The following is an 89,413-nucleotide window of genomic DNA, read 5'->3' as shown; positions in this document are numbered from 1 at the left end:
GCGCTCCAGCCCGTGACAGGCCTCAAAGGAGCCCGCCATGACCTCTCCAATCCGCAAGATCTATTTCGGTGTCACCGACCGCCGCCAGATGTTTCGTCTGTTCGACCGTCACGCGCAGCGGCCCGATCGCCGGCAGAAGGATGACAGCGCGCTTTATGCCGGCGAATGGTTCGAAATCGCGCAAGACCAGCACGACTACATGCTCGACATCCTGCCGCCGCTCTGGATGCGCGGGGGCATGTTCGCCATGCGCGAATTCCTGACCGGCAGCATCACCAGCGTCTTCTATAACTTGCGCCTCGACGGCGTGACGCGGTTCTTCCACGCCTATTGCGATCTGTCCGATCCGCGCTCCCCATACGCCATGCGCGGGGCCATCATCGAGCGCGAGCACTGGCCGGTCAAGGCGATGACCCGTGAGGAGCGGATCGAGCATATCTGGAGCGCCACGCATGACGATTATCGCGGATATGCCGGTGAGGATTTCAGCCCTAAGCATCGCGGCAAGCGCACGGTTTTCGTGCACGGCCAGCCGGGGACGCGGTTTCAGCTGCTCGAAACCTTGAGCGATGCGCAGATCTCGGAAAAGCTGCCCGTTCAACTGCGCCACCTGCCTGCGCTTGAAGCTGCGTGAGGCGACCCATGTTCACATTTGAAATTTCTGCAGTCCGCAATGTCATTGCGCGCGGAGAAGCGGATGCCGCGGCCAGTGGCGGCTTCCGCAACCCTTATTTTGGCGAGAGGCAAGACGAGTGCGAGAAGCCCGGTTTCTGGCTGGTTGGCGACGAAGGCGTCTACGTGATGTCCAACGGCAAGCTCACTGATAGACAAAGACCACTCGTGGTCTATGCCGGCGAATGCGATCCGAAGGCCAATCCCGACTGGTGGGACTACAAGCGCCAGCACTTCGGAGGCGACGATGGTGTCGAGTTCATCGATGCCGATCTGCTCAATCCAAGTTTTGACCGGAATCCCGGAGCCACTCATCTCGGCATCCAGCTTACCGAGAACGACATCTCGTTCTCGCTGATCACCCGCTAACCCCTTTTTTAATCCCGCACGGTTCCCACGCCGCCGGTTCGCATGGCGGTGCGGTCTCGTGCGCCCGCAATCCAGGAGAAACCCACTATGGCTGACCACGATCCCTTCAATCTCGACATGTTCGGCAGTTCGCAGAGCGCGCTCTCTTCCGGTCTGGGCCTCGGCGTTACTGCCTTTACCGAAAGCCCGGTGATCGAACCTGACGAGACTGCCCGGCCGCCAGCGACCGCGCCGGTCAAGCGGTCCAAAAGCCGGCAGCCTTCGGAGCGACAGTCCGCGGAAGCGCCGGAGCGCGGCAGCAATTTTCGTCTTCCCGGAAGCCGTGCGCTGGCGAAGGGCTGGAAAGCCCGCGCCCGCGACAATCTCGAGGCGATCCAGCTTGCCACGGCGATTGCGGCCGAGGACCGGCCCGCGAGTAGGGAAGAGCAGGCGCGTCTCATCCGCTTTACCGGCTTCGGCGCCTCCGACCTCGCCAATGCAATCTTCACCCGGCCGGGTGAGGACGGGTTCCGTGATGGTTGGGAAGACCTTGGCGAGGGCTTGCTGGAGGCGGTGAGCGAGGCCGATTACGCGTCGCTTGCCCGCTGCACGCAATATGCGCATTTCACGCCCGAGTTCATCGTTCGGGCGATGTGGAAGGGCTTGCTGCGCCTCGGTTGGCGCGGCGGCCGCGTGCTTGAGCCAGGGATCGGTACGGGACTTTTCCCGGCAATGATGCCCGAAGCTTTCCGTAAGACCTCGTTCGTTACCGGCGTTGAGCTTGATCCGGTCACCGCGCGGATAACCCGGCTGCTGCAGCCGGTTGCCCGGATCGTCGAGGGCGATTTCGCGCGCACAGACCTGCCAGCGCATTTCGATCTCGTCATCGGCAATCCACCCTTTTCCGACCGGACCGTGCGCTCTGACCGCGCATACCGTTCGATAGGACTGCGGCTGCATGATTATTTCATCACCCGGTCGATCGATCTTTTGAAACCCGGCGCGCTCGCCGCCTTCGTCGCTTCATCGGGCACGATGGACAAGGCGGACGCCACAGCACGCGAACACATCGCCAGATCCGCCGATCTGACCGCGGCGATCCGCCTGCCCGAAGGCAGTTTTCGCGCTGATGCCGGCACCGACGTCGTCGTCGACATCCTGTTTTTCCGCAAGCGCAAGCCGGGCGAAACCCAGAGCGATACGGCCTGGCTGGATCTGGCCGAGGTCGTTTCTGCCGGGGAGGGCGTTGAGTCCCTCCGCGTCAATCGGTGGTTCGCCGAGCATCCGGATCACGTGCTTGGCCACCACGCGACTACATCCGGTCCATTCGGAGAGACCTATACCTGCCTGCCCTCCGAGGGCGATCTCGAGGCTGATCTCGATACCGCCATCCTCTCTCTTCCGGACGCCGTCTATGATGGCGAGCCAGACACGATCGATTTCGATCTCGAGCTTTGCCCGGCAAGCAGTGATGTCGCCAGGCCCGAAGAACGCCATGTCCGCGAGGGCAGCTTCTTCTATCATCCGTCGAAAGGCCTCATGCAGGTGATCGACGGCAAGTCCAGTCCGGTTCCCGTCCGTAAGGGCCGATCCGGCGAGGGGTTTTCCGAAAAACAGATCAACATTGTCAAAAAACTGATCCCGATCCGCGACGCCGTGCGTGCTGTTCTGAAAGCCCAGGAGACCGATCGGCCGTGGCGGGACCTTCAGGTCAAACTGCGCATCGCCTGGTCGAGCTTTGTGCGCGACTTCGGGCCGATCAACCATACCAGGGTCTCGATCACCGAGAACCATCAGACCGGCGAAACCCGCGAGACGCATCGCCGACCGAACCTGCAGCCCTTTCTCGACGACCCGGACTGCTGGCTCGTCGCCTCCATCGAGACCTACGATCTCGACACGGATACGGCCAAGCCCGGCCCGATTTTCTCCGAACGGGTGATTGCACCGCGGGTCGTCCCGGTCATTACCAATGCAGCAGATGCGCTCGCCGTCGTCCTCAACGAGCGCGGCCGTGTCGATCTCGACCATATTGCCGAGTTGCTGCATGAGGACCGCACCACTGTGATCGAGGCGCTCGGCAGCGCGATCTACCGGGACCCGGCGAACGGCGAGTGGCAGACCTCCGACGCCTATCTCTCAGGCCCGGTGCGCGACAAGCTGGCGATGGCGCAAGCCGCCGCCGAACTCGATCCGGCTTACAAGCGCAATGTCGAAGCGCTCGAAGCGGTGCAGCCGGCCGATCTCAGCCCGTCGGACATCACCGCGCGGCTTGGCGCTCCCTGGATCCCCGCAACTGATGTGGTCGATTTCGTGAAGGAGACGATGGGAGCGGACATCCGGATTCACCACTTGGCCGAACTCGCCTCCTGGACAGTCGATGCCCGAATGCTCGCCTACCGGGCTGAGGGCACCTCCGAATGGGGCACAAAGCGCAGGCATGCCGGTGAGCTGCTGGACGACGCACTCAACAGCCGGGTGCCGCAGATCTTCGACACGGTCAGGGATGGCGACAGTGAGCGCCGGGTTTTGAATGTCGTCGACACCGAGGCGGCCAAGGAGAAGCTCGCCAGGATCAAGACCGCCTTCCAGACATGGGTCTGGTCCGATCCTGATCGCACCGACCGGCTGGCACGAGTCTACAACGACACTTTCAACAACATTGCACCCCGATCCTTCAACGGGGACCATCTACAGCTCCCGGGCGCCTCCAGCGCCTTTGGTCTTTATGGCCATCAGAAACGCGGTATCTGGCGGATCATCTCAGCTGGCTCGACCTATCTCGCCCACGCCGTCGGCGCCGGCAAGACCATGACGATGGCGGCCGCCATCATGGAACAGCGGCGTCTTGGCCTGATCTCGAAAGCCATGCTGGTCGTGCCCGGTCATTGCCTCGCGCAGGCCGCCCGCGAGTTCCTCGCGCTCTATCCGACAGCCCGCATCCTCGTCGCCGACGAGACGAATTTTTCCAAAGACAAGCGGCACCGCTTCCTGTCGCGCGCCGCAATGGCCTCCTGGGACGCGATCATCATCACTCATTCTGCCTTCAAATTCATCGCCGTTCCGGCCGCTTTCGAAAAGCAGATGATCGAGGATGAACTTGGCGTCTACGAAGATCTGCTCACCCGGGTCGAAAGCGACGACCGGGTGTCGCGCAAGCGCCTGGAACGGCTGAAAGAGGGATTGCGGGATCGGCTGGAATCCCTCGGCTCGGTCAAGGACGACCTCCTCACCATCTCCGAGATCGGGATTGATCAGATCATCGTCGACGAGGCCCAGGAGTTCCGGAAACTCTCCTTTGCGACCAACATGTCCACCCTGAAGGGCGTCGATCCGAACGGCTCGCAGCGCGCCTGGGATCTCTATGTGAAATCCCGACTCATCGAAACCAAGAACCCCGGCCGGGCACTGGTGCTGGCGTCCGGCACGCCGATCACCAATACGCTCGGAGAAATGTTCTCCGTGCAGCGGTTCCTTGGGTTTGATGCCTTGAAGGAGCGTGGCCTGCACGAATTTGACGCCTGGGCCTCGACCTTCGGCGATGTGGCGACCGAGCTTGAACTGCAACCGTCCGGCAAATACAAGCCCGTCTCGCGCTTTGCCACCTTCGTCAACGTACCGGAACTGATCGCGATGTTCCGCTCCTTTGCAGACGTCGTGCTCCCCGCCGACCTGAAGCAATATGTGAAAGTCCCCGCGCTCTCGACGGGCAAGCGCCAGATCATCACCGCCAAGCCGACCAAGGACTTCAAGCTCTACCAGCAGGTCCTTGAGGCGCGGATCCAGGCGATCGAAAAGCGCGAAGGACCTGCAAAGCCCGGCGACGATATTTTGCTCTCCGTCATCACTGATGGACGGCATGCTGCGATCGATCTCAGGCTGGTCGACTTCGGCGAGGAGAATGAACCGGATAACAAGCTCAACAAGCTTATCGAGAACAGCATCCGCATTTGGAAGGAAACTGGCGAAAACGAGTATCTGACCCGCGAGGGCGTGCCCTTCGACCTACCCGGCGCGGCGCAGATGATCTTCTCCGATCTCGGCACGATCAACGTCGAGAAGTCCCGCGGCTTTTCCGCCTATCGCTGGATCCGCGACGAACTCGTCCGACGCGGGGTCCCTGCCTCCGAAATCGCCTTCATGCAGGATTACAAGAAGACAGAGGCCAAGCAGCGGCTCTTTGCCGACGTCAATGCCGGCAAGGTCCGCTTCCTGATCGGCTCGTCCGAGACGATGGGGACCGGGGTGAATGCCCAGCTTCGCCTGAAGGCGCTCCACCATCTCGATGTGCCGTGGCTGCCCTCCCAGATCGAGCAGCGCGAAGGCCGTATCGAGCGGCAGGGAAATCAGCATGACGAGATCGATATCTTTGCCTATGCCACCGAAGGCTCGATGGACGCGCAGATGTGGCAGAACAACGAGCGCAAAGCCCGCTTCATTGCCGCGGCGCTCTCCGGCGATACATCCGTTCGCCGGCTCGAAGATTTGGGCGAAGGGCAGGCCAACCAGTTCGCCATGGCGAAGGCAATTGCTTCCGGCGATCAGCGCCTGATGCAAAAGGCGGGGCTGGAAGCCGACATCGCCCGGCTCGAGCGATTGCGCGCTGCGCACCGCGACGATCAATTCGCCGTTCGCCGCCAGATCCGCAATGCCGAACGCGACATCGAACTCTACACCCGGCGGATCGCCGAGATCGGCAAGGACATCGAACGCAGGATCCCGACCAGTGGCGATGCCTTCGCAATGACCGTCGGCGGACAGTCCTTCACCGAGCGCAAGCCCGCCGGCCGTGCTCTCATGAAGGAAATCATGACCCTCGTGCATCTGCGGGAGGAGGACGAGACAACCCTCGCGGCCATCGGCGGTTTCGACCTGATCTTCTCCGGCCAGCGTTTCGGCCAGGACGATTTCCGCTATGACGTCACGCTTGCGAGATGCGGCGCGGAGACCGGGATCGATCTTGCCCTGACCGTCACGCCGCTCGGCGCGGTGTCGCGCATCGAGCACGTGCTTTCCGATTTCGAGGAGGAGCGGGCGCAATACCGCTTCCGGCTCGACGATGCAAAGCGCCGGCTTGCCTCCTACCAGTCTCGCCAGGGCGGGGAATTCGGCTTCGAAGTGGAGCTTGCCGAGAAACGCCGGCAGCTCGCTGAAATCGAGGCTGACCTGGCGGATGAAGTTCTGAAAGAAGGGAAAAAGGCCGCAGAAGCGGCCTGAGAAGACGAGAAGAAGGGAAGGGGACCGGTCGCAGAGCGCTCCGGCCGGTGCCGCTTGCGCTCAACCGCGCCGCTCGTCATCCCGGCCCGTCGTTCTTCGCAGGGCTGTCAGCCCCGCTCGTCCTGCCCGGCAGGGACGCTCGATCGCAGTTGCATCGGCCCGCCCGCTCCGCGGTCCGGAGGATGTCTTCAGGAAGAAGACGAGAAAGGGAGCCGGCGCGGTGCCGGGTCCACTTTGACCTCGAAAAGGAGTTCCCCATGCATCTCATGAAGATCGATCCGCGCGCGCTGAAGGACAATCCCGACGATGCCCGCCGCTCGAAGTCGAGCCCGCAGGCCGATGCCCTGATGCTGGCCACCATCAAGGCCGTCGGCATCATCCAGCCGCCGGTGGTCTCCCCCGAGACCGACGGCGGCAACAGCTTCATCATTCAGGCCGGTCATCGCCGCACAAGAGGCGCGATCGCCGCTGAACTCGACGAAATCGAGGTGATTGTCGACGATGCGGCCGAGGACGGCGGCGCCATGCGCTCCATGGTCGAGAATATCGCCCGTGAACCGCTCAACCCGGTCGATCAATGGCGCGCCATCGAGCGCCTGGTCGCGCTCGCCTGGAGCGAGGAAGGCATCGCGGCAGCCCTTTCGCTTCCCGTTCGCCAGATCAAGAAACTCCGGCTTCTTGCCAATGTGCTGCCCGCCATGCTCGACCAGATGGCCAAGGGCGACATGCCCGACGAGCGGCAGCTCAGGACCATCGCGTCGGCTTCGCTCGATGAGCAAAAGCAAGTCTGGAAGGCACACAAGCCAAAGCGAAACGAGACAACCTCCTGGTGGTCAGTCGCCAACGGTCTCTCCAAGACCCGCATGTATGCCCGTGACGCCAGTTTCGACGATGAGCTTGCGCAGGCCTACGGCATCGCCTGGGTGGAGGACCTGTTTGCGCCCGCCGACGAGGACAGCCGCTACACGACGGACGTCGAGGCCTTTCTCGGCGCGCAGCAGGAATGGATGACCAAAAATCTGCCAAAGGGCGGCATCATCACCGAAGCCAACGGCTGGAACGGTCCGGACCTGCCGAAGAAGGCCGAGCGTGTTTATGGGAAGCCAAAAAAATCCGACCAGACGGCCATGTATCTCGACCGCGACGGCAAGGTGCAATCGGTGGTCTACCGGATGCCCGAGCCGAAAGCGGCCACTGGAAAACAGTCGGGTGACAAGACGGAGGAGGGTAGTGCCGCCCTGCCGAAGCAGCGGCCGGACGTCACCCAGAAGGGCCAGGACATGATCGGCGATTTCCGCACCGACGCGCTTCACGAGGCGCTCGGCCGTGCACCGATCGAGGACGATACGCTGATGGCGCTGCTCGTCATTGCCTTTGCCGGCAACAATGTCCGCGTCGATACGGGAGCGGGCAATACCGTCTCCTTCCGCAGCAAAATTGCACCCCTTGCAGCCTCTCTCGTCGATGAAACCGGCAAGTTCTCTTTCGACATGGATGAGCTCAGGGTCGCGGTGCGATCGATCCTGATCGAGGTGCTGTCGTGCCGCCGCAACATGTCGAACAGCGGCATAGTCTCGCGCATTGCCGGAGACGTCGTCGGTGCCGACAGCTTCCTGCCCAATATGGGGACGGAGGATTTTCTCCGCTGCCTGTCCCGGCAGGCGCTCGAGGCGGCTTGCAAGGACTCTTCCGTTCTCCCGCGCAACAAGGTGCGCGAGACTCGTGCCGCCCTTGTTGAGTATTTTACGGAGGAGCGCTTCGTCCATGCGTCCGCACTGTTTGCGCCCGACGCGAACGAACTTGCCGACTGGAAGGCTCGCAACGAGATCGTCGAGGATCAGGACGAGGATGCCGGCGACATGGAAGCTCCTGCCAATGCGACGGAGGCGGGAGATACCGGCCCTGAGGCTTTCCTCGAAGCCGCCGAATAGCGGTCTGTTTTCCTAACCGACGCACATCGCGCCGCCGGCATCGTCCGGCGGCGTTTTCATTTTCAACCAATTCAAGAGGAGGACGACATGTCCGCTCAGTCCATTTTCGACCATGCTCCACTTGGTGCGATCATCCGCTTCTCCGACGGCACACCCCGTCCACCCGAACGGCACCGCCGTAAGCTTCAGGCCTGGGAGCGCAGCAACAACACCGGCCGACTGGTTAAGAAACAGGCCGGTGCCACCGTTTGCGAAACTTCCATCCCGGCCAGCTTCACGCTTCATGAAGGAGATTTCGGCAGCAAGGCTGTTGTGGTGCTCCGGGTCTTTCGAACGTTTTCGGTCGACAGCGCTCTCGACTTCTCGGTCATCGAACGGCCCGAAGCCGGTTCGATCCTCGTGCTTGACCGCCCCGGTGACGCCGGCGAACTGGTTCATGTCGCTGAAGACCGGCATGCGGCCGACGAACGGCTGTCGCGTCATGGCTATCCCAACGCCGTGCTGCACGAGGTGGGTACTGACAACATCGCCGCCGCTCGCGGCGAGGGGAGGGCGGTATGAGCTTCCCTCAGTCGGAACTCGATAGGGCGGCCGCGCCGGAGGTTCGTTTCGCCATCAGCGCCGAAGGGTTTCCCGTTGCACAGGTCGGCGATACCGCTTTCGCCATGTTGCCCGGCCGCGGTGATATTTACTTTCTGGCCACGGCCTGGTGCGTGCGCCGGCCGCCTGACGAACTCGTTCGCAACGACTTCTACGGGCATGGCGGTGTGCTTGGGGGCGAGGAGGCATTCCGCGCCAAGGTGCTCGAACAGGACGAGCACGCCCGCGAAAAGCGGGCCCTTGGGCGACGGGAAATCCACTGCAACGCGGACACTCCATGGGGACCGTCGCAGGGTGCGACGGTCTATGCCGAGGGAGTGGTCTGCCATTCGACTGCCGGTCATGGCGGTTTCCATCTTTCCTCCGACCGCAACGCTAAGGTCGAACGGCGGCTTCGTCGGCCTGGCGGCTGGTACGAGGAAGACGCGGAATGGGCGATCGTCGCGCTTACCTTACCGCATCTCTTCACCAGCTTTGAGCGGCGGAGTGCCGAGCGGACCGTGAAAGACGCATGGCCGGATGCCTGGGAAGCGATTTTCTGCACCGTGCTCGAACCCGGCCAGTCCCATGAGAAGGATCGGCGCACGTTTCACGCCCGGCACGCAGACGACTGGATCGTCATCTCCGCCATCAGGTCGGAGCAGCAAGACGGTTTTGTGGAGGTCATCGCAACCCTCGGCGGCATGCGAGGTCAAGATGCCGAACAACGCCGGTTCCTTGTGCCAGCTGCGGAATACAAGATCGGCCGTTTCGGTTTCGTCGTCGATCCCGCCCGGCATGATGCATACGACGGTCCTTCAAGCTTCATTGGGTGGAGGCCGAGTTCGCAATGAACCGTTTGCTTCTTCTCCACCGAATGGAAACCGCCCGCCGCCAGACAAAGGCGCATCTGGATCTGATCGAACGCCAGATCGCGGCCCGGGCCGAACGCATGACGATCAGCACCAGAGCCAAGGCAAGATCGCGTCCGGGCGGTAGTTCGCGCTGGACACGGTCTGACGAAACCCTGTTCCGGGATTATTTGGACCAGCTCAGCTTCGAACGCCGCGGTGAAATCGATGCGCTTATCCGAAAACTCTCGCGGCAGGAGAGGGCGATCGCAGCCGTCAGGGTGAAGATCACCATTGAGGGATCGGGTGCAAAAGCTGATATGCAACCCACATTGTGAAGGAAGGGGCGTGTGCGGGGGGCGCGGTCATTTCCTTTCTGATGGACGCCAGTGGGATGCCAGCCCTGCCCGCCTCCCTTCGGTTCTGGTCGCGGTCGTAAACCGGCGGCCGGAGCCTTCAAGGCCGCTGACGCGCCGCGGTGCGGCCGCACGCCCCATCCTCGTCAAACCTGTCCCGCGGGCTGCGCGAGGGCTCGAGAAGCCCTGCTGACCCGCAGGACAGGATCGCTCGTCCAGGGTACGCGCGGACCTTGATGCCTCCGTTTTTCCGCCGGTCTCTTTTGCCCGCGCCCGAAGGGAGGGCCGGCAGGGGCCGGCTCGAGCCTTCGGTCCAACGTCGAAGGAAACAAACTCACATGACCAGCAACGCCATTCCCTCCCGTCAATCCGGCAAGGTCGTCCAGCTTCGCAAGGCTGCGACCCTCGAAATGGTCCGGCACACCTGTCCCGACAGTGCCCAAGCTTCCCTCATCTCCGAAAGCTTCGGTCTTCCTGTCATCGACAGCGACGGCATCCGCGAGCTTCACCATCAGATGATCATCGATACAGCCGACTCCCTCAATGAAGGCCTCGGCAACCGGGCCATGCAAATCCACCTCCAGCGAATTGTCGGATCCTATGTCGGCTCCGCCCACGGTGCCGGCCAGTTCTATTCCAAGGCTGTGACCGAGGCACGCGATGCCACGGCGAGGGGCGCCAATGACACGCGTGATGAAGACCTTGACGGTCCCGTCGGTTTCGACGGCGCCGCTCAACGCAAACGTGAGTTCGCCGCCGATATGGGCCAGCAGGCCCATGCGCTCCGCTGCGCGGCCGAGGGCGTCGTGGCGGCCTATGAAAAGGTCGTTGGCGAAGCCTGGAAACCTTTCCAGCGCCAGGTCGAGAATCCCGGCCAGTCAGTCGATCGGAAGGCGGCTGAATTGCAGATGGCGGCTTTTGGCTGAGGCGCCAGGGCGGAGCTTCTGCTCCGCCTACTTTCCTGTCTGAATCACGGGTTCAAATTGACAAAAAAACGTAAAATACGTATTTTACGTAAAGCGATGGAGCTTTGCGATGAAACAGTACACTTTCTCTGACATGAACCGATCCTCGGGCGAAATCCTCGAAGCGGCGATGATCGAGCCGGTCGTGCTCACCAAGCACGGCAAGGAGAAGCTTTTTGTTCTTTCCGCCCGTGACTATCACCGCATGCGCGGTGAGCCGAGCCCGACGAAGTCCTATTCCCTGCTTGATATGCCGGACGATGTCCATGAGGAACTGATGTCGGGACTAGGCGCCATTCTTGAACCTGTCAAAGACGATGCCAGGGACGATGTTTAAGCAGGGTGACGTTGCCGAATTCCACTATCTGTGGCATCGCGAAGCGGAAAGGGGCGAGGAATCCGGCCGGAAACCTCGCCCTGTATGTGTCGTCATCAAGACGCCCGGCAATCCGGACGTCGTGTTTCTCTTTCCTTTTACCTCAAAGCAGCCTTTGGACGGCCAACTCGCGCTAAACGTTCCTGAAATCGAGTGCCGGCGCATAGGCCTTGCATCTCCGTGCTGGGTCATTCTCGACGAGTTCAATCGAGTCGAGATGGATAAGGACTATGACTTTGTTTCCACCGAGCCGATAGGCTCGGTCAGCGCGGCGTTCCTCCGAGAGATTGCCACGACCATCAAGCAAGCAGCCCAAGCTTCTGCCATCAAGGCCGTGAAGCGAACCTGACTTCGCTTCGAGCGCTCCCGGGCGGCAAGACCACCGTTCTTCAAGGCCTCTCACTTTTCGCTGCGGTTGGAGAGGATGGCTGATTGTCCACTTCAGTCTTTGCCAGGATGCGTGCAGCAACGGGCTCATTTCACAGAGGCAATCCAATCCCGCTCTTTCTATGAATGGCATTCCTGGTACGGCGCGGACTTCCACGATCAACCCGTAAAGGGTCCGCTAGCGAGCTGCGGCCGCTTGGCTTTGGCCTGCGCGGTGATCGCGTCCGCTAAGCCGCACACTGACGGAGCCATCAAGAGCGGGAATTGGCCCGCTCCAACGATGGAGCCCTCAAATGCAGCACGATCTTTCCCTCGCCCAGAAGCACGCCTGGAACCTCGCCCGCACCCTCATGACTCCGATCGTCCTCTTTAAATCCGGCGGTGAATACGGCGTCCTACCGGCAGACGAGATCGAAGACGCCGATGTCGAAGTGGTCTTCGAGTACGACCCCTACAGCGGTGGCTACTCCGTCCACTGACGACCCAACTTATTCTTGATGGCGGCGCCTGGCGCCGCTTTTTCCGCTGCGCGGCAGCACCGACCGCGGCCCGTCCCGGGAAAGTCCGGGCGGAGCCGGCAGCAGCTGCAACGGCGTTGCCGTCCTCCTCTGCGTTCCGGCCCTTCACCACCCCGCCGCGCTATGCGCAATGGGACCCCTGCTCGGGTGCAGCTCCTGCCTTCAGCTCCGCCATTTCGGACCCCGTGACGGACCGCGATCGGCGTGGTCCTGAATTCAGGAGGTTTGGAAATGAAAAGGAAAGAGAAAAGTCCGCGCGTCGACATCTACGGGCGGATCACGGACAAAATCGTTGCAGATCTTGAGAAGGGAGCCCGCCCCTGGATAAAACCCTGGAGCGCGGGAAGGCTCAATGGCCGGATCACACGGCCGCTCAGACACACAGGCGAGCCATACACGGGCATCAACGTTCTGCTGCTCTGGTCGGAGAGCCTGGCCCGCGGCTTTGAAGCACCGCTCTGGATGACTTACCGGCAGGCCAGCCAGATCGGCGCGCAGGTCCGTAAGGGCGAGACCGGCGCAACCGTCGTCTATGCCAGCCGCTTCACCAAGACCGAAACGGATTCCCGCGGCGATGAGGTCGAACGCGATATCCCGTTTCTGAAGACGTACACGGTCTTCAACTGCGACCAGATCGACGGGCTTCCGGACCACTATTACCACCGGCCCGACAAGGTCATCGATCCGGTCGAACGGATCGAGTACGCGGACCGGTTCTTCGCCAACACCGGTGCGATCATCCGCCACGGCGGATCGAAAGCCTTCTACGCGCCGGCAAGCGATCACATCCAGATGCCGCCCTTCGAGACGTTTCGGGACGCTGCATCCTACGTCGCTGTCCTCAGCCACGAGCATGTCCACTGGACTGCACCAGAAAGCAGGGTCGGACGCGACCTGTCACGTTACCACAAGGACCGCACCGAACGTGCACGCGAAGAGCTCGTGGCCGAACTCGGAAGCTGTTTTCTCTGCGCCGATCTCGGCATCGCGCCGGAGCTCGAGCCCCGGCCGGATCACGCCAGCTACCTTCAGTCCTGGCTCAATGTCCTCAAGGGTGACAAGCGGGCGATTTTTCAGGCGGCGGCCCATGCACAGCGCGCGGTGACCTATCTGCACGCTCTTCAGCCCACACAGGTCAGCGAAGACCGGCAGGCGGCCTGATACTTTCCCTAACTGATGCCACCGCGGAGGGCAATCAGCCCTCCGTCATGCACCTGCGCGTACTTTCGCCAGGTGCCGGCGTACAATCGACGACGCTTTCCATGATGATGGCGGCACAGCGCAGTCGGGCCAGTGTCCTCGACTTGGTCCAGGGCAGCAGGAGATCACTGCACCACCATTCGACTGAAACGGCACAGGAAAAGCGAGAGCCCGTGTCAGAAGCATTGATGCAATATGCACCGGTTCCCCTTTCCGTCGCCAGCTTTTGCCACCCCGACCTGCCGCTGGACGTACGCGGACAAAGCAGGGATTGCCGGTCTGTTCGGAGCTTAAAGATCGACAATTCCCCGGACTGGCATCAACGCCAATAACGCACGCTCATTCTCGTCTCGTGCGCCGCCGTGGATCGGTGGATCGGATACGACGTTTGCAGGTCTTCATTTCCTTAAAATGTCACATACGCGCCGCCCAAAGCGGTCTCGATTGAGGCATGTCTGACCGGGACCCGGCTTCGCCTCGCTCGGCTTGACGCAACGGCGGCTAGATACTTTCTTCCCCTTCGAACTGGCGTTCGAATTCCTCGCGGGTAGCCAAGAAAGTGTCTTTCCGCCGTCCTCCATTTCATTTCGGTTCCGCTGGAATGCGCGCCGATCGTTCCCGGTCTCTTCGACAGCCATCGAGGCCGCGATGGTCGTGGCCCGAAACATCGAAGGAATGAAGACAATGGCAAACATCGGCACATTCACCACCACGAAGAACGGCTTCACCGGTCAGATCAAGACGCTGGCCCTCAACGTCAAGGCCCGCCTCGAGCGCGTCGAAAACCCTTCCGAAAACGGCCCGCAGTTCCGCATCTACTCCGGTTCGGTCGAACTCGGAGCCGGATGGCAGAAGCAGGCGAAAGACACCGAGCGCGACTACATCTCGGTCAAGCTGGACGACCCGAGCTTCCCCGCTCCGATCTACGCCACCCTCATCGAGGTGGAAGGTCAGGAAGGCCTGCAGCTCATCTGGTCCCGCCCGAACGGCAACCGCGACTAAGCGACCAGCACGAGGGCCTCGCCACAAGCGGGCCCTCGATCGCCATTACCCGAGCACAGCGCATCTGTCACCTGATCGGTGCAGACGTTATTCGGCGCCGGCGATTGTCTCCCGATATCCCCGCCGCTTCTTGGTCCGCTCTATCCGCACCAGGGCATTGGTGGCATCGGCCGGGCAGTCAAATGTCTCCATCATCGTCTGTCCCCGGGTTCCGATACGCCCCCAATCGCGAATGAGCGAAGCGCCGCCAAACAGCGTGGGCTGCACGGTGAGACAATAGAACCGCCGCATGTTCCGGGCCGGGTCGATGCGGCGAAGATGGATGGGCGCGAGCTTTTGTGAGGGCATGGGAAGAGTCTCTCTGACGATGCTGGCTCCGTCCAATGAGTTATATGAATCGATGACCCTCAATCGATTCATACCATTCATGCGTGTTTCCCTTTTCGAATGCTGACAAGGCTGTCGCGCTTCGAACGCGGCAGCCTTCTTTTCTAGCCGAAACCGGGTGAGGCCTGGTCTGCTCAGATCGCCCGAGTGTAGTGCGGCGGCAAGTCTGCCCCAAGGACGCACGGTCCCCCCAATTTTCCGGCTACGCCAGAAAATCGGCACCCCCGCGCGCCGCCGCCGGCGGTCGCTTGCGCGATCCCTGACCCAGCCTCACCGCCACACCTTCGGGCGTCATCTTTCAAAGACAATCAAGAGGAGATGACGATGCACCTTGAAATCCAGATTGAAGAACTTCGCGCAGAGCTTCGCAACGCTGTCGATGCCGGCGAGCGCTGCCAGATAACGGCAGAGCTGGAGATGCTGAGAGCAGAGCTTGCGGTCATTGCGTCGGATCAGGACAAAACAATCGAAAGCGTGCCGCCCTTATAAGGCGGCCGTTTCTCGTCTTCGCGATGGAAAGCCTTGGCCCGGATCGACCGGACCAAGGCTTGTTTGACGACCGGCAGATTGCCTCCTCGGTTTTAGAATTGTCATTCCCGGTGAAAACGGTTCTCACGGACGTCCGCATTCGAGCGACTAATTGCCGGTGTCAACTCCAAGCTCGTTCTTGTCTGTTTGCCTTTCGTGTAATACATATTGGTACTAAAGAATGCCTCAGAAATAGGAGAGCACCAATGGCCCGGAACACGTCCGTAACGCTTGGGGATCATTTCACCGGGTTTATCAGCGATCAGGTGCAGACAGGCCGCTACGGCTCCGCCAGCGACGTCGTGCGGGCGGGGTTGCGGCTACTGGAGGAACATGAGGCGAAGGTAAAGGCGCTGCAGGATGCGTTGATTGCCGGGGAACGCTCGGGCGAACCCCAGCCTTTTGATTTCGATGAATTCAAGGCACGCAAACGTGCAGAGTATGAGAGCCGATGAAGGTTCTTGTCTTCTCTCCCGCAGCAAAAATGGACCTTGAGCACATTTGGGATCACAGCGTTGAGATTTGGGGTCTGGATCAAGCAGATCGCTACCTTGACGAGATAAGGGACGCCTGCTTTGGTCTGGCTTCCGGTGACCGGCGAGGCAGGCCGGTAGATGTGCGTGCCGGGTATCTGAAGTATGCTACGGGAGTGCACATGGTCTATTTCCGTGATCACGTTGACCGGTTGGAGGTCATCCGCATATTGCACCAGAGGCAGGACGTGAGCCGGAATCTACCGACATAGCAATTGGCGTGGACCAGGAGGGTTCCCGCATCCTTACCGTCGCTCTGTTCCGAACCGCGACGCCGTCACTTTTTCAGTCATCTCCTTCCTTCGAAAGAACATCGCCCGGCCACACCGCAGCGGCTCATTCCCGCTGGTGAAAACAATCTGCTCATCGGACCGCATCTGCAGAACTTCATGCGGCTGAATGAGAGGACGCTGAGAGAGCTGCCGGGAGCGGTTTCGCGAAACTTGCCCGCCGCGTGAGGAGCGGCTGACCTGTTCGACCTCGATTGTCGTCATGCCACAGCGCTCAGAAATATACCGCGCGGTGTCCGGATCGTTGACCGCGGCGAAGGAGACCCAGGAAGCGGATTCAAACCACTTGGATGTGGCGTCGCGGCCGCCGAAGGCCTCCCGCATCTGGCCGAGCGACTGGAACAGCATCAGAAGCGAGATCCCATATTTGCGGCCGGCATCACGAGCTGTTTCGATGATGCGCATGTAGCCGAGCCGCGCGGCCTCATCGAGAAGAAACAAGACCCGGCCGTTGATGTCTCCGTCGCGGTTGTAAACGGCTTTGAGAAACGCACCGATGATCACCCGGGCCATGCCGGGATGATTTTCCAGGGTGGAAAGATCGATGTTGAGGAAGATTGTTGTCCGGCCGTTGGCGATGATGTCGGTTTTGAAGGTATTGCCGGAGACGAGCGCGGCATAGGTCTCATAGGAGAGCCAGTGGGTTTCCTTGGCGGCGGTCGCATAGACGCCGGAGAAGGTTTGCGGCGTCATGTTGATGAAGGGGCCGACGAGTTCTTTCACGAACTCGTTCGGCGCCGTATCGTGAATGTCCGCCAGGAACTCCTTCAGGTTCTCTTCCGGTTTGGTGAGAATGCTGCGCACCGTGCGCAGCGACCGTTTGCCGGAGGTATTCTCCAGGTCGGAAAAGACGACATGGGCGATCACGCTGGTGATCAGCTGTTCCGCATTGGTGCGGAAGAAGTCGTCCGCTCCGGAGGCGATGCTCGGCTTCTCCGACATGAGCCAGGCCGCAACCGTTGCCATGTCCTCTTCCATCGAGGAGCCGAATTGACCGATCCAGTCGAGGACATTGAACCCGACTTGTCGGTTTTTCGGATCGAGACATATGACCTTCTGGCCCATCGCGTTGCGGCTGCCTGCCACCATCGGTGCAATTTCGGTCGACGGATCAAGAACAATCATTGAACCCGGATATTGGAGGCAGGTGGGAATGACCACGGATGTCGTTTTGTATCCTCCAGAGCCGGCGAAGACGATGCCATGTGTGGATCCAAAGCCCTGGTCGAAAGCGACGAGGGGCGCCTTGCCGCCCTTGCCCCAGGTGTTGTTGTGGCGCGGATCGAAATTGATTTCCGATACGCTGTCCTGATCGACGCGATAGCGTTCTCCGATGACGATACCTCCGTTCTCTGCAAACATCTTCGCGGCGGTCTTACCGTCCATCCAATCGCTTTCGCCGTGGATGCTTCTGCGGCCGGAAACCCGTTTCGGCCGGTTGTCGCCGAAGGCACTGTTGCCCTTCAAGCCTACTTTCAAACCGAACAGACCGACAAAGAGCGCTCCGACCGCACCACCGATCGAATAGAGATCGGCGTACTGCAGAACCGACCCAGGCTGTACTTGCGCCGCGAAAGCATTGAGCCGTAGCGCCTCCCGTAGCGCAGCAATAGCAAAAACCATCAGGCCGCCGGTCAGCACACCGAAGCCAGCCCATTTGATGTCGAGACTGCCGCGCGCTGAGAAGAGAACGATGAGGCCCAGCCCGGCAGAGACAAGAAAGGGAAGGGTAAGCCCGGTCCGGCCGAGCAACAGATAGGCTTTCTGCGTCGTGGCGAAAGAAGCCAGCCTGGTTTCAATTCCGGTGAGGCCCCATTGCGCTATCAGCATCAAGGCTATCGGGATCAGGAACAGCAGCGCCCTTTTGAGTGTCATTCTTGAATGCAGCCTTTCCGATCGCGCGCCATCTGTCGCGCTCATTCATGTCGCCAAGGCGCTTCGATGCATCCATGAGAATGCCGAGAAGGATGGCCTTGTCTGTCTCGCGAAGCCCGGCTTTGACGATGAGACCGCCGAGCTGGATTTTTTCGCGTGCGTCTTTCTTGCGGTCCAGCAATCGTGTTCGCCTTATCCGGTTTTCTAGACTTCTGAATTGCCCTTCAATTCTGCGGAGCTGCAGCGTGAGCTTGTGAAGCGGCCGGCTTTTGAAATCGGGCGGCGAGGTCGTTCAAGGCTTTGGCGAGTTCAGACTCATCAATGTCGAGTTCGGCGAGGCCGCTCTCCATGACGAGCTTGGCGACGCGCTCGGACTGCTTTTTGAGCACCTGCCTTTTCTTCTGCTGGAGCTTGGCAATCTGAGCTTCGATGTCGTCGATCTGCTCGGATGCGGTTTTGGAAGTGCGCGGAGCCATCAGATTTTCCTTGATTTTAAATGGGTTGTTTAAAGGGAGAGGGCTCGCTCATAGCGTGTCATATTCCTCAAGTCGAGCTTGGTTGCAAAACTTGTCGTGGATACAACCAAGAAGGAGTCCGCTTCGAAAAAAGCGGAGCGGCCTCGCGGCAAGCTGAAGCGCTCCCTGAAGATCCGGTTTTCCAGCCCGTGAGGGCCGCAGTCCGGTTTTGAAGAAAACCGGACGGAGCAGGCGAAGGCTTGAACGCGCTCCCCATAAAGCGCTGAAGAGAAAGCCGAAGCCTGTGGTAAATCGGATCTGGGCGGTGGCGGACTTGCCACATCACCCGCACGGCAGACCGGCAGAGAACGGAGTTTTTCTGAAGCCAGGGCGGCGCTTCCAGCGTCCTATCGCCGCAAACGGCGATAGCTCTCAAGCGGAAACGATTTTCAATCGTTGAGTGCAAGAGCGCACTTATAGGATTGCATCTGCAATCCCGTGATGGTATGAGAGTTGAATTGCAACCAATGGGCTGCAATCCCCGCCTTCGCCGTTCTGGCGCTTTGTCTCTCCGCTGTCCTCTTCGATCGTCCCCGCCAGCCTCTTCACATCCGGAATCCCTGCCCTCGATGGCCATCTACCATTTCCATGTCCAGGTGATTTCCAGGAGCGCGGGCCGGTCGAGTGTTGCGGCGGCCGCTTACCGGCATCGCGCCCAAATGACGGTGTCGAACGACTCCGATCACATGACATTCGACTATGCGCACAAGGACGGCGATCTGGTGCATGAAGAACTGGCGCTGCCTGATCAGACGCCGGAATGGTTCCGGACGCTGATCGACGGTCGGAGTGTAGCGGGTGCCAGTGAAGCGCTCTGGAATGCGGTTGAGGCGCATGAGACGCGCGTCAACGCACAGCTTGCCCGTGAGATTGTCTTGGCGCTGCCGTCTGAACTCAGCCGCCCGGAGAACGTTGCCCTGGTGCAGGGCTATGTTGGGCAAGCCTTCACATCGCGGGGCATGATCGCGGACTGGGTCTATCACGACAAGGAAAACAATCCTCATGTCCATGTCATGTTGACGATGGCGCCGCTCACCGAGAAGGGCTTCGGGTCGAAGTGGGAAACGCTTCTCGACGAGAATGGCGAGCCGGTTCGGAAAGGCAGCCAGAAGAATGGAAAGATCCAATATCGAGCCTGGGCGGGCGACAAGGAAACGCTGAAACAGTGGCGTGAGCTTTGGGCCGTTCATGCGAACAAGAGCCTGGAACAAGCCGGGCACGATGCGCGGATTGATCATCGCAGTTTTGAGGCCCAGGGGATCGAACTGCTGCCGACATCGAAGATCGGTGTGCAGGCGCGTAACATTGTTAGCCAGGCAAAAGCGCAAGGGCGTGATGCCGGTCTGGAACGCTCGTCATGGCATGCGGAAAGCCGGCTTGAGAATGTCAGGCGGATCACGCGCCGGCCGGAAATCGTCATTGACGCAATCACGCGCGAGAAGAGCGTTTTCGATGAACGAGACATTGCCAAATACCTTCACCGCTACGTGGACGATGAGGCTAAATTCCATGACCTGCTTGCACGCGTTCTGAATTCTCCAAACCTTGTGAAGCTTGCGGTCGAAGCGGTTGATCCGGAAACCGGCGAAATGGAACCGGCGAAGTTTACCAGCCGGGAGATGATGCGGCTTGAGGCAGAGATGGCGCGGCGGGCGGATCATCTTGTGTCCGTTTCCTCGCATGGCGTGGATGCGCGTTTGCGTGATGGTGTGCTTGTCAGTGTCAAAAAACTTTCCGATGAGCAGCGTGTTGCGATCGAGCGCATCACGGGTGACGAGCGCATGGCGTCGGTCGTCGGCCGGGCTGGGGCGGGCAAGACCACGATGATGAAAGCCGCGCGTCAGGTATGGGAGGCAAACGGCTATCAGGTTTTTGGTGCCGCGCTTGCAGGCAAGGCTGCCGAGGGACTGGAGAAGGAAGCCGGGATCGCATCGCGCACTTTGGCATCCTGGCAATTGTCCTGGGGACGTGGCGAGCGGCTCCCTGACAAAAGGTCCGTGTTCGTGATCGATGAAGCCGGCATGGTCGATAGCCGACAGATGAGCGTCTTTGTCGAAACGATCGCGAAGGCGGGAGCCAAACTCGTTCTGATCGGAGACGCGGAACAGCTGCAGCCGATTGAAGCGGGCGCTGCCTTCCGGTCGTTGACCGATCGAACCGGATACGCGGAACTCGGCACGATCTACCGGCAACGTGAACAATGGATGCGCGATGCGTCGATGGATCTAGCACGCGGCAATGTCGCGAACGCGATCCATGCCTATCGGGCAAACGGTCATGTCGTCAGCATGCCGCTCAAGGATCAGGTTTTTGGGAAGCTGATCGACGACTGGTCGCGCGACTACGATCCGTCGAAGTCGATGCTGATGCTGGCGCATTTGCGGGAAGATGTGCACCGGCTCAACCGGATGGCGCGGCAAGTGCTGATTGACCGCGGCGTGATCGAGACTGGCAGAAGGTTCCGCACGGAGGAGGGTGAGCGGTTCTTTGCCGCCGGCGACCAGATTGTCTTCCTGAAGAACGACCGGGAGCTGAACGTCAAGAACGGGATGATCGGCCGCGTGGTCGAAGCAGGCGAGGGGCGCATCCTCGCTGAGATTGGGGATATCGGTTCGAACCAGACCCGGCGTGTAGAGGTCAGTCAGAAGACCTATCGCAATGTCGATCATGGCTACGCGACAACGATCCACAAATCGCAAGGCGCCACCGTCGACAAGGTGAAGGTGCTGGCAACGCTCTCCCTCGACCGGCATCTGACCTATGTGGCGATGACCAGGCACCGGGAGGACGTGAAGCTCTATCACGGCGCGTTGTCCTTCGCGAAGAATGGCGGATTGATAGAAGTGCTTTCCAGGAAGGGCGCGAAAGATACGACGCTCGATTATGCCGGCTCGGAACTCTATGCCCAGGCACTCAGCTACGCCAATAGCCGGGGGCTCTATGGGCTTCGGGTTGCCAAGGCCATGGTCCAGAACCAGCGCCGCTGGTTTGCCGAGCAGAAGGCCAAACTCTCGGAGCTCGGTGAGCGGCTATTGTCCCTCGGTGAAAAGCTGGGGATTGGCTTGAACGGTTTTGAGCGAAGTCTTGCAGGGGAGACGAATACCGTCCAAATACAATCGCGCGAACATCCTGCCACAACACAACCCTGGATCGCGGGTGTGACGATGTGGGCCATGTCCATCTCTGACACTGTGGAGGCCAAGTTGCAGTCGGATGCCACGTTGACAACTCATTGGATCGAAGTCCAGAACCGCGCCCGGCTTGTATTCGAGCGGCCGGAAGAGGCCGTCAAGGCGATGCGGATCGAGGACATCGTGACGTTGAGTGGCGAAGCGCAAACCACGGCTCGCGACAGGCTCGCGGAAGCGCTGGCCAATGCGCCCGAGCAGTTCGGTGCGCTGCGCGGCAAGGCGGGCATGCTGGCGGGCAAGACTACCCGCGAAATCCGCGAGCAGGCGCTGACCAACGTTCCGCAGCTCAGCGATGATGTGAAAACCTATATCCGTCTGAGGGCCGAGATCGTAACTTCAAGTACCGTGGAACTGGAGCGCGAACGCGATCTGTCGCGTGTCGATATTCCAGCGCTGTCACCCGCGGCCGAGACGGTCTTGTCGCGGATCCGTGATGCCATCGACCGGAACGATCTAAGTAGCGGCCTGTCTTTCCTTCTGGCGGACAAAATGGTTGAAGCGGAACTCGGTGAAGTTGCCGCAAAGTTGGACCGGCGGTTCGGAGAGCGCGCATTCGTGGCAGGAATGAAACCCGAAGGACCTGCCTTTGAGAAGGCGGCTGCCCGGGTTGCCGATGAAAACCGGGCCAGGTTTGCGGAGGCATGGCCGAAGTTCAATGCCATCCAGAAAATCAACGCCAAAAGGCTTTCTCACGAGCAAGCTCAGGCACAAGCCCTGAAACAGAATGTTTCCAAAGATCAGGGCATGACCCGGTGATAAACGAGGTGAGGCGGAAGGACAGGCGAGGGGCTCTGCTGATCCTGTCGTTTGCCGGAATGGTAGTTGGCGGCATTGCCGCGGCCGGAACCTTCGGCGGATACCGGATCAACACAACACCGAGCTTTCCGCTCGGACTTTGGCGGATCGAGGCGCTCTCCCGCGAAGTTAACGTGGGCGACACCCTGTTCATCTGTCCGCCCGCAGATGCGCCGGCGATCAAACTGGCTCGGGAACGCCTCTATCTTCCCGCGGGTCTCTGTGAAGGCGGGATAGCACCGCTTATCAAAACTGTCGTCGCCCTGCCCGGGCAAACCATCGCCATCGAGGGCGACCAGGTGGCCATCGATGGTGCTCGCCTGGCGCATTCTTCCATTCAAGAGGCGGACGGGCAGGGGCGCGCCTTGACCGCCTTTACCGAGGGCGTCGTTCCTGTCGGCGCGCTCTTTGTTCATTCCGACTATGTGGCTTCCTTTGACTCAAGATATTTTGGACCCATTCCGGCGGGTGGCGTTCTCGGCCTGGCGCGAGAAGTGTTCACCTTCCAGCCTTAAGTTTGCGCGCAGTCTGTTTTGTATTCTGGGAGGCATGGCGACCGCCACAATCGGCTGGTCCGGGAACGTGCTCCTGTTGCCGGCCGGAATGCTGTTTCCGGCTTTCTGGGCTTACGCCCCGTCGCGATCCGTGTCGGCACTGGTGGCCGCCGCGCATTTCCTTGGAGCGTCACGGGGCTTGCCGCAGGGCGCCAGCATCTTCTTCGGCTCCCAATATGCAATCGGCCTGGGGCTGTGGTTCGCGGCATCGCTCGTCTTTGTCGCCGTTCATTCGGTACTTTGGACGCGCAGATCCGGATGGCCACGAATGCTGCGCTACCTGATCGCAAGTGTTCTGATGAGCCTGCCACCCTTCGGGATCGTGGGTTGGGCCAGTCCGATCACAGCGGCCGGAGTGCTCTTTCCGGGGTGGAGCTGGTTTGGGCTGGCAGCGACCGCGATCCTGTTGCTCATGATGACCACAAACCTTTGGCGGATCGCGGTTCCGGTGGTGGCCGGTTGTGCTGCCTGGTCCGCCGCATTCTGGACAGAGCCAAAGGTAATCGAGGGTTGGACCGGCATCAACACCACTTTCGGTTACGAAGGGGCTGGACAGCTTGCCGGTTATGAGCAGCAGCGGGAAACCATTCTCATGGTTCGAAGGGCGGCCGGGCAGGGGGCGAAAGTCGCCGTCCTTCCCGAAAGCGCTCTTGGACTATGGACGCCGACGACGGAAAAGCTTTGGACGGACGCTTTGTCCGAACTGCCGGTGACTGTGATCGGAGGAGCCGCTGTTGTTCAAAGGACTGGCTACGACACAGTCATGGTGGAGATTTCGGGAAGCGGATCGCGGATCTTCTATCGCGAGCGCATTCCGGTTCCGGTCTCGATGTGGCAGCCCTGGCGGCGGCTCACGGGCGATGGAGACGGCGCCAACGCCTACTTCTTCGATAATCCCGTCACACAGGTTGCAGGCACCCGTGCCGCGCCTCTGATCTGCTACGAACAGCTCCTCGTTTGGCCCGTTCTGCAATCCATGGCCATGGGCTCAGACGCAATCGTTGCGATCGGCAACGGCTGGTGGACGGGTGAAAGCAACATTACCGACATTCAACGCGCCAGCGTCACGGCATGGGCAAAGCTGTTCGATGTGCCACTGGTGATCGCATTCAACGAGTGAACCCATGATAGATGCTGCCTTGATAGAACAATGTGCCGATCCCTCCCTGACCCCTGCCATCGTTGAAGAGTTCATCGCAGCAGCCGGCTCGGAGGACGCGTTGAATGTGACGGTTCGGGCGGGATCGAAGACATATCTGGTGCCGAAGACGAATTCCACGCAAGAGGCCATGAAGCTGGTTCAGGATCACCTCGGCAAAGCCGTCGTCCGTGTCGGGATCACGCAATATCCGGTTGGCATTGGCATTGCGGACAAGTCTCAGGTCTCCGCGGACGTGTTCGACACCTGCAACAACATCAAGATTGGGACAGCGTTGTTTGCCCGCGTCTACAAGGTCGTGACGAAGTGGTACGGCACGCCGGTACCGGAGGCGTTTGAAGATGCCATCGAGACGTACCAGACCGGGTATTTTGACGGGGAATATGTGTTCGCGGCGGAAGATCCAGGCGAAAGCGTTGACCTGGCAGCTCCGAGCCCGACAGGCTCAAAAATAGGTGCGACGGGAACGGAAAACGATATTGCGGGATCAGACCCAAAAAGTGAACTCCGGCAACAGCTGTGGGCACAGGATCCGAACAAGGCGGAAATTGGTGTCGATCTGTCTGAAATTGGGGATTTCAACAGGGAATGAATACCTGTGTTGTCGTTAGCCAAGATGATCGTTAAGTTGATGCGCACAGTTATGTCGAACCATATTGCTGGACAGAGAGTGAACTCAGATCAGTTGTAGAAGTTTCGATTTGATCTGACGGTTACCGCCTTTGAGGCTGTGTATGTCAGATCAGGTTTGGTCTATTTTCTTGTCGAGCCAAACCTTCTTTCCATCGGCCAGGGTTTCCATGGGCGTTCTGCCACAGCACATTTTGCCCTGATGCGTGCGTTCGCGATTGTAGTGATCAATCCATAGATCCAGCTCCTTTTGCAAGTCATCGATGGTTTCGAAGACGGTCTTTCGGAATGCGACTTGATAGAATTCCTGTAAGACCGTCTTGTGGAAGCGTTCGCAGATACCGTTCGTCTGCGGTGATTTTGCCTTGGTCTTTGTGTGGTCGATATCGTTGATTGCCAGATAGAGCTGGTAATCGTGGCTCTCTGCCTTGCCGCAATATTCGGTGCCTCTGTCGGTCAGGATACGCAGCAAGGGTAACTCATGCTCCTCAAACAATGGCAGAACACGATCATTGAGCAGGTCCGCAGCCGTGATCGGTGTCTTGGTTGTGTAGAGCTTGGCGCAAGCGACCTTGGAATAGGTATCGACGAAGGTTTGCTGATAGATCCGGCCGACGCCCTTCATGGTGCCGACATAGAACGTGTCCTGAGAGCCCAGATAGCCGGGATGGGCCGTTTCGATCTCTCCGCAGGCCTCGTCGTCATGGGCCTTCTTCTCAAGAGCGGCGACCTGGCTGTCTGTCAGGATCGTGCCTGTTTCGGCCACATGGATTTCCAGGGCCTTCAGGCGCTGCTTGAAGTTGGCCAAGTTGTTCCGGAGCCAGATAGAGCGAACGCCGGATGGGGAGACAAAGACACCACGCTTGCGCAGCTCGTTTGAAACACGAACCTGTCCATGAGCTGGCTGCTCAAGGGCATAGTCCAGGACGGCGGCTTCGACTTGCTCATCCACGCGGTTCTTCTGGTTGGGCTTGCGCCGGCTCTTGTCCAGAAGCGCTTCAACACCGCCATCCTCAACAGCTGACTTGTAACGGTAGAAGGTGTCACGGGAGAGCCCCATCACCTTGCAGGCCTGGCTCACATTGCCAAGCTCTTCGGCCAGGTTTAGAAGACCGACTTTGTGTTTGATGATCCGTTCGTTACTCTCATACATGAGGGTTACCTTTTGGGCTTGAGATGATTGTTTGGTCACAACCATCAAAGCCGGTAACCCTCAGCTCGAAAACCGAGATGTCAGATCAAGTCTCAATTTCTACAGATCAGTTGTTCCCATATTCGTTTAGCAGAACAGCGACAAATGAACGACGATTGCAGTTTCTGATTGATCCTGTAACGCTTCGAAAGCGTCCTTAGGCTCTGTTGAGTATTTCGTATTGCTCGACGGACCGCCTCTGTCGTTGTGGCGCTTCGGTTTAGTACATGTCGCATAGATCCTCCTTCCATTCGGGAGACAACACTGCGCCATCAAACTCTCGGATCAATCACCTAGAGGGGAATTCTCATTGCAGCGAGCCTCCTGTTGCGCCAATAAGTCACAATCGCGTAAATTGATTATCGAAGAACTGCGTTTGCCAACGAGATACTAGACAACTAGATGTGGCTCAGGAAGTCATCATACCGTTGAGTCCAAACCTATCACACACTATCTGTTAAACCGACTACTCAAGTGGAACAGCAAAACCAAATTTGGTTGTTGAGATTCCATTTGGCAAACGCCTTCAGGTGAACGCTTTCAATGAAGAAGGATATGGTAAAGGCAGCCGCTATTATCTCTGTTTGGTGCGGCAGTCTTCAGCAAAGTTTTGCTCAAATGGAGCATACATTCCCAGAAAATAAGTTAGTGGTTGAGCATGCAAATGTAGTTAGGTCGGTGTCAAATATGGACACATTATTTGGATATGTTACTATTTGGAATGGAACTAACCAAGCAGTAAATATTTCAGAAATATATTCCGAAGAACTTGGCGTTGCTTCAGTTTATTCTGTAAATTATTCTGATGTCGATCCTGTATTTGTTGAATACCCACTAACTATACCTGCGCACGCGGAGCTTATGATGAGGCCTTCTGGAATTTACCTAGAACTAAAGAGGGAAAATGTAGGTTTCGAAGGAATATCTGAGATTTCTCTTACCTTGGAATTTGAAGACAAAACTAGTTTGCAAGTGCCTGCAGAAATACTTGTAACTGGCGAAGATTTACCTGACCACCATCATGGTGATGGAAAGACGTATGGGCATGATTAGTAATATTATATCGCAACAGTTAAGCAAACGTCATTGGGATTTAATGAGCTTAAATTTTTGAAAACCGTAAGCGACGTCTGCGGCCCACGTGGTTTCAGTTTGACGGCGTGAAGTTCCATGGCAGAAGTTCGTCGATCCGGCTTTTTGGATGGCCGCCAGCAATGGCTTCGAGGGTGGCCTTGAGATAGGCGAAGGGCTCGACGTTGTTGATTTTCGCGGTCTCAATAAGCGATGCGATGCGGCCCCAGGTGCGGCCGCCCTCGTCATGGCCGGCGAACAATGCATTTTTCCTGTTTAATGCAATTGGCCGGATCAAATTCTCAACACTGTTGCTATCAATCTCGACACGGCCGTCGTGGAGGAAGGTCTGCAAACCATCCCAGTGACGATGGATGTAGGCAAGCTTCTCGCCAAGGCGGGACTTGGCGGAGACCCGGAGGCGTTGCTCTTGCAGCCATAGTCCGAAGGCGTCGACCAGAGGCGCGGTGCGGGCCTGCCGGGCCGAGTGCCGCTGCCCTGGCGCCGTGCCGCGGATATCGGCCTCGACCCTGTAGAACTCAGCGATCCGGCGCAGGCCCTCGGCGGCGATTTCGGAGCCGTCGCGGTCGAAGACCTCCTTCAGTTTCCGCCGTGCGTGGGCCCAGCAATGGGTCACGCGGATCGGATCGCCGCCCTTGCGGGACGAGCGCGTCAGGCAGTTGTAGCCCTGGTAGCCGTCAAGTTGCAGGACCCCGTCGAAGCCACGAAGGATTTTCTCCGCGTTCTCTCCGCGGCGGTTAGGCGCATAGAAGAAGACCACGCCGGGTGGATCGTCCCCGCCCCAGGCGCGGTCGTCTCGGGCCAAGGCCCATAGATACCCGGTTTTCGTCTTGCCGCGGCCCGGATCCAGCACCGGCGCCGTGGTCTCGTCCATGAACAGCTTGGTCGACACCTTCAGATGCTCGGCCAGCCGCTCGACCACGGGGGCGAGGTGGAACGCGGCAGTGCCGACCCAGTCGGCCAGCGTGCTGCGATGGATATCGATGCCCGACCGGGCAAGGATCTGGCTCTGACGATGCAAGGGCAAATGGTCCGCGTACTTGGCAACCAGAACATGCGCAATGGCGCCTTCCGTCGGCAGACCGCCTTCGATGAGATGCGCCGGTGCCGGCATCTGCGTGACGCCGTCGGTACAGGCGCGGCAGGCGTATTTGGGGCGGACGGTGACGATCACGCGCAGCTGTGCGGGCACGATGTCCAGCCGCTCCGTGCGATCCTCGCCGATCTTGTGCATCACTCCGCAACCGCAGGGACATTGCAGGTTGTCGGGTTCGATCACACGCTCGATGCGCGGTAGGTCCTTCGGCAGGTTGCCCCGGTTGCGACGGGCCGGACGGCGGGTTTTGCCCTCGGAAGGGTGCCGCTCGTCCTGGCTTTCCTCAACCTCGGCGATGGCAGTCTCGAGGTCTTCGAAAGCCAATTGCCGTTCATCTTCGCTGAGCTTCTCCGACCTTTTGCCGTGAACCGCGTGGTTCAATTCCGCGACCAGATGTTCCAGGCGCTTGTTGATCTCCTTGAGCGCATCCCTTTCGCGCAGGAGCGCGGCGACAGCATCACGCTGGTCAGCGGGGATCGCGGAAAGATCGATGGCGACAGTGGAAGGCATGGGCCGAGAATAGCCCGGGACCGCTCCGGATGCCCGCCATTTCCGGTACCTGATTCATTCTGCCGCAGCCGGAGAACGAGCCTCCAATGCCTTCACCTTGCGCCAGTCCAGGCCCGAGAACAGTGCCTCGAACTGAGCATGGTTCAGCGACATCATACCATCCCGAACGGCGGGCCAGGTGAAGGTCGTATCTTCCAGCCGCTTGTAAGCCATCACCAGGCCGGTGCCGTCAAAATACAGGAGCTTCAAGCGGTCGGCTCGCCTGGACCGGAACACAAAAACCGTGCCGGTGAACGGGTCCTTGCGCAAAACGGACTGGACCAGGGCGCTCAACCCATCATGTCCTTTTCTGAAGTCGACTGGCTTTGTCGCCACCAGGATACGCACCCGGTTCGAGGGGAAAATCATGATCCACGCCCAAGAGCGTGTACGATCCCAGCAATCCTGTCCGGGCTCACGGAAGCTTCCAGCCGGATTATGGTTCCGCCGTAAATGATCTCCACCGCGGCCAGCGGCTTCGCATCCTCTTGAACGGGCGCCGGAGTCGGTTCCAGAACGGCCGGTACAAACTCCGCTCCCGGAAGATCCGGCACCACAAGTTTGCCCTCCCGCGCCAAACGCCGCCATGCCGAGAGATGGTTGGGCTTCATGCCGACACGCCGGGCGACCTCGTTCACTGTCACCCCGGGAAGATAGGTCTCCGCGACAAGCCGCCCCTTCACTTCATTGGGCCAACGGCGCATTCCCGTGTCGCGCGGCAAAATCTCATAACCGCATACGGACTCCATATGGAGCTCTCTATGGACTCCCGTAAGCATCCGGCGTAGACCGCGGTGCGGTCAGTTTCCGATCAATGTTGTTGGTTCTGGCTCTTTGCGAAGCCCGCTTTGCCGAGTGCTCGGCGCCGAGCGAGCTTGGCGATGCGCTGGTTGATCAGGTCGACGCTGATATCACCCGGCTCAAAGCGACCGCCATGCCACTGCACCAGTTCGCGATGCTGCGGGTGGCGTGGCTTTGCCATCGCCTCCAGGAAGTCCGCGAAGCCGAAGGTTCCACCGACATCTTCCGGCGGTGCACGGTTTTCGCCTTCCAGGAAGCGAGGATATTCGAATGCGGGATCGGCGGCCTCGACAGATTCAACGACCACAGTGTGGCGCCAATTGTCGCCGAAGTCGTAGGTATAGGCGAACGTGGTGATGCCGCGGTCGATGAGCGTTCGGATGCGTGCATTCTTCGCAGCATAGGTCTTGCGGCCGTAGTCCTCGGCAGGGTCGGGAACATCGTAGTGCCTGCCACCGGCCTCAAACTCAAAAAGGTGGTAATCCTCGAACAGCATGACGGCCTGGATAACGTCGTGCAGCCCCTTCAGACTCATGGCAAGCGGAACTTCAACCCGGCGCCAGATCCGGGGTTCGATGTCATCAAGCTTGATGTGTAATCGGGCGATCTGTTCGTTCTGCATCATGACGCTGGTGCCGATGCCGGGGTATGCGGTTCCCAGTTCCAGGGCAGCAGTTCTTCGACTCTGGAAACAGGCGTTTCGGCGATGCGGGCGAGGACATCGGCAAGCCAGGCTTGCGGGTCGACGTCGTTGAGCTTCGCCGAGTTGAGCAGCGTCGCCATGAAGGCGGCGCGGTCGGCTCCACGAACCGATCCGGCGAACAGCCATGACTTCCTGCCGAGGGCAAAGCCGCGCAAGGCTCGTTCGGCGGCATTGTTCGTCAGGCAGATCCGGCCATCATGAAGGAAGGTGATGAAGCCGTCCCAACGCTTGAGCATGTAATCAATCGCCTCGGCAACCGAGGAGCTGCGCGACAGCTTGCCCCGTTCAGTCCGCAACCATTCTTCAAGACCTTCGGCAAGGGGGATGCCGTCCCTGCGCCGCCGCTCCAGGCGTTCGCCGGCAGTGAGCCCGTTGATCTCGCGCTCAATGTCGAACAAGGCATCGATGCGCTTGACCGCCTCCAACGCAATCGGTGAGATCGGTGCGGCGTTCTTCCTGCGCCTGGCGTTGGTGGTGATGTCGGCAAGCACGAAGAACTTGCGGCGCGCATGTGACCAACACAGCGCCTGGGTCAGCGGACCAGGATCACGGTCCACCTTGAACAGCGGATTGTAGCCGCTGTAGGCGTCAGCTTGCAGAATGCCGGTGAAGCTCTTCAGATGGCACTCGGGGTGTTCCTGGCGCCGGTTGCGAGAAGCATAGTAAAGGGCCGCCGGCGGAGATTGCCCGCCGAACGGGCGATCGTCGCGGACATAAGTCCAGATGCGGCCGGTATCGGTCTTGCCCTTGGCCAGGATCGGCACGGTGGTGTCGTCGCCGTGCAACCTCTCGGCACTCAGCACATGCGCCTCGATCAGCGAATGGACCGGCTTGAGTGCCGCCGCGCAGGCACCGACCTGGTCCGCAAGCGTCGACAGGCTGAGATCTATGCCCTCGCGCGAGTAACGCTCGCTCTGCCGGTTCAGCGGCTGATGCTGTGCAAACTTCTCGAAAAGGATCATCGCCAAAAGGTTCGGACCGGCAAAGCCGCGCGGCGTCACATGGAACGGAGCTGGCGGCTGAGTGATCTTCTCGCACTCCCGGCAGCTGAACTTCTCCCGCACGGTCTGGATCACTTTCCACTGGCGCGGGATCACTTCCAGCGTCTCGGTGACATCCTCACCGAGCTTGGCCAGCTTCGCGGATCCGCAGCATGGACAGCTCTTCGGCGCGGCAACAATCACACGCTCACGCGGCAGATGCTCTGGAAACGGTTTCTTTGATGGACGTCTGCGCTCAAACGCTTTGATGGTCGATGAACGTGCCGCGGCTTCCGCCACCAGCTCGTCCTGAGCGGCATCGGCCTCCAGCTCTTCGAGCTGCAATTCCAACTGCTCTAGAAGGCGGGCCTTGCGCTCCGAACGGTGTCCGTGGATCTCCCGCTTGAGCTTCTCGATCTCCAGCTTCAACCGGGCGATCAGAGCCTCCGAATGCGAGTTTACCGCCTGGGCACGGGCAGCGAGGGCCTCAGCTTCACGGCGGGCCGCACGCTCTGCGAGGATCATCGCGTGCGCACTGGCAAGGTCGTCGGGAAGGTGTTCGGCCGCATCGAGCATGGCGGGAGGGAATCATATTCGCTCCCGCCACGCCAGCGTTTTCCACTACCCGGCAGAGCTTGGCCGCCAGGTTTTTTGCGGCATTCGCCAATCGATGCCTTCCAGCAGATATCCGAGCTGGGCTGGGGTGATGGACACCGTGCCGTCGGCTGCCGATGGCCAGATGAACCGGCCGCGTTCCAGCTTCTTCGTGAACAGGCAGGCACCCTGGCCATCGTGCCAGATCACCTTGATCAAGCCTCCGCTCCGGCCGCGGAAGACGAACAGGTGGCCGCTCATCGGATCCTGCCTCAGTGTCTCCTGAACCATCAGCGACAGCCCGGGAAAGCCTCTGCGCATATCCGTGTGGCCCGTCGCAAGCCAGACCTTCACACCATTCGGGACCGGGATCATCGCCGCTCCAGAAGATCGAGAATACGCCCCAGGGCCTCCGTGTCGATGTCGCTGTCGAACCGAACCCGTTTACCCCGGCCCAACTCGATCATCACAACGCTCGGCTTACGACGCGCACGTTGCGGCGGAGCAGGCTTCGTGGGCTGAGCCGGCGACGGCAAGGAAACAGCATCGGATATCGTCACCGGGACAAATTGCACAGCAGGCGAAGGTGCGGGTGTTGCGCGGTCCGTCGACGCCCGGCCGTCGGAGATCGTGCACAACTGCTTGCGCCACCGGAAAAGCTGGCTCACATGGCAACCCGCCGCCCGGGCAACCTCCGACACGCTCACTCCAGGTTCAAGGCAGGCAGCGACAAGCCGCTCCTTATCCTCCTGCGACCATCGCCGACGGCGTTCTACCGACGTGATCACCTCAATATGCTGCTTCGTCATATGACTGCTCCTAGTGCTACCACTAGGACTGGCAGTCTTCAGCTTAAAGCCGCAAGACGGCCTTCACCGGAGGGGTACGGACTCCCAAACCTGCCTCCATTCCCAAATCGACAATGGGTATGGATTCCAGCATCAAGACGGAAGCGAACAGGTGGGGTCCAGCCGCCGCTTACTGAAAACCAATCAATTGCGATTGCGCACTCAACTATCTCATCTAAACATTGCGTGCGATCTTACGGGGGTTTCTAAAAAACCTCAAAACAACTACCCGCAGCAAAAAGCTGAAAATTGGAAAGTGTTTCTCGCAGCACCAATACTCGGGCAGAAACGACTTCGAACTGATCTTCGGCAGGCACGAGGAGTTTCGCAGCATCGCCAAGTGCTATGACTGCAACGCCAGTAACTTTCTGTCATCCCTCTGGCTCGCGTTAAGCGTCTGCGACTGGTTATGGTCTGAAACCTAACGAAACTTCACTGTAGCTTCGAATCCTCATCAATAGGTATCAGGTGCGTTTTGTTTCACGAAATCCTGAAACACTTTTAGCGTCTCATCACTAACATGGTGTTCGATACCTTCCGCGTCTTGCTCGGCCACTTCCGCGGAAATTCCTAGTGTAACCAGGAAATCAACGACAATCCTGTGCCGCTTGCGGCAGGCGTCCGCCAGTTGGCGGCCCTCCTCGGTCAAGCGTATATCGCGGTAGCGCTCCTGAAGGATAAGGCCTTCTCGCTTCAGCCTGGCGAGATTTTTCGATACCGTCGGCTGCGCAACGCCGAGCCGTTCGGCAATTTCGACTGGGCGCGCAGACCCGTTCAGGTGAATGAGTTCCGCGATGAGTTCCACATAGTCCTCGACCATTTCATTCTGATGCGCGGTGCGCACAGCCTCAAACCCGCTGGCCTGTTCATCGACACTTCTATCGGACGCCTTGGGTGAAGGACCGGTCATGAATGGAGCACATCCTCTTTGCTTTCAGTGTGACTGTGTATGCCGCCAATTTTGCCACTTGACAATGCGTTAGAATGTCCTAAGAAAATTAGCCAGAGCTAAATTTAATAGGCGTTGCTATGAAATATCTCCTTGCCAGCGCGGTGATCTGCCTTGTTCCGGGCACCGCGCAAGCCACCGCAATCAAAGAAGCCCCTTGGGCTCCACGTGCAGCCGCCTATCGGCACACCTTGTTTCTGGGTAACCTTTCCCCAGTCCCCTGGGAGAAAATCGAAGCCAGCTGGAACCGTGCCGTTCCAGGCAGCTCACTGCCGGATGCCGCGGTTTCCCGCGCAAGTGACGAGGAAGCCGCTGCTCTTAACAGGGCACTTCAGGTGCAGGACCGTCAGGCGCTGTTTGAAGCAGCAACGGTCATCGTTGCGCAAGGGATACTGCGTCACCTGGAAAATGCGGATGCCAGGCTCGGAACCCCAGAAGCAGCCACTGAGTTGGCCAAGGCCGAAACGCTTTACCGCGCCTTTGAAGATGCTATTCGCGCCGCCGATGAGCCCGCCGCCCGCCAGCTTGGCAGGGCATGGCTCGTCCTGAATTCGTCCCTTGGTAGTGGCGGTGTTCTGGGCCAAGGCGGACAGGAGAGCAACAAGGCAGAATTCGAAAACGCCCGCAAAGATATTTCCGATTATATCAGCACCAACTACCTGCCGGCAGAATTTGCAACTCGTGACAAGCTGGCTCCTGTTCCTGAAACGGTTTTCCTTTCCGGATGGGAAGTGAAACTGCCTGCAACATTGCCTCCGGGGTCAAACATTGCCGATCAAAGCGAACTACCGCGCCTTATTCTTCAATTCGAGGAAGCCGGGGAAGACGAGGCCAACCTGCCGCTTGTCGCTTATGGCGACATGCTGTTTGACAGTCCTGAGATCTTCGGCGGCCCTGCGCAGGAACTTGGGATTGCCTGTTCCACCTGCCATAATAGATCTGACATCAACAGGGAGTTCTTCATTCCGGGGCTCAGCAATCGCCCCGGGGGAATGGATGTCGATGGTGCTTTCTTCAATCCGATGTTCAATGACAGGAAGGACGATCACCTCGATACGCCGTCGATGCGCGGTATACGGTTCACCGCGCCTTATGGCCGTGACGGAAGGGAACCCAGTCTGCGCCGCTTCATCCGCAACGTGATTGTTACCGAATTCGCCGGCAAGGAGCCCACCCCGTTTCAGCTTGATGCGCTAGTCGCCTATGTCCGTGAGTTCGACTGGCTGCCGAATCCGCAAATCGACCGGGCAGGCCGGTTGACCGACAAAGCCTCCGAAGCGGCAGTGCAGGGTGAAGCCATCTTCAACACTGTTTTTCCCGGACTAAACGGCAAGTCCTGCGCGTCCTGCCACACGCCAGATCAGAATTTCACGGATGGACAGACACATGATATCGGCAGCTCAGAGCCGCCTTTCCCCGGAGGCACAGCCACAGCCTTCGAAACGCCAACGCTGCGCAACATCAACTTCACCGCCCCCTATATGCATGACGGTTCGCTGCCGACGCTGGCCAGCGTTGTCGATTGGTTCAACGACACCAGAAATCTTGGGTTGGACGAAGAGCAACGAATGGACCTGACGGCGTATCTGGAAGCCATCGGCGATGGCGAAGAGCCCTATCAGCGCTTTGAAGGCCGTGACAGTGTCTTCCGCCTGTCCTGGGAAGAGCTGACTACTTTCGCGTCAACCCTGGACACACTTCTGCCCGCCCGCGATGCTCAGAATATCGCGTTGCTCATCGATACGGTTGCGCCGGATCTTGCAGCCGACGCCAGCGTGATGACCAACCAGGAGGCAAAACCCGAAATCTATGAACTCAGCGCGATACTGAGGGCCGTGGGCAATGCCAGCGCTGAAGGAGACTGGGGCGAGGCGGAACAGCAATGGAAAAAATTCAAGACCATGCAGGCTGCAATTGACGAGAGGATGTTTTGATGCTGAACCGCCGTACGTTCTTGGCCGCGGCGTCCGCCAGCCTCGCCCTGCCGGCTCTCGCCGCCGAGGCGGGGCTGACCTTGGCCTTCATACCGCAGGAGAACCCGGAAAAGCTTCTGGGAGATATCAAAGTCATCACCGGCTGGCTGTCGGAGCAAATGGGTGTCCCCGTCACCGGTTTCGTCACTTTTGACCATGCAGCCGCAGTCGAGGCGCTTCGTAACGGTGATGCTGACATTTCCTTCATGGGCGCCCTACCATTTGTTCTCGCGGAAGATCAGCTCGGAGCCGTACCGCTTTTGTCGGAAGTCTACCGGGGTCAGCCCAGCTACTCCGGACGGGTCTTCGTCCGCAAGGACAGCGGCATTGAAACCCTCGCCGATCTCAAAGGCCGTGACATTGCCTTCGCCGACCCTGTATCGGAATCCGGATATATTTATCCGCTGGATCTGTTTGTCCGCGAGGGCCTAATTTCCGGCGCGGCGGATGCCGACAGTTTCTTCGGCAGGAAATTCTTTGCCGGTGGATACCAGCAGGCGATGCAGGCTATGGCAAACGGATTGGTCGATGCCGCCGGAGCAAGCCAATATGCAGACCTCTTTTTAACGCCGGACCAACAAGCAGAAGTCAAAGTTTTGGCCGAGTCGGAACAGATCCCGAGCCATGCGGTGATCGCCCGCCCGGGCCTAGAGGGCGGGTTGCGGGCAAGATTCACTAAAGTGATGCTTAGCCTGAACAATCCGGAGAACCGTTATCTGCTGGCTTACCTCTATGGACCGGATGGTTACATTGCCGCCGACCCGGAGGTCTACGAGGGTGTTCGTGAAACCGCTCGGCGCTATGGTTTCCTGAAATGAGTGTCGCCGCAGTTATCTCTAATGTCACGCATCAGTTCGATGAGCATCCAGCCCTGTCGAACGTTTCCCTGACCCTAAACGCGGGAGAAAGCGTTGCGTTTCTGGGGCCGTCAGGGGCGGGAAAGTCTACTCTGCTGGCACTTCTTGACGGGCGGTTGCGGAACTGGTGCGGTACGGCAGAAGTTCTGGAGACACCTTACTCCGCGACAGCACTTCCCCCGAGAAATGCAAGATCGGACGTCGGCTTCATTTTCCAGGAATTCGCGCTGGTTGACCGGTTGAGCGTTTACCAGAACGTGATGAACGGGAGGCTTGGCCGGATGCGGACCTGGCAATCGCTCTGGAGCCGCTTCGGTGAACGCGATCACCTTGTCGTCTCCGGTGTTCTGGAAGATACCGGATTGATCGATCTGGCCGCGCGCCGCGCGGACAAACTCTCCGGCGGACAACGGCAACGCACCGCCATCGCCCGGTGTCTGGCCCAGGAGCCGAAACTGATCCTGGCGGACGAACCTGTCAGTAATCTCGATCCGGCTAATGCCGAGAAGATTCTCGGCCTGATTACAGGTGCTGCCCGCAAACGAGGCATTACCGTCGTTTTCAGCTCGCATCAGCCGGAGTTGTCGCAGCGATTTGCAGACCGCGTCATTGGCCTGCGTGACGGCAAGCTCCTCTTCGACTATCCTTCGGCTCAGGTGAGTGCAGCCGACATTTCCGAGCTATATCACGGGACAGCACCGGGCTCCGAACTGCGTGTGGTGAGCTAATGTCACGAGCCGTGACCTGGTTGGTTCTGGCCGCCGCGCTTTTATGGTCTCTTGGAAGCGCAGAAATGGGATTGGAAAAGCTCCCCGGTGCAATGGCGCGACTGAGCGAATTCCTCGGCCGTATGCTGCCGCCAAACATGTCCATATGGCCGGAAGTTCTTCAAGGCTTGGCAGAGACCCTGCGCATTGCTATTCTGGGAACCTTCTTCGCCGTCCTGTTTTCCGTCGTTCTTGGCATTTTGGCAGCGGAAACGCTGGTTACACCGGCAATCTGGAGACCCGTCCGGTCGCTGCTTGCGATTGTGCGCGCAATTCCACTGATCCTGGTTGCCATGCTGATGGTCGGTGCAGTCGGCCTCGGTCCGTTGCCCGGTATCCTGGCAGTGACATTTCATGCAACAGGCATGCTGGCGAAATTTTATGCCGAGGCGATTGATACCGTCTCGCCCGAACCGGTGAAGGCACTGGAAAGCGCGGGCGCCAACAGATTGCAGCAACTGCGCTGGGGGATCTGGCCGCAAATGGCGCCGGTGGTTCTGCGCGATACCGTCTTCCGGTTCGAACTGAATTTGCGCGAGAGCCTGATCCTCGGCATCGTCGGCGCGGGCGGCATCGGTCTTTATGTTCAGACCTACGTCCGCTCGTTTCAGTACGACAAGGCAGCGACAGTGACGCTGGCGATCATAGTTCTTGTACTGCTATCAGAAGCCGTGAACTCCGCTTTGCAAAAACGCTTCTCCTGAATGGAGGTGCAGCTTTTCGAACTGATCATGATGTCCAAAGAAGCTGCGCCCGTAAAAACGCAGCTAATTCCGATGCCTAATCAGCGGGCTCATTCCTCACTTTTCTGCGCATCAACTAAGACGGCAGTCCCAAAGGAAGGCTCCAGGACGTCTAGAATAAACCCTTACTTCCTTGGTACGCTGGCAACAGTGGTCACGCGGGCGTCGTCAATCCCGGTCCAAAGCGCGGCGGAATACGGAGATTGACGTTTAATGTATCGGTACGGCGTCGAATACCAAGGCAGAACTGTTTCTGCTTGGTTGTCCAATATCATGTCCCCGTAGTTTGTGCGGACTGTCAGCACAGCATGACCACTATTCTGGAGGTCCTTTGCGACGGTGATTAGCAGAGTGCTGCGCGGCCATCCCGCATTTAGAAGCTCTCGTTGCTTTTCAAGGACGTATTCCTCACAATCTCCATATCCGTCGTCTGGGTAGGTCCAGTACTCTGGTTTGCCATAGAGATCGTCATCGGTCATTGGCCGAACACGACGATTTACCTCCGTGTTAATCGCAAGCAATTCCAGCCATCTTTCTTCCGTCAATTTTACGACGACCGGCTCATAGCGCTCATTTGAACAAGCACCAATGTTGTCTTGGCAAAACTGTACGTATCCGATGGGTGCTTTGACGTCTTGGTTCATGTCCATAAAGCGCCCGGTATCGGCCGACGCAGGCGCGGAAAAAGTTACCAACAACGCCAAAAAGGCTGTTGGCAAAAGTATATCGTGTAGTCTTTTCATCCCAAAGCCCTCCCTTAAGGCTGGCTTTACGATGTCATATTGAAATTTATTTGAAGAAAAACTTCTGAATAAACATAAATTTAAATAAAGAGCAGTTTATACTAAATTTTGAATTTCTTTTTACTAAAAATCTAATTGGACTTGTCTAAAATTTTATCTTTCTCCTGCAACAAACGGATATGCTTGCGATTCTTCCGTTGATGATCCTTGAATTGAATTGCAGGACGATTTGGCGTGCACCCTCACAATCGAAAACATAAAGAGAAACCGAGGAGGCAATTCAGGTGAATATTTCGGATAGTTTTTTGAGGACAGAGCAACCTATTGATTGGATCACTGCAACCAACCGATGTTCCACCGCATACGTCTAACAACTACAGACTGCCTGATGCTGCTCGTGACAATTTGACTAGTTTGAGAAGGGCCTAACGACCGAAAAAGACAGCCCTTGCAGAAAACCTTTCATTGCCGACCTAGAAAAACAATCCAACACAGTTCCAACGCCGAATGCAAAATACCGATACGTTGGCTGGGTATTGCCGATGGACGCACTTGAAGAGTGGGTTAGTTTAACGCTCCTATCCACCAAACAAAGGCAGTTCCTTTTCACATTTGACAAAGTGTCGTTCTGGTTTGCTTTCCCATGGTCGGTTCATAAGACGGCATAGCCGAAAGAAATCAGATTCGTCTCAGTTTGACATCATCGACGCCAAGCTGTCGGATCAATCACCCGCTCAGACGCTGCGTGGTCCTAAAACGATATTGCGGCGCCGATAACGCAGACGGTGGCGCCGATGATGTCCCAACGATCCGGAAAGGTGCCTTCAATGGCCCACATCCAGATCAACGACGAAAAAATGTATATGCCGCCGTAAGCCGCATACGCTCGCCCGGCAAAATCGGCATCTATCCTGGTTAATGCCCATGCGAATAATGCGAGGCTGATAATTCCCGGCCCAAGCCAAAGCGGAGACTTGTCGAGACGCAGCCATGCCCAGAAAGCAAAACAGCCGCCGATCTCGGCGAACGCGGCAATGAGGTAGGTCGGTAATGTCCACATGCAAAATACTCCTTTCTCCAGAATTGCCGCTATCCATGGCAGCGTCGAGAGGCATTGTGAATTTTGCAGTGGACTTAAGCTGACGGTGCCCCGGAGTATCCCGGCGCTATCGGCATCGGCCATTCCAGCCCGCCGATGCCCGATCTCCTGACTTGCCGCCTGACGGCCCTTACCAAGAGTTCCTCGAGCTGATCGATGAACGGGCGGTGATAGATCTGTACCCGCACGGTGCCGTCCCTCTGATTGATTGTCTCGATCGTCCGGCACTGGTTCTTCCGGAACACGATCTCATCGATATACCTGTGAAGATGGCGCTTGCTGAGCTGGCGATAGACACCCAACTGCGTCCGCTTCAACAGGGCCGCGATGCCTTCGACCGTGTTAGAGTGAACGTTTCCGCGAACGTACCGCTTCTTGCTGTGAGGGACCGTTTCGTGCGCCTTGAAGTCCTTGGCCGCCTTGCCGATCGCCTTGTCGTCGTCGAACATGATGTGGGCGTCCGGTGAGATGAAACGCCCCATGAAGCGGCCGATCTGCTCACTGTTGGCTGACGACGACAGGAACGCCGCCTTGCCGCGTCCCCCAACGCTCCGCGGATACGGCTACGTCCGGCCGCGTCGTCGCTTTTCCGCGCGGGCGATAGACGTGTTTGTATCGCGGATCAAGGTTCGCCCATGTAGGTCGTGTCGACCTCGACGATCCCGTCGAGCAGACTGTCGCGGCCGTCCCGGTCGTCCATCATCTCCCGGATCGCGTGCGCCATCTTCCAGGCCGTCGGCTGTCTCACGCCGATCTGCTTCGCCAGCATGACGGATGAGATGCCCTTCGAGGATATGAGCGTCACGTAGCGCCTTTAGCCAGGTCCGCAGCGGCAGCTTCGTGGCATGCATAGGCGTCTTCGTCGTAACGGTGAACTGCCCCCGGCAATGCCGACACTCGAACAGACCGTCACGGGACGAACGTCCCTTGTTCCGGAAACGCCAGACATCAAGCGAGCCGCAATGCGGACAGTGCGCGCCGTCCGGCCAGACGAGCCGCTCGAACAGCGTCCGCACCGATGCCTCGGTCGGATACGTCTTTTCCAGCCATTCCAGGCTGTCCTCGCGCGGTTCTCTCTTCGCAACCATTGCCGTCCCGAGAAAACGGGAAACATGTGCGAGAACAGGGGAGGGAAAGCAACCGAAAGACCTAAACAATCTAAGTTATTGGTTAACTTGGGTTATGTGCCCATTCGCCTTTGTTTGGTGGATAGGTGCGTATGCCTTTGGTGTTGCGATAGTAGAGTCCGTAGAAAGTAATTGGGGCTGGCTTAGCGTTGTCGCGCTAGGGGTATTCGCACCTTTGGTTTGGCTTGTGTATCGCAATATTTTGAAGGTGCGCAAAAGGGATTAAGAACTCCCTAGTGTCAAAAACAAAAAATAACCACTTTTCCAGACAATCAAATGTACGGTCGATGTGCTCGTATTTGTAACAGCTCTGTTCTGTCCGTGTTGCGAGAGAACCAGAAGACCTCAACGATTCCTATTGCGAGGAAACCGAACAATGAACGTTGCCCTCCTGAGATGCGAGTATTCTAGCGAAATGTCAGGTAGTTATGCGTCCGGAGATATTTGAACCGGCACAATTCACCCGTAGGATCCTGAGTGTGAGCATGACAATTTTCATGCTTCTGCTCGCGGGATGTGTAGGTTCGTCAATTGAAATGGAATCGCGCGGAGAAATTGCAATTCCACATGAGGTCAAGGCGTTGATGCGCAACAAAGGGGTCGAGGGATCAGATCCCGTCTTCATCCGAATTTTCAAACAGGAAAGTGAGCTTGAGGTTTGGAAAAAAAGGCGCGCCGGTGATTATGTTCTTCTAAAAACATACGAGATGTGTCGTTGGTCCGGCGATCTGGGTCCCAAACGAGCCGAGGGTGATCGCCAGGCACCTGAAGGCATATATGAAGTCACGCTGGGGAGGCTTAATCCCAACTCCAAGTATTTCCTTTCATTTGATTTGGGGTATCCGAACAAACTTGAACGCGCGAAGGGTTACTCTGGAACTGCGCTCATGGTCCACGGAGCCTGCTCGTCTTCCGGGTGCTTCGCAATCACAGACGAGCAAATCACCGAAGTGTATGCTCTAGTTCGGGACGCATTGCGCGCCGGGCAACCTTCCGTGCAGGTGCAATCACTCCCTTTTCGTATGACACCTGAAAATCTTGCGAGGCACTACGACAATCCAAACCTCAGTTTCTGGCTGGATCTCAAAGAAGCTTCCACCACGTTCGAAGTCCTGCGGCGTCCGCCAGAATTCCGGTTTTGTGAAGGAAGATATCGTTTTGGCGCAGCAAAAAACCCAGGAGCTGACTACGGCCCCCTTGGACAGTGCCCGCAGTTGGAACCACCACCGCAAAAAGTTTCAGAAAAGATCGCTGCTGACCTAAGCTCAGTTGAACAACTTCGGGAAGGGGGCGGCAATATCGTAAGTTCTTACGCCGACGGTGGAATGCACTCTAGGTTTCGAAATGTTCTTTTGGAAAAGGGAGCTGAATTCCTCGCGAGGAAAACATCGAGTAGCGCCGTACCGGTTAGCAGACCAAAGGCAGCACTGTCCGACCCATACAGACCTTTGCTGTCGCAGCAATGACTTTTTGGTGTTGTGAAGGACGTAATCGGAGCCTCGGCCTTAGCGAAGCATTCGCGCAACGGGCAGAATGATAACGAGGAGCAATGGCTGGTGAACCAAGTATATCAATAAACTGTTTCGCCCCATCCAAGACAGGATCCTGGTCAGTTTGGTATTGTGCAGATCAGGAAATGAGCGTGAATCGCCGTTTTTGTTATAAATAATCTTGGCTAGAAAAATGCCGATCAAGGTCAATCCGGCCCATGGCAGAATTGGAACGAAATCGTTGCTGGGTGGGGGGGAACTAGACACGCCAATCCATGCGAGCCACCGGGTGTTGAACAGTTCCAATTTTACGAACTGCGGCAGGATGAGTAAGCCGGTTCCCGAGATTAGTGAGAGCAGGGCGGGCAAATTTAGAAATAAAACACCAAAAAGAGAAGAAACCGCAATCGCGTGCAAGATGCCGAAAAAAATGTAAGTCTGCGGAAACGCGATCCACGTGACCAATGAAATCGAAATCGCAGCTGCACCGATCATCGTCACACGTCTTACAAATCTGCTAAACTTGAGCCCTTTTTTGTGCGCAAGGACAAGGCTCACGCCGACCAGAAACATGAAGGTTCCGGCGAGCAAGCGGCCGAATGCAAGCCATACAGGATGGAACGCGAATCCGTCGATTAATCCCGAAAACTCCAGATCCCAAACAATATGAAAAAGCACAACGCCAAAAATAGCGATACCTCGCACGGTATCGATCAGCAAAACTCGCTGATTTGATAGACTTTCGTAATCATTGTCTGGACTAATCATTTCGCTCGTAGTTAAACCTTTTTCGGCCTCATAAAACGTGCGTAGTTAATCATTTTTCCTAACCGGCAAGACCTGCAATCCCAGTTTGGTGGACCGACTCAGAATCCCAAGTCAACGAGTGGTGCTGAAAAACCCCGATCAATTTTGGCTACGATTGCTTAACTATTCTGGGTCGTCAAAGTCCACCAAGCACCTGACGATGGCCAAAGATACAGTTATGTCGCAAAGTTTTCTTCGGCGATTTTGATTGGTCTGATATCCTGCATGGCGCCTATTTAGTCTAGACAATATCGGTTAGAGCTGATTCAGTCGTCCAAAATGCAGCGCATCCAGCTCCAGCTCGCTCGAGTTCAGGTTTCCCCTTTCCATGCCAGAAGCCGCATAGCATTTGCGGTGACGAGTACTGTTGCGCCTGTGTCGGCAAGGATTGCTGGCCAAAGACCGGTTACACCTGCGACGGTCGTCACCAAAAACAACGCTTTCAGGCCCAGAGCCATCCCCACGTTCAGTTTAATGTTCCTCATCACCGCATGAGACAGGCTTATCATCTGGGCAACGTCCATCACCCGCCCATGCAATATGGCTGCGTCGGCAGTTTCAAGTGCCACATCCGTGCCGCCTCCCATGGCGATACCGATATCCGCGGCGGCCAGAGCCGGCGCGTCGTTGATGCCGTCTCCCACCTTGGCAACTTTTAGGCCGTCCGCGCGTAGTTCATCGACGATCCGTTGCTTGTCCTGCGGTAGAAGGTCCGCGCGCGGCTCGATGCCGAGCGCGTCTGCAATTGCCGTGGCCGTTCGGGTGTTATCACCCGTCAGCATCAGCGTGCGAATTCCCCGCGCCTTTAAGGAAGCGAGACCGTCTATCGCATCTGTCCTTGGTTCGTCACGCATGGCGAAAAGAGCGGAAACCTTGTTGTCTACAAGCAGCACTGAAACAGTTTTGCCCTCGGCATTGAACGCATCGGCAACCGCAATCTGATTGTCAGTCATGCTGACCCGGTCGCGAGCAGCGGTCGCGGATCCAAGAAAAACCGACACACCGCCGACTCGACCTTCGACGCCCTTTCCGGGAACCGCGCGTGCTTGGGTTGCAGGCGGAATGGGTGCCTTCTCGGAGTCAGCCTTTTGCAGAATTGCGAGAGCAAGCGGATGGTTCGATCCTTGCTCCAACGCGGCTGCAAGGCTCAGCGACTGCTGATCGCTGCTCCCAAACGACCTGATGTCAGTAACCACAGGCCGGCCTTCTGTGAGGGTTCCGGTTTTGTCGAAAGCCACCGCCGTTATCGCTGAAAAACCCTCAAGCACGGCGCCGCCTTTCATCAGCAGGCCGCGCCGGGCCCCGCTCGCCAGACCGGCGGCAACCGCCGCAGGGGTGGAAATGACCAGGGCGCAAGGGCAGCCAATCAGGAGAATGGCGAGCCCCTTGTAGATCCAGTCGCTCCAGTCGGCGCCGGCCAAGACCGGCGGCACCGACGCAATCAACGCTCCCAGGACAAGAACTCCTGGCGTGTAGTAGCGCGAGAAACGCTCAATGAACCGCTCGGTCGGCGCCTTGCTTTCCTGCGCCTGCTCGACCAGCCGGACCACCCGGGCGATCGTATTGTCCTCGGCGGTGGCGGCGACCCTGACGCGCAACACTCCGTCAATGCTGATCGTGCCAGCAAAAACCATGTCACCCTCCGCCTTCCGCCCGGGCACACTCTCGCCGGTAACCGGCGCCTCGTTTATCTCGGACGAACCCTCAAGGATTTTCCCGTCTGCGGGAATTCGATCGCCTGGCCTCACAACGATGACGTCGCCAACCGAAAGACTATCTGCGGGCACTTCCGAGATCGCATTGCCCTGTTCGAGTTGGGCAGTCTTCGGCACCAAATCGGCGAGGTCAGCGATACTCGCGCGCGCACGCCCGGCGGCAACGCCCTCCAGCATCTCACCGACCAGAAACAACAAGACGACAACGGCAGCTTCCTCGGTGGCCCCAATCAGCACCGCTCCAACCGCCGCTACAGTCATCAGCGTTTCGATTGAAAACGGGCTGCCCAAGGTCGCGGCCACATACGCACGGCGCGCCACCGGGACGAGGCCGACTAGCATGGCCAGCAGGAAAACCCAGGGCCCCGCTGCCGGTATGAGTCGCCCGATAGAAAAAGCGGCGACAAGGAGAATGCCGCAGGCCATCGTCAGCAAGGCCTTGCGCGTCCGCCACCATGGCCGCTCTGTGTTGTGGCTCGCATGGTTCCGCGAAACGGCTTCTACCGTCGGCGCCTCGGGGTCTACGTCCCTTAAGGCCGGGGATTCGTCAAACGGCGTGATGCCGTAGCCGAGGCGTCTCACTCGTTGCATGACCTGATTGTCGGAAACCGTGCCGTCATGGCTGATCACCAAACTTGCTCCAGGCACGGACACGGCCACCTCCCCGATGCCGGGCAAGCGGCGTAAAGCGGTGTCGATCTTTGACGCACACGAGGCACAATCCATGCCCTCGACTCGGAAACGGGTTATCAGATTTGAACTGTCGGGGGTAATAGTCATTTTCGACCTCTTGCATTTTCGCTCTACAAGATAGTCTCTCTAGTAGCTAGAGCTTCAAGAGGTGTAGACGGACTTTTCTCAATCAGTCAGCTTTGTCGTAGTGCAAGCGTCAAAGTGCCAGCATTTCAACCTTCATTTTCCGTTTTCGCAATTATGGATTTCTTGAGAATTTTTCTGTACACACCTCGGATGCGTAAATGGGTGTTAACCTTCCTAATCGTGATATACGCGGCGCTTCATTCCGTTGCCGTAATTGGTGCTGCCCAGGCTGCCGGGGAGCTAGTGCTTCCAGACCAAAAAGCAATTCAAACCGCCTCGATCGTGTCCGAAACACTAACGTCGCATAACATCAGGTGCTGCAATCACACGAGCAAGCAAGCAAAGTCCCAAAAACCCGCCAAGTGTGGAGCCGATTGCGTGTCAATTGCGGGTCCGTTGGAGGCGAGATTTCTGAAGTTGGAATTGGCATTGGGAGATACTGAGTTGCTTGGCCCTTTTTCCAGAGATCCAAAGCCTGAAAACAGGCCTCCAAGAAGTTACTGACACAAGGCAGCTACTTCGCTGCAAAGCTTCCTGCAATCGTCAGTATCACTCTGGAGAAAAGAGATGATTTCCCGTCGTAATTTACTTATTGGCTCCATCGGAGCAGTTGGAGCCGTTGTCGTACCTGCTTATGCACATGACAAAAAACCGTTCAAGATTGACCCCAAATTCGAACCGCAATCCGTACGATACTTTTCCTATCCTTCTGGGACGATAGTTGTCGATACGAAAAATCATTTCCTCTACCTCGTTCAGAGTTTCGGCAGGGCGAGACGCTATGGAATTGGTGTCGGCAAAGCGGGGTTGTCGCTGAAAGGAGAGGCAATTATTAGACGTAAAGCGGAGTGGCCTAGCTGGCGTCCAACCGCAAACATGATAAGCCGTGATCCCGGTAAATATCGGAGATACGCAAATGGGGTCCCTGGTGGGCCGAACAATCCCCTTGGATCAAGGGCGCTTTATCTTTATCGAAACGGTCGGGACACCATGTACCGGATCCATGGAACCACCGAACCTTCCTCGATCGGGCGATCCGTCTCTAACGGCTGCGTTCGGATGATCAATGCTCATGTTGAAGATCTCTATGAACGCGTTCCTTTAGGCACAAGAGTGGTCGTTTTGTGAGCACCCAATAGCGGCAAACTCCGGTCAGGCACGCGGCTGCATCCGGCGCGTGCCTTCACAAATGAGGGCTGCATTGGCCCAAGAAGACAGAAACCCAAGTGCGAGCTTTGGACGATCATGTGTCGAGCGTTTCATCTGACCGTTTTGATCGGCTTTTACGTATGGATAGAAAAGCCTTATTCGGTTGATCTGAAATGTCTTGGCTATTTCCCAAAAAGGACAAGTAGTATCTGAATGACTTACCTCTCAAGAAGATCCTTTCTTTCAGGATCGGCATGCTTTGCTAGCGTCGTTGTTAGCGGATGTGCCTCTGACAGGGCACAAATAAAACCAGTGCCTTATTCTGATGACCCAGCCTACATATCGATGTATGGCGCTATGCCAACCGAGCGGTTTCCGCTACCGGCAATTAACTTGAAAAAAGTTCCAAAGCGTTTCTACCGCCAGCAAGTTGATTACAACACTCCTGAAAAAGTGGGCACACTTGTTGTCGATACGCAAAACTTTTATCTCTACCTGGTTCAGGAAAACAAAAAGGCAATGCGATATGGAGTGGGGCTAGGTCGGGCCGGATTCGAATGGTCAGGACGGGCTCGGATTGCGCGCAAAACTGAGTGGCCCAAATGGACGCCGCCGGACGAAATGATCGAGCGGGAACCGGAACTCGAGAAATGGAGTTGGCAGAATGGTGGCATGCCTCCCGGGTTGGAAAATCCTCTAGGTGCACGCGCGCTTTATATTTTTCAGGGAAACCGCGACACGCTCTATCGCCTACATGGAACTGCGGAATACTGGACAATTGGCACGGCGGTTTCCAGTGGATGCGTCAGATTGATGAACCAAGACATTATCGATCTTTATGGACGCGTACCGGTTGGCTCACCGATTGTAGTTTTGTCGTGAAATGACAACCGACAAGCAATCCAGGATACCGGGGGCAATTTATGACAAATTGTCAGATTGTCCCTGATTACTTTGGGATCCGTTGTTCAGCCGCATGGCCTTAACACCTCACTAAGCCGCGGTTGCTAAACATCGCGGCGACCCGATTTAATTGCACGATGCGTTCACTGCGGAATGTCACGTTTCTTTAAAAGATTGATCATGCCCAAACAACGGAACATCCACTTCGCACACGCCCTCGCGCTCAAACTCCAGAGTGGTATGAACGATGCCGAAGGAATCTGATAGTTTTTCTTTCAGCTCCAACTTGATTGCCTCCAATTGGTTCCACTCAACTTCTTCGACGACTACATGAGCGTCCAGAGCTGGAGCGTTCTCTTCCATCTGCCATAGGTGTACATGATGTACCTCGCGAACCCCAGATGTTGCGCGCAGTAGATCTACGACATCATGTCCTGCGATGTCCAGGGGACTACCCAACATCAACGTTCTGACCGGTCCGCCAATCTCCGCCACTGCCAGATAGAGGATGTAGCCCGCAATACCGATGGTAACAGCGGGGTCGACCCATCGCATATCGAATAGGATGATCAAGGTCCCGCCGACGATTACCGCGACGGACGCCAGAGCATCCGATAAGTTGTGCAAGAACAGGGCACGAATGTTCTGACTTCCCTTTTGCATCGACCAGGTCAGTGCTGCTGTCAAAGCATCTACGCCGAGAGCAAACCCTGCGATAATCACGACCGTCCAGCCCTGGACGTCTGGTGGTTCAATCAGGCGCATTCCTCCTTCATAAATTAGGTAAAGGCCGACGATAATAAGGGTCGTATAATTGATGAGCGCAGCTACTGTTTCTATGCGTCCGTAGCCGAATGTCATACGCTCATCCGCAGGGCGTCGCGCAATCTTGCGGGCAGCGAAGGCAATAATCAGCGCGGCCATGTCTGAAAAATTGTGCAAGGCGTCTGCAATCAGTGCAAGGCTTCCGGCAAGGAGGCCGCCCACTATTTGTGCGATCGTCAGAAGGCCATTTGCCCAAATTGCCACGCCGACTCTGCGGTCGCCGCTTTGAGGATCGAGGTGCACGTGACTATGCCCGTGGTGGTCATGCGGCATCTGCGATACCTCCGTGATCATGGATTGCAGATCTACTGGGCTTTAATCGTCCTGATCGAATGGCACGGACGCGAGTGTTCATCCAGTGACGTATGATGAACCGGTAAAGCAAGCCTCTCACTCGTCCGAATTTTTGCATGTGCTCTGAATAGAATTGATCCGGCGTTTCAAACACACCAAAGTCCTGCTCGATGCCCGTCTCTTGAATGTAGGTGTCATGCCCCTCCCAGCGAACCGGTGGCGCGTCAAGGCAATCGGTGCCCGCACCGAAGCCACACAGGCTCTTGGTTCCGGAAAAGTTTTGCTGGAGAACGCTCAAGAATTTGTCATCTAGAATGAAGCCTTCGAGATTAATCCATTTCCCGTCGAACTCGACCTCGACCCAGGAGTGAAGGATTTCTTGCGGTGCGATCGGAAAGATCAAATCCGGGACGACACCACGTTGCAGCTCCTTGTGAATCATGAACCCTCGCAGGCGGCAAGTGATACCAACACCGCGCAATAGCGCCATTAGGAGCGTTCCCTTGGTGTTGCACTGGCCGTATCCATCTCGAAGTACTTCAGACGCGGGAATGTTGTCCGCCCGATTGTAGCCGAAGGCGATTTCGTTTCGAACAAAGTCGTAGATCGCGCCTATGCGATCGTACTGAGGCAAACGACGCCAGCTCCGATCTTCAGTCAGACGGACAATGGATGGTGCCCTGTAATCGAGTAACTGCGAGGCGGCAAGAAGGGGGGCAGCATCGGGCATATGATTGTTCCTCGTATCGACTGAGGATGAATGTAATTTCTATAGTCACTATAGGTTCAAGAGGTGATCACAAAAAAATCTAGGCTCTAAGCGACGACTGTTGCTCCCTGTCGACGGACAAAATTCCGACGACGCCCATCACTCTGGCTGTTCCACCGTCTCAGCCAGCTAGGAATCCGCGCGTTGTGATGTCTTCGGAATACAGTTTGCGAACTCACCGCCCCGATATCGGTCTCGACCGACGAAAGCCGTTAGGGTGAGACATTGGACTATCATCAGAGCCAAGTAATCAAAAGGCGGGCAAGTTCGGTGAAATGACCGTCAAAGTAATACCTACGCTCCGATCTCGTCGTGATCAGTTAGGCACTCGGAGTGGTCTCGAAGCACCTCAAGTACCCGGCAGTCAGCTGTGCGGCCACCGCTGCATTCATAGACCATTCGCTTCAATTCTGTGTGAAGTGCCTGTAAACGCGCTATGCGCTGCTCCACCTGCTTAAGCTGCCGACGTGCAATGGCATCTGCCATGTCGCAGGGCCGGTTGGGATGATCGCAGAGGTCCAGGAGCTCCCGGATTGCTTCCAATGAAAAACCAAGCTGCCGCGAATGGCGAATAAATGAAAGTTTGTCGAGTTGCTCATTACTATAGCGTCTCTGTCCCCCTTCAGTACGGTCCGGTTCTGGTAGAAGCCCGATCTGTTCGTAATAGCGAATAGTCTGCACTTTCGTGCCTGTTTTCTTTGCAAGACCGCCGATCGAGAGCATGGGTTAGTTATCCAAATACCAAAGTGTACGGGCCAAAAAGGACTTTCAGCAGCGCCGAACCTAAGCCAATTGCATCCGCGCGACAATCAAGCACGTCCCCAAAAGAGAGCTTGAACCTCTAGTGGCTTTAGGAATTATACGAGTACCGAAAAAGGTAAAATCAGTAGTCAGGTTCGCTTGCCGCATTCGAACTGTTTGACCTCCAAACGTGTCCAAACTCTGAGGTTTTCAGGGCGTGCCGGATGCTGGAGGTCGTGTTTTTTGGCAACCAAAGTCTTGCTGCTCCATCGGAAGCCCACGCAATGATAGACATTCTTGCACCGGTGTTAACCAAGGTACAAACGATCAACACCTCGATCGGTTCTGACCGGAACGCGCCTTTGAAACCGGCAATTGATTTACCGCCATTTGTCAGGGATAGCATTTGGTTCAACGACATGCCCGGCGAAGAGGTCTCCACCAATCTAGAAGAGGGGATCTGACTTTATGGCCCGCTTTTCCGGAGAGATGGCCCTAGTCCTTGCCTGGATCGTTTCACTCGTCGCCACACTCGCAGTATTGTTCATCGGCGAAGTGTTGGGCCAGACGCCTTGCGTGCTCTGTTGGTTTCAGCGTGCCTTTATGTTTCCGCTGGTTGTTGTCCTTGGTTTTGGTCTTTGGTGGCATGACCGCCGAGTTGGACGCTACGGTTTAGTGTTGGCAGTTGGAGGCGGAGCCGTCGCACTCTGGCACCTAGGCCTTTATACAGGCCTAATTCCTGAGCCCATTCAACCATGCTCTGCAACCGGTCCTTCCTGCACTGACTCCGACCAATTGTTCCTCGGCGTTCCCATCCCGTTGATGGCGCTCGTTGCGTTCGCTCTCATCGGCCTGTTGTCCGCCCTGTCACTCAAGGAGACACATAAATGAAACGCCGCGCCTTGATCTTGTCTGTGCTCGCACTTGGCAGTGCCAGCTTCGTCGGTGCCGCCTGGTATGTGAAACGCCAAGCGCCTTTGGAGAGTGCCCAATCTCTCGTCTCAGAGGGCAACGAGGTCCTTGTTCGGCCCTACTCACCAGTCCTTGGGCCAGAAAACGCACCGGTCACAATTGTCGAGTTCTTCGACCCCGCCTGTGAGGCCTGTCGCGCGTTTCATCCAATTGTGAAAGACCTCTTGGCGCAGCATGAACCCGCGGTTCGTGTCGTGATGCGTTACACGCCATTTCACGGTGCGGCATCAGAAGAAGCAATCCGAATCCTCGAAGCCGCACGAATGCAAGGTGTCTTCGAGCCTGTGCTGGAGGCTGTTTTGCGCGAACAGCCCAGGTGGGCTTCGCACGGCTCCCCACAGCCAGGTTTGATACTCGGAATTGCCGTGGCCGCAGGTCTTGATGCAGAGGCCGCGCGTACACAAATGCTTGCACCCGACGTCGTTGGGATCCTCAACCAAGACCGTGCGGACGTCGAAGCTGTTGGGGTGCGGCAGACACCAACATTCTTCGTAAACGGAAAGCCGTTGGATCCATTCGGCGATGTTGAGCTGCGGCGCCTGGTTTCGGCGGAAGTTGCTGCGGTTCAAAACTGAACAGCGATCTACAAAGGAAGAACGGCAATGAGAATGGTACTGTCCCAAACGCTGGCCGCACTCGTAATAATCATAGGGTTCTCTGCCGCCTCCGTGGCAGGCTCAGACAAAGTGCTAATTGAGGATGCATGGTCTCGCGCATCCATCGGTACCAGTCGTCCCGGTGTGGCCTACATGAAAATCCGTAATACCGGCGACCTTGCAGTAACGCTGAGAAGCATTGGTACGGATATTGCGCTGAAACCTGAAATTCACCGGACATCAACGACTAACCAAGGTGTGAGCTCCATGACGCCTGTCGGCGAAATCGAAATTGCTCCGGGAAAAGCAGTGATTCTGGAACCAGGAGGACTTCATGCGATGCTGATGGGGCTGCAACGGAAAATGACCGAGGGTGAAAGTTTCCTTATGACCCTGGCTTTTTCCGATGGTGGTGAAGTAACAGTCGAGATTCCAATCCTTGGCATCGCCGCACGTGGACCCGAGAGCTGATGCGGCAACGGCGTTTGCTTGAGTATGGCGTGCTTGGCGTCGCGGCAATCAGCTTTATTCTTTTCGTCGGCTGGTGGCGTGTCGATGGTCCGGGTGCACCGGAACCTTCCGATCGGCGTCCCCTTGATTTTCCTGCGATGGAGTTTCGGCTCACTGACCACGCAGGAAACGCGGTGGGCCCTGAAGTCCTAACCGGCCGCGCGACGATGGTGTTTTTCGGTTTCACTTTCTGTCCCGACGTTTGCCCCACCACGCTCTCGGACATATCGAGTTGGCTTGAGATGATGGGCGAGGACTCGGACCAACTTAATGTGATTTTCATTACAGTTGACCCCGAACGCGATACCGTCGACGCAATGGCTGAGTATGTGGGTTACTTTGACGCGAACATCCGGGGTTGGACCGGAACGAATGAGCAAATCGCGGTAGCGGCAGATATGTTCCGGGTCACCTATGAAAAGGTACCGACAGACGGTGAAGACTACACCATGAACCATACCGCGAGCGTCTTCTTGTTCAAAGCAGACGGTCAGTTTTCTGGGGCTATCGACTACCACGAGACCCGAGAAACCGCAGTGCCCAAAATTCGCCGCGCAATGACTGAAAAAGAGGAAGTGCCTCAATGAGCAAGAGGTATCTGATGAATGTCGGTGTGGCTTCAACGGTCCACTCGCCAAACTGATCCATACTCAAGGAGCGTCTTAACGGATGCTCCCCGGGCTGCAAGCGAACAGTGCCGGCATCCCCAAACCGCATCACCGCTTCTTGGCTATAAGTGCATTCGATCCATAACGAAAAGGCTCTGCTCCATGAAAAAATGTCTCACTGCTCTCATGTTCACTCTTGCATTGTCGTCATCTACGCAGGCTTTCGCTGACCAAAGTCTAGTCGAGGTCCGCAAGACCAACGGTTGCGGCTGTTGCCTGGCTTGGATGGAGCATCTTGAGGAAAATGGTTTCAATACGACCGGCGAGGACATGTTTGCCGGACCGTTGACGCGGTTCAAGATCGACAATGGCGTGCCCCAGCGAATGGCCTCTTGCCACACGGCACTTGTTGACGGCTATGTAATCGAGGGTCATGTGCCAGCGACCGATATTGGCCGTCTGCTATCAGAACGTACAGACGCGATTGGTCTCGCCGTGCCCGAGATGCCGCTCGGCTCACCGGGCATGGACCAGAGTGACGTGCGAGAAGCCTATGATGTGTTCCTCATTCAGCGGGACGGTTCGACGGAAATCTTCGCGAGTTATGCCAGCAATTGAGTGCACCTAAAGGATAGCAAAGATGAGACCAATTCTGCTGGTCGGGTTGGCAGGCGTTGCAATTGCGTTCTTTGTGGATCAGGTATCGAAGTCGATTATCGTCGCAAACAAAGCTAGTTTGACACCCAGTGTCTCCGTCTTTCCTGGTTTCAATCTTACTTACTTGCAGAACAGCGGCGTGTCATTTGGACTGCTGGGTGAAGCGCCCTGGTTTGTTCTTGTCGGGCTGGCGATTGCCGTTTGCGTCTGGTTGTCGGTGCTTTTGATCCGTGCAGAAAGCAGGTTCGAGGCCCTGGCTTATGGAATGATCATTGGTGGTGCTCTCGGAAATGTCACGGATCGGCTGCGATATCGCGCAGTGACTGACTTCCTTGACTTCTACTTACGCGCAGCACATTGGCCGTCCTTCAATATGGCCGATGTTTTCGTGGTCGGTGGCGTGGGATTGTTACTTCTTTCTCCGTGGTTGGCCGCTCGACATGCTGGTTCCAGCTGAGACAGTGTAGCGTTCTTTCAATAGAATTTACGCGACCCGCATACATAAAATCAGCAGGCATGAGGTCCCGAATAAGATGCGCATTTGATCTGGTCGAGGTTGTTGCGGCTGCAAAGCTCTCAAAAAAGAGCATTCGCATTTCTATCGGGCTACGCATGTCGCACGCCTATTTAGCTTTGACATCATTTGTAAGCGCCAAGTTAGAATTTCACGGTCGGTCTATTCAGGATGTCACACTTCCCGCTTTGTTGAGCGTTGGGAGTTTGGGCATGGATGGGTTTTGATGAGTGAGCGAGATTTGAATCGGGTCGAGATCCTGGCGCAGGTTGATGACGGCCATATCAACGTCACGACTGCGGCCAATCTAATGAACATGTCCAGGCGGCACGTTTATCGTCTGTTGGCCCGGTTCCGCTCCGAAGGTCCTGGCGGGATCCGTCATCGTGCCAGAGGCCGCCGCCCAAACATCGCCATCCATCCCGTCAAGCGTGAGTATGCGATGACATTGGTGCGCGAGCGCGACGAAGACTTTGGCCCGACGCTGGCGGCCGAGATGCTTTTGGAACATCACGGTTTCAAGGTCGGCCGGGAGACGCTGCGCCAGTGGATGATCGAGCATGGTCTGTGGCTGTCCCGCAAGCAGCGCCGGCGGTTCCATCAGCCACGGCTGCGCCGGGAATGCTTTGGCGAGCTGGTGCAGATCGACGGCAGCGAGCACCGCTGGTTCGAGGAGCGTGGCGACCCGTGCACGTTGCTGGTGTTCATCGACGATGCCACCAGCACCTTGATGGAACTGCGGTTTGTCCGCTCGGAAAGCGCCTTCAGCTATTTCGAGGCACTGGAATCCTATCTGACCCATCACGGCCGACCTGTTGCATTCTACTCCGACAAGCATTCCGTTTTCCGGGTCAACAAGGCAGATTCCAAAGGCGGCCAGGGCATGACCCAGTTCGGCCGGGCCTTGTCGGAGCTCAACATTGAGATTCTGTGTGCAAACTCAAGCCAGGCCAAGGGCCGTGTCGAGCGCGCCAACCGTACCCTTCAGGACAGGCTCGTGAAGGCCCTGAGACTGGCTGACATCGGAACGATCGAAGACGCCAACCGATCCTGCCAACATACATCGAACGCTACAACGCGCAGTTTTCCAAGGTTCCTGCCCGGCCTGACAATCTTCATCGGGGGCTCAAGGTGGAGCCGGACCGTCTTCAGGACATCCTGTGCTGGAAGGAGAAGCGGTATGTGACAGCACAGCTGGCTGTTTCCTACGAGCGCAAGCGGCTGATCCTGGAAGAGAACGAGGTGACAACAGCCCTGCCCGGCAAATATGTCGAGACACGTCAGTTTGCCGACGGCCGTCTTGATGTTCTCTGGAACGGGGTTTGCCTGCCGTTCAAGGTGTTCGACACGGGCCAGCGGGTTTCGCATGCGGCAATTACCGAGAATAAGCGTCTCGGTGATGTCCTATCCTGGATGAAGGAACAACAGGAAGCCAACCTGCGACCGCCGAAGGTCAAGTCGTCGAGCGAGAAAGGCGGATACCCGCAAGGTTCTGTCCTGGCGCATCTCCAACACGCTGGAGGCGGACTTTTGCGTTGAAGCGTTGAACGAAGCAATCCACCGGTTCGGCACCCAGATCTCGATGGACGGTAAGGGCCGTTGCCTCGACAACATCTTCATCAAGCGCTTGTGACGGTCCTTGAAGTATGAATGTGTCAATCTGCACGCTTGGGAGACAGGATCGCAGGCCAAAGCCGGCGTGGCAAAATGGATCTCCTTTTACTATCACCAGCGGCCTCACGCCGCCCATGGCGCACAGCCGCCCGCCGTGGTCTACTTCACTCAAACCGAAACCGACCAGCAGGGACAGAGAGTAGCTTAATCTATCCCGGAAACTGTCCAAGGGTTGGGACGTACCTCACTTATGGCCGAGCCCAACCAGTCCCGGAAACTTTTGGCCATCGAACGGTCGCCTTCTCACATTCCAGAATTTTCAGCCATATTTTCCCGGAAAGATGATGTCCTGATCGACCAAGATGTTGAAATTATGCCCCGGCCGGATTTGTAGTGTCGGCTGGACATCCAGGTTCTTGTTTATGGTCCGTTCGACTACCCGGCCGAACACTTCCGCGAAGTTCCGGCGGGCGGCATCGGACGCCGTATCCTGAGTGGCAAGCGTAGAGCTTTCCGGAACTGCCATATCGATCCCGGTCCCTATTACTGCTAGAAGTGCCGCAGATCCGAATGTCCGAAAATAGTGATTATTCACCTTGTCTTTGAAGCCACCATAGCCTTCGCCATCGACGCCCCCCATGGAGCCGATCTGCAAGGTGGCGCCGTTCGGGAAAACAATATCCGTCCAGACGACCAGAACCCGGTTTTGACCAAACGACACATCGGAGTCGTACCGGCCGAACAGCTTGGTTCCTTGAGGGATCAGAAGCATATGGCCTGTTGCGCTGTCATAGACGTTCTGTCTGACCTGGCCAGTGATCCGGCCGGGAAGATCTGAATTGATACCGGTGATCAGCGTTGCCGGAATCACGGATCCACGCTTCAATTCATAGGGCGACTGCTGAGGAACCACGCGGTTCGCTAGATATCCAGCTTCGGAAATGTCCTGGTTGAAAAAGGCTTGTTTGCCGTATTGCCCGTTGGGATCGGCATTGGCAGTCCCGCCTTGAGCCGCCTGCAGGGCAGCTGACAGGAGATCAGGAGACGTTGGACCTCGCGTAAAGGTGCCGTTACCCGTTTGATTGCCCTGGGTGGTTTGAACCCCCTCCCCCTGGCCTTGCAGGTCGCTCAGATTCACGGTGGTGGGGCTGTCATGGGCGGCATCGATTGATTGAAGCCGCTTCATCCGTTGCCGATGCATCTCCTGCAGTTGTTGTTCCTCAAACCGCTGGTCCAGTTGAGCACGCCAATCCGGTTCGGATTGCTGAGGGGGAATGGTCTCGTCGGGGTTGCCTGGTTCCGGTTGAAACGGGTTCCCGAATGGCCTCTGAACTTGAACTGTCTCGGGGACCGCGGCTCTGACCGGGTCTGGTTGAACCGCTGCAATAAGCTGACTGGGAGGATCAATGACGCCGTTGCTGATGCCGGCTTTGAGCTGATCCGCAAAGCCACTCGCCGGCGCGCCGCCTTCGTCTCCGGCGACATTGTCGCCTGAGTTGATGCCACGGTTGGCAAGGCCGATGATGATCACGACGCCGAACACGACGACAAGCCCGACGAACAAGAAAATGGGAAGTTTGTTCAGGCGCCGGATCTTGGGGGCGTCATCGGGCCGGATATCGCCACCCGCCAGATGCACGTTCGAATCCGAATTGTTCATGAGTGCACGCCTCTAGACAGTTCTGGTCAAAACGGAAACCGGGCTCGTCGGTGATGCTCCGCTTGGCGTTGCCTGATAGGTCCGTGCCAATTCGACAGTTGGCGTGGTGAGACGAGCGAAGATCTGCCCTGCATCGGAATCGATCGTGTAGGCCAGGGGAATGATGTTATCGCCTGATGGCTGTTGATCCGCTTCGGCGACCGCGTACCCCCATCCGCGCAAGGAATTTTCCAAGGCCAGGGCGAACTCTGAATTGTCAGCCTTGAGGGCAATGGTTCCCGTTCCTGCCCCGACATGCTCGGAGAGTTTCGCAACCATATCGCCGGCGACGATGCTCGCAGCGGAAGGAGACAGATTGGCGGCATCAATGCTTGTTGTTGGGTTGAACCAACCACTTTCCGACGTCATACAGCCAGCCATCGGCGTTGCCAGAACAGAAATGCCAATGGCCTTTAGAATTGAGCGGCGCGTGTGCGACATGGTCACCCTCCTCTGTTGATACGAATTTTTTGCTGGCTGTAGCCAACACCAGAAACGAGCACCGCCTGGTCGATCATGTAGTCCACGATCATGAGGCTGCCCTTCAGGCGATAATTGACGATCTGGTTCTGTCCGCCGGCGGTGACATAAAGAACCGGGGCATCACCGGACGCCATTCCACTCGGAAATTGGATGTAGGTCTTGAGACCGTCCGAATAGACGCGCGTCGGCCGCCAGCGGGCTTGACCATGAACATGGAATTTGAAGTCCAGGTTTTCGGCCGGGACGCCTGCACCCGGAATGGTGTTGGCTTCGAGCTGTCGATTAGCCGCCTCGAACTTGGCCTGGATATCTTCCGGGTAATCGAAGCCTACCCGGGCCATGTAACGGTGACTGTCGCTTTGAAGTTTGATCTGATAGGTGCGCCTCGACGTCGTCACCACCATCGATGTGACAAGTCCGGGTTCTGTCGGCTTGATGATCAGGTGAACCGAGTTTCCGGTCGGGCCTCCAGATGTTGCAGGATCCACCTTCCAGCGAACCGTATCCCCGACCATGACGTTGCGAACAGCTTCCCCGGGCTGCAATTCGATGTCGCAGACCTGCAGGGGAGCACAGACAACGGTCGGCTGAACCTGACCATAGAGATAGATCACCTTGCCGTCCGGACCTTTGGTGATGACGCCGCGACCATTGCGCCAGTCGCTCGACAGACCAAGGGCCCGCAGTTCCTTAGCTGTGTAGTCTGCAGCCAAGGCTTGAACAGGTAAGGCGGTGATGGCTGTCGCAGCCGCGAGCATACTCATGCCGGCGCGCAGCCAGTTTTTCTGAAACATATTTCTTACTCTTTGAGTGTGCGAATTGCTTACAGCTGGGCGGTCCAGTCGAAGTCCTTGAGATAAAGACCGATCGGGTTGAGCCGGATGATCGCTTCGTCCTGCGGAGGCGAGAGCGTGACATTTGCTACCCCGCGCCAGCGCTTCGTTTGAAGCTCCTTGCCCTTCCGGTCCCGTTCGATTTCTGTCCAGTCGATCTGATAGGATTGATTGGAGAGCGGCACGATGCTCGTCACCTCGACGGAGACAGTGCGGGATTGCGCCCGGTCGAAAGGAGAGTTCGTCCGGTAGAAATTGTTGACCTTCTGGGTGGCCACATCTGTCTGCCGCAGCATCGCATAGACCCGGTCGATGTAGCCCTTCGCAACGACCGTATCTGGCGTGACAGAGCGGAAAGTCGCAATCCAGGCTCCGAGCATGGAGCGGACGACACGCTCATCGGCATATTCGATCTGAGCCGGGAAGCCGCCGATCGCAGGCGTGCCGAGTTTGTCCACCTCGACGATATACGGGACCAGTTTGACCTGAGTGCTCTGGTAGAGCGCAAAGCCGAAGCCGATTGTCGCCATCGCCAAGGAAATAAGACCGACACCCTGCCATACGCGGGCGGTACGGATGTACGATCCGTATCGCTCGTTCCATTCCATCCGCGCGGCAAGATAGGGATTATCAATTGAAGTATGTTTTGCCATCTATTTGCCTATTGCTCAGGAGGATTTGGGCGAAGACCCGCCGCCAGTTGGCTTGTTCGGCAGGGATTGCCGCAGTTTGTGATTGGCGAGACCTAGCGCCGAGGCGTTTCCTGCATGAGGCGCGCCAGAGAGCTTGTCTGCGGCAGCTGATGAAAGGGCTGCAAAGGGAGCCATAGCGGCCTGCGCCGCAGCTTGCCCTCTCGAAGATCCATCGTTCCTGGCGGTTTCGTAGGCTGCCTTTGCACCAGCGGCCATTTGAGCGCTGCCGATAGCGGTTCCGGCAGCGAAAGTGCTGGTCTGGGTGCCATGACGAATGACTTCCATGCCGTTGCCGACCGAAACGCCCTGGACAACACCTTGCAGGATCTGTGGGACGTACATCGCGATCATAAAGACAACCACTGAAATCCCCGCAATTGTCAACGTTGCAAGGAATTGATCATCCGCTGTTGAACTGTTGGAAAGGCCGATCAGAACTTGAGAGCCGATACGCGCGATCATTACCAGCGCCATCAGTTTCATGCCGACTGAGAACGCATAAACCAGGTATTTGATTGGAAATTCTTTCGTAAAGGACGTGCCACCAAGGCCGAGCATGATGACGCCTGCCAGGAGGCCGACATACATTTCGATCCAAACTGCAATGAAGATCGCGGCCACAAGCGAGAAGCAGATAATCACCACAACCATTGCCAGCACGGACGCAATAGCCAACCCATTGTCTTCGAACAGACCGAACTGCGCATTCTGCGAAAGGTTGGCGGCAACTTCGACGCCGGCGTTAAAGATATTTGCCGGAGAAGCCGAGCCCCCGCCCGCTCCAATCTGGAAAAGGCTGTCTACGACGGCTTGAGCGAATTGTGGCCCATTCGTCAAAATGAACGCGAAGAGGCCGACAAACATAATGCGCCGAACCAACTCGCTAACCCAGGCTTCAAGCGCAGCGGCCTGAATCGCCAACCAGACAGCGGCAATTCCAAATTCGATGCCAGCGAGGATCCAGAACAGCGACTGAGCTGCGTTCGTGATCGTTCCTTCCCAGCCTTTCGCCGCGGAAATGACCTGATCTTTCAGGTTGTCCAACACAGCACCATCCGCGGCGAGAACCGGTCCCGCCAACAATAGCAACACAACTGGCGACAAAGCTGAGATCGCTCGAGGTTTTGGTTTCATTTGCCGAAATCCACGCTGATTTCATCGCCGCCCGTTGTCGGGTAATCCTTCGGGTCCGTTTGAATGAATTGTTCTTGTGTATCGACGTTGGTTTGTTTCTCGGCTGGTGCGGAGAAAACGAAGATGTAAGTGACGGACGCAGCTCCAAACAAAAGGAGGGCGAGCAGTAAGTACAAATAAGTCTTTGCCATCTTTCAGAAGTCCACGCTGAGTTCGTCGCCGCCGGTGGTCGAGGATTTTGTCGCACCGAAGAACTTTTCCCTTTTTGACTGAGCAAGGTCGCTCTTCGTCTGCTCGGACTGGTACCAGGTCCCCATCATGGTCATCTGCTGAGAGACAAGACCTCGAAGCTTCTGCATCTGCTCGACTTGCTGGGCTGCAATCTCATGACCCACCTGCAAGGCCTGCTTTTGGCCCTCCGCGGACTGAGAATGCTGCCGGAGCTGGCGCATGGTGTCCTCTTCCGTCGCGAACTGGTCCGAGGTGTATCCGGCCGCTTTCAAGGTCGAGGAGATCGTGTCCCGGTTGGTGTCGGACCAGCCTTGGTACATGGTCGAGAACGACTGCGCTTCCGGCAGGCCGTTCTTGGCGAAATCGGCGTAGCTCTGGAACCGCTGTTTCAGCGTGTCGTCGAGGTTGCCCATTGAGAACGCCATGGCCTGACCCTTCTGAACCAAGCTCTGCAGTTGGCCGAGGTTCTGTTCAACCTCACCCCAAACCTGCATCGGCAGGGAGAGCGTGTTCTGCAGCATGTTCTCGTAGATGCTGATCTGGTTTTCGATCATCTGGATCTGGTTGCCGATCTGCTGCACCTGATTGGCAATCTGCTCGGCGTTCTGACCGCCGAGGGCGATGAGCTCACTGTTGTTGAGGATCTGGGTGAACTCGGTCGCACCGGTGACCGCGCCACCGGCCTGGACCGGTCCTGCAATTCCGATTACACAAAGAACGCTGGCGAGCGATCTAGCCAAGAAGCTGTTCGGCATTGGCAATTCCTCTTTGCTTGAGCCATTCGGCGGGCCATTTGTCGCCGTGGTGGAGGTGAAGGTCTTCGATGCGCTTGAGATCGTCCTTCGCGGACGCGCCAACGAAGGACAGCGTGATCGGGCCGAGCGCCATGTCGAAGAGCCGGCGCCCATCCGGAGACGTGACGTAGTACTCGCGCTTCGGGATCGCCGAGGCGATGATTTCGATCTGCTGGTCGTTGAAGCCGAGCTTTTCGTAAAACGCGCGCGTTCCGGAAACTCGGGCCTCACCATTTGGCAGGCAAACCTTTGTCGGGCAGCTTTCCTTCAGAACGTCGATGATGCCGGATCTGTCGGCATCCGAGATCGATTGTGTTGCCAGGACCACCGCGCAATTCGCCTTGCGGAGAACTTTCAGCCATTCCCGGATCTTGTCGCGAAAGACTGGGTGACCGAGCATCAACCAGGCCTCATCAAGAATAAGCAGGCTCGGTTCACCGGTCAGGCGTTTTTCGATCCGGCGGAACATATACAGCAGGACCGGGATCAGGTTCCGGTCGCCCATGTTCATCAGCTCTTCAATCTCGAAGGTCTGGAACCTGGAAAGCGACAGGCCGTCTTGTTCGGCATCGAGGAGCGAACCCATGGGACCGTCCACCGTGTAATATTGCAGCGCGTCCTTGATCTCCCGGTTCTGGACACCCGACACGAAATCGGTGAGCGACCGGCGCTGAGACTTCGACATCAGGTCGATCTGCGTCGTGATCGCGTTGCGGTGCTCTGGCAGAACCTTCACACCCTGCATTTCGATGAGGGTTTCCAGCCACTCGGCAGCAAACGCCTTGTCGGTGGGATCCTCGAGAGAGGAGAGCGGTGCAAAGGCCAGTGTGTCCGACTTGCCGACGTCATATTGATCCGCGCCAACGGCAAGCGTCAGTGGATACATCGACTTGCCTTTGTCGAAGACGAACACCTGCGCATTCAGATAGCGAAAGAATTGAGCCACGATCAGCGCGAGAAGCGTCGATTTACCCGAACCGGTCGGTCCGAAGATCAGCGTATGCCCCAAATCCCCGACATGAAGATTGAAACGGAAGGGTGATGAGCCAGAGGCCACCTGCATGAGCGGCGGCGATCCAACTGGGTAAAAGGGGCATGGCGCTTCCGGCGATCCGGCCCAGACGGAATTGAGCGGAGCCAGATCCGCGAGATTGCGTGTGCTCACCAGCGGCTCGCGAACGTTGGCATAGGAAACGCCCGGCAGACTTCCCAGGAATGCCTCGGTGGTGTTCAGGGTTTCTATGCGGCCGCCAAAGCCTTCGTTCTGCACGAGCCGGCGCACCGCCTCGCACTTCTCCTGAAGCCGCGCCTGGTTCGTGTCGAAGAGCACAATGACAGGCGTGTAGTGGCCGAAGGCGACGAGTTGCGAGTTCGCCTCGGCAATCGCGTCCTCGGTTTCCCCGACCATCACCATGGCGTCTTGATCGAGCGATCCGGAATTGGTCTTGAAGAGCTGGTCCATCAGCGGCCGCACCTTCTGCAGCCACTTCTTGCGTGTCTTTTCCAACACCGAGCGCGCCTCGATCGGATCGAGAAATATGAACCGGCTCGACCAGCGATAGGTGATCGGCATCAGATCGAGCGCGTTGAGGATCCCCGGCCAGCTTTCGGCCGGGAACCCGTCGATCGCCACGACACCGACATAGGTGCCGTCGATGATGGGGTTGAGACCGTGATGGAATTCCGCCGTCACCAGATAGTCGAGATACATCGCAATGTCAGGCAAGCGGATCGGATGGTTTTCTCCGATCAGCGCGAAGCGTGCGAACTGCAGGAGATCATCGTAACGGCCACGCCTCTCCCCTGCCCTCCCCGCTTCTATTTCCGGCACTTCATGGGTTTCCATGCGCCGGATCGAGACGACATTCGCCATATACTGCTCAAATTCCCGGATCGTCGTCTTGAAGTGCTCAAGCGTCCGGGAGGCAATAGACGTGTTGCGGCTGGCGTCGTCCGAATAGATGTATTTCACCAGTTTGGACTTGTTTTTCTCCGGCGGCCGGTAGGTCAGGATGATGGCGTGCTGGCTCTCAAAATGCCCCTCCCCGGCTTCGAACCGCTGGCGGCGCTCGTCATCGATCAAAGCCGTGACGGGGTCCGGAAAATGCGAGCTTTCCCTGTCCGGATATCCGGTTGAGGGAATGCGAACCGCTTCCATCTGGATCATCCAGCCGTTGCCGAGGCGGGCGAGAACCGAGTTGATCTGTCTGGAAACTTCGTTCCGCTCAGACGCGGTCGAACTCTCGCTGTCCGGCCCGGCAAAATACCAGCCGGCCATCAGGCCCCCGTCCTTCAGGAGCACAATGCCGTTGTCGACCAGCGCCGCGTAAGGGAGCAGGTCGGAAAAGGACGGCGCAACGTGCCGGAATTTTTTGAGGGCAACCATGTTCAGTATTTCCGCCAGGGCGTGGATGTCGGCCGGTAATAGGCGCGGTATTTGACGTGCCGCAGATAGACAGCGCGCATCAGAGGGTCCGCCTTGGCCATCATCCGCAGCACGCCAACCACCACGATCCAGATCGCGATGCCGAGCACGGCGGCATAGGGCTTCAGGATCACGAAAATCAGAATGACCGAGGCAAGACCGGTCACGAGCACCAGCTCGCGGTCTGCCCCGAACAGCAATGTCGGGCGAGAAAGAGCGCGGTGGATCCGCGCTCTGTTGAGGCCCGGCGCGTCAGTCACGAGCCGGGTCCACGGTTGCCGCGTTCCCTTCCGGAGCAATGCCGATGGAGGCACCGGAGGAACCAAACAGGCCGACGATAGTGGACGCGCCGAGCAGGACCCCGAGAACCAGAACCACGTAGGCCAGGCGGCGGGCAAAGTCGTTGAGTTCACCGCCGAAGATCAGCATCGCGCCGGCGATCGCCACCGCGATCAGGCCAACGGCGCCAGCGACAGGACCGTTGATGGAGGCCTGGATTTGCTGAAGCGGGCCTTCCCAGGGAAGCGAGCCGCCGCCGGAGGCGAAGGCTGGTTCAATTAGGTACAGTCCTGCACCGGCGAGAAAGAGAAGAAATACAAAATTACGCGACATGAAGAGTCCCTTGTCTGTCGTTGGAATTTTTGTTGAGGAACTGAGATGCAACTGCTGAGCGGATGTCATAGGTGCCGTCCCGAAAGCCGGACACAGTCACGATGTCCCGAACGATGCGCCCGTGTTCGGGGGAGCGCTCGATCGAGACGATGAGGTCAACCGCTTCCGCTATGACTTGGGGCATCGGCTGCTGAGACACTTCGGCGATCAACTGTTCAAGGCGCGTCAGTGCGGTGAAGGCATTGTCGGAGTGAACCGTGGCGATGCCGCCCGGGTGGCCCGTGTTCCATGCCTTGAGCAGTGTCAGAGCCGCACCGTCGCGCACTTCGCCGACAATGATCCGGTCTGGTCGCAAGCGCATGGTCGATTTCAGGAGCCGTTGCATGTCCACGGTGTCGGACGTGTGCAGGATCACGGCGTTCCTGGCCGCACACTGGATTTCCGCTGTGTCTTCCAGAATGACAAGGCGGTGATCCGGAGCAACGGACACCATTTCGCCAATGATCGCGTTCGTCAGGGTCGTTTTGCCGGTGCCAGTGCCGCCCGAAACCAGAATGTTTTTCCGGCCGGCAACCGCATCACGGATCACGGTGGCTTGGCCGTCCGTCATCACGCCATCCTCGACGTACCTGGAAAGCGGGATGAGCAGCGATGCCTTCTTGCGGATCGTGAAGGACGGCTTGGAAACGACCGGTGGCAGAAGACCCTCAAAACGATGACCGCCTATCGGCAGCTCGCCGGAAATGATCGGCTTGTCAGAGGTGATTTCCGTGCCGAGCGCATGGGCGACCTTGCCCATGATGATCTGGGCGTCATGGGGCGTCATCTCGCCGGAGGGCTCCATTCCCTTCCCGACGCGTTCGATGAACAACTGTCCGTCCGGGTTGAGCATGATCTCAACGACAGTGTCGTCCGACAGCGCCGACAGGATCGTAGACCCCAGCGAGTCTCCCAGCCCGGCGATAAGCCTGCGACGGCTTTCACCGTTCCTCAATGTCCCCTCCCCTACCGGTGAAAGCTGAGATGTTCAGGGGATCGTGCGGCCTCGCCGAGACAGCATTTATCGGACCGGGCATGAGGGTATGCCCAGGCTCTCCGGAGGTCATTCGGAGTGTCCTTTTATATTTGAGATCAATAAGATACGACTACAGCAATCAGTGGTTGATTACCTTGCGAGAGGGCGCAACCCAACACGGAACGAAGTGTCATCGCAAGGTTGAGAAAAAGTTTTCCACACCTAAGGAGAGTTGTTGGAATCGGCAAATGTGACGATGGGAAACCTTTGATTAACGCTCGATTTTTGCCAAGATTGCTTTTTGTTTTCAGATCCCTCGTAGGCGTATCCACCCAAAAATCGCACGCTGCGGGTTCCGCGGTAAATTGCGCTGTTGTAGGGAAACGAAGGTCTGGCTGTTGGCGGTTCTCACTTTCCTGAGTCGGGTCGCAATGTGGCAGATTTAAGCGGAATTTCGTCTATTGGCATCTATGAGATGCCTGCTTTGATGAGCCCCTTAGGAAATCTTTCGGGGAAAAATAATGATACTGTGAAATTCACCATACGAACGTAAGCTACAGAAAATAAACAACAAAAATAGGAAATCTTGGGATCTCGAGATTTGACCTGGAGGCACTCGTTAAGATTGTGTTAACCAAAAACCGCTTGCGCGTGTACCGGAATCGCTCATAGTAATAACGCTTTCCCGCTGTTCGTCTTAGGAAAAGCGTTATTCCGAAGAAAGTGAGATCTCGGTGTCTTCTGCCGCAGAAAAAGAGTCGTTAGATTTCGACGAGGAGATCATTCAGCAGGGCGAACTGATCTCTGACCGGTTGAATATGCTTCGATTGGAGCAGTATCCCCCTGATGCGCAAAAGGGCCTGCGGATGTTTTCCCTGGCCGAAGTCGCCGACTTCATCGGCGTCACGCAGAACCACATAAAAAAATTGCACCTCGATGGCAAAGGGCCAGATCCAACGGTTTCCCCTTCCGGGCGAAGATCCTACACGGCATATCAGATGTTGGAGCTGCGGGAGTACCTGGACAAGCACGGTCGAAGCGACATCAAGAATTATGTCCCCCGCCGTCGAGACGGCGAGCATCTGCAGGTTATCTCGGTTGTAAACTTCAAGGGCGGATCTGGGAAGACTACTACGACCGCGCATCTTGCACAGTATCTCGCGCTGACCGGACATCGAGTTCTGGCTATCGATCTCGATCCGCAGGCTTCATTGACGGCTCTGCATGGTGTTCAGCCTGAATTGGACAAGAACCCGTCATTGTTCGAGGCACTTCGGTATGATGACGCTCGATGCTCTATCAAAGACGTCATTCGCCAAACAAACTTTCCCGGTTTGGATATCGTGCCCGCCAACCTGGAGCTTCAGGAGTACGAGTATGAAACTCCCCTCGCTGCGGCGAATTCCCACGAGGGGCGGCTGTTCTTCACACGTATTTCCAGAGCTCTAAAGGAAGTTGATGACGAATATGATGTGATTGTCATCGATTGTCCGCCGCAACTGGGTTATCTGACTCTGACCGCACTCACCGCTTCTACGGCGGTTCTCATCACTGTCCATCCGCAAATGCTTGACGTGATGAGCATGAGCCAGTTTCTGCTCATGCTTGGCGGCATCTTGCAGTCCATCAAGAGTGCGGGGGCAAAAGTCACTCTGGATTGGTTCCGATTCCTTGTGACTCGATACGAGGCGACTGACGGTCCGCAGGCGCAAATGGTCGGCTTTATGCAGGCGATGTTCAACAAGAGAATGCTGAACAATCAAATGGTGAAGTCGACTGCGATCTCCGACGCTGGAATAACCAAGCAGACCGTATATGAAGTCGAGCGCGCCCAATTCGTTCGTTCAACTTATGACCGAGCAATTGAGTCCCTAAACGCTGTCAATGGTGAAATCACTTCTTTGATCCACAAGGCATGGGGACGGAAATGACCAAACTCTTGACAGCCGTGCAAATTGGGGAAAATCGACGGAAAATCAATACGGTATCTGCGATTTCAGGTGAGAATAATGGCTAGAAAACATCTTTTGAGCAACATAGGTGCTCAGCCCAATAAGCCGACTGAAACGGCAGCTAAAGGCGAATCTCGCGTCGATTATGCACGACGGGGCGCTTCCCGGTCGATGATGCAGTCTCTGGACGATTTGGCAGAGAATTCGATGCGGGTGCTTGAGGGGGATGTGGTCGTTTCCCTGGACCCTGAAAAATTGGACCCCTCCCCCTATCAGGATCGCATTGGCGAGGATCCGGTTAAGGACCAAGAACTGCTTGAAGCAATCAAGGAAGCAGGCCAGCATCAACCGGTTCTGGTTCGACCTAGTCCCGACGATAGCGCACGTCACATTATCGTTTTCGGACATCGTAGGGTGCGCGTCGCGAAGAAACTTGGCCAAAAAGTCCGCGCGGTCGTGAAGCCTCTTGAAGAGATCGCCCACGTGATTGCGCAAGGCCAAGAAAACTCGGCCAGGGACGATCTGAGCTTTATCGAGAAATCACTATACGCAAGGCGACTGCAGGAGTCGGGGATCGATAAAGCGACAATCAAGACTGCTCTCACCATTGATGACACTCTGCTGTCCAGAATGCTCTCAGTGGCCGAGACCGTCCCAGCTCCCGTGCTCAATGCTCTGGGTGCTGCCAAGGGGGTTGGACGCGATCGTTGGGAAGACCTTAAGAAAATCGTACAAGCGCCAGCAAAATCTGCACTGGCACTGGAACTGATTCAATCTGATGCATTCATCGAGCTTGAGGAAGGGGGGCGGTTTGGCTTTCTGATTGAGAAGCTCAAGGTCTCCAGAGCGACAAAATCCAAGAAACAACGTCCAGCGGAGAAAGCCTGGAGCCTATCCGACGCCGCCGTGAAGGTCTCCACTAAAGACAGTGGGAAGGCGTTCACGTTGGCTTTGAAGTCCAAGGACGCCTCGCGATTTGGCGCTTACTTGTCGAATCGACTAGAGCACCTTTATCTAGAGTTTCAGCGAGATGGAGAGGGAGGAAGCGACTGAATTAACGGTCGTAAATCACGGCCAGCAGGAAATTTGGCAAAGAAAAAGGCCACCGAAATCGCTTCCGGAAGCCCTCTCTTGTTGTGGTGACTAGAGAATCGCACTTCCCGGAATCACAGTCAAGACTCTTTTGAGTCGTGAGCGCCTTTTCGGCGAGCAGTTTTCTATTGCCTAGCAATAGGTGAAAGAAAATGCAGACGCATATCACAACGACGCCCTTTGGGCGGCGGCCGATGACGCTTGGCCTGATGGCAAGCCAAGTTGCCGCGAAATCAATGCCTGATGGAGCAGCGGTCGAGAAGTGGAAGGTCTTCCGCTCGATCCGCGAAGCCCGAGACCTTCTTGGCGCCACAGACCGTTCCCTGGCTATCCTCAACGCGCTCCTATCTTTTCATCCGGACAATGAGCTCTGCAGCGACGGCACGCTCATCGTATGGCCGTCGAACGAGCAGCTTATGGCGCGCGCCAATGGTATGCCGCCAACAACGCTGCGCCGGCATCTGGCGGTCCTAGTTGATTGCGGCCTTATCGTTCGCCGTGACAGCCCGAACGGGAAGCGTTTTGCGCGAAAGGGGCGGGGAGGGGAGGTTGAACAGGCCTATGGCTTCGACCTCTCGCCGATCGTCGCCCGTGCCGAGGAGTTCGAGCAGCTTGCAGAAGCCGTGCAGGCCGAGAAGAAGGCATTCAAAATCGCAAAGGAGAGGCTTACGCTCCTTCGTCGGGATATTGTGAAGATGATAGATGCCGGCATCGAAGAACGCGTTCCGGGCAACTGGGGCCGTGTCCAGCAGATCTACCAGGAGATTGTCGGCCGATTGCCGCGATCGGCGCCTCGCCAGGTCATCGAGAAGCTTTGCGAAGAGCTGCACGAGTTGTGGACCGAGGTGCATGACATTTTGGAATCATTTACGAAAACACAGAATCTGGATGCCAATGAGTCCCATTTTGGACGCCACATACAGAATTCAAATCCAGACTCTAATTTTGAATCTGAACATCGCTCTCGAAAAAAAGAGGCTGGCGGGACCGACGAGAAAAACAACAACTTGAGGAGTTTGCCGAAACGGGAGTTGCCTTTGGGGATAGTGTTGGATGCTTGCCCCGATATTGTGGACATGGCCCAGGGGGGCGGAATACGCCATTGGCGGGACTTTTTGGCGGCCACGGAGGTGGCCCGGCCGATGCTGAGGGTCAGCCCGAGCGCCTGGCGAGAAGCTTGCGAGGCCATGGGCGAGGTACAAGCCGGAATTACGCTCGCGGCGATCCTGCAGCGAGCTGATCAGATCAAGAGTGCTGGCGGCTATCTGCGTAGCTTGACCGACAAGGCGAGAGAGGGCCAGTTCTCGACATGGCCGATGGTGATGGCGCTCTTGCGTGCAAAGCTCGATGCCGACAAGAAAGCCGCCCGCGCGTTGGCTGAGACCTCTGATGCTAGTGGCAGCCGGAAAGAAGGCTTTGAAGTGTCCGACGCCCCTCGAGAACCTATGAGAAGGTGTGAAACATGACGTCAACTTGTTCGGGGTTGCCACACTTTTTCGGATTCAGGCTTCACTCGTTGTCGACGCGACAATCGAAAGTACCGAGCAGGGAATCGTCAATTGCCTGGCCGAGAGCATTTGCGGAAATCGCGAGCTCTGCTTTGTCATCAGATCGGGCGGCTGTGGCAAGTGTAGAAACATGCTCAACAATGATGGCGTTGGCTCGCTCAACGGCCCACTGGGCAGGCTCCCCGCGGTTGTTGATGACCAGGGCGACCATGCTTCTGCGCTCTGGGCTTTACGGTTTGTTTGCCAGGTTTCCAGTAGGATCAGAACGCGCGATTTGTACTGCGTTCGCGCCTATTTTTCACTCCGGTAGTTCTGTTTCACCAATGTCGATCAGGCCATTGCGTTTCGCGCGGTCGATGAGGTTCTTAACGGAAGAGAGCGCCCATTTGATACTGCCTCGGGGCGTACGTTCGTGCAGCCGTTCGAGCTGGCTGGCGATTTCGCGCAAGGTTAGCTCAGGATTGGACGAATGGATGCCAGCAACCAGCGTCATCAGCCGGTCTTCCGGCGGACGCGGTGGCGACTTTTTGAGCAGGTCCTTGTCCGCCATTCCCTCTGCGACCATCCACTTCACCGCGCGCCGCAGTCGTTCGGGCGTCCAGTCCAATCCGCGGCTTTTCAGAAATCGCGCGATATCGTCCCAGGTGTGATCGGGGCGCATGCGCCGGACAATGGGAAGCCATTGACTGGCAGTCGCCTGAATGCGTGCGCCGTAGGCTGCCTTCTGAGCGGCCGTCATCTTGGCGAGTGCTTCAGGTCTGCGCTCTCGAATTCCTGGATTGCCGGGTAACTTCCCTTTCGCCTTTGCGGCTTTGATGCCGGCTTTTGTGCGTTCGGAGGTCAAGGCGCGTTCGAGCTGTGCGACTGCCCCCAGAACCTGAAGGGAAAACATGCCCTGAGGTGTTGTTGTGTCGATAGGGTCGCTCAGCGAGCGAAAATGTGCGCCCTTCGCGTTCAGATCTTCGATCACTTCCAAAAGATGGTTCACTGAGCGGGCGAGACGGTCAAGCCGGACGACAACCAAAGTCTCACCCGCTCCAATCTCTCGAACGAGCCTTGCAAGGGCGGGCCGCGCGCGCGATGCGCCGGATCCGTATTCTTCAACGATTGTGTCGCAGCCGGCCGATCGCAGTTCCATCTCCTGGGCTTCAGTCGCCTGCTCGTCCGTGGAGACGCGTGCATAGCCGATCAGCCGTCCCTCAGGTCGATGAGAAGAGCGATTGAGCGCTGATTTCGCCATTTGGGACGCCTGAGAGCCGATAAGAGAGCGAATTTCCAAATAAAGAAGATACGGATAACCGATCGTTTGTAAACGTCTCTTGAGCGCCTTTTCCACGATCTGAACCGTCAAAACCCCAGGAAAACCGAGCCTTCTCGTCGATCTGAGCACGGATTGCAGGGCCTTTGTTCAATTCAGAAGGCGTCAGACTGTATTTCGGCGAATGTGAGTTGAAGGGGTAATCTATGACGGAAGCAAATTACGTGATAACTTCCGTATAGATGTGGAAACCGCGATAATACAATGCCTTATGAAATTGGAAAACTGAACCTTGAGGCTTTGATAGAGCCGATATCGGCGGCGGAGGACGCGCTGGCGCGGTTTGATGAGCGTGTCGCCCGCTCAGAAGTCGGACAGGGCTTTGCAGAGCGGGCCGATTTCTTCGAGGCCGTCTCCAGCATGTGGGTTGCCGGTGAACTCGTCCATCTGGAAGACCTGGTTCTGCACGATGCCCAGATGGACGTTCGTGCACCAAGCCATGAACTCGTCATTGCGCACCGGATCGTGCGGGCAAGACGACGGGCAGTGAGAAACGATCCGGGCTGGGCGGTCTCGCGAACTGGGATCATGGCCTTTGCAGGGATTGCCGAGCAGGAGGATGAGCTTCCCAGAACACTCAAAAGGAGAGGGGAGGGGAGGGACCTCGAAACGGACGAGCACGATGCAGTTCCTCCGGAATTGGCGGAGATCGACGAGGTGCTTGCGGAAACCAGCTGGCTGGTGGAAGCCGTTCCCTCCGGATCCACCAGAACCCGGCAACCTGAACTCATTGTGGGCGAGTTGGTCATTCGGGATCCAGATTGGGACGAATCCGAACGGATCTCTGAATGGCTCGAGTTGGTCAGAAATGTTGAAGCGCTTCCGGCGACCTTGGCTGCTGCGCTTCTGTGGGATGCATGGGAGCGTCTTGAACCGCTGCAGCGGCAGCATTGGCTTGGGCAGCTGCTCGTTTCGGATTTTCTAAGATCGCGAGGAAAGGTCCGGTCGCACCTCTTCGCTTACTCCCTGGGGCTTCGAGATATCCCGCGTGAACGCCGGCGTGCGCGAGACCGGACGACGAGGTTGGTTGGCTTTCTCGATGCTATGACTGCAGCTGCATCCAGAGGAATGAAGGATATTGATCGGCTGACGCTCGCGAAGCGGCAACTCGAGCGGCGCGCTGTCGGCAAGAGATCTAATAGCAGCCTGCCGGCTGCGATCGAACTCATTTTGTCGCGGCCGATTGTGTCTGCGCACATGCTTGCCAAGGCGGCAGGGATCACGCCACGAGGGGCGCTCAATCTAGTCAGTGCTCTCGGTGTGCGGGAGATGACGGGGAGGGGACGGTATCGGGCGTGGGGGATTTTGTGAACGCTTCGCGCCGCATTTCGGACGCTCAGCTTATTACGGCTATTTCCTAAAAGTCGCCGTTAGTTGTTGGTTGCAGACACTAAAGAAAATGGGATGGATTGCGGCGAATCTCGAAAATTCGCTTGTGCCTGAAGCTGATACAGGGCAACGCTCACGCTGAGCCTGGCAGTAAACTATTCGTCGCCACTCGCCCTGGTTGAAGCATTGGCCGCAAGCGTCTAGATTTTTTTGTCCTAGCAATGAGCGGCGCACGTAATCGCTGCCGTCACACCAGGGGGTGACGATGAGCATGTTCGAGGACTGGAGGGGCCGACTCACTCTGCCGCCCTTGCCGGAGCTTCGGGTAAAGGTCGGCCGCAATGCAGTCAGGCAGGTCGTGTTCCGCGGAGCCACGACACGCGCCCGCATTTTCGTAAGCGACATGCCGGGTCATGACCTAGTCAAGACCGAACTAAGGCCACCATACGACCAACTCTATATCCGCCGCAAAGGTGCGAAGCGCCGCGAGACGGATCTGCCTGTCCTGGCGGCAGGCCTAGCACGTAACGCTACGATCCCCGAGACCATGACCTTGCAATGGGACGTTGTAGAACCGCTTACCCAGCGCGTCGACACGCCCGAGAAGCTGCTAACCACATGGGAGAACCAGTTCAGCTTTCGGCTGGAGGGCCAGAATGACGAGCCAGGCCTGCGTCTTCCGCAGTTCGGCGCTCTCCATGCTATCGCTGCCCACTTCGCCGTGAGCGACACGTTTGAGCCCGCGACGGTCGTGCTGCCGACGGGGACAGGCAAGACCGAGACCATGCTTGCCGCACAAGTATATCTTCGACCAGCCCGCACTCTCGTGCTGGTGTCGGGCGTACCCTTACGTGACCAAATCGCGGATAAGTTTGCAACCCTTGGCTATTTACCTACGGCCAAATCGATCCCAGGCGAGTTATCCGGCCCCCGTGTGGCACTCATCTCCGGTGGCATCCGCAACGTCAACGAGGCCGAAGAACTTCTGGAGAACGCGAACATCATCATCGCACTGCCAAACTCACTGGAGGCTTCCGACGCGACCGCCACCGCGACGCTAATCGACGGATGCTCACACCTTTTCGTTGATGAGGCGCACCACATCACCGCGCGGACCTGGCGCTCAGTCCGAGACCGCTTCAGCAGCGGGAAGGTCCTCCAGTTCACGGCGACGCCGTTCCGCCGGGACGACCAGCGCGTAGATGGCAAGATTATCTTCAACTACAAACTCGGCGACGCTCAGCGCGCCGGCTACTACAAAAAAATCAATCTCAGGACCGTTGAAGAGTACGGCGACCAGAAGACGCGCGATGAGGTCGTCGCTCGTGCGGCCATAGAAGCTCTGCGGAACGACGTAAACGAGCAGAAACTCGACCACATTCTGATGGCGCGCACTGAAACGCAGGCGCGCGCCGATGATCTCGCTGAGATCTACGAGCGGCTCGCCCCAGAGTTCGCACCAGTGAAGGTCTATTCAGAGAGGCCGGACAGCCAGAATCGCGCGGCGTTGGCGGCGCTCCACAACCGCAAGAGCACGGGCTCGCGCATCGTCATCTGTGTCAACATGCTCGGCGAGGGCTTCGATTTCGCTCAGCTCAAGCTCGCGGCGCTGCATGACACGCACAAGTCGCTTGCCATCACGCTCCAGTTCATCGGCCGGTTCACGCGTAAAGGCCCTAAGGACGTGGGCAACGCGACCGTCGTCACGAATATCGCAGACCCCGACGCAGAGAAGAAGCTCGCCGCGCTCTACGCCGAGGGCGCGGATTGGGACCTATTGATCCGCCGTCTAAGTGAAGAGCGCATTGATGACGAGCTACGGCTGCAGAACGTCATCGAACAGCTTAAGCTGAACGGCACGCTCGCCATGGAGCTTTCGCTCTGGAACCTCCGCCCCGCCATCTCGACTCAGTTTTACAGGACTAAGTGCAAGGACTGGATGCCACTAAAATACGCCGGTGTCCTGCCGGCCGCCGCCGAGACCTGGTATGCCCTCGACTCCAAGGACAGACTTTTTGTGGCGGTGGTCGCGCAGATGGAAGAGGTCAAATGGGGCGACTACCAGAACGTTGTGAACACCCTCTACGACCTCGTTATCGCCCGCTGGGACAAAGACGAGGGCGTATTGTCTATTTACGCCAGCGATTACGGTCGAATGCGGACCGAGCGGATGGCGAAGGCTATTGCGGGCGATGATGTCGAGCTCTTCAGCGGCGACGCTATTTTCAACATTCTGAACGGCGTGGAACTACCGCTCGTGAAAAATCTCGGTTCGCGCCGTGTTGGCGCGATCAGCTTCACGACCTACTTCGGGGCGAATGTCACCGAAGGTCTTGGACACATCGATAAGTCCGAAGCTGAACTCAATAACATTGCCTGTGTCGGATACGAGGACGGCGAGCGCGTCCTTTGGGGTGGAGCTAAACGCCGAGGCAAGGTTTGGCAGCAACGCAAGTCTGGTTCGGTCGCGGATTGGGTCGCCTGGACGAAGTCTACGTGGAACAAAGTCACGTCGGACGACGACGACGTGAAAAACATCATCAAAGGCTTCCTCAAGCCCATCAAACTGACCGCTCCGCACACCTCACACGCCATCTCCGCTGAGTGGGGCGAGCAGGCTCAACAGAACCAAAGCGAACGGCAGGCCATCTTCTTCGGCAAGGTTGAGAAACTGCTTTACGAGGTGGATGTCGGTATCGAATCCGTCGAAGATGATGGCACGGTCAACGTCAGCTTCGAGGCCGAGGACACTCAAGCCATATATCAGCTGAAGATTTCGGAGAGCCTTCCCGGCGGGTACGCATATGAGCGCAAATCCGGTCCCGCTGTAATGTTCAAGCGCGTGACTAGGGAAGCCGAACCGCTAGAGGTCTACCTCCAGCGCGATCCGGTTGTGATCCGCTACGCGGATGGCACGCACTCGTACAACTGCTATCACATACCGACGAACCTTGAAGCGGGTGTTTATCCCAAGGACCAGTTGGAGGCCTGGGATTTCAAAGACGTGCCGCTCAACAAAGAATCCATTGGCAAAGCCGGCGACGCGGCGACCATTCAGTACCGCGCCTTCGAACAACTGCAAGACGAGCACGACCTGGTCTTCAACGATGACGGCAAGGCCGAGGCCGGCGACCTCGTATGCCTGAAGGACATCGATGAGAGCACCATCAAGCTGACGCTGGTCCACTGCAAAGGTGCCATCGGAGGCCGCGTCTCCGCTCTCATCGAAAACTTCTATTTCGTCTGCGGCCAAGCTCAGAAGTGCATTACCAAGAAGCACAAGGGTGTAGAGCGCCTCGTTAGAGACCTTAAACGGCGCGAGGCGCAGTGGACGGCAACAGGGAACACTCGGTTCCTAAAGGGCGGGCAGCGCGAGCTCTCGTACTTCAAGGAGAAGGCTCGAAAATCGCGTCTTGAGTTCGAGGTCGTCCTTGTGCAGCCGGGCGCAAACTCCGATAGCGTAACCGTTCCCATCCTTCAGTTGCTGGCGACTACAGAGCTCTTTTTGAAGAAGACTACGGACGCCAGTTTCCGCGTCATCCTCAACGCAGCCGGAGCCGATTGACGTGGTTAGCTGGCCTAAAATCTGAAAAAATTCGTCATCATGACACGACAAAGAAGGGCGTGCGGCTGAATTGGTTAAACTCTTGATTGTGGAAGCTCGAATTGATTAGACTTTGATATCCAAATGATGGGTCTTTGGCTGTGACTAATTTAACACTTCTCACGCGAACAGCGCCAAAGAATAAATTGCGCGTATGGTTGTGCGTTGATGATGCGGGGGAAGAAACCCCTTCCATTCGACTGAATTGGCAGCTCAACGACCGGACTGTTGAGCCGACAATATTGCACCCACTCGCACCGGTTCACAAATTTGGCGCGGCATCCTTCACAGGTGTCTACGAGTTCGCGGTTGAAGGCTCGTTCTCACCCGTCAACAGGGTTTCAGTTGCGACACAGGGCCAGTCAGCTGAATTGAAGATCAGGCACTTCCCGGAAACAGTGTCGTCAGACACCTGGTTTCGAATTCTGCTGATTTCTTGCTTTCATCAGGCCGAAAACCATCAAGCCTTGGTGTCGCAAACCTATCTGAAAATTCCGGCTGCAGAACGACAGGATCTTTCCCTGTTTATGGGCGACCAAGTCTATCTCGACCTGCCTACACTGAACAATTACCCCGATAACGAGGCCAAATTAGCCGAAAGATTTGAAAGATATTACAGGACCAACTGGACGACGTATTTTGGTCTTGATGCCCTGTTGAAATCCGCTCCGGCAGTCTTTTGTCCAGACGATCATGAATATTGGAACAATTTTCCGCATCGCTCGCCAATTATACAGAACTCCTGGAAGCAGGAATCTCGACAACGCTGGAAGAGTGCTGCAGACCAACTCTATGACGCCTTTCAATGTGCCGCGCCGGAACAGCGGGGAGACAACATTGAAATTGATGTCGATCCACTTTCGATCATGGTCCTTGATCAGCGTACCCACCGGGAAGAAGACCGCAGCGCAACCCTTGCTCCCAGCGGACTTCAGCAACTGAACGATTGGGTGGACCGGTTAATCGATGAAAAGAAAATTGGTGCCGTGGTGACCGGCCAATCCCTTCTGGATAAACCGGTGGGCGAGTTTCAGGGGGCCGTTGCGGATTGGATGCTCCCCAATTACCGCGACTATGCAAGCATTGTTACAGCACTTCAGCGCCTATCTAACGCCGGTCGTCCAGTATTGCTTCTGACAGGGGATGTGCATTGGGGACGCGTTACCAGGATCAAGGAATCAGGGCAGACCAGATTTATTGAAATCATCTGCTCGCCTTCCTCTTTGGTGTCTACTGTTGGCAGCGACCAGCTCAACAATATCGGGGCAGGGTTTCGGAAGTTTTTCAAAGGCGAGGAGACGCGTTGGCCGCGGCATTCTTCGGCGCCAGACGCCGAGCCGTATTTTGCCCAGCAGGTCTTCGGCAAGCGCTACCGAACTGAAGTGGTCTACAAGCACCAGGGCGATCAATTTGCCATGCTCGCGTTGCGCAAAGCCGCCAGCACGCTCGAAGCCAAAGTTACCTACTACGAAATCCACAAACGCCCGGCCAATCCGAGGGAAGTCCCGCTTGGACTTCTCAGGTGACCGGCTTCCAGGAGATTTCAGATGCTAAACATCATTGCCTCGTCGGCCAAAGAACTGAATCCGGAATTCGTGCAAACGGTCAGGCATAGAAACGAAGACAATCTGAAGTGGGTCGAAAGAAATCTCAAGAAACTCGCGGCTGAAGAGGGGGCAAGCGGCCTGTCCTATCTGGTCCTGATTGGCGGTAAACAGAAGGCCTATTTCCACACTCGTGTCGCCCAGGGGCACCTTAGAAACGATATGAGCCCGAGTCATTGGTCACACGTCGTTCTTCTCCAAGGATCCGCTCCGACCAAGAAGAGTGCGATTTGGGAGATCTCTCTGGAGCCAGCGGAAGGATTTGGCTACCCACCCTCCGACAACGCCGTTGAAGAGGCTCATCTCTCCAATTACGCCAGCAAGAACATGTTCCCCAACATTGCGCTCCTGCAGCTTCCGGTGAAACTGAGCGAAATGAAGAAGACCATTCTGCAGTTCAAGAAGCAGCGTGTGGACCTTGATTGCGTTGAATTGCTGTTGCTCTGGCTCGGCTATGTCTGGGGTGTCGGTCGGGCAACCAATCCTCTGTTCGATGGCTATGGAATTCCGTCGGCCGCATTCATCGAAGCTCTGTGTTCCGCCAACGGATACGATTTGACACCAGGTTTGGAAAGCCGCGCCAGCTGTCCCGAGGCGATCTGGCAAGCGGCACGCTGGTGGCACGAATTTCAGAAAAACCAGCAGGGAGCAGTCCCCATAAAGGGAATGTGGCATACGGAACATTACCTCGGGAAGTAGAGGTTGGAAGTCTTCGTTTATTTGCCAAAGGGATTGAAATTCAGGGGGGATCTAGATGGCCATCTCAAGCGGACAATGTTCCCCATATCTGTCTGTCTCGCTGTTTGCAGCAGTAGGCGCCGCACCGGTTGCAAGCGCGATACTGGCACGAATTAAGACCTTGGCTAAAGAAACGGCAGATCAGAAGGAACTAGAAAGGCCCCGATTTACCACTGTTGAAGATCCGGATATCGAGGTGGCAGGTACCGCAATATCGTGGGCTCATTATTCGGTAAAACGGCCGCCAAGTTGGTTTTCCGGAGATGAACTTCAGGATATTGCCCACCACCTGATTGTGGTCGCGAAACGAGCGAACATCATCGCAATCTCGTTCTCAGATACCGGCTTGAGAAACACTATTGTGCGCAAGATTGTGAGCGCGACTGATGGTCCGTTTGCAAGCATTTCGCGCCTGACTTCAATTCAGATCAACCGGGCCTTCGTGGAAAGCGAAGTCAGGACCCTTTGGCTTAGCGGTATTCACACAAGAACCGCCATCAAGCCGGATTCAAAAATTCTGTCGGGGCAAGAACTTGAATCCTCGCTCGATCCACTCGGCGACCAGAGCTACTATTTCAGTTCAGTCCGGTCGACAATGAGCCTATCAGACGTCGCAACTTCCAAAATTGTCGGGGCCAGTCCGACTTCGGGACGCATTTGGCTGGGCCCATCGCAATCCTGGGAAGAATTCACGACAAACCTTAATCTGATACTGGCACGGGCCGCCAAATTTATTGAAGACGAGGGGCGGCCAGACCGGCCACTGCCAATACTTGCTTCCACTATCGATACCCTCGAGGGGATCGAACAGCCGTACGGCATGGCGCTCATCGTCCCTGAGCAAGTTCGTGATGGCGCTGCAGGAGAGGCAAACGATGATGCACGCCTTATTGCGCAGTTTGGAGATGTCGCGAAATTCGAGCTGACAGCGATTGAAGGGAGTCCGAGTTTTGAGACTGCTGTCTTTTGGGGTGAAAACCAAATTGGCAAGTTGGCCTACGATTTCGAAGTCGCTTCGAATTCAAAAATTCGCCTGAAAGCCCGAAAACTGGAAGGGTTCGATCAGGACGCGATCGAAGCGGAAGTCTTAAAGGTGCTTCAGAATACCGAAAATCTTACGATATACTTCGACACAGGCCACACATATTCGCGTGGTCATTTTTACGAAACCCGGTTTCGCGACGCACGGTTTGAGAACTGGGACTGGGTTCGAATGGATCTGGACGACACCGCTTTTGACAAAGAAAAACCTTTGGATGGAAAGAGATTTGCAGTCGAACAAACCGGAAGCCAGGACGACAGGTCGCTTTTTGGTCTAGTCGCAAAACATTGGCCAAACCTCGCGGACCGCGGAGCTCCAACAGGCTGGCTAGTCTGCGACGACGGTTCCATGGAGTCCGCAGACTTCATTCATTTGGACGATCAAACCGACCCACCAAGACTTACGCTCATACATGTCAAAGGGAGTGGGTCAGACAATACAAACCGAGAGCTGTCAGTCCCCGATTACGAGGTGGTGACAGGGCAAGCGGTCAAAAACTTACGTCATATCGACCGCGGGCTATTGAAGGAAAAGCTTACTGCAAATGCCAACGGCGTTTTGAAAGATGCAGTATGGCATGATGGCGTGCGACAGCAGAACAGGGACGAATTTTTCAGAACACTCGATGGACTGGGATCAAAATTTGCAAAAACGGTCGTTGTTTTTCAGCCGCGTGTTCGCAAATCGGTCTACGAAACCACTCGCGAAAGAATGGATCTGGGAGACAAAACGAGCAAAGATGTTCGTCAGTTGCAGCAACTTGATGCATTGTTGCTCGGAGCGCGCGCCGATTGTTATTCGCTCGGTGCAGAATTCAAGGTGATATCCGATGGCGATGATCTGTAGGCAGAGGGTTGACCAAGGTCACAGGTATCGATTTTCGATGAAGAAACAATCTTGATTACTTCGAAATGACTCTATCTGAGTCCACTCGCCTCTTCGTCAACTTAGGCCGTCTTTATTCAGCGATCCGGCCAATTGAGATCCGCATAACTTCAACCAACTGGCCTCCAGCAAACCCGGCGCAGTTTATTTCTCATTTCTCGACAAGTCGTTGAAAATAGTCTCTTGAACCGCGAGTGGCGACAACTTAAGTACAACTTGTGTGCGGTAAGCTTCTGCTGAGCACCATCCCATTCTGGTTCGCGTGTATCGACGGACTCTATCAAACTCTGGGACACTGCTGATCGAGTTGCCAGTCGACATGCGCCTCCCGGCGCAGCATCGGTGGTCATGCTTATCTCTAAGTGACAAGAACGGGGGTACGATGATTACGATTACCAAGGAAGCCGAAGATTACCTCGAGGCATTAGCGGACGAGCTTACCATCTCGCCCACCAGATACGAGCAGGCGGTTTCCAGGTATGAGTCCCTGGGCACCTGGCTGCATCGCGACGCGTCGTCGGTAAAGCAGTACGATCCGCAAGTTTACTCCCAGGGTTCGTTCCGGCTGGGTACCGTCATCAAACCAGAGGACGAAAACGGTCAATATGACATCGACTCGGTTTGCGAGTTGGCTGCGCTGGCGAAGGGTCACTTGACCCAATACGCCCTCAAGGAAATGCTTCGAGTCGAGATTGAGTCTTATCGTGTGGCACAGGCCATGGTGAAGCCGCTCGGCGAAGGCCGTCGTTGCTGGACGCTCGAGTATGCGGATGGTGCCCAGTTCCATATGGACATCGTACCGGCGCTCCCAAACGGAGCCTCTACGCGGCTTTTGCTGGAATCGAGCGGGCTCAACGCGCAGTGGGCCAGCACTGCGATAGCCATCACAGACAACAAACACCCTCTCTTCTTTCAGCACACCAGCGACTGGCCTCGATCCAACCCAAAGGGCTACGCCAACTGGTTCCGTTCGCGCATGGCTGTCGCTTTCTCGCGCAAGCGCCGCAAGCTCGCCGAAGCAACCCAGGCCAGCGTGGAGAGTATCCCCGATTACCGTGTGGTCACTCCGCTGCAACAAGCAATCATGATCCTCAAACGGCACCGCGATCAGATGTTCGCGGACCGTAAGGACGTCAAACCGATCTCGGTGATTCTCACGACCTTGTCGGCGCACGCATATGAAGGCGAGGAAACGATCGGCCAAGCCCTCGTTTCGATCCTGATCAAGATGGATCGTTTCATCGGCTTCGACGGCATTCGGTACTATATACCCAATCCGTCTGACCCCCTTGAGAATTTCGCCGACAAGTGGGCAGAACATCCGGAACGCCGGGTTGCTTTCTTCGAATGGCTGGAAGCAGCTCGGCGAGACTTCTTCTACGCGGCCCAGGTGAGTAGTCGTCAGGCAATAACCGACTCCGTGGCCCCCGGCATTGGTCGTGGTCTGGCTGAGCGGGCTGGGGATCGGGCAGCGCCAAAGCCCACATCGTCGCTACTGCGTCCTACCACCGTCGCGCCTGCTGTGCTGGCTGCGCCGTCCTTCCCCGCCGAGGCGCGCGTTCCGGGCAAGCCGGCAGGGTTCGGCGGCAAATGATCTGGTGGGTTTCGAATCCCGGCCGGGGCCTGTCAGAGCGGCTTGAAATAGCTCGGCTTGAGCAATCGGCTGACTGGCTCCAGAACGTGCGATGGGGCCTTGACGGACTGAAGTTGCTGTTGAACTTCGAGATTGTCGAAGCGGATTCCAGGTGGCGCCTCGTAATGCACTACCCGGACTTTTTCCCATCGATTCCTCCGTTGGTATTCAACGCCGACGGTGAACGCATATCCGGACATCAGTACGGTCAGTCTGGCGAGCTTTGTCTCGAGTATCGGCCCGACAATTGGGAACTGAGTTGCACTGGCTCAATGATGATCGAAAGCGCCCATCGCCTGCTTGTTGGCGAGAGCGCAGAAATGGAGGGCCACGGGGTTCTCTCAGCTCACGCGGTATCGGAAGGTCAGCGTCTTCGCGGGACCTATCTCAGGCTTGTCATACCCGAGGAAGCGTTGCGTTTGCTTCAGGCCATGGATGACGGTCACCTGGAGCCAATCGAGGTCGACGAACACTACTATGGAGAAGCTGCCGTTGCGCATCTTACTGCTCTAGGCTCGGATGGAGATAGGATTTGGCAACAGAATAAGCCCGTGGCGACCGCCTCTAACTACAAGGGGACGGCGATCCGTGTTCCTCGGGGACTTATATTTCCGGGCCCAGCCAACGAAAAAAACTTGTCCCTCGTTCTCGAGTCTGCAGGCATCAACACTGAATATCCGGCTTGGCCGCCTGCCACCTACCTGCTTGTAGATGACGCGACCGCTTGGTTGGCAATGGTGTACCGCAAGACGGCAGGCGGCGTCCTCGATTACGGCTATGCCACATTCGTTATCGACGCCGACCAACAGCGACTTCCTACCGCAAACTCGGCGCTCTCCGAAAAGAGGATCGCTCTAATAGGATGCGGCTCTCTCGGATCGAAAGTGGCGGCAATGCTGGTGCGATCGGGTGCCCGCAAACTTGAACTGTTTGACGACGACATTCTCGCTCCCGGCAACTTAGTGAGGAACGAGCTGGATTGGCGTGGTGTCGGTGCTCACAAGGCAAAGGTATTGCGGGCGCGGCTACTCGAAATTGCCCCAGAAGCTAGGGTCACCGTGCAAATCGTAAACCTTGGCGGGCAGGAGAGTTCTGAGTGGACCGCCACTGCGCTCGAAACGCTCTCCAACTGCGACCTGATTATCGACGCTACGGCGGATGCAACTGTTTTCGGCCTCGCCGCATCCGCCGCAAGATTCAGTGGCCGGGCAATGGTCTGGGCTGAGGTCTTCGGCGGTGGGATCGGTGGGATCGTGGCCCGATCCCGACCTGGTCACGATCCGTCACCTGACGTGGCACGCCGCCAGATTCTCAGGTGGTGCGACGATCAGAACATTGAGTGGGAGATGCCTTCCCAGCAAGTGGACTACGGTGTCTTGCGGACGGCTCAGCCACCGTTGATCGCCGACGACGCAGACGTCTCCGTAATTGCTGGCCACCTCGCCCGTTTCGCTATCGATACCCTTCGCGGTGGTGGCAGCCAATTTCCCGCTCCGGCGTATGCGATAGGCCTTAGCGAAGGTTGGATATTCACAGCCCCATTCGATACTCACCCCATCAGCTATACCGGCACGGAAGGCTGGGATGCGGGTTCGTGCCCCGATGAGGTGAAGCTGAAAGAACTCGTGTCTCTTCTCTTCCCTGAACAGGACCAAGATGCAAATCGCTCTGCCTAGTTCGGTCCGCAGGAAAATCCGCCGGGAACTGTCCCAAGCAGGGCGCCGGGAAACCGGGGGCTTGTTGCTCGCTGAGCAGTTGGATGACGAGGGGCGATTTCGGGTTGTAGACGTCACGGTCGATCCAAGGGGTGGTGAAAGCGCGTACTTCGAGCGTCGCCCGGAGCTACACACCCAAGCGTTGGAAGCCTTTTTCAAGAAGCATGGCAACGACTTCAGCCGCTTTAATTACCTTGGGGAATGGCATTCTCATCCTAGCTTTTCGGTGACCCCGAGTATGACCGACATAACTACCATGCAGGCCCTGGTCGAGGACGCCGGCAACATAGACTTCTCCGTCTTGATGATTGTTCGGCTGCGGATGTTCGTGATGCTACAGGTGGGAACCTACCTGTTTATGCGCGGCCGATGGCCACAACGTGTCGAAATGATCAATGACCCGGTGTCGCGATCGCATAGAAGAATCATTTGAAAGGTGTCGCCTTCGGTGCGGCAATAGGAAGGCGAAATGTCGAAGACAACAATTCCAGCAAAAGTCGCAAATGCCCTGTGGGCAAAGGCGGGGGGGCGGTGTCAATTCCGTGGATGTAACAAGCTCCTGATCGGCGACCTCATCTCAGGCAAACGCACAGGTAAGTTCGGCTATATTGCCCACATCGTCGCTGACGAGTCCGGCGGACCCAGGGGAGATACGGTGAGATCTCCCCAGCTTGCCCAAGACATCGACAACCTAATGCTAATGTGTCCGGTCCACCACAAGGCGATCGACGTGGACTATCTGGCCGACTATCCCGAGGATGTTCTTCTGGCCATGAAGGCGGAGCACGAGGACCGGATTGAAATCGTCACCGACATGGATGTCGACCGCGTCTCGCATGTCGTCAGGTTTGCCGCCACGATTGGCCAACGCGACTCCTTAGTGACGACGCGTGCAATCTTCAGCGCGATGCCCCCGGATCACCACCCAGCGGAAGGCCGCACGATCGACCTCGAATTGATCGGATCGGAGCGGAAGGATCACGAAAAAGCTTACTGGACCGAGCAGAACGAGAACTTGGAGCGTCTTTTCGCACGGAAGATTAAGGAGCGCATCGAACAGCGGGAGATTCGTCAGCTCAGCGTCTTCGCCTTAGCACCGCAGCCGTTGCTTATCCGTCTCGGTACACTCTTAGGGGACATAGTTCCCGTTTCTGTACATCAGAAGCACCGCGAACCGAACACATGGAAATGGCTGTCTGACCAACCGCACATTTTCTACCAGGTCACGGAATACGGTGGCAGGAAGGACGTGCCGGTTGCGCTAAAGTTGGCTCTGAGCGCCACGGTGAATGACGACCGGATTACCTCCGTGTTGGGGAAAGAGACGGCCATATGGTCGATCACATGTGAGCAACCAGGAAACGACATAATGCGCAGGAAGGACGACCTTTCTACCTACAAGAAGTTGCTTCGCGACCTCTTTAACAGAATGAAAGCCCATCATGGGGAAGGCGTGTTGGTCCACGTGTTTCCAGCGGTGCCGGCGTCTGCAGCTGTGGAAACAGGGCGTGTCTGGATGCCGAAAGCGGACCTCGCGATGAAAATCTATGACCAGAACCGAACCGCGCAGGCTTTTGTCCCGACGATCTCAATCGGCTACGAACCAGGGGAAGGCTAACACGACGGCCTCTGCGGACCATCGCTCTCTGGGAGCCATTAGACAACAACTGAAGGGTCAGCTTTTTTCGTTCGAAAGTTCCACGCGGCTGTGGATGAGGCGGCGTTCGAATACGGTGCGACGCATCTAAAAGCAGATGATCGCACAGAGGACATTCCGAGACCGGCCTCAAGCTAGCCATCGACGCTGCTGCGGCCCCCTCGCGGTCTTTGTAAGACGAGTGTCAGTTGCCTAAGCAATCTTGTGAAGTCTCACATTCTCGATAACCTGTATGGCAATCTTTCATAGATGCCGGTGACGGTTCAATTAGATCACTGAACTCCTCCAACATGTTGACCGCAGGTACCACCAGCATGAGTTCTGATTTGCATACTGTCAGAAAACTGACTATATATCTGACGCAAGGAGATTGCTATGACCACTACATCTCAAGCCATCAAGGCTTATGCAGAGGCTTTGCCGGAGGGGGCGACCCTGTCCGCAAGAGAGTTATTGCATCTTGGCGAACGCGCTGCGGTGGACCAGGCGTTATCGAGGCTCGTCAAGCGTGGAGAGCTCATGCGTGTCAGGCGTGGCCTATTCGCTTTGCCGGTCAAGACACGGTTCGGAGAACGGGCACCTTCTGTTGGAGCGGTCGTGGAGAGCATTGCCAGGACGACTGGCGAGCGTGTCTCGATCAGCGGTGCTTCGGCAGCCAACATCCTTGGCCTGTCGACGCAAAACCCGGCACGCCAAATCTTCTGGACATCCGGCCCCAGCCGACGCCTAAAGCTCGGTGCGCAAGAGATCGAACTCAGGCATGTGCCAAATTGGCAGCTTCGCGCTCCCAACAGCAGAGCTGGGCATGCCTTTCGCGCGCTTGCCTATTTCGGGAAGTCCGAGGCACGGGACACCTTGATGCGACTAAAGTCTCAGCTCAGCGAAGAAGAACGGCGCGAGCTTTTCGGATTGCGCGCCAGCGCTCCAATCTGGATGGCGAAAGAGCTAAGCTCTCTGGCCGTCTCCGATAGTACCCAATGACCTCGCAAACATATTTCGAACTGTCGACTGAAGACAAGATTGATGCATTGGAGGCGGCCGCCTCTGCCCTGGGGCGGCCCGCTGACCTACTGGAGAAAGATATCTGGGTCGTTTGGGCGCTCAACGCGCTTTTTGACAACCCGGTCGGCGATCATCTTGTCTTCAAGGGCGGAACGTCGCTGTCAAAAGTCTACAAGGCGATCAATCGGTTTTCAGAAGACATCGATCTGACTTACGATATCAGGCAGATCATCCCGGATCTGATTGAAAACCCCGATGATCCGTACCCTCCCAGCCGTTCGCAAGCCAGGAAATGGACCGAAACGGTTCGCGAGCGACTAGAGGAATGGGTCAAAACAGTCCCGCACTCGATCCTTTCGGAAAGCATCAAGACGCAAGGCGTAGCTGCCACATTGGTCCGTAAAGAAGATCAACTTTACCTGGAATACGAAGCAGTCCGAAGTGGCACGGGCTATGTGAGACCGGTTGTACTTCTCGAGTTCGGGGCCAGATCCACCGGTGAGCCGGCGGAACGGCATTCCATCCATTGCGATATCTCAGACGCGCTTCCAGACCTTGTTACACCGATGGCTCATCCACGCGTGATGCGTGCTGAACGGACCTTCTGGGAAAAGGCAACCGCGATGCATGCCTACTGTCTGAAAGGCTCATTCCGTGGTGGCGATCGTTTCGCTCGCCATTGGTTCGATCTCGACTGTCTAGATCGCATGGGAATTGCTCAAAAGGCTCTTGATGATCGCAGCCTTGGCAAAGATGTCGCTAGACATAAGCAGATATTCTTTCGGGAGAACGACAGCTCCGGAAAGCCTATAGACTATAAAGAAGCAGTCGCCGGCTCACTCTGTTTGGTACCAGCCGGAGATGCCCTCGATGCCCTGAGGCAGGACTATCAGAAAATGCTCGAAGCTGGCCTCCTTCAGAGCGATGCCATTGAATTTAGCGAACTTGTCGAACGTCTCGCAAAACTTCAGGATCGGGCGAACGTGGGTTTGGCAGAGCCAGGATTGTCCGAATAGGGCTGCAACTCGCGTGCCTGAACTCCTGTCATCACAACAAAACCGCCGACTGACTAACCTTTTTGGCGTCGCCCTCCGGGCCGGGCTGTTGGCAAAGCTGAAGCCCGCAAGCGGTCTTCCCCCATCCGGGCATCCATCCCTGACGCAAGCAGGAGCTTGCCACATGCGGGAACGGTGACAATCCTGGTGCCGCTTGCGCGCATCGGCCGGCAAGGGACACTCGCGCCGCGGCTGGTGGCCGAAGATGCGACCCTGCACAATTGCCAACTCACCATCCCCGCCCTTGTCCTGCCTTGCTCTTCGCGGCCTCCGGGTCCCGCCCCGAAACTTAAGGGAGCGGAAACCCGAACAAAGGAACGCGCGAAGCGCGGAGTGTGAATGGAAAAAGCAGACCTTGAAGAGCTGAAGGAAAAAGTCGTCTGCGGAGCCGTCCTGGAAACCGCCGGCTTTGCTGTCGACAAACGGGAAAGCACACGCAAAGCGGTCAAATACCGTCGCGGCGGCGACATCATCATTGTCATTCACGACGGCAAGGGCTGGTTCGATCCCCTGTCCGAGGCCAAGGGCGACGTGTTTCGACTTGTGGAGCACCTCAACGGGCTTCCGTTTGCCGCGGCCCTTCACGTCGTCGCTGATCTCATCGAGTTTAGGCCGACTGAGCCGGCCTGGACACGTCAGGCCAAGGCAAGGGCGCCGAACCAGACGGTGGCGCAACGCTGGCAAAACCGCCGCAAGCCGTGGCTCGGCTCGGCGACCTGGCACTATCTGCGCGAAGCGCGCGGTATTCCCGAAGCGATCCTGAGACAAGCCGTAGCGGCCGGTGTGCTGCGCGAAGGCCCGCACGGTAGCATGTGGGCCGGTCATACCGACGAGGCCGGTCGTCTCACCGGCTGGGAGGAGCGGGGGCCGAGGTGGCGCGGGTTCGCGAGCGGCGGTGCCAAGGTCCTCTTCCGGTTCGGGCCGGCTGACGCAACGCGTTTCTGCGTCACCGAGGCGGCGATCGACGCCATGAGCCTTGCGGCGATCGAACGTTTGCGACCCGGATCGCTTTACCTCAGCACAGGCGGGGGCTGGTCGCCATCGACCGAAGCTGCCCTGCGCGGGCTTGCGACCCGCCCGGACGTTCTCCTGGTCGCGGCGACAGATGCCAACAGCCAGGGCGAGACCTTTGCAGAGCGCCTACGGATCCTCGCGGAAAAGAAAGGCTGCAACTGGCAGCGGCTCAGACCACCGTCCGACGACTGGAACGCCTGCCTGAAAGAGAACGACTAAGAAGAGGAGACGAGAGGAGAAAGACAAAAAACGACTGCCGCATGCCCGCTGCCTGCGTCAAGGGTGAAGCTCCGCCCGGCTGATGCCGGCCCTTGACCCAAGCAGCCGGAGAGGCGGCGCCAAGAAGGGGTCCGGAAGGGTTGAAGAAGATGGTGATACCGACAGGGTGCGCC

At 57.1% G+C, this 89,413-nt stretch carries 85 protein-coding genes and 4 pseudogenes; 52 read left to right on the top strand and 37 right to left on the bottom strand.

Annotated features, from left to right (window positions below; all coding sequences use genetic code 11):
* Nucleotides 1–37: 37 nt before the first annotated feature.
* From O6760_RS33370 to O6760_RS33310, 13 genes are all read left to right on the top strand, one after another.
* A complete protein-coding gene (locus O6760_RS33370; RefSeq protein WP_269586492.1) occupies nt 38–634 on the top strand; it encodes a DUF1419 domain-containing protein in 597 nt (198 codons plus the stop codon).
* A gap of 8 nt (nt 635–642) precedes the next feature.
* Complete coding sequence (locus O6760_RS33365) at nt 643–1,041, top strand: DUF3085 domain-containing protein (RefSeq protein ID WP_269586491.1); 399 nt, start codon at nt 643–645, stop codon at nt 1,039–1,041.
* 87 nt (nt 1,042–1,128) lie between these two features.
* Nucleotides 1,129–6,237, top strand: a complete 5,109-nt coding sequence (locus O6760_RS33360) for an N-6 DNA methylase (protein ID WP_269586490.1) — start codon at nt 1,129–1,131, stop codon at nt 6,235–6,237.
* A 257-nt stretch (nt 6,238–6,494) separates the two neighbouring features.
* The gene (locus O6760_RS33355) at nt 6,495–8,168 is read left to right on the top strand and encodes a ParB/RepB/Spo0J family partition protein (RefSeq protein ID WP_209171694.1); all 1,674 of its coding nucleotides are present in this window, start codon (nt 6,495–6,497) and stop codon (nt 8,166–8,168) included.
* A gap of 87 nt (nt 8,169–8,255) precedes the next feature.
* On the top strand, nt 8,256–8,729 hold the full coding sequence (locus tag O6760_RS33350) for a hypothetical protein (RefSeq protein ID WP_209171695.1): 474 nt from the start codon (nt 8,256–8,258) through the stop codon (nt 8,727–8,729).
* The gene (locus O6760_RS33345) at nt 8,726–9,601 is read left to right on the top strand and encodes a DUF7007 domain-containing protein (protein ID WP_209171696.1); all 876 of its coding nucleotides are present in this window, start codon (nt 8,726–8,728) and stop codon (nt 9,599–9,601) included. The genes O6760_RS33350 and O6760_RS33345 overlap by 4 nt, the downstream gene beginning before the upstream one ends.
* The gene (locus tag O6760_RS33340) at nt 9,598–9,936 is read left to right on the top strand and encodes a hypothetical protein (RefSeq protein ID WP_209171697.1); all 339 of its coding nucleotides are present in this window, start codon (nt 9,598–9,600) and stop codon (nt 9,934–9,936) included. Before O6760_RS33345 ends, O6760_RS33340 begins: the two co-directional genes overlap by 4 nt.
* A 356-nt stretch (nt 9,937–10,292) precedes the next feature.
* Complete coding sequence (locus tag O6760_RS33335; RefSeq protein WP_209171698.1) at nt 10,293–10,880, top strand: hypothetical protein; 588 nt, start codon at nt 10,293–10,295, stop codon at nt 10,878–10,880.
* A 109-nt stretch (nt 10,881–10,989) separates the two neighbouring features.
* Nucleotides 10,990–11,256 (top strand): type II toxin-antitoxin system prevent-host-death family antitoxin, encoded by a 267-nt coding sequence (locus tag O6760_RS33330; RefSeq protein ID WP_209171699.1) that lies wholly within the window; start codon nt 10,990–10,992, stop codon nt 11,254–11,256.
* Entirely contained in the window at nt 11,219–11,644 is a 426-nt protein-coding gene (locus tag O6760_RS33325) for a hypothetical protein (protein WP_332306238.1), read from the top strand. Before O6760_RS33330 ends, O6760_RS33325 begins: the two co-directional genes overlap by 38 nt.
* 331 nt (nt 11,645–11,975) lie before the next feature.
* Nucleotides 11,976–12,161 (top strand): hypothetical protein, encoded by a 186-nt coding sequence (locus O6760_RS33320; protein WP_269586475.1) that lies wholly within the window; start codon nt 11,976–11,978, stop codon nt 12,159–12,161.
* 270 nt (nt 12,162–12,431) lie between these two features.
* Nucleotides 12,432–13,361: an ArdC family protein gene (locus O6760_RS33315; RefSeq protein WP_269586476.1), complete on the top strand. Its 930-nt coding sequence runs from the start codon at nt 12,432–12,434 to the stop codon at nt 13,359–13,361.
* 723 nt (nt 13,362–14,084) lie between these two features.
* Nucleotides 14,085–14,402 (top strand): DUF736 domain-containing protein, encoded by a 318-nt coding sequence (locus O6760_RS33310; RefSeq protein ID WP_075282947.1) that lies wholly within the window; start codon nt 14,085–14,087, stop codon nt 14,400–14,402.
* Between the two features lie 87 nt (nt 14,403–14,489).
* On the opposite strand, the gene O6760_RS33305 is transcribed toward O6760_RS33310, so the two are convergent.
* Nucleotides 14,490–14,750, bottom strand: a complete 261-nt coding sequence (locus O6760_RS33305) for a WGR domain-containing protein (protein WP_269586477.1) — start codon at nt 14,748–14,750, stop codon at nt 14,490–14,492.
* A 363-nt stretch (nt 14,751–15,113) separates the two neighbouring features.
* Here O6760_RS33305 and O6760_RS33300 point away from each other — a divergent pair, with 363 nt between their 5' ends.
* The 3 genes from O6760_RS33300 to O6760_RS33290 all read left to right on the top strand — a co-directional run bounded on the left by O6760_RS33300 (nt 15,114) and on the right by O6760_RS33290 (nt 16,062).
* Entirely contained in the window at nt 15,114–15,278 is a 165-nt protein-coding gene (locus tag O6760_RS33300; RefSeq protein ID WP_168693765.1) for a hypothetical protein, read from the top strand.
* Nucleotides 15,279–15,523: 245 nt separating this feature from the next.
* Nucleotides 15,524–15,772, top strand: coding sequence for a type II toxin-antitoxin system ParD family antitoxin (locus O6760_RS33295; protein WP_075282925.1), 249 nt, complete (start codon nt 15,524–15,526; stop codon nt 15,770–15,772).
* Nucleotides 15,769–16,062, top strand: a complete 294-nt coding sequence (locus tag O6760_RS33290) for a type II toxin-antitoxin system RelE/ParE family toxin (protein WP_075282926.1) — start codon at nt 15,769–15,771, stop codon at nt 16,060–16,062. The genes O6760_RS33295 and O6760_RS33290 overlap by 4 nt, the downstream gene beginning before the upstream one ends.
* 33 nt (nt 16,063–16,095) lie before the next feature.
* On the opposite strand, the gene traG is transcribed toward O6760_RS33290, so the two are convergent.
* The 3 genes from traG to O6760_RS33275 are packed head-to-tail and all read right to left on the bottom strand — an operon-like array spanning nt 16,096 to nt 18,491.
* Entirely contained in the window at nt 16,096–18,015 is a 1,920-nt protein-coding gene (gene traG / locus O6760_RS33285) for a Ti-type conjugative transfer system protein TraG (protein ID WP_269586478.1), read from the bottom strand.
* Entirely contained in the window at nt 17,936–18,196 is a 261-nt protein-coding gene (traD, locus tag O6760_RS33280) for a conjugal transfer protein TraD (protein WP_332306235.1), read from the bottom strand. Before traD ends, traG begins: the two co-directional genes overlap by 80 nt.
* Nucleotides 18,197–18,239: 43 nt before the next feature.
* Nucleotides 18,240–18,491: a TraC family protein gene (locus O6760_RS33275; protein WP_168693775.1), complete on the bottom strand. Its 252-nt coding sequence runs from the start codon at nt 18,489–18,491 to the stop codon at nt 18,240–18,242.
* Between the two features lie 608 nt (nt 18,492–19,099).
* On the opposite strand from O6760_RS33275, the gene traA reads away from it, so the two are divergent.
* From traA to O6760_RS33255, 4 genes are read left to right on the top strand one after another with little or no spacing between them, the layout of a single operon-like run.
* Entirely contained in the window at nt 19,100–22,477 is a 3,378-nt protein-coding gene (gene traA, locus O6760_RS33270) for a Ti-type conjugative transfer relaxase TraA (RefSeq protein ID WP_269586479.1), read from the top strand.
* Between the two features lie 59 nt (nt 22,478–22,536).
* The gene (traF, locus tag O6760_RS33265; protein WP_228873492.1) at nt 22,537–23,031 is read left to right on the top strand and encodes a conjugative transfer signal peptidase TraF; all 495 of its coding nucleotides are present in this window, start codon (nt 22,537–22,539) and stop codon (nt 23,029–23,031) included.
* Nucleotides 22,952–24,190, top strand: coding sequence for a conjugal transfer protein TraB (locus O6760_RS33260; protein ID WP_416384227.1), 1,239 nt, complete (start codon nt 22,952–22,954; stop codon nt 24,188–24,190). The genes traF and O6760_RS33260 overlap by 80 nt, the downstream gene beginning before the upstream one ends.
* A 4-nt stretch (nt 24,191–24,194) precedes the next feature.
* Nucleotides 24,195–24,821 carry a conjugal transfer protein TraH gene (locus O6760_RS33255; protein WP_168693778.1) on the top strand — a complete coding sequence of 209 codons (627 nt, stop codon included), beginning with the start codon at nt 24,195–24,197 and terminating at the stop codon, nt 24,819–24,821.
* A 150-nt stretch (nt 24,822–24,971) separates the two neighbouring features.
* On the opposite strand, the gene O6760_RS33250 is transcribed toward O6760_RS33255, so the two are convergent.
* Both O6760_RS33250 and O6760_RS33245 read right to left on the bottom strand, forming a co-directional pair.
* On the bottom strand, nt 24,972–26,012 hold the full coding sequence (locus O6760_RS33250) for an IS481 family transposase (RefSeq protein WP_168693779.1): 1,041 nt from the start codon (nt 26,010–26,012) through the stop codon (nt 24,972–24,974).
* 131 nt (nt 26,013–26,143) lie between these two features.
* Nucleotides 26,144–26,287 (bottom strand): annotated as a pseudogene (locus O6760_RS33245) (IS481 family transposase); the annotation flags it as partial.
* Nucleotides 26,288–26,594: 307 nt separating this feature from the next.
* Between O6760_RS33245 and O6760_RS33240 the strand changes: the two are divergent.
* Nucleotides 26,595–27,104, top strand: coding sequence for a copper chaperone PCu(A)C (locus O6760_RS33240; protein WP_168693780.1), 510 nt, complete (start codon nt 26,595–26,597; stop codon nt 27,102–27,104).
* Between the two features lie 94 nt (nt 27,105–27,198).
* Here the strand turns inward: O6760_RS33240 and tnpC (O6760_RS33235) are convergent, their stop codons facing one another.
* From tnpC (O6760_RS33235) to mntR, 8 genes are all read right to left on the bottom strand, one after another.
* Nucleotides 27,199–28,749, bottom strand: coding sequence for an IS66 family transposase (gene tnpC, locus O6760_RS33235; RefSeq protein WP_228866875.1), 1,551 nt, complete (start codon nt 28,747–28,749; stop codon nt 27,199–27,201).
* Nucleotides 28,750–28,803: 54 nt separating this feature from the next.
* On the bottom strand, nt 28,804–29,082 hold the full coding sequence (gene tnpB, locus O6760_RS33230; RefSeq protein ID WP_442969956.1) for an IS66 family insertion sequence element accessory protein TnpB: 279 nt from the start codon (nt 29,080–29,082) through the stop codon (nt 28,804–28,806).
* A 71-nt stretch (nt 29,083–29,153) separates the two neighbouring features.
* The gene (tnpA, locus tag O6760_RS33225) at nt 29,154–29,492 is read right to left on the bottom strand and encodes an IS66-like element accessory protein TnpA (protein WP_228931058.1); all 339 of its coding nucleotides are present in this window, start codon (nt 29,490–29,492) and stop codon (nt 29,154–29,156) included.
* A gap of 107 nt (nt 29,493–29,599) precedes the next feature.
* Complete coding sequence (locus O6760_RS33220) at nt 29,600–30,214, bottom strand: plasmid pRiA4b ORF-3 family protein (RefSeq protein WP_209171774.1); 615 nt, start codon at nt 30,212–30,214, stop codon at nt 29,600–29,602.
* Nucleotides 30,211–31,848 carry an IS66 family transposase gene (gene tnpC / locus O6760_RS33215; protein ID WP_209171775.1) on the bottom strand — a complete coding sequence of 546 codons (1,638 nt, stop codon included), beginning with the start codon at nt 31,846–31,848 and terminating at the stop codon, nt 30,211–30,213. The genes O6760_RS33220 and tnpC (O6760_RS33215) overlap by 4 nt, the downstream gene beginning before the upstream one ends.
* Nucleotides 31,849–31,893: 45 nt before the next feature.
* Nucleotides 31,894–32,241 (bottom strand): IS66 family insertion sequence element accessory protein TnpB, encoded by a 348-nt coding sequence (gene tnpB, locus O6760_RS33210; RefSeq protein ID WP_209171776.1) that lies wholly within the window; start codon nt 32,239–32,241, stop codon nt 31,894–31,896.
* Nucleotides 32,238–32,675 (bottom strand): IS66-like element accessory protein TnpA, encoded by a 438-nt coding sequence (tnpA, locus tag O6760_RS33205; RefSeq protein ID WP_209171777.1) that lies wholly within the window; start codon nt 32,673–32,675, stop codon nt 32,238–32,240. The genes tnpB (O6760_RS33210) and tnpA (O6760_RS33205) overlap by 4 nt, the downstream gene beginning before the upstream one ends.
* Before the next feature lie 493 nt (nt 32,676–33,168).
* Complete coding sequence (mntR, locus tag O6760_RS33200) at nt 33,169–33,624, bottom strand: manganese-binding transcriptional regulator MntR (protein WP_168693781.1); 456 nt, start codon at nt 33,622–33,624, stop codon at nt 33,169–33,171.
* Between the two features lie 119 nt (nt 33,625–33,743).
* Here mntR and O6760_RS33195 point away from each other — a divergent pair, with 119 nt between their 5' ends.
* From O6760_RS33195 to phnE, 4 genes are read left to right on the top strand one after another with little or no spacing between them, the layout of a single operon-like run.
* Nucleotides 33,744–35,597 (top strand): cytochrome c peroxidase, encoded by a 1,854-nt coding sequence (locus O6760_RS33195; RefSeq protein WP_168693782.1) that lies wholly within the window; start codon nt 33,744–33,746, stop codon nt 35,595–35,597.
* Complete coding sequence (locus tag O6760_RS33190; RefSeq protein WP_168693819.1) at nt 35,597–36,454, top strand: phosphate/phosphite/phosphonate ABC transporter substrate-binding protein; 858 nt, start codon at nt 35,597–35,599, stop codon at nt 36,452–36,454. Before O6760_RS33195 ends, O6760_RS33190 begins: the two co-directional genes overlap by 1 nt.
* A complete protein-coding gene (locus O6760_RS33185) occupies nt 36,451–37,221 on the top strand; it encodes a phosphonate ABC transporter ATP-binding protein (RefSeq protein ID WP_168693783.1) in 771 nt (256 codons plus the stop codon). The genes O6760_RS33190 and O6760_RS33185 overlap by 4 nt, the downstream gene beginning before the upstream one ends.
* Before the next feature lie 11 nt (nt 37,222–37,232).
* A complete protein-coding gene (gene phnE, locus O6760_RS33180) occupies nt 37,233–37,964 on the top strand; it encodes a phosphonate ABC transporter, permease protein PhnE (protein ID WP_269586489.1) in 732 nt (243 codons plus the stop codon).
* A 164-nt stretch (nt 37,965–38,128) separates the two neighbouring features.
* On the opposite strand, the gene O6760_RS33175 is transcribed toward phnE, so the two are convergent.
* From O6760_RS33175 to O6760_RS33540, 5 genes and pseudogenes are all read right to left on the bottom strand, one after another.
* A complete protein-coding gene (locus O6760_RS33175; RefSeq protein ID WP_168693785.1) occupies nt 38,129–38,746 on the bottom strand; it encodes a transglutaminase-like cysteine peptidase in 618 nt (205 codons plus the stop codon).
* Between the two features lie 751 nt (nt 38,747–39,497).
* Nucleotides 39,498–39,806, bottom strand: coding sequence for a YnfA family protein (locus O6760_RS33170; RefSeq protein ID WP_168693820.1), 309 nt, complete (start codon nt 39,804–39,806; stop codon nt 39,498–39,500).
* Between the two features lie 74 nt (nt 39,807–39,880).
* Complete coding sequence (locus tag O6760_RS33165) at nt 39,881–40,366, bottom strand: transposase (RefSeq protein ID WP_269586499.1); 486 nt, start codon at nt 40,364–40,366, stop codon at nt 39,881–39,883.
* A gap of 101 nt (nt 40,367–40,467) precedes the next feature.
* Nucleotides 40,468–40,650, bottom strand: coding sequence for a hypothetical protein (locus tag O6760_RS33160; protein ID WP_228933516.1), 183 nt, complete (start codon nt 40,648–40,650; stop codon nt 40,468–40,470).
* Between the two features lie 82 nt (nt 40,651–40,732).
* Nucleotides 40,733–40,933, bottom strand: a pseudogene (locus tag O6760_RS33540) (transposase); the annotation flags it as partial.
* A gap of 524 nt (nt 40,934–41,457) precedes the next feature.
* On the opposite strand from O6760_RS33540, the gene O6760_RS33155 reads away from it, so the two are divergent.
* Entirely contained in the window at nt 41,458–42,438 is a 981-nt protein-coding gene (locus O6760_RS33155) for a L,D-transpeptidase family protein (RefSeq protein ID WP_209171781.1), read from the top strand.
* Between the two features lie 39 nt (nt 42,439–42,477).
* Here O6760_RS33155 and O6760_RS33150 read toward each other — a convergent pair whose 3' ends face one another.
* Together O6760_RS33150 and O6760_RS33145 are read right to left on the bottom strand one after the other, a co-directional pair.
* On the bottom strand, nt 42,478–43,230 hold the full coding sequence (locus O6760_RS33150) for a heparan-alpha-glucosaminide N-acetyltransferase (protein WP_168693788.1): 753 nt from the start codon (nt 43,228–43,230) through the stop codon (nt 42,478–42,480).
* Between the two features lie 350 nt (nt 43,231–43,580).
* Complete coding sequence (locus O6760_RS33145; RefSeq protein WP_168693789.1) at nt 43,581–45,764, bottom strand: heavy metal translocating P-type ATPase; 2,184 nt, start codon at nt 45,762–45,764, stop codon at nt 43,581–43,583.
* Between the two features lie 606 nt (nt 45,765–46,370).
* On the opposite strand from O6760_RS33145, the gene O6760_RS33140 reads away from it, so the two are divergent.
* Complete coding sequence (locus O6760_RS33140) at nt 46,371–46,931, top strand: L,D-transpeptidase (protein ID WP_197923324.1); 561 nt, start codon at nt 46,371–46,373, stop codon at nt 46,929–46,931.
* 234 nt (nt 46,932–47,165) lie between these two features.
* Nucleotides 47,166–47,834 (top strand): L,D-transpeptidase, encoded by a 669-nt coding sequence (locus tag O6760_RS33135; protein WP_209171670.1) that lies wholly within the window; start codon nt 47,166–47,168, stop codon nt 47,832–47,834.
* Between the two features lie 177 nt (nt 47,835–48,011).
* Here the strand turns inward: O6760_RS33135 and O6760_RS33130 are convergent, their stop codons facing one another.
* The 3 genes from O6760_RS33130 to O6760_RS33120 all read right to left on the bottom strand — a co-directional run bounded on the left by O6760_RS33130 (nt 48,012) and on the right by O6760_RS33120 (nt 50,466).
* On the bottom strand, nt 48,012–48,953 hold the full coding sequence (locus O6760_RS33130; RefSeq protein WP_168693790.1) for a cation diffusion facilitator family transporter: 942 nt from the start codon (nt 48,951–48,953) through the stop codon (nt 48,012–48,014).
* A complete protein-coding gene (locus O6760_RS33125; protein ID WP_168693791.1) occupies nt 48,943–49,704 on the bottom strand; it encodes a transglutaminase-like domain-containing protein in 762 nt (253 codons plus the stop codon). The genes O6760_RS33130 and O6760_RS33125 overlap by 11 nt, the downstream gene beginning before the upstream one ends.
* A 333-nt stretch (nt 49,705–50,037) precedes the next feature.
* Nucleotides 50,038–50,466: a MerR family transcriptional regulator gene (locus O6760_RS33120; protein WP_168693792.1), complete on the bottom strand. Its 429-nt coding sequence runs from the start codon at nt 50,464–50,466 to the stop codon at nt 50,038–50,040.
* A 242-nt stretch (nt 50,467–50,708) separates the two neighbouring features.
* Between O6760_RS33120 and O6760_RS33115 the strand changes: the two genes are divergently transcribed.
* The 9 genes and pseudogenes from O6760_RS33115 to O6760_RS33075 form a co-directional block, all read left to right on the top strand.
* Nucleotides 50,709–50,948, top strand: coding sequence for a hypothetical protein (locus tag O6760_RS33115; protein WP_168693793.1), 240 nt, complete (start codon nt 50,709–50,711; stop codon nt 50,946–50,948).
* 4 nt (nt 50,949–50,952) lie between these two features.
* Complete coding sequence (locus O6760_RS33110; protein WP_168693794.1) at nt 50,953–51,375, top strand: disulfide bond formation protein B; 423 nt, start codon at nt 50,953–50,955, stop codon at nt 51,373–51,375.
* Nucleotides 51,372–52,031, top strand: a complete 660-nt coding sequence (locus tag O6760_RS33105) for a DsbA family protein (RefSeq protein ID WP_168693795.1) — start codon at nt 51,372–51,374, stop codon at nt 52,029–52,031. Before O6760_RS33110 ends, O6760_RS33105 begins: the two co-directional genes overlap by 4 nt.
* A 27-nt stretch (nt 52,032–52,058) precedes the next feature.
* The gene (locus O6760_RS33100; protein ID WP_168693796.1) at nt 52,059–52,523 is read left to right on the top strand and encodes a copper chaperone PCu(A)C; all 465 of its coding nucleotides are present in this window, start codon (nt 52,059–52,061) and stop codon (nt 52,521–52,523) included.
* Nucleotides 52,523–53,149, top strand: a complete 627-nt coding sequence (locus O6760_RS33095) for an SCO family protein (RefSeq protein ID WP_168693797.1) — start codon at nt 52,523–52,525, stop codon at nt 53,147–53,149. The genes O6760_RS33100 and O6760_RS33095 overlap by 1 nt, the downstream gene beginning before the upstream one ends.
* 183 nt (nt 53,150–53,332) lie before the next feature.
* Nucleotides 53,333–53,788 carry a DUF411 domain-containing protein gene (locus O6760_RS33090; RefSeq protein ID WP_168693798.1) on the top strand — a complete coding sequence of 152 codons (456 nt, stop codon included), beginning with the start codon at nt 53,333–53,335 and terminating at the stop codon, nt 53,786–53,788.
* A gap of 22 nt (nt 53,789–53,810) precedes the next feature.
* Nucleotides 53,811–54,284: a signal peptidase II gene (gene lspA / locus O6760_RS33085; RefSeq protein ID WP_168693799.1), complete on the top strand. Its 474-nt coding sequence runs from the start codon at nt 53,811–53,813 to the stop codon at nt 54,282–54,284.
* A 283-nt stretch (nt 54,285–54,567) separates the two neighbouring features.
* Nucleotides 54,568–55,880: pseudogene (locus tag O6760_RS33080) on the top strand (ISNCY family transposase).
* Nucleotides 55,822–56,163 (top strand): annotated as a pseudogene (locus tag O6760_RS33075) (transposase); the annotation flags it as partial. The pseudogenes O6760_RS33080 and O6760_RS33075, both read left to right, overlap by 59 nt.
* A 111-nt stretch (nt 56,164–56,274) precedes the next feature.
* On the opposite strand, the gene trbI reads toward O6760_RS33075, so the two are convergent.
* From trbI to trbB, 11 genes are read right to left on the bottom strand one after another with little or no spacing between them, the layout of a single operon-like run.
* Nucleotides 56,275–57,615 (bottom strand): IncP-type conjugal transfer protein TrbI, encoded by a 1,341-nt coding sequence (gene trbI / locus O6760_RS33070; protein WP_209171673.1) that lies wholly within the window; start codon nt 57,613–57,615, stop codon nt 56,275–56,277.
* Between the two features lie 12 nt (nt 57,616–57,627).
* Complete coding sequence (trbH, locus tag O6760_RS33065) at nt 57,628–58,095, bottom strand: conjugal transfer protein TrbH (RefSeq protein WP_209171674.1); 468 nt, start codon at nt 58,093–58,095, stop codon at nt 57,628–57,630.
* A 2-nt stretch (nt 58,096–58,097) separates the two neighbouring features.
* On the bottom strand, nt 58,098–58,931 hold the full coding sequence (gene trbG, locus O6760_RS33060) for a P-type conjugative transfer protein TrbG (protein ID WP_209171675.1): 834 nt from the start codon (nt 58,929–58,931) through the stop codon (nt 58,098–58,100).
* Nucleotides 58,932–58,960: 29 nt separating this feature from the next.
* The gene (gene trbF, locus O6760_RS33055) at nt 58,961–59,623 is read right to left on the bottom strand and encodes a conjugal transfer protein TrbF (RefSeq protein ID WP_209171676.1); all 663 of its coding nucleotides are present in this window, start codon (nt 59,621–59,623) and stop codon (nt 58,961–58,963) included.
* Nucleotides 59,624–59,638: 15 nt separating this feature from the next.
* A complete protein-coding gene (gene trbL, locus O6760_RS33050; RefSeq protein WP_269586498.1) occupies nt 59,639–60,796 on the bottom strand; it encodes a P-type conjugative transfer protein TrbL in 1,158 nt (385 codons plus the stop codon).
* Complete coding sequence (locus O6760_RS33045) at nt 60,793–60,987, bottom strand: hypothetical protein (protein ID WP_168693807.1); 195 nt, start codon at nt 60,985–60,987, stop codon at nt 60,793–60,795. The genes trbL and O6760_RS33045 overlap by 4 nt, the downstream gene beginning before the upstream one ends.
* 3 nt (nt 60,988–60,990) lie before the next feature.
* A complete protein-coding gene (gene trbJ / locus O6760_RS33040; RefSeq protein ID WP_168693808.1) occupies nt 60,991–61,782 on the bottom strand; it encodes a P-type conjugative transfer protein TrbJ in 792 nt (263 codons plus the stop codon).
* The gene (locus O6760_RS33035) at nt 61,760–64,207 is read right to left on the bottom strand and encodes a conjugal transfer protein TrbE (RefSeq protein ID WP_269586497.1); all 2,448 of its coding nucleotides are present in this window, start codon (nt 64,205–64,207) and stop codon (nt 61,760–61,762) included. The genes trbJ and O6760_RS33035 overlap by 23 nt, the downstream gene beginning before the upstream one ends.
* A 2-nt stretch (nt 64,208–64,209) precedes the next feature.
* Nucleotides 64,210–64,506, bottom strand: coding sequence for a conjugal transfer protein TrbD (locus O6760_RS33030; RefSeq protein ID WP_075284017.1), 297 nt, complete (start codon nt 64,504–64,506; stop codon nt 64,210–64,212).
* Nucleotides 64,499–64,858, bottom strand: a complete 360-nt coding sequence (locus tag O6760_RS33025) for a TrbC/VirB2 family protein (protein WP_075284018.1) — start codon at nt 64,856–64,858, stop codon at nt 64,499–64,501. The genes O6760_RS33030 and O6760_RS33025 overlap by 8 nt, the downstream gene beginning before the upstream one ends.
* Nucleotides 64,848–65,852: a P-type conjugative transfer ATPase TrbB gene (gene trbB / locus O6760_RS33020; protein WP_075284019.1), complete on the bottom strand. Its 1,005-nt coding sequence runs from the start codon at nt 65,850–65,852 to the stop codon at nt 64,848–64,850. Before trbB ends, O6760_RS33025 begins: the two co-directional genes overlap by 11 nt.
* A 755-nt stretch (nt 65,853–66,607) precedes the next feature.
* Here trbB and repA point away from each other — a divergent pair.
* The 3 genes from repA (at nt 66,608) to repC (ending at nt 70,383) form a co-directional block, all read left to right on the top strand.
* Entirely contained in the window at nt 66,608–67,804 is a 1,197-nt protein-coding gene (repA, locus tag O6760_RS33015; protein WP_269586496.1) for a plasmid partitioning protein RepA, read from the top strand.
* 78 nt (nt 67,805–67,882) lie between these two features.
* Nucleotides 67,883–68,878 (top strand): plasmid partitioning protein RepB, encoded by a 996-nt coding sequence (gene repB / locus O6760_RS33010; protein WP_209171639.1) that lies wholly within the window; start codon nt 67,883–67,885, stop codon nt 68,876–68,878.
* Nucleotides 68,879–69,069: 191 nt separating this feature from the next.
* Nucleotides 69,070–70,383, top strand: a complete 1,314-nt coding sequence (gene repC, locus O6760_RS33005; RefSeq protein WP_209171638.1) for a plasmid replication protein RepC — start codon at nt 69,070–69,072, stop codon at nt 70,381–70,383.
* Between the two features lie 43 nt (nt 70,384–70,426).
* Here repC and O6760_RS33000 read toward each other — a convergent pair whose 3' ends face one another.
* Together O6760_RS33000 and O6760_RS32995 are read right to left on the bottom strand one after the other, a co-directional pair.
* On the bottom strand, nt 70,427–70,636 hold the full coding sequence (locus O6760_RS33000; protein ID WP_209171637.1) for a hypothetical protein: 210 nt from the start codon (nt 70,634–70,636) through the stop codon (nt 70,427–70,429).
* Nucleotides 70,637–70,723: 87 nt separating this feature from the next.
* Nucleotides 70,724–71,665: a recombinase family protein gene (locus O6760_RS32995; RefSeq protein ID WP_209171664.1), complete on the bottom strand. Its 942-nt coding sequence runs from the start codon at nt 71,663–71,665 to the stop codon at nt 70,724–70,726.
* A 282-nt stretch (nt 71,666–71,947) separates the two neighbouring features.
* Between O6760_RS32995 and O6760_RS32990 the strand changes: the two genes are divergently transcribed.
* The 12 genes from O6760_RS32990 to O6760_RS32935 all read left to right on the top strand — a co-directional run bounded on the left by O6760_RS32990 (nt 71,948) and on the right by O6760_RS32935 (nt 89,240).
* Nucleotides 71,948–73,054 carry an RHE_PE00001 family protein gene (locus O6760_RS32990; protein ID WP_209171636.1) on the top strand — a complete coding sequence of 369 codons (1,107 nt, stop codon included), beginning with the start codon at nt 71,948–71,950 and terminating at the stop codon, nt 73,052–73,054.
* Nucleotides 73,055–73,337: 283 nt separating this feature from the next.
* On the top strand, nt 73,338–76,637 hold the full coding sequence (locus O6760_RS32985) for a DEAD/DEAH box helicase (protein WP_269586495.1): 3,300 nt from the start codon (nt 73,338–73,340) through the stop codon (nt 76,635–76,637).
* A 185-nt stretch (nt 76,638–76,822) separates the two neighbouring features.
* A complete protein-coding gene (locus tag O6760_RS32980) occupies nt 76,823–78,202 on the top strand; it encodes an alkaline phosphatase D family protein (protein WP_269586494.1) in 1,380 nt (459 codons plus the stop codon).
* Between the two features lie 21 nt (nt 78,203–78,223).
* Nucleotides 78,224–78,979 (top strand): hypothetical protein, encoded by a 756-nt coding sequence (locus O6760_RS32975; RefSeq protein ID WP_209171633.1) that lies wholly within the window; start codon nt 78,224–78,226, stop codon nt 78,977–78,979.
* A gap of 55 nt (nt 78,980–79,034) precedes the next feature.
* Nucleotides 79,035–80,906, top strand: coding sequence for a hypothetical protein (locus tag O6760_RS32970; RefSeq protein WP_209171632.1), 1,872 nt, complete (start codon nt 79,035–79,037; stop codon nt 80,904–80,906).
* Between the two features lie 421 nt (nt 80,907–81,327).
* On the top strand, nt 81,328–82,539 hold the full coding sequence (locus tag O6760_RS32965; protein WP_209171631.1) for a nucleotidyltransferase domain-containing protein: 1,212 nt from the start codon (nt 81,328–81,330) through the stop codon (nt 82,537–82,539).
* Nucleotides 82,536–84,254, top strand: coding sequence for a ThiF family adenylyltransferase (locus tag O6760_RS32960; protein ID WP_209171630.1), 1,719 nt, complete (start codon nt 82,536–82,538; stop codon nt 84,252–84,254). The genes O6760_RS32965 and O6760_RS32960 overlap by 4 nt, the downstream gene beginning before the upstream one ends.
* Nucleotides 84,235–84,726: a Mov34/MPN/PAD-1 family protein gene (locus tag O6760_RS32955; protein WP_209171629.1), complete on the top strand. Its 492-nt coding sequence runs from the start codon at nt 84,235–84,237 to the stop codon at nt 84,724–84,726. Before O6760_RS32960 ends, O6760_RS32955 begins: the two co-directional genes overlap by 20 nt.
* A gap of 36 nt (nt 84,727–84,762) precedes the next feature.
* A complete protein-coding gene (locus O6760_RS32950) occupies nt 84,763–85,911 on the top strand; it encodes an SAVED domain-containing protein (RefSeq protein ID WP_209171628.1) in 1,149 nt (382 codons plus the stop codon).
* Nucleotides 85,912–86,325: 414 nt separating this feature from the next.
* Entirely contained in the window at nt 86,326–86,931 is a 606-nt protein-coding gene (locus O6760_RS32945) for a DUF6088 family protein (protein ID WP_209171627.1), read from the top strand.
* On the top strand, nt 86,928–87,968 hold the full coding sequence (locus tag O6760_RS32940; RefSeq protein WP_209171626.1) for a nucleotidyl transferase AbiEii/AbiGii toxin family protein: 1,041 nt from the start codon (nt 86,928–86,930) through the stop codon (nt 87,966–87,968). The genes O6760_RS32945 and O6760_RS32940 overlap by 4 nt, the downstream gene beginning before the upstream one ends.
* Before the next feature lie 378 nt (nt 87,969–88,346).
* Entirely contained in the window at nt 88,347–89,240 is an 894-nt protein-coding gene (locus O6760_RS32935; protein WP_269586493.1) for a DUF3991 and toprim domain-containing protein, read from the top strand.
* Nucleotides 89,241–89,413 lie beyond the last annotated feature (173 nt).

It is taken from the genome of Roseibium sp. Sym1 (assembly GCF_027359675.1).
Lineage (GTDB): Bacteria > Pseudomonadota > Alphaproteobacteria > Rhizobiales > Stappiaceae > Roseibium.
This window is presented reverse-complemented; position numbering and strand designations above follow the sequence as displayed.

Bases quoted from the DNA above. Each gene is read 5' to 3' on its own strand.
- O6760_RS32955 (WP_209171629.1), top strand. From the start codon at position 84,235: ATGCAAATCGCTCTGCCTAGTTCGGTCCGCAGGAAAATCCGCCGGGAA.
- traA (WP_269586479.1), top strand. From the start codon at position 19,100: ATGGCCATCTACCATTTCCATGTCCAGGTGATTTCCAGGAGCGCGGGC.
- O6760_RS33250 (WP_168693779.1), bottom strand. From the start codon at position 26,012: ATGTATGAGAGTAACGAACGGATCATCAAACACAAAGTCGGTCTTCTA.
- O6760_RS33170 (WP_168693820.1), bottom strand. From the start codon at position 39,806: ATGTGGACATTACCGACCTACCTCATTGCCGCGTTCGCCGAGATCGGC.
- O6760_RS32950 (WP_209171628.1), top strand. From the start codon at position 84,763: ATGTCGAAGACAACAATTCCAGCAAAAGTCGCAAATGCCCTGTGGGCA.
- O6760_RS33190 (WP_168693819.1), top strand. From the start codon at position 35,597: ATGCTGAACCGCCGTACGTTCTTGGCCGCGGCGTCCGCCAGCCTCGCC.
- trbG (WP_209171675.1), bottom strand. From the start codon at position 58,931: ATGTTTCAGAAAAACTGGCTGCGCGCCGGCATGAGTATGCTCGCGGCT.
- O6760_RS33195 (WP_168693782.1), top strand. From the start codon at position 33,744: ATGAAATATCTCCTTGCCAGCGCGGTGATCTGCCTTGTTCCGGGCACC.
- O6760_RS33120 (WP_168693792.1), bottom strand. From the start codon at position 50,466: ATGCTCTCGATCGGCGGTCTTGCAAAGAAAACAGGCACGAAAGTGCAG.
- O6760_RS33035 (WP_269586497.1), bottom strand. From the start codon at position 64,207: ATGGTTGCCCTCAAAAAATTCCGGCACGTTGCGCCGTCCTTTTCCGAC.
- trbJ (WP_168693808.1), bottom strand. From the start codon at position 61,782: ATGCCGAACAGCTTCTTGGCTAGATCGCTCGCCAGCGTTCTTTGTGTA.
- tnpC (WP_228866875.1), bottom strand. From the start codon at position 28,749: ATGCCTTCCACTGTCGCCATCGATCTTTCCGCGATCCCCGCTGACCAG.
- O6760_RS33130 (WP_168693790.1), bottom strand. From the start codon at position 48,953: ATGCCGCATGACCACCACGGGCATAGTCACGTGCACCTCGATCCTCAA.
- tnpA (WP_209171777.1), bottom strand. From the start codon at position 32,675: ATGACGAAGCAGCATATTGAGGTGATCACGTCGGTAGAACGCCGTCGG.
- O6760_RS33140 (WP_197923324.1), top strand. From the start codon at position 46,371: ATGATTTCCCGTCGTAATTTACTTATTGGCTCCATCGGAGCAGTTGGA.
- O6760_RS33255 (WP_168693778.1), top strand. From the start codon at position 24,195: ATGATAGATGCTGCCTTGATAGAACAATGTGCCGATCCCTCCCTGACC.
- O6760_RS33360 (WP_269586490.1), top strand. From the start codon at position 1,129: ATGGCTGACCACGATCCCTTCAATCTCGACATGTTCGGCAGTTCGCAG.
- O6760_RS33315 (WP_269586476.1), top strand. From the start codon at position 12,432: ATGAAAAGGAAAGAGAAAAGTCCGCGCGTCGACATCTACGGGCGGATC.
- mntR (WP_168693781.1), bottom strand. From the start codon at position 33,624: ATGACCGGTCCTTCACCCAAGGCGTCCGATAGAAGTGTCGATGAACAG.
- tnpC (WP_209171775.1), bottom strand. From the start codon at position 31,848: ATGCTCGATGCGGCCGAACACCTTCCCGACGACCTTGCCAGTGCGCAC.
- O6760_RS33290 (WP_075282926.1), top strand. From the start codon at position 15,769: ATGAAGGTTCTTGTCTTCTCTCCCGCAGCAAAAATGGACCTTGAGCAC.
- repC (WP_209171638.1), top strand. From the start codon at position 69,070: ATGCAGACGCATATCACAACGACGCCCTTTGGGCGGCGGCCGATGACG.
- O6760_RS33175 (WP_168693785.1), bottom strand. From the start codon at position 38,746: ATGAAAAGACTACACGATATACTTTTGCCAACAGCCTTTTTGGCGTTG.
- O6760_RS33300 (WP_168693765.1), top strand. From the start codon at position 15,114: ATGCACCTTGAAATCCAGATTGAAGAACTTCGCGCAGAGCTTCGCAAC.
- O6760_RS32985 (WP_269586495.1), top strand. From the start codon at position 73,338: ATGAGCATGTTCGAGGACTGGAGGGGCCGACTCACTCTGCCGCCCTTG.
- O6760_RS33110 (WP_168693794.1), top strand. From the start codon at position 50,953: ATGGCCCGCTTTTCCGGAGAGATGGCCCTAGTCCTTGCCTGGATCGTT.
- O6760_RS33335 (WP_209171698.1), top strand. From the start codon at position 10,293: ATGACCAGCAACGCCATTCCCTCCCGTCAATCCGGCAAGGTCGTCCAG.
- O6760_RS33275 (WP_168693775.1), bottom strand. From the start codon at position 18,491: ATGGCTCCGCGCACTTCCAAAACCGCATCCGAGCAGATCGACGACATC.
- tnpA (WP_228931058.1), bottom strand. From the start codon at position 29,492: ATGCGCCGTTGGCCCAATGAAGTGAAGGGGCGGCTTGTCGCGGAGACC.
- O6760_RS33090 (WP_168693798.1), top strand. From the start codon at position 53,333: ATGAAAAAATGTCTCACTGCTCTCATGTTCACTCTTGCATTGTCGTCA.
- trbL (WP_269586498.1), bottom strand. From the start codon at position 60,796: ATGAAACCAAAACCTCGAGCGATCTCAGCTTTGTCGCCAGTTGTGTTG.
- O6760_RS33000 (WP_209171637.1), bottom strand. From the start codon at position 70,636: ATGGTCGCCCTGGTCATCAACAACCGCGGGGAGCCTGCCCAGTGGGCC.
- O6760_RS33150 (WP_168693788.1), bottom strand. From the start codon at position 43,230: ATGATTAGTCCAGACAATGATTACGAAAGTCTATCAAATCAGCGAGTT.
- tnpB (WP_209171776.1), bottom strand. From the start codon at position 32,241: ATGATCCCGGTCCCGAATGGTGTGAAGGTCTGGCTTGCGACGGGCCAC.
- O6760_RS32965 (WP_209171631.1), top strand. From the start codon at position 81,328: ATGATTACGATTACCAAGGAAGCCGAAGATTACCTCGAGGCATTAGCG.
- O6760_RS32945 (WP_209171627.1), top strand. From the start codon at position 86,326: ATGACCACTACATCTCAAGCCATCAAGGCTTATGCAGAGGCTTTGCCG.
- O6760_RS33305 (WP_269586477.1), bottom strand. From the start codon at position 14,750: ATGCCCTCACAAAAGCTCGCGCCCATCCATCTTCGCCGCATCGACCCG.
- O6760_RS33240 (WP_168693780.1), top strand. From the start codon at position 26,595: ATGAAGAAGGATATGGTAAAGGCAGCCGCTATTATCTCTGTTTGGTGC.
- repB (WP_209171639.1), top strand. From the start codon at position 67,883: ATGGCTAGAAAACATCTTTTGAGCAACATAGGTGCTCAGCCCAATAAG.
- O6760_RS33115 (WP_168693793.1), top strand. From the start codon at position 50,709: ATGCTGGAGGTCGTGTTTTTTGGCAACCAAAGTCTTGCTGCTCCATCG.
- O6760_RS33320 (WP_269586475.1), top strand. From the start codon at position 11,976: ATGCAGCACGATCTTTCCCTCGCCCAGAAGCACGCCTGGAACCTCGCC.
- O6760_RS33345 (WP_209171696.1), top strand. From the start codon at position 8,726: ATGAGCTTCCCTCAGTCGGAACTCGATAGGGCGGCCGCGCCGGAGGTT.
- O6760_RS33155 (WP_209171781.1), top strand. From the start codon at position 41,458: ATGACAATTTTCATGCTTCTGCTCGCGGGATGTGTAGGTTCGTCAATT.
- O6760_RS33355 (WP_209171694.1), top strand. From the start codon at position 6,495: ATGCATCTCATGAAGATCGATCCGCGCGCGCTGAAGGACAATCCCGAC.
- O6760_RS32970 (WP_209171632.1), top strand. From the start codon at position 79,035: ATGGCCATCTCAAGCGGACAATGTTCCCCATATCTGTCTGTCTCGCTG.
- O6760_RS33095 (WP_168693797.1), top strand. From the start codon at position 52,523: ATGCGGCAACGGCGTTTGCTTGAGTATGGCGTGCTTGGCGTCGCGGCA.
- O6760_RS32995 (WP_209171664.1), bottom strand. From the start codon at position 71,665: ATGGCGAAATCAGCGCTCAATCGCTCTTCTCATCGACCTGAGGGACGG.
- O6760_RS33340 (WP_209171697.1), top strand. From the start codon at position 9,598: ATGAACCGTTTGCTTCTTCTCCACCGAATGGAAACCGCCCGCCGCCAG.
- trbF (WP_209171676.1), bottom strand. From the start codon at position 59,623: ATGGCAAAACATACTTCAATTGATAATCCCTATCTTGCCGCGCGGATG.
- O6760_RS33295 (WP_075282925.1), top strand. From the start codon at position 15,524: ATGGCCCGGAACACGTCCGTAACGCTTGGGGATCATTTCACCGGGTTT.
- traF (WP_228873492.1), top strand. From the start codon at position 22,537: ATGGTAGTTGGCGGCATTGCCGCGGCCGGAACCTTCGGCGGATACCGG.
- O6760_RS33310 (WP_075282947.1), top strand. From the start codon at position 14,085: ATGGCAAACATCGGCACATTCACCACCACGAAGAACGGCTTCACCGGT.
- O6760_RS32935 (WP_269586493.1), top strand. From the start codon at position 88,347: ATGGAAAAAGCAGACCTTGAAGAGCTGAAGGAAAAAGTCGTCTGCGGA.
- traG (WP_269586478.1), bottom strand. From the start codon at position 18,015: ATGACACTCAAAAGGGCGCTGCTGTTCCTGATCCCGATAGCCTTGATG.
- O6760_RS32990 (WP_209171636.1), top strand. From the start codon at position 71,948: ATGCCTTATGAAATTGGAAAACTGAACCTTGAGGCTTTGATAGAGCCG.
- O6760_RS33135 (WP_209171670.1), top strand. From the start codon at position 47,166: ATGACTTACCTCTCAAGAAGATCCTTTCTTTCAGGATCGGCATGCTTT.
- O6760_RS32960 (WP_209171630.1), top strand. From the start codon at position 82,536: ATGATCTGGTGGGTTTCGAATCCCGGCCGGGGCCTGTCAGAGCGGCTT.
- lspA (WP_168693799.1), top strand. From the start codon at position 53,811: ATGAGACCAATTCTGCTGGTCGGGTTGGCAGGCGTTGCAATTGCGTTC.
- O6760_RS33025 (WP_075284018.1), bottom strand. From the start codon at position 64,858: ATGTCGCGTAATTTTGTATTTCTTCTCTTTCTCGCCGGTGCAGGACTG.
- O6760_RS33045 (WP_168693807.1), bottom strand. From the start codon at position 60,987: ATGGCAAAGACTTATTTGTACTTACTGCTCGCCCTCCTTTTGTTTGGA.
- trbI (WP_209171673.1), bottom strand. From the start codon at position 57,615: ATGAACAATTCGGATTCGAACGTGCATCTGGCGGGTGGCGATATCCGG.
- O6760_RS33105 (WP_168693795.1), top strand. From the start codon at position 51,372: ATGAAACGCCGCGCCTTGATCTTGTCTGTGCTCGCACTTGGCAGTGCC.
- O6760_RS33370 (WP_269586492.1), top strand. From the start codon at position 38: ATGACCTCTCCAATCCGCAAGATCTATTTCGGTGTCACCGACCGCCGC.
- trbH (WP_209171674.1), bottom strand. From the start codon at position 58,095: ATGTCGCACACGCGCCGCTCAATTCTAAAGGCCATTGGCATTTCTGTT.
- O6760_RS33100 (WP_168693796.1), top strand. From the start codon at position 52,059: ATGAGAATGGTACTGTCCCAAACGCTGGCCGCACTCGTAATAATCATA.
- O6760_RS32975 (WP_209171633.1), top strand. From the start codon at position 78,224: ATGCTAAACATCATTGCCTCGTCGGCCAAAGAACTGAATCCGGAATTC.
- O6760_RS33145 (WP_168693789.1), bottom strand. From the start codon at position 45,764: ATGACTATTACCCCCGACAGTTCAAATCTGATAACCCGTTTCCGAGTC.
- O6760_RS33330 (WP_209171699.1), top strand. From the start codon at position 10,990: ATGAAACAGTACACTTTCTCTGACATGAACCGATCCTCGGGCGAAATC.
- O6760_RS33365 (WP_269586491.1), top strand. From the start codon at position 643: ATGTTCACATTTGAAATTTCTGCAGTCCGCAATGTCATTGCGCGCGGA.
- O6760_RS33125 (WP_168693791.1), bottom strand. From the start codon at position 49,704: ATGCCCGATGCTGCCCCCCTTCTTGCCGCCTCGCAGTTACTCGATTAC.
- O6760_RS33220 (WP_209171774.1), bottom strand. From the start codon at position 30,214: ATGATGCAGAACGAACAGATCGCCCGATTACACATCAAGCTTGATGAC.
- O6760_RS32940 (WP_209171626.1), top strand. From the start codon at position 86,928: ATGACCTCGCAAACATATTTCGAACTGTCGACTGAAGACAAGATTGAT.
- O6760_RS33350 (WP_209171695.1), top strand. From the start codon at position 8,256: ATGTCCGCTCAGTCCATTTTCGACCATGCTCCACTTGGTGCGATCATC.
- O6760_RS33185 (WP_168693783.1), top strand. From the start codon at position 36,451: ATGAGTGTCGCCGCAGTTATCTCTAATGTCACGCATCAGTTCGATGAG.